This is a genomic window from Snodgrassella sp. W8132 (assembly GCF_016100865.1).
In the GTDB taxonomy this organism is placed as follows: domain Bacteria; phylum Pseudomonadota; class Gammaproteobacteria; order Burkholderiales; family Neisseriaceae; genus Snodgrassella; species Snodgrassella alvi.
In genome coordinates this window covers 658,072-773,414 of sequence record NZ_JACFRQ010000001.1, presented here as the reverse complement: position 1 = coordinate 773,414, position 115,343 = coordinate 658,072, and the positions used below count along the sequence as shown (strand labels likewise).

Annotated in this window: 106 protein-coding genes, 1 tRNA gene and 1 pseudogene (2 of these 108 only partly in view); 59 read left to right on the top strand and 49 right to left on the bottom strand. The window is 41.3% G+C overall.

All coding sequences use genetic code 11. The features are described 5' to 3' along the window. The 4 genes in view from H3U82_RS03430 to H3U82_RS03415 are tightly spaced (at most 31 nt apart) and all read right to left on the bottom strand, a layout consistent with a single transcriptional unit that may run on beyond the window. Window positions 1-1,051 carry the 5' portion of an efflux transporter outer membrane subunit gene (locus H3U82_RS03430; RefSeq protein ID WP_198209222.1) on the bottom strand. The gene continues 428 nt to the left of window position 1, outside the view, so only the first 1,051 of its 1,479 coding nucleotides appear in the window; it begins with the start codon at window positions 1,049-1,051; its stop codon lies beyond the left edge, outside the window. 31 nt (window positions 1,052-1,082) lie between these two features. Then, window positions 1,083-2,210: an ABC transporter permease gene (locus tag H3U82_RS03425; protein ID WP_232336098.1), complete on the bottom strand. Its 1,128-nt coding sequence runs from the start codon at window positions 2,208-2,210 to the stop codon at window positions 1,083-1,085. Beyond that, window positions 2,211-5,015 carry a ribosome-associated ATPase/putative transporter RbbA gene (rbbA, locus tag H3U82_RS03420; protein ID WP_198209220.1) on the bottom strand — a complete coding sequence of 935 codons (2,805 nt, stop codon included), beginning with the start codon at window positions 5,013-5,015 and terminating at the stop codon, window positions 2,211-2,213. It lies immediately after the preceding gene. Window position 5,016: 1 nt separating this feature from the next. Beyond that, window positions 5,017-6,015: an HlyD family secretion protein gene (locus H3U82_RS03415; protein WP_198209218.1), complete on the bottom strand. Its 999-nt coding sequence runs from the start codon at window positions 6,013-6,015 to the stop codon at window positions 5,017-5,019. A 240-nt stretch (window positions 6,016-6,255) separates the two neighbouring features. Between H3U82_RS03415 and H3U82_RS03410 the strand changes: the two genes are divergently transcribed. From H3U82_RS03410 to H3U82_RS03355, 12 genes and pseudogenes are all read left to right on the top strand, one after another. Next, complete coding sequence (locus tag H3U82_RS03410; RefSeq protein WP_198209216.1) at window positions 6,256-7,113, top strand: chorismate mutase; 858 nt, start codon at window positions 6,256-6,258, stop codon at window positions 7,111-7,113. 389 nt (window positions 7,114-7,502) lie between these two features. After that, window positions 7,503-9,227, top strand: a complete 1,725-nt coding sequence (gene ilvB, locus H3U82_RS03405) for a biosynthetic-type acetolactate synthase large subunit (protein ID WP_198209214.1) — start codon at window positions 7,503-7,505, stop codon at window positions 9,225-9,227. A 12-nt stretch (window positions 9,228-9,239) separates the two neighbouring features. Further along, window positions 9,240-9,731, top strand: coding sequence for an acetolactate synthase small subunit (gene ilvN / locus H3U82_RS03400; protein WP_025331818.1), 492 nt, complete (start codon window positions 9,240-9,242; stop codon window positions 9,729-9,731). Window positions 9,732-9,817: 86 nt separating this feature from the next. Beyond that, the gene (gene ilvC / locus H3U82_RS03395; protein WP_025330776.1) at window positions 9,818-10,834 is read left to right on the top strand and encodes a ketol-acid reductoisomerase; all 1,017 of its coding nucleotides are present in this window, start codon (window positions 9,818-9,820) and stop codon (window positions 10,832-10,834) included. Between the two features lie 94 nt (window positions 10,835-10,928). Next, window positions 10,929-12,269, top strand: a complete 1,341-nt coding sequence (locus tag H3U82_RS03390) for an MFS transporter (protein WP_198209212.1) — start codon at window positions 10,929-10,931, stop codon at window positions 12,267-12,269. Between the two features lie 136 nt (window positions 12,270-12,405). Continuing rightward, complete coding sequence (gene smpB / locus H3U82_RS03385; RefSeq protein ID WP_025330778.1) at window positions 12,406-12,852, top strand: SsrA-binding protein SmpB; 447 nt, start codon at window positions 12,406-12,408, stop codon at window positions 12,850-12,852. Between the two features lie 320 nt (window positions 12,853-13,172). Further along, window positions 13,173-13,430, top strand: a complete 258-nt coding sequence (locus H3U82_RS03380; RefSeq protein ID WP_198209210.1) for a hypothetical protein — start codon at window positions 13,173-13,175, stop codon at window positions 13,428-13,430. A gap of 107 nt (window positions 13,431-13,537) precedes the next feature. Then, window positions 13,538-14,053: a hypothetical protein gene (locus H3U82_RS03375; RefSeq protein WP_198209208.1), complete on the top strand. Its 516-nt coding sequence runs from the start codon at window positions 13,538-13,540 to the stop codon at window positions 14,051-14,053. Window positions 14,054-14,349: 296 nt separating this feature from the next. Then, window positions 14,350-14,883, top strand: a complete 534-nt coding sequence (locus tag H3U82_RS03370; RefSeq protein WP_198209206.1) for a hypothetical protein — start codon at window positions 14,350-14,352, stop codon at window positions 14,881-14,883. Between the two features lie 165 nt (window positions 14,884-15,048). Beyond that, complete coding sequence (locus H3U82_RS03365) at window positions 15,049-15,615, top strand: hypothetical protein (protein WP_198209204.1); 567 nt, start codon at window positions 15,049-15,051, stop codon at window positions 15,613-15,615. 183 nt (window positions 15,616-15,798) lie between these two features. Beyond that, window positions 15,799-17,364, top strand: coding sequence for a glutamine-hydrolyzing GMP synthase (gene guaA, locus H3U82_RS03360; RefSeq protein WP_100126325.1), 1,566 nt, complete (start codon window positions 15,799-15,801; stop codon window positions 17,362-17,364). A 111-nt stretch (window positions 17,365-17,475) separates the two neighbouring features. Beyond that, window positions 17,476-17,880: pseudogene (locus tag H3U82_RS03355) on the top strand (IS91 family transposase); the annotation flags it as partial. A gap of 106 nt (window positions 17,881-17,986) precedes the next feature. On the opposite strand, the gene H3U82_RS03350 reads toward H3U82_RS03355, so the two are convergent. From H3U82_RS03350 to sul2, 3 genes are read right to left on the bottom strand one after another with little or no spacing between them, the layout of a single operon-like run. After that, window positions 17,987-18,823 (bottom strand): aminoglycoside O-phosphotransferase APH(6)-Id, encoded by an 837-nt coding sequence (locus tag H3U82_RS03350; protein WP_000480968.1) that lies wholly within the window; start codon window positions 18,821-18,823, stop codon window positions 17,987-17,989. Next, entirely contained in the window at window positions 18,823-19,626 is an 804-nt protein-coding gene (aph(3'')-Ib, locus tag H3U82_RS03345; protein WP_001082319.1) for an aminoglycoside O-phosphotransferase APH(3'')-Ib, read from the bottom strand. The genes H3U82_RS03350 and aph(3'')-Ib overlap by 1 nt, the downstream gene beginning before the upstream one ends. 60 nt (window positions 19,627-19,686) lie before the next feature. Next, the gene (gene sul2 / locus H3U82_RS03340) at window positions 19,687-20,502 is read right to left on the bottom strand and encodes a sulfonamide-resistant dihydropteroate synthase Sul2 (RefSeq protein ID WP_001043260.1); all 816 of its coding nucleotides are present in this window, start codon (window positions 20,500-20,502) and stop codon (window positions 19,687-19,689) included. A 535-nt stretch (window positions 20,503-21,037) separates the two neighbouring features. Here sul2 and H3U82_RS10955 point away from each other — a divergent pair. The 6 genes from H3U82_RS10955 to H3U82_RS03310 all read left to right on the top strand — a co-directional run bounded on the left by H3U82_RS10955 (window position 21,038) and on the right by H3U82_RS03310 (window position 28,748). Continuing rightward, the gene (locus H3U82_RS10955) at window positions 21,038-21,154 is read left to right on the top strand and encodes an AlpA family transcriptional regulator (protein ID WP_078474905.1); all 117 of its coding nucleotides are present in this window, start codon (window positions 21,038-21,040) and stop codon (window positions 21,152-21,154) included. Window positions 21,155-21,389: 235 nt separating this feature from the next. Next, on the top strand, window positions 21,390-21,527 hold the full coding sequence (locus tag H3U82_RS10950; RefSeq protein ID WP_198190336.1) for a helix-turn-helix transcriptional regulator: 138 nt from the start codon (window positions 21,390-21,392) through the stop codon (window positions 21,525-21,527). Further along, complete coding sequence (locus H3U82_RS03325; RefSeq protein WP_084551168.1) at window positions 21,527-23,026, top strand: class I SAM-dependent DNA methyltransferase; 1,500 nt, start codon at window positions 21,527-21,529, stop codon at window positions 23,024-23,026. Before H3U82_RS10950 ends, H3U82_RS03325 begins: the two co-directional genes overlap by 1 nt. 5 nt (window positions 23,027-23,031) lie before the next feature. Continuing rightward, a complete protein-coding gene (locus H3U82_RS03320) occupies window positions 23,032-24,522 on the top strand; it encodes a class I SAM-dependent DNA methyltransferase (RefSeq protein ID WP_198209202.1) in 1,491 nt (496 codons plus the stop codon). Continuing rightward, window positions 24,523-25,671 (top strand): restriction endonuclease subunit S, encoded by a 1,149-nt coding sequence (locus H3U82_RS03315; RefSeq protein WP_198209200.1) that lies wholly within the window; start codon window positions 24,523-24,525, stop codon window positions 25,669-25,671. A 14-nt stretch (window positions 25,672-25,685) separates the two neighbouring features. Further along, the gene (locus H3U82_RS03310; protein WP_198209198.1) at window positions 25,686-28,748 is read left to right on the top strand and encodes a type I restriction endonuclease subunit R; all 3,063 of its coding nucleotides are present in this window, start codon (window positions 25,686-25,688) and stop codon (window positions 28,746-28,748) included. A gap of 181 nt (window positions 28,749-28,929) precedes the next feature. On the opposite strand, the gene H3U82_RS03305 is transcribed toward H3U82_RS03310, so the two are convergent. Both H3U82_RS03305 and H3U82_RS03300 read right to left on the bottom strand, forming a co-directional pair. Then, complete coding sequence (locus tag H3U82_RS03305; RefSeq protein ID WP_198209196.1) at window positions 28,930-29,634, bottom strand: JAB domain-containing protein; 705 nt, start codon at window positions 29,632-29,634, stop codon at window positions 28,930-28,932. Between the two features lie 166 nt (window positions 29,635-29,800). Next, window positions 29,801-30,691, bottom strand: a complete 891-nt coding sequence (locus H3U82_RS03300; RefSeq protein WP_198209195.1) for a LysR family transcriptional regulator — start codon at window positions 30,689-30,691, stop codon at window positions 29,801-29,803. A 242-nt stretch (window positions 30,692-30,933) separates the two neighbouring features. On the opposite strand from H3U82_RS03300, the gene H3U82_RS03295 reads away from it, so the two are divergent. Continuing rightward, window positions 30,934-32,118 (top strand): MFS transporter, encoded by a 1,185-nt coding sequence (locus H3U82_RS03295; protein WP_198209194.1) that lies wholly within the window; start codon window positions 30,934-30,936, stop codon window positions 32,116-32,118. Window positions 32,119-32,408: 290 nt separating this feature from the next. Beyond that, entirely contained in the window at window positions 32,409-33,056 is a 648-nt protein-coding gene (locus tag H3U82_RS03290; RefSeq protein WP_198209193.1) for a hypothetical protein, read from the top strand. A gap of 40 nt (window positions 33,057-33,096) precedes the next feature. Here the strand turns inward: H3U82_RS03290 and H3U82_RS03285 are convergent, their stop codons facing one another. Beyond that, a complete protein-coding gene (locus H3U82_RS03285; protein ID WP_025330793.1) occupies window positions 33,097-33,291 on the bottom strand; it encodes a CsbD family protein in 195 nt (64 codons plus the stop codon). 426 nt (window positions 33,292-33,717) lie between these two features. Here H3U82_RS03285 and H3U82_RS03280 point away from each other — a divergent pair, with 426 nt between their 5' ends. The 7 genes from H3U82_RS03280 (at window position 33,718) to H3U82_RS03250 (ending at window position 40,651) form a co-directional block, all read left to right on the top strand. Next, complete coding sequence (locus H3U82_RS03280; RefSeq protein WP_198209192.1) at window positions 33,718-35,874, top strand: lipopolysaccharide assembly protein LapB; 2,157 nt, start codon at window positions 33,718-33,720, stop codon at window positions 35,872-35,874. Between the two features lie 171 nt (window positions 35,875-36,045). Then, on the top strand, window positions 36,046-37,119 hold the full coding sequence (gene dusA / locus H3U82_RS03275; protein WP_198209191.1) for a tRNA dihydrouridine(20/20a) synthase DusA: 1,074 nt from the start codon (window positions 36,046-36,048) through the stop codon (window positions 37,117-37,119). Between the two features lie 36 nt (window positions 37,120-37,155). After that, window positions 37,156-37,950 carry a thymidylate synthase gene (locus tag H3U82_RS03270; protein ID WP_198209189.1) on the top strand — a complete coding sequence of 265 codons (795 nt, stop codon included), beginning with the start codon at window positions 37,156-37,158 and terminating at the stop codon, window positions 37,948-37,950. Continuing rightward, the gene (locus H3U82_RS03265; RefSeq protein ID WP_370524412.1) at window positions 37,947-38,456 is read left to right on the top strand and encodes a dihydrofolate reductase; all 510 of its coding nucleotides are present in this window, start codon (window positions 37,947-37,949) and stop codon (window positions 38,454-38,456) included. Before H3U82_RS03270 ends, H3U82_RS03265 begins: the two co-directional genes overlap by 4 nt. Before the next feature lie 289 nt (window positions 38,457-38,745). After that, a complete protein-coding gene (gene tpx / locus H3U82_RS03260; protein ID WP_198209187.1) occupies window positions 38,746-39,243 on the top strand; it encodes a thiol peroxidase in 498 nt (165 codons plus the stop codon). Between the two features lie 129 nt (window positions 39,244-39,372). Next, window positions 39,373-40,050, top strand: a complete 678-nt coding sequence (locus tag H3U82_RS03255; protein ID WP_198209185.1) for an epoxyqueuosine reductase QueH — start codon at window positions 39,373-39,375, stop codon at window positions 40,048-40,050. Between the two features lie 268 nt (window positions 40,051-40,318). Then, a complete protein-coding gene (locus H3U82_RS03250; protein ID WP_198209183.1) occupies window positions 40,319-40,651 on the top strand; it encodes an SMR family transporter in 333 nt (110 codons plus the stop codon). Window positions 40,652-40,700: 49 nt separating this feature from the next. Here the strand turns inward: H3U82_RS03250 and hfq are convergent, their stop codons facing one another. The 15 genes from hfq to H3U82_RS03175 form a co-directional block, all read right to left on the bottom strand. Continuing rightward, window positions 40,701-40,949 (bottom strand): RNA chaperone Hfq, encoded by a 249-nt coding sequence (gene hfq, locus H3U82_RS03245; protein WP_025330801.1) that lies wholly within the window; start codon window positions 40,947-40,949, stop codon window positions 40,701-40,703. An 85-nt stretch (window positions 40,950-41,034) separates the two neighbouring features. Continuing rightward, complete coding sequence (gene der, locus H3U82_RS03240) at window positions 41,035-42,486, bottom strand: ribosome biogenesis GTPase Der (protein ID WP_198209181.1); 1,452 nt, start codon at window positions 42,484-42,486, stop codon at window positions 41,035-41,037. 135 nt (window positions 42,487-42,621) lie between these two features. Beyond that, window positions 42,622-43,248 (bottom strand): tetratricopeptide repeat protein, encoded by a 627-nt coding sequence (locus H3U82_RS03235; RefSeq protein ID WP_041879496.1) that lies wholly within the window; start codon window positions 43,246-43,248, stop codon window positions 42,622-42,624. Continuing rightward, the gene (hisS, locus tag H3U82_RS03230; protein WP_078474894.1) at window positions 43,248-44,540 is read right to left on the bottom strand and encodes a histidine--tRNA ligase; all 1,293 of its coding nucleotides are present in this window, start codon (window positions 44,538-44,540) and stop codon (window positions 43,248-43,250) included. The genes H3U82_RS03235 and hisS overlap by 1 nt, the downstream gene beginning before the upstream one ends. 66 nt (window positions 44,541-44,606) lie before the next feature. Beyond that, on the bottom strand, window positions 44,607-45,875 hold the full coding sequence (ispG, locus tag H3U82_RS03225) for a flavodoxin-dependent (E)-4-hydroxy-3-methylbut-2-enyl-diphosphate synthase (RefSeq protein ID WP_084565188.1): 1,269 nt from the start codon (window positions 45,873-45,875) through the stop codon (window positions 44,607-44,609). A gap of 1 nt (window position 45,876) precedes the next feature. Then, the gene (locus H3U82_RS03220; RefSeq protein WP_198209179.1) at window positions 45,877-46,767 is read right to left on the bottom strand and encodes a RodZ domain-containing protein; all 891 of its coding nucleotides are present in this window, start codon (window positions 46,765-46,767) and stop codon (window positions 45,877-45,879) included. Continuing rightward, the gene (gene pilW / locus H3U82_RS03215; protein ID WP_041879487.1) at window positions 46,767-47,531 is read right to left on the bottom strand and encodes a type IV pilus biogenesis/stability protein PilW; all 765 of its coding nucleotides are present in this window, start codon (window positions 47,529-47,531) and stop codon (window positions 46,767-46,769) included. Before pilW ends, H3U82_RS03220 begins: the two co-directional genes overlap by 1 nt. Before the next feature lie 4 nt (window positions 47,532-47,535). Then, window positions 47,536-48,618 (bottom strand): 23S rRNA (adenine(2503)-C(2))-methyltransferase RlmN, encoded by a 1,083-nt coding sequence (gene rlmN / locus H3U82_RS03210; protein ID WP_041879482.1) that lies wholly within the window; start codon window positions 48,616-48,618, stop codon window positions 47,536-47,538. Window positions 48,619-48,717: 99 nt separating this feature from the next. Then, on the bottom strand, window positions 48,718-49,479 hold the full coding sequence (locus H3U82_RS03205; protein WP_198209177.1) for a hypothetical protein: 762 nt from the start codon (window positions 49,477-49,479) through the stop codon (window positions 48,718-48,720). Window positions 49,480-49,557: 78 nt separating this feature from the next. Next, complete coding sequence (ndk, locus tag H3U82_RS03200; RefSeq protein WP_037395070.1) at window positions 49,558-49,983, bottom strand: nucleoside-diphosphate kinase; 426 nt, start codon at window positions 49,981-49,983, stop codon at window positions 49,558-49,560. Window positions 49,984-50,071: 88 nt separating this feature from the next. Further along, complete coding sequence (zapE, locus tag H3U82_RS03195) at window positions 50,072-51,232, bottom strand: cell division protein ZapE (RefSeq protein WP_110414262.1); 1,161 nt, start codon at window positions 51,230-51,232, stop codon at window positions 50,072-50,074. A 147-nt stretch (window positions 51,233-51,379) separates the two neighbouring features. Next, on the bottom strand, window positions 51,380-51,697 hold the full coding sequence (locus tag H3U82_RS03190) for an integration host factor subunit beta (RefSeq protein WP_037395076.1): 318 nt from the start codon (window positions 51,695-51,697) through the stop codon (window positions 51,380-51,382). A gap of 6 nt (window positions 51,698-51,703) precedes the next feature. After that, on the bottom strand, window positions 51,704-53,389 hold the full coding sequence (gene rpsA, locus H3U82_RS03185; protein ID WP_025330813.1) for a 30S ribosomal protein S1: 1,686 nt from the start codon (window positions 53,387-53,389) through the stop codon (window positions 51,704-51,706). Window positions 53,390-53,613: 224 nt separating this feature from the next. After that, the gene (gene cmk, locus H3U82_RS03180; RefSeq protein ID WP_198209174.1) at window positions 53,614-54,288 is read right to left on the bottom strand and encodes a (d)CMP kinase; all 675 of its coding nucleotides are present in this window, start codon (window positions 54,286-54,288) and stop codon (window positions 53,614-53,616) included. A 172-nt stretch (window positions 54,289-54,460) separates the two neighbouring features. Continuing rightward, entirely contained in the window at window positions 54,461-55,078 is a 618-nt protein-coding gene (locus tag H3U82_RS03175; RefSeq protein WP_084551121.1) for a hypothetical protein, read from the bottom strand. Window positions 55,079-55,271: 193 nt separating this feature from the next. Between H3U82_RS03175 and aroA the strand changes: the two genes are divergently transcribed. The 3 genes from aroA to H3U82_RS03160 all read left to right on the top strand — a co-directional run bounded on the left by aroA (window position 55,272) and on the right by H3U82_RS03160 (window position 59,186). Then, on the top strand, window positions 55,272-56,585 hold the full coding sequence (gene aroA / locus H3U82_RS03170) for a 3-phosphoshikimate 1-carboxyvinyltransferase (RefSeq protein WP_198209172.1): 1,314 nt from the start codon (window positions 55,272-55,274) through the stop codon (window positions 56,583-56,585). Between the two features lie 80 nt (window positions 56,586-56,665). Further along, window positions 56,666-57,706: a Holliday junction branch migration DNA helicase RuvB gene (gene ruvB / locus H3U82_RS03165; RefSeq protein ID WP_198209170.1), complete on the top strand. Its 1,041-nt coding sequence runs from the start codon at window positions 56,666-56,668 to the stop codon at window positions 57,704-57,706. A 91-nt stretch (window positions 57,707-57,797) separates the two neighbouring features. Next, window positions 57,798-59,186: a phosphomannomutase/phosphoglucomutase gene (locus tag H3U82_RS03160; protein WP_198209168.1), complete on the top strand. Its 1,389-nt coding sequence runs from the start codon at window positions 57,798-57,800 to the stop codon at window positions 59,184-59,186. A gap of 105 nt (window positions 59,187-59,291) precedes the next feature. On the opposite strand, the gene H3U82_RS03155 is transcribed toward H3U82_RS03160, so the two are convergent. The 3 genes from H3U82_RS03155 to H3U82_RS03145 all read right to left on the bottom strand — a co-directional run bounded on the left by H3U82_RS03155 (window position 59,292) and on the right by H3U82_RS03145 (window position 62,951). Beyond that, window positions 59,292-60,536, bottom strand: coding sequence for an MFS transporter (locus tag H3U82_RS03155; protein WP_198209166.1), 1,245 nt, complete (start codon window positions 60,534-60,536; stop codon window positions 59,292-59,294). 742 nt (window positions 60,537-61,278) lie between these two features. Beyond that, a complete protein-coding gene (gene trxA / locus H3U82_RS03150; protein WP_037395093.1) occupies window positions 61,279-61,608 on the bottom strand; it encodes a thioredoxin TrxA in 330 nt (109 codons plus the stop codon). A 158-nt stretch (window positions 61,609-61,766) separates the two neighbouring features. Beyond that, window positions 61,767-62,951 carry an O-succinylhomoserine sulfhydrylase gene (locus tag H3U82_RS03145; protein ID WP_198209164.1) on the bottom strand — a complete coding sequence of 395 codons (1,185 nt, stop codon included), beginning with the start codon at window positions 62,949-62,951 and terminating at the stop codon, window positions 61,767-61,769. 212 nt (window positions 62,952-63,163) lie between these two features. On the opposite strand from H3U82_RS03145, the gene yaaA reads away from it, so the two are divergent. The 3 genes from yaaA to H3U82_RS03130 all read left to right on the top strand — a co-directional run bounded on the left by yaaA (window position 63,164) and on the right by H3U82_RS03130 (window position 64,721). Further along, complete coding sequence (gene yaaA / locus H3U82_RS03140; RefSeq protein WP_198209162.1) at window positions 63,164-63,946, top strand: peroxide stress protein YaaA; 783 nt, start codon at window positions 63,164-63,166, stop codon at window positions 63,944-63,946. Between the two features lie 107 nt (window positions 63,947-64,053). Beyond that, window positions 64,054-64,144, top strand: a tRNA-Ser gene (locus tag H3U82_RS03135). Window positions 64,145-64,238: 94 nt separating this feature from the next. After that, on the top strand, window positions 64,239-64,721 hold the full coding sequence (locus H3U82_RS03130) for a DUF2321 domain-containing protein (RefSeq protein ID WP_198209160.1): 483 nt from the start codon (window positions 64,239-64,241) through the stop codon (window positions 64,719-64,721). A 103-nt stretch (window positions 64,722-64,824) separates the two neighbouring features. Here H3U82_RS03130 and H3U82_RS03125 read toward each other — a convergent pair whose 3' ends face one another. Then, window positions 64,825-65,040, bottom strand: coding sequence for a hypothetical protein (locus tag H3U82_RS03125; protein WP_198209158.1), 216 nt, complete (start codon window positions 65,038-65,040; stop codon window positions 64,825-64,827). 1,361 nt (window positions 65,041-66,401) lie between these two features. Beyond that, window positions 66,402-66,704: a hypothetical protein gene (locus H3U82_RS03120; protein WP_100125493.1), complete on the bottom strand. Its 303-nt coding sequence runs from the start codon at window positions 66,702-66,704 to the stop codon at window positions 66,402-66,404. Window positions 66,705-67,501: 797 nt separating this feature from the next. Between H3U82_RS03120 and clpB the strand changes: the two genes are divergently transcribed. The 3 genes from clpB (at window position 67,502) to H3U82_RS03105 (ending at window position 72,144) form a co-directional block, all read left to right on the top strand. Continuing rightward, window positions 67,502-70,075, top strand: a complete 2,574-nt coding sequence (clpB, locus tag H3U82_RS03115; RefSeq protein WP_198209156.1) for an ATP-dependent chaperone ClpB — start codon at window positions 67,502-67,504, stop codon at window positions 70,073-70,075. A 177-nt stretch (window positions 70,076-70,252) separates the two neighbouring features. Then, entirely contained in the window at window positions 70,253-71,572 is a 1,320-nt protein-coding gene (locus H3U82_RS03110; RefSeq protein WP_198209154.1) for a serine hydrolase, read from the top strand. A gap of 98 nt (window positions 71,573-71,670) precedes the next feature. Then, entirely contained in the window at window positions 71,671-72,144 is a 474-nt protein-coding gene (locus H3U82_RS03105) for a CYTH domain-containing protein (protein ID WP_198209152.1), read from the top strand. 44 nt (window positions 72,145-72,188) lie between these two features. Here the strand turns inward: H3U82_RS03105 and prmB are convergent, their stop codons facing one another. The 4 genes from prmB to H3U82_RS03085 form a co-directional block, all read right to left on the bottom strand. Next, window positions 72,189-73,094 (bottom strand): 50S ribosomal protein L3 N(5)-glutamine methyltransferase, encoded by a 906-nt coding sequence (prmB, locus tag H3U82_RS03100; RefSeq protein WP_198190040.1) that lies wholly within the window; start codon window positions 73,092-73,094, stop codon window positions 72,189-72,191. Between the two features lie 76 nt (window positions 73,095-73,170). Then, a complete protein-coding gene (locus H3U82_RS03095; RefSeq protein WP_144235722.1) occupies window positions 73,171-73,677 on the bottom strand; it encodes a type IV secretion protein Rhs in 507 nt (168 codons plus the stop codon). A gap of 4 nt (window positions 73,678-73,681) precedes the next feature. After that, a complete protein-coding gene (locus H3U82_RS03090) occupies window positions 73,682-74,194 on the bottom strand; it encodes a DUF2062 domain-containing protein (protein ID WP_198209150.1) in 513 nt (170 codons plus the stop codon). Window positions 74,195-74,432: 238 nt separating this feature from the next. After that, the gene (locus H3U82_RS03085; RefSeq protein ID WP_084547799.1) at window positions 74,433-75,056 is read right to left on the bottom strand and encodes a Smr/MutS family protein; all 624 of its coding nucleotides are present in this window, start codon (window positions 75,054-75,056) and stop codon (window positions 74,433-74,435) included. A gap of 167 nt (window positions 75,057-75,223) precedes the next feature. Here H3U82_RS03085 and ubiM point away from each other — a divergent pair, with 167 nt between their 5' ends. Further along, window positions 75,224-76,438, top strand: coding sequence for a 5-demethoxyubiquinol-8 5-hydroxylase UbiM (gene ubiM / locus H3U82_RS03080; RefSeq protein WP_198209148.1), 1,215 nt, complete (start codon window positions 75,224-75,226; stop codon window positions 76,436-76,438). Between the two features lie 76 nt (window positions 76,439-76,514). Here the strand turns inward: ubiM and pyrF are convergent, their stop codons facing one another. The 3 genes from pyrF to H3U82_RS03065 form a co-directional block, all read right to left on the bottom strand. After that, the gene (gene pyrF, locus H3U82_RS03075; protein ID WP_198209146.1) at window positions 76,515-77,243 is read right to left on the bottom strand and encodes an orotidine-5'-phosphate decarboxylase; all 729 of its coding nucleotides are present in this window, start codon (window positions 77,241-77,243) and stop codon (window positions 76,515-76,517) included. 227 nt (window positions 77,244-77,470) lie between these two features. After that, window positions 77,471-78,655, bottom strand: coding sequence for a lipopolysaccharide assembly protein LapB (gene lapB, locus H3U82_RS03070; RefSeq protein WP_084551214.1), 1,185 nt, complete (start codon window positions 78,653-78,655; stop codon window positions 77,471-77,473). 1 nt (window position 78,656) lies between these two features. Continuing rightward, on the bottom strand, window positions 78,657-78,998 hold the full coding sequence (locus tag H3U82_RS03065) for a lipopolysaccharide assembly LapA domain-containing protein (protein ID WP_084586363.1): 342 nt from the start codon (window positions 78,996-78,998) through the stop codon (window positions 78,657-78,659). A gap of 329 nt (window positions 78,999-79,327) precedes the next feature. Between H3U82_RS03065 and H3U82_RS03060 the strand changes: the two genes are divergently transcribed. The 7 genes from H3U82_RS03060 (at window position 79,328) to H3U82_RS03030 (ending at window position 85,193) form a co-directional block, all read left to right on the top strand. Beyond that, the gene (locus H3U82_RS03060; protein WP_041879414.1) at window positions 79,328-80,251 is read left to right on the top strand and encodes a branched-chain amino acid transaminase; all 924 of its coding nucleotides are present in this window, start codon (window positions 79,328-79,330) and stop codon (window positions 80,249-80,251) included. Window positions 80,252-80,343: 92 nt separating this feature from the next. Beyond that, window positions 80,344-80,535 carry a zinc-finger domain-containing protein gene (locus H3U82_RS03055; RefSeq protein ID WP_174830200.1) on the top strand — a complete coding sequence of 64 codons (192 nt, stop codon included), beginning with the start codon at window positions 80,344-80,346 and terminating at the stop codon, window positions 80,533-80,535. Between the two features lie 134 nt (window positions 80,536-80,669). Continuing rightward, window positions 80,670-81,626, top strand: coding sequence for a thioredoxin-disulfide reductase (gene trxB, locus H3U82_RS03050; RefSeq protein WP_198209143.1), 957 nt, complete (start codon window positions 80,670-80,672; stop codon window positions 81,624-81,626). A 149-nt stretch (window positions 81,627-81,775) separates the two neighbouring features. Further along, window positions 81,776-82,585 carry an enoyl-ACP reductase FabI gene (gene fabI / locus H3U82_RS03045; RefSeq protein ID WP_078475778.1) on the top strand — a complete coding sequence of 270 codons (810 nt, stop codon included), beginning with the start codon at window positions 81,776-81,778 and terminating at the stop codon, window positions 82,583-82,585. A 267-nt stretch (window positions 82,586-82,852) separates the two neighbouring features. After that, window positions 82,853-83,197: a hypothetical protein gene (locus H3U82_RS03040; protein ID WP_198209140.1), complete on the top strand. Its 345-nt coding sequence runs from the start codon at window positions 82,853-82,855 to the stop codon at window positions 83,195-83,197. Between the two features lie 270 nt (window positions 83,198-83,467). Then, the gene (gene mscL, locus H3U82_RS03035) at window positions 83,468-83,917 is read left to right on the top strand and encodes a large conductance mechanosensitive channel protein MscL (protein ID WP_025330856.1); all 450 of its coding nucleotides are present in this window, start codon (window positions 83,468-83,470) and stop codon (window positions 83,915-83,917) included. 214 nt (window positions 83,918-84,131) lie between these two features. Further along, window positions 84,132-85,193 carry a hypothetical protein gene (locus H3U82_RS03030; RefSeq protein WP_198209138.1) on the top strand — a complete coding sequence of 354 codons (1,062 nt, stop codon included), beginning with the start codon at window positions 84,132-84,134 and terminating at the stop codon, window positions 85,191-85,193. A gap of 59 nt (window positions 85,194-85,252) precedes the next feature. On the opposite strand, the gene H3U82_RS03025 is transcribed toward H3U82_RS03030, so the two are convergent. Continuing rightward, window positions 85,253-85,939, bottom strand: coding sequence for a glutathione S-transferase family protein (locus H3U82_RS03025; protein WP_198209136.1), 687 nt, complete (start codon window positions 85,937-85,939; stop codon window positions 85,253-85,255). Between the two features lie 185 nt (window positions 85,940-86,124). Here H3U82_RS03025 and H3U82_RS03020 point away from each other — a divergent pair, with 185 nt between their 5' ends. The 5 genes from H3U82_RS03020 to H3U82_RS03000 all read left to right on the top strand — a co-directional run bounded on the left by H3U82_RS03020 (window position 86,125) and on the right by H3U82_RS03000 (window position 90,136). Beyond that, window positions 86,125-86,973, top strand: a complete 849-nt coding sequence (locus H3U82_RS03020; protein ID WP_198209134.1) for a 23S rRNA (adenine(2030)-N(6))-methyltransferase RlmJ — start codon at window positions 86,125-86,127, stop codon at window positions 86,971-86,973. 277 nt (window positions 86,974-87,250) lie between these two features. Then, entirely contained in the window at window positions 87,251-88,231 is a 981-nt protein-coding gene (locus H3U82_RS03015; RefSeq protein ID WP_198209132.1) for a class 1 fructose-bisphosphatase, read from the top strand. A gap of 53 nt (window positions 88,232-88,284) precedes the next feature. Continuing rightward, window positions 88,285-88,776: a peptidylprolyl isomerase gene (locus H3U82_RS03010; RefSeq protein WP_198209131.1), complete on the top strand. Its 492-nt coding sequence runs from the start codon at window positions 88,285-88,287 to the stop codon at window positions 88,774-88,776. Window positions 88,777-89,193: 417 nt separating this feature from the next. After that, complete coding sequence (locus H3U82_RS03005; protein ID WP_198209130.1) at window positions 89,194-89,625, top strand: carboxymuconolactone decarboxylase family protein; 432 nt, start codon at window positions 89,194-89,196, stop codon at window positions 89,623-89,625. Between the two features lie 229 nt (window positions 89,626-89,854). Next, on the top strand, window positions 89,855-90,136 hold the full coding sequence (locus H3U82_RS03000) for a YciI family protein (RefSeq protein ID WP_037395153.1): 282 nt from the start codon (window positions 89,855-89,857) through the stop codon (window positions 90,134-90,136). A gap of 129 nt (window positions 90,137-90,265) precedes the next feature. Here H3U82_RS03000 and H3U82_RS02995 read toward each other — a convergent pair whose 3' ends face one another. The 4 genes from H3U82_RS02995 to H3U82_RS02980 all read right to left on the bottom strand — a co-directional run bounded on the left by H3U82_RS02995 (window position 90,266) and on the right by H3U82_RS02980 (window position 95,908). Further along, window positions 90,266-90,757: a prokaryotic membrane lipolipid attachment site family protein gene (locus H3U82_RS02995; RefSeq protein WP_084564387.1), complete on the bottom strand. Its 492-nt coding sequence runs from the start codon at window positions 90,755-90,757 to the stop codon at window positions 90,266-90,268. A gap of 173 nt (window positions 90,758-90,930) precedes the next feature. Then, window positions 90,931-91,863, bottom strand: a complete 933-nt coding sequence (cysK, locus tag H3U82_RS02990; RefSeq protein ID WP_037395155.1) for a cysteine synthase A — start codon at window positions 91,861-91,863, stop codon at window positions 90,931-90,933. 326 nt (window positions 91,864-92,189) lie between these two features. Continuing rightward, window positions 92,190-94,775, bottom strand: coding sequence for a bifunctional aconitate hydratase 2/2-methylisocitrate dehydratase (gene acnB, locus H3U82_RS02985; protein ID WP_198209129.1), 2,586 nt, complete (start codon window positions 94,773-94,775; stop codon window positions 92,190-92,192). Between the two features lie 233 nt (window positions 94,776-95,008). Further along, complete coding sequence (locus H3U82_RS02980) at window positions 95,009-95,908, bottom strand: M48 family metallopeptidase (protein ID WP_084551247.1); 900 nt, start codon at window positions 95,906-95,908, stop codon at window positions 95,009-95,011. Between the two features lie 364 nt (window positions 95,909-96,272). Here H3U82_RS02980 and trkA point away from each other — a divergent pair, with 364 nt between their 5' ends. The 4 genes from trkA (at window position 96,273) to H3U82_RS02960 (ending at window position 101,757) form a co-directional block, all read left to right on the top strand. Beyond that, the gene (trkA, locus tag H3U82_RS02975; RefSeq protein ID WP_198209128.1) at window positions 96,273-97,670 is read left to right on the top strand and encodes a Trk system potassium transporter TrkA; all 1,398 of its coding nucleotides are present in this window, start codon (window positions 96,273-96,275) and stop codon (window positions 97,668-97,670) included. Between the two features lie 12 nt (window positions 97,671-97,682). Next, window positions 97,683-99,188 (top strand): TrkH family potassium uptake protein, encoded by a 1,506-nt coding sequence (locus tag H3U82_RS02970; RefSeq protein ID WP_025330868.1) that lies wholly within the window; start codon window positions 97,683-97,685, stop codon window positions 99,186-99,188. Window positions 99,189-99,238: 50 nt separating this feature from the next. Next, complete coding sequence (locus H3U82_RS02965; protein ID WP_198209966.1) at window positions 99,239-101,107, top strand: lytic transglycosylase domain-containing protein; 1,869 nt, start codon at window positions 99,239-99,241, stop codon at window positions 101,105-101,107. Between the two features lie 107 nt (window positions 101,108-101,214). After that, entirely contained in the window at window positions 101,215-101,757 is a 543-nt protein-coding gene (locus H3U82_RS02960) for an isochorismatase family protein (protein ID WP_198209123.1), read from the top strand. A 136-nt stretch (window positions 101,758-101,893) separates the two neighbouring features. Here H3U82_RS02960 and H3U82_RS02955 read toward each other — a convergent pair whose 3' ends face one another. Further along, window positions 101,894-102,364 carry a universal stress protein gene (locus tag H3U82_RS02955; RefSeq protein WP_084551253.1) on the bottom strand — a complete coding sequence of 157 codons (471 nt, stop codon included), beginning with the start codon at window positions 102,362-102,364 and terminating at the stop codon, window positions 101,894-101,896. 102 nt (window positions 102,365-102,466) lie between these two features. On the opposite strand from H3U82_RS02955, the gene H3U82_RS02950 reads away from it, so the two are divergent. The 6 genes from H3U82_RS02950 (at window position 102,467) to H3U82_RS02925 (ending at window position 107,200) form a co-directional block, all read left to right on the top strand. Continuing rightward, window positions 102,467-103,240: a ThiF family adenylyltransferase gene (locus H3U82_RS02950; RefSeq protein WP_198209964.1), complete on the top strand. Its 774-nt coding sequence runs from the start codon at window positions 102,467-102,469 to the stop codon at window positions 103,238-103,240. An 8-nt stretch (window positions 103,241-103,248) separates the two neighbouring features. Next, complete coding sequence (locus tag H3U82_RS02945) at window positions 103,249-104,082, top strand: ScpA family protein (protein ID WP_198209122.1); 834 nt, start codon at window positions 103,249-103,251, stop codon at window positions 104,080-104,082. Window positions 104,083-104,140: 58 nt separating this feature from the next. Beyond that, a complete protein-coding gene (locus tag H3U82_RS02940; RefSeq protein ID WP_084551259.1) occupies window positions 104,141-104,620 on the top strand; it encodes a PaaI family thioesterase in 480 nt (159 codons plus the stop codon). Then, complete coding sequence (locus H3U82_RS02935; RefSeq protein ID WP_025330875.1) at window positions 104,617-105,054, top strand: PaaI family thioesterase; 438 nt, start codon at window positions 104,617-104,619, stop codon at window positions 105,052-105,054. Before H3U82_RS02940 ends, H3U82_RS02935 begins: the two co-directional genes overlap by 4 nt. 388 nt (window positions 105,055-105,442) lie before the next feature. After that, entirely contained in the window at window positions 105,443-106,681 is a 1,239-nt protein-coding gene (pncB, locus tag H3U82_RS02930) for a nicotinate phosphoribosyltransferase (protein WP_198209121.1), read from the top strand. Between the two features lie 108 nt (window positions 106,682-106,789). Continuing rightward, window positions 106,790-107,200: an RNA-binding S4 domain-containing protein gene (locus H3U82_RS02925; protein ID WP_198209120.1), complete on the top strand. Its 411-nt coding sequence runs from the start codon at window positions 106,790-106,792 to the stop codon at window positions 107,198-107,200. Between the two features lie 77 nt (window positions 107,201-107,277). Here the strand turns inward: H3U82_RS02925 and H3U82_RS02920 are convergent, their stop codons facing one another. The 6 genes from H3U82_RS02920 to H3U82_RS02895 all read right to left on the bottom strand — a co-directional run. Next, window positions 107,278-107,838, bottom strand: coding sequence for a toll/interleukin-1 receptor domain-containing protein (locus H3U82_RS02920; protein WP_037395175.1), 561 nt, complete (start codon window positions 107,836-107,838; stop codon window positions 107,278-107,280). Window positions 107,839-108,038: 200 nt separating this feature from the next. Beyond that, window positions 108,039-109,451: a dihydrolipoyl dehydrogenase gene (gene lpdA / locus H3U82_RS02915; RefSeq protein WP_198209119.1), complete on the bottom strand. Its 1,413-nt coding sequence runs from the start codon at window positions 109,449-109,451 to the stop codon at window positions 108,039-108,041. Between the two features lie 151 nt (window positions 109,452-109,602). Continuing rightward, window positions 109,603-110,820, bottom strand: a complete 1,218-nt coding sequence (gene odhB, locus H3U82_RS02910) for a 2-oxoglutarate dehydrogenase complex dihydrolipoyllysine-residue succinyltransferase (RefSeq protein ID WP_084551266.1) — start codon at window positions 110,818-110,820, stop codon at window positions 109,603-109,605. Between the two features lie 66 nt (window positions 110,821-110,886). Continuing rightward, window positions 110,887-113,709, bottom strand: coding sequence for a 2-oxoglutarate dehydrogenase E1 component (locus H3U82_RS02905; protein ID WP_025330880.1), 2,823 nt, complete (start codon window positions 113,707-113,709; stop codon window positions 110,887-110,889). 187 nt (window positions 113,710-113,896) lie between these two features. After that, window positions 113,897-115,180, bottom strand: coding sequence for a citrate synthase (gene gltA, locus H3U82_RS02900; RefSeq protein ID WP_037476469.1), 1,284 nt, complete (start codon window positions 115,178-115,180; stop codon window positions 113,897-113,899). 78 nt (window positions 115,181-115,258) lie between these two features. Then, a protein-coding gene (locus H3U82_RS02895; protein ID WP_025330882.1) for a succinate dehydrogenase assembly factor 2 crosses the window boundary here: on the bottom strand, window positions 115,259-115,343 show its 3' end. The gene runs 167 nt beyond the window's last position; the window shows 85 of its 252 coding nt (coding positions 168-252); the start codon falls outside the window, past its right edge — the gene reads right to left on this strand; the stop codon is at window positions 115,259-115,261.

The window sequence follows — 115,343 nt, the reverse complement described above, 5'->3', positions numbered from 1 at the left end:
TGCTGTCTAAATGTATTTGTCCAGTCTGCCATAAAAAATTAAGCGAAAATCGTGGCAGACGGTCAGCTTTAGCACTGGCTAAACCGGCACTCATTGCTTTCACCAGATTTTCCTGAGTGCGGATATCCGGTCTCCGGGTAATGAGATCCAGTGGAACCTGTCCCGCCGGAGCAGAAGGTAAATGCTGAAAAATATCCAAAGACGCAGGCGCAACCACAAACCCTTGCGAAGACTGACCGGTCAATACTGCTATATTGCGCTGATAAACATCAGCCTGTGCCTGATAAGTAGCAATTTTTGCCTGCATACCTGAAAGTTTTGCCGCAACTTCTCTGACATCATAAGCTGATGCCTGACCTGCACGAAAACGCCCTTCCGTATATCGCTGCAATTGCTTAAGAGTAGCAACACTGTGCTCTCCTACTTTTACCCGTTGCTGCATCGCACGCATTTTCAGATAATTATCGGCAATTTCACTGCCAAGCATCATCTGCGCACCATGCCAGCGTTCTGTTTCGCTCAGGCTTAGATAATGCATTTCATCAGCATCACTGCGTTTTTGTCCGAATACATCCGGCTCCCAGCTGGCTGTAAAACCTGCCTGAACCGTATTACCATGAACATGCCGGCGATTATTACCCAGCGGCGAACCAGTTGCCTGCAAGTAATCCTTTGCATTACCAATTGCCGGTAAGTTTAAATCTTTAAGTGCATTATCACCATTGTAACGATGTAATCCTCCGCTGCTTTCCACACCTGCATTCGGTCCTAAATCAGACTCAGCCATAGCGGCACTGGCTCGTGCTGCGAGCATATTTGCTTTCATTTTGGCCAGATTCCGGTTATTTTTTAATCCGGTTTCGATTAACTCATTCAATACCGGATCCGGCCAGCTTTGCCACCAGCGGCTGATATCAGCTGAGCCGCGTGCTGCCGCATTCTGATCAAACTGCTGTGGCATTCCGACAGTAGATTTCACCTGAATATCAGTTCTGCTGCAACCTGCCACCAATCCTAAAGCCAATAATACAGACAACCATATTTTATTCATCACCATACTTCCCTAAAATCCGGTGTAAGCATCAGGAATGCTGTGCCAGCATGCCACGAAATCGCGATAGCGCCAGAGCCAGAAACAACACACCCATTATGCTCATCATCAAAATTTTCGGCCAGACAATATCCAGACCGGCATTGCGAAAGAGCACATCCTGACTAAACTGAGTAAATTGAGTTTCCGGTGAAAACCAAGTTATATACTGAAAAACTGCCGGCATACTTTCCAATGGCGATTCAGAGCCCGAAAGTAAACGCATTACCACATAAATCGGCAAACATAACAAACCAAACTGGGGCATGGTAGGAGCCAGTGTTGCAAACCAGATACCCAGAGACGCCACAGAAAACAAATAAATAAACATACCCATACTAAATAAAAATATTGAGCCGTTTATCGGAATATGCAGCCAGCCCTGAATAACCAGCCATAAAGATAGCAGAGAAGCTACTGAGATAACCGCACCATTAGCAAAAATCTTGGCCATCACAATTTCACTGGGTCGTACCGGCATAACCAGCAACTGTTCTATCGTACCGTGCTCTTTCTCACGGATTACCGCAGCACCGACCAGAATAATCGCCAATAAAGTCAGATTGGATACCACATTCATCGTAGCGATAAACCATGAGGATTCACCATTGGGATTAAACTGAATATTCAACACCGGCGTAACCGGAGATAACTTCACTGCAGACTGCTGATGTAAAAAAGAACGTGTCTGTGCATCAATTATCTGGCTTAAATAATTAAAACCTATACCAGCCTGAGTTACTGACGTTGCATCAGCCAGCACCTGAATAGTAGGAGACCGTCCTGCGACCACATCGCGTTCAAAATTGGCCGGAATATCCAGTACAAAGACATAATCGCCTTTATCCATGGCCGCATCAATTTCTTCACGCTTTACTTCTACCGGCGTTTTAAAATAGGGTTCCAGCAAAGAATCACGAATTTGGTAAGACAAGACACTGTGATCAGCATCCATAATGGCAACTGAAGCATGGCGCACCTCGGTAGTAATACTGGTTGCAACTGAGTAAATGGCTAAAGACAGCACGACTATCATTAATGCAATTAAAACCACATCACTCAGCAGGCTTTTCAGCTCCTTTACACTCAGCACCCATACATTTTTAAACCATTGCAGCATCTATACCTCCTGCTTCTTCAGCAAGCAGCCGGCCAGAAAAACGTATACCAGACAAAATACCATTAATATCAAGTAATAATTAATAAAGTCCAGAAAGCCTAAGCCTTTAGTAAAACCGCCTAAACTGATTAACTGATACCATGCAGTCGGGAAGCTCCAGCCAAACCAATAATTAACCCCGCTGAGTGTAGACAGCGGATACAGCAGACCGGAAAAATTCAGCGCCGGAATTAATGATAAGATTGCCGAACCGAAAATGGCAGCCACCTGCGACTTTACAAAGCTGGAAATCAATAAACCGAAAGCTGTCGCTGCAAATATCAATGCCAGCGCACCCAGACTCATCGCCAGAAAGCTGCCACGCACCGGCACACCCAATGCCACTATGGCCAGCCATACGAGAATCAGATAGCTGAGAAAAGAAACAAAAACATAAGGAAGCTGTTTACCAATCAGAAACTGTCTGACCGATGCGGGGGAAGTATACAAATTAGTAATTGAACCGATTTCCCGTTCTCTAACTACCCCGAGAGCCGTCATCATTACCGGTATCAGCATCATTGCCATCATAATCATACCGGGGGTGATTGCAAAAATACTTTTAAAATCCTGATTATAAACATAGCGTGGCGCAATCTGCGCAGCCGGCTTAAGAGAGATTGGCAAACCTGTTTCAGTCCATTTCATCGCAGTATAGTTATTTAGTGTCGATAAAATAAAACTTTTAATATTTTCTGCCATAAACGGCATCGTACCATCAACATAAAAGCCCACTTCCGGCTTATTACCACGCAACAGATCACGACCAAAATGCGGCGGGATATCAATCACCATTCTGGCATTGGAAAGCTTAAGCGTATTATCAATTTCAGCAGCACTATGAAGATTGCCGGTGAAAGTAAAATAACGCGAACCTTGAAATTGCTCAATCAAAGCGCGGCTTTCTACCGTCTGATCCCTATCTATTACCGCAAATTTAACATGCTCAACATCAAACGATACTGACCATGCAGCCATCATCATTAACACCACCGGTCCGAACAGAGCAAAGAATAAACGAATTTTATCCCGCAGTAATTCCTTGCCTTCGCGTACAGCAAATGTCCATATAGTCTGTAGCCAGTAAGCCAGGCTATCAACATCCGTTGTTTTACCCGATGATTGACCAAATCCGCTTTCATGCGCGGTGTTTGCGGTTTCTTTTGTATCAGAAGCAGATACCTGAGATTTAGGCTGATTTTTATCTACAGCCTCCTGCAAATAATCAATAAATGCGGTTTCAAGATCATCTGTATCCTTACTTTCACACAGTTCTTCTGGTGTCCCGATAGCCAGAACCCGCCCCTGATGCATGAATGATATCCGGTCACAGCGCTCCGCTTCATTCATGAAATGCGTAGAGACAAAAATAGTAGTGCGATGATTTCTCGACAAATTTAGCAGATGATGCCAGAACATATCTCTGGCTACCGGATCAACCCCGGATGTCGGCTCATCCAGAATTAATACCTGAGGATGATGCAGACAGGCTGCTGCCAGCTGCAAACGCTGTCTGATACCGAGCGGCATTTCACTAGGCTGAATGTCTGCAAATTCAAGCAGATCAAATTCCTGTAAAGACTGCTCAACAGAAGAATCAATCTGGGCAGCATCCATACGGTATAATCGGGCTGAAAGTACCAGATTCTGTCGTACCGTTAACTCTTCATATAAAGAAAACGACTGCGACATATAACCGATTTTCATCCGAGTCGTCATATCATTGGCATTAACCGTATGACCTAACAGCTCAGCAGAACCGGAGCTGGCATCCAGCAGCCCCGTCAGCATTTTCATGGTTGTTGATTTACCACAGCCATTCGAACCAAGAAAACCAAAAATTTCGCCCCGCTCAATCCTGAAACTAACATTATTAACGGCAATAAAATCACCAAACCGTTTGGTTAAATCTTTTGCCTCAATCGCCGGTGGAGAGTCTTTATCCGGAACAAACGGCGTTAGTTGCAGACTGCCCGATTTATTCTGCTTATTTTCAGGCAAAAGTTTGACATAAGCCTGTTCCAGCGTATCCGTATGGGTATCATCCAAAACCTGCTGAGTGGGCGCATTGACAATCAGACGACCATTATCCATTGCCAGCAGATATTCAAAGCGTTTCGCTTCATCAAAATACGCCGTGGCCACAATCACCGTCATATCTGGATTTTCTGCCCGCAATTCATCAATCAACTGCCAGAACTGCCGACGGGATAGCGGATCCACCCCAGTAGTTGGTTCATCAAGAATCAGTAATTCCGGATTGTGCACCAGCGCACAGCATAAACTTAATTTCTGTTTCATGCCTCCGGAAAGCTTACCTGCCGGTCGGTCAGCAAAAGGTGATAATCCTGTCGCCCGCAACAAACGCGCAATACGTTCGTGACGCATACGTCCGCGCAAACCGAATAAACGAGCATGAAAATCTACGTTTTCATTAACCGACAATGTTGGATAAAGATTCTGACCAAGCCCTTGCGGCATAAACGCAATCCGGTGGCTTAGCGACTGCCGGCTATGCTTGTCCGCCATACTGGCGCCAAATACCAGTACCTCGCCCTGCTGAATAATTTTTACACCGGCTATCAAAGACAGCAAAGTAGACTTACCCACCCCGTCCGGACCAATCAGACCCACCGTTGCACAACGCCGGATTTGCAATGATACATCCTGCAATGCCTTCGTCTGACGGTACTGATGAAAAACATGACGTAAATCTACAGCCCATTCTTCTCCTGTTACAGCCTGCGCTTTGGCCGTACTATCCATATCAGGCACCTTTGGCAGATTGTTTTATACTGGGTAAATTTACCTGCCATTGCTGCGGCCATGCTTTATTGTTATCAAAACGGATATATCCATTACCTGTCAGCCCGCCCTTAAGCAGTCCACTGTATTTCAATGCAATCTCAGGCGGAATTTTCAGCTTAACCTTATACATCAGCTTTTGCCGTTCATTCTGAGTTTCTACAAACTTAGGCGTAAACTGAGCATTGGAATCAATAAAATCCACCTTAGCCGGCCAGACTGCATTCATTCCGTCCAGAATAATCCTTGCTTCATCCCCAAGCTTTAATTTACCGATAGTATCTGTGGGTAAATACACCGACAGTGTTACATCAGACGGATCAAGTAATGACACAACTTTATTACCTTCACCCAATACATTACCGGCCTCGGCAATACGATACTCTACACGCCCTGCTTTAGGCGCACGTATCAGCATGTCGTTATTAGCAGAAGAAGTAGCATTAATCTGAGCCTGCGCCTGTTGTACTGCCGCCAGAGCCTCTGCGCGGGCTGCCTGAGCAGATTTAACTCTGGCTATTGCAGCATCACGTTCAGCCAGTCTCCGGCGTAATTCAGGTGAAGAAACCAGCTCATCTGATTTAAGCTGACGCGCATTATCCAGATCCATCTGAGCAACCTTATGTATCTGCTGCTGAGCGGCAATTTCTGCCTCTGCTTTAGAGACATTTTCCTGTGCACGCTTTTTATCAGCACGGGCAGCATCCAGCCTGCTACTGGTCTGATCAGATGAAAGCTCAGCCAGAACCTGATCTTTAGCTACTACATCACCTTCATCCACTTTCATTTCAATGACACGACCAGCATATAAAGTAGCCACATCCAGCCGCTTGAGTTCCATACGGCCATTACCGCCGGCAAAACCATCAGGTAAATCAGTATGGCTGCGCATATTAATCCACACTGCCAGTCCGGCTAATACCAGTACCACCAACACAAACAACAGTTTTTTTGTTTTCATTTATTTTTCCCTGAACAAACTGTTTTATTGGTTCCGCATCACGAAACTCGCCATATCCTGCTCACACAATTTAACACATAAAATATCCATTCATTTCATCAATAACAATAGTTTACTATTACTGTTACATATTTGCGAAAATTACGCCAAGCAAATTCTGAGTGCTAAACAACTAATTGCCACTTGTCAGCATTCTGTTTTTTTCTGACAATCAGAATACTGTTTTCAAGGAATTCGGATATGATTATCGTAATGCAGCGTCAGGCAACCGAAACACAGATCAGCAATGTCATCAGTTTTATCCGTGGACGCGGATTGCACGAACATTTATCCCGTGGCGCAGAACGCACCATCATCGGAGCTGTTGGTGATGAAAGAGTCTTCGAACCACGCGAACTGGAAGCACTTGCCGGCGTTGAAAAAGCCATGCGCATACTACAGGACTGGCGCATCATCAGCCGTGAAAGTCAGCCCGAGGATACAGTTATCACCGTACGAGGACAGAACTTTGGCGGCAACCATTTTCATATAGTCGACAGCATGAGCGGCACACGGCTTCCGAAAAGAGCTAATGTCTTTATCGATCCTTTTTATCAGGCATTTTCACCCTATTCGACAGTGCCGCAAACCAATATCAGCATGCAACAGCAAATTAAGCAGGCACATGCAGCCAATAAACCCGTCTGGCTGCGTATCAGGGATGTGCGCCAGTTAGAACCGGCTTTACAGGCAGAAGCAGATATTATCTATCTGGGCGGAGAGTTAATGTCTAATCGCACCCTCCTTAACGAAGTAGGCTGTCTGAATATTCCGGTTGTACTCTGCAAAGACAAACATCATCAGGTAGATGAATGGTTGATTGCAGCTGAGCATATTGCCTTAAAGGGCAATCATCATCTGATGCTGGGTGAAGCAGGTACATTAAGTCTGGAGCGAAACGCTCCTTACCGGCTTGATGTAGAAGCCATTGTTAAAGCCAGACAGATTACTCATTTGCCTATTGTGGCCAATATTTCCCGCCTCGCTCATGCCTATATGGACAGTGCAACACTTATGCAACTGGCACAAGCTGCAGGTGCTCATATTGTCATACATTAACTGGACAATAAGTCCAAAACCAATAATTTTATAAAAACATATATTATTTATAAATTTAGACAAATTTAATCATTTTCAACGTTAAATTTGTCTAAAACAAGTATAATATTGCGCAAGATATAAAATCTTTAGCATAAAATAAATTAATATAATCATATAACTAGCATTCTTTTCAAAATTAGCGCTTGCTTAACATCTATACCTGTTTTATCGTAAACACTCATTTAGCTAACCCAAACCTGCTATTCCGACTACCGGATGCAGAGCCAACAGATCATCACAATAAGTATATTCGCGTACCCTAAACCGCCGTTTACACTTATTAATCTTACCGGATGAAGATGCATTGGCAATGTATCAGTCGGACTACTAGAACATAAGAGGTTGATATGCAACTTTCAGGTGCACAAATACTCGTGCAGAGTCTTAAAGCCGAGAATGTAGAATATGTTTTCGGATATCCCGGCGGAGCAGTTCTCGAAATCTACGACGCCATCTTTCAATTAAAAAAATTCCGCCATATACTTGTCCGTCATGAGCAGGCTGCAGTTCATGCTGCTGATGCATACTCACGCGCCAGCAACGGAGAAAAAATCGGAGTCGCTCTGGTAACATCAGGTCCGGGTGCTACCAATGCCATAACCGGCATAGCCACCGCCAATTCCGATTCTGTCCCGCTCGTGGTCATATCCGGTCAGGTTGGCTCACCTGCTATCGGTACTGATGCCTTCCAGGAAGTCGATACCGTCGGCATTAGCCGCCCGTGTGTAAAACATAATTTTCTGGTTACCCACGTAAGCGAGCTGGCAGAAACAGTTAAAAAAGCCTTTCAGATTGCGCGCACCGGCCGACCCGGTGTGGTAGTGATTGATGTGCCTAAAGATGTGACTCAGGCAATGGCAAAATTCAGCTATCCGCAGGAAGACATCAATATCCGCTCCTACCAGCCCGTTACTCAGGGACATACAGGTCAGATAAAAAAAGCAGCACAAGTGATGGCTGCAGCTAAACGACCAATTGTACTGTACGGCGGAGGCGTAATCCTGGGCAATGCCAGCAACATCCTTACCGATTTTATTCAGTCTACCGGTACACCCTGCGTCTCTACCCTGATGGGATTAGGCGCATTTCCTGCCACTAACCGTCAATTTCTTGGCATGGTAGGTATGCATGGCAGCTACGAAGCTAATATTGCTTTACAAAATGCTGACGTGGTACTTACTGTCGGTGCACGTTTTGATGATCGTGTTATTTCTGTACCCAATAAATTCACTGACGATGGCAAAAAAATTATCCATATTGATATCGACCCGTCCAGCATTGCCAAACGTGTAAAAGTAGATGTACCTATTGTTGGTGATGTTAAAAACGTTCTGGCTGATTTACTAGCCCTGTGGCAGAAACAGAATCTGAACTTTAACAGTAATGCACTGGACAGATGGTGGAAAAACATCGAAAACTGGCGCAGCCGTAACAGCCTCTGGTTTGAAAGTTCAGATGAAATTATCAAACCTCAGCAAGTAATCCAGACACTGGCAAAACTGACCGACAACAATGCCCTCATCACATCGGATGTTGGTCAGCACCAGATGTTTACAGCACAATACTATCCATTCGTACGCCCGCGCCAGTGGCTCAACTCCGGCGGGCTGGGCACAATGGGCGTCGGATTACCTTATGCTATGGGTGCTAAACTGGCTAAACCGGAAGAAGACGTATTCTGTATTACCGGTGAAGGTTCTATACAAATGAATATCCAGGAACTTTCCACCTGTTATCAGTATCGTCTGCCGATTAAAGTGATCAATCTTAATAACGGCTTCCTTGGCATGGTTCGTCAGTGGCAGGAACTCTATTATGACAACCGCTATTCTGAAACCTATATGGAATCATTGCCTGACTTTGTCAAACTGGCTGAAGCCTACGGGCATGTTGGCATCAGAGTAGAAAAAGCAGCCGACATCGAAGGTGCACTGAAAGAAGCCATTGCACTCAAAGACAGACTGGTATTCATGGATTTCATTACCGACCGTACTCAAAATGTCTATCCCATGGTAGGCAATGGTAAAGGTTTGGATGAAATGGTATTACCGCCACATATGAGAGAAGAATAGCCGGAGCACATCATGAGACACATTTTATCTATTCTGATGGAAAATCAGGCCGGAGCCATGAGCCGTATTGTCGGTCTGTTTTCAGCCCGTGCTTACAATATCGATTCCCTGTCCGTATCTCCAACAGAAGACAAAACCCTGTCACGAATGACAATTGTCACCAGCGGCGATAACAAAGTAATGGAACAGATAACCAAGCAGCTTAATAAACTGATAGAAGTTATCAAAGTTATCGATCTGAACGATAGCAACTACGTTGAACGTGAATTAATGCTGGTTAAGCTGCGTGCTACCGGCAAGGATCGCGATGAAATACTGCGTCTAACCGATATCTTTCGCGGACACATCATTGATGTAACCGACAAAACCTATACAGTGGAAATCACCGGCACCAGCAGCAAACTAGATGCCTTTCTGGATACCGTGGGCAAAACACTTATTCTGGAAACCGTACGTACCGGTGCAGCAGGCATAGGTCGCGGCGAACGCATGTTACGTATTTAAGCCGGACATTTTTAAAGCATTATCCGACCTAAAAACATATTAAAACCCTGATTTTAAAATCAACACATTAAATTGAAGGAATAGCAATGCAAGTTTATTACGATAAAGACGCAGATCTCTCATTAATCAAAGGCAAAACCGTAGCCATCATCGGTTATGGCTCACAAGGTCATGCTCACGCTGCCAACCTGAAAGATTCAGGTGTAAACGTAATCGTCGGGCTGCGCAAAAGCGGTAATTCCTGGCATAAAGCAGTAAATGCCGGTCATGACGTACGGGAAGTTGCAGAAGCCACAAAAGCAGCCGACGTAGTGATGATTCTGACACCTGACGAATTTCAGCCGGCAGTTTATCAGAATGAAATCGCGCCTAATCTGAAAGACAATGCCACAGTAGCTTTTGCTCATGGTTTTAATATTCATTACAACCAGATTATTCCGGCCAAAAATCTTGACGTAGTGATGATTGCACCCAAAGGCCCTGGTCACACAGTACGCAGTGAATTCCTGAAAGGCGGTGGTGTGCCCAGCCTGATTGCAGTACATCAGGATGCAACCGGTCGTGCCCGCGACATCGCTTTATCCTATGCTGCCGCCAATGGCGGTACCAAAGGCGGCGTGATTCAGACAACCTTCAAAGAAGAAACTGAAACCGACCTCTTCGGCGAACAGGCCGTATTGTGCGGCGGGCTGGTTGAATTAATCAAAACCGGTTTTGAAACACTGGTAGAAGCAGGCTATGCTCCGGAAATGGCTTATTTTGAATGTTTGCATGAAATGAAACTGATCGTAGATTTAATCTACGAAGGCGGTATTGCAAATATGAACTACTCTATTTCTAATAATGCCGAATACGGCGAATATTTCACCGGCCCCCAAGTCGTAAATGAACATTCACGTCAGGCTATGCGTGAGGCATTAAAACGCATTCAGAATGGTGACTATGCCAAATCATTTATCGTAGAAGGTGCAACCAACTATCCGTCTATGACTGCCCGCCGCCGCCAGAATGCTGATCATCCGATCGAAATCATTGGTAACCAATTACGCAGCATGATGCCATGGATTGCCAAAAACAAACTGGTTGATCAGGATAAAAACTAATATAGCTGCTTAAGTCTGTTTGTAACAAAGCAAAAAGCTTGTGTATGCATTTTCATATACAAGCTTTTTTTAAACCCCGAATTCAAGAAAGAATATGACTACTCCACCCGCTCAGCAGTCTGAATCTGCAAACAAAATTACTCAGAACTCCCCTACCAAAGTAGCGATTGCCAGCCTCGTAGGTACAGCCGTAGAGTTTTACGATTTCTACATATACGGGCTTGCTGCTGCACTCGTATTAAGCGACCTGTTTTTTCCAACCGAAGATCGGGCAATTGCTATCATGTCCTCATTTCTTACTTTTGGAATAGCCTTTGTTGCCCGCCCTATTGGTGCCGGATTATTCGGACATTTTGGCGATAAAGTTGGCCGTAAAACCACCCTGATAGCATCATTACTGATAATGGGTATCAGTACAACCCTGATCGGTGTTCTGCCGACATATCAGCAGGCAGGTATTATTGCACCGGTTTGTTTATGCGTCCTGCGCTTTTGTCAGGGTCTTGGCTTAGGTGGTGAATGGGGCGGAGCCGCTTTACTGGCTACCGAAAATGCGCCCAGAGGTAAACGTGCTCTTTTTGCTATGTTTCCGCAAATTGGGCCTCCTATCGGATTCATTACTGCCAGCCTGATTTTCATTGTTTTATCCAAAAATCTTGATAATGCACAAATGATGTCGTGGGGCTGGCGTATCCCATTTTTACTGAGCATTGTTCTGGTTGGTCTGGGTATGTATGTTCGCATGTCCATTATTGAAAGTAATGCTTTTCGTACCATGGTTGCCAGACAGAGTGCTGTAAAAATCCCTCTGACTGACACTGTACGCAAACATTACAATCAGCTTTTTTTAGGCTCTTTGGCCGCCACGTCGTGCTTTACCCTGTTTTTTTTAACAACCGTATTTTCTTTACAATATGCTACTACAAAGCATGAGTGGCAAAGTACAGCATTATTTAATAAAATTGAGTATTTATCCATTCTCATGGGTGCCATTGTATTTATGGCAGTCGGTTCCCCGATATCTGCATGGCTTTCAGACAGAATCGGCCGTCGCCCGGTATTTCTTATAGGTGGTATAGCCACAATCATAATCGGTTTCTTTTTTGGTGACTTAATCAATTCTTCCAGTGCCATTACAGCTGCCATTTTCTTATCCTCTGCTCTGTTTATAATGGGTATCTTGTGGACACCTTTAGCAGCATTCTTACCAGAAATATTCCCTACCAACGTAAGATATACCGGTGCAGCTATCTCCTTCAGCTTTGGCGGTATTCTGGGCGGATCACTTACCCCGTTTGCTGCAGCATGGATAGTTAAAACATATGGCTTACAGGGTACAGTATATATAGGCTGGTTTCTGATTGCCGCCTGTTTACTCAGCATGATTGCAGTACTATTGCTACCAGAAACACATAAACAGGAAATTGAAAATTAAAACAGATAAAAAACCGATTTAACCAATCGGTTTTTTATCTTAGCGATTAATTCACATTAGTGTTAGCTTAATCTGTTTCCATAATAAATCTTTCTGCTAAAATACACATAAAAATACTATGTAGCAGATATCTAAAATGAGCATTATCAACAATAAAAAAGCATTTCACGATTACTTTATCGAAGAACAGATAGAAGCCGGAATTGTTCTTGAAGGCTGGGAAGTAAAGGCTATTCGTGCCGGACGAGTACAAATCAAAGAAAGCTATATCCAATGGAAAAAAGGTGCTTTTTATCTGGTTGGCAGTCACATTACTGCTTTACCCACCGCATCCAATCATGTAAAACCCGATCCCGTACGGCAGCGAAAACTATTACTGAAACAATCAGAAATCAACAAACTGATAGGCAAAGTAGAACGCAGTGGTTATACCCTTGTGCCTGTTAACATGCATTACAGCCATGGTTATGTAAAAATCGATATGGGATTGGCCAAAGGTAAAAAGCAGCATGACAAGCGCCAAAGCAGCAAAGAAAAAGACTGGAATCGTGAGAAACAACGCCTGCTTAAACAGACACGCTAAATCCTGGCAAATATTAATAATAAAACGGGAAATTAAATTCATTAATTTCCCGTATAAATAAAAAATTAAACTAATTAAAGCATTTCTTTTTATCTGGTAAAATAATACAGCTAATAAACTCCAGAAAATCATATTTCATATAAACCAAATTAAATTAATCATAATCTATTATTAAATCAGTATTTTATATATCATCCTTTAATATCCATTCTCAATATAATAAATAGTTAAATTTAACTAGACATAAAAAAGTTAAATTATGTTAAACTTGTATTACTGTATCAATACAGGCAAGCATTATTAACAATACAGGGTGTGTAATGATGGAGAAAATCGGTCTGCTATCAATAATTTTATTGCTAAACGGCTGTATGACATTAAACGGAGATTACCGTCTCGTTGCATTGGATGAAAATGGTAACGACCTGGCGCCTAAAGTACAAATGCTGGCTCACGGAACAGGAATTTATCGCTCAAAAATTGTACTATGTAAGGCATTTCCTAAAGCCACAGTCCGGATTTACGACACCAGGACAAATCAAGAACTAAAAGGAAAAAGTCCGCGAAAATGCCGGTAAACATAAATTATTAAATAAATATTTTATTTACCATCAGACTCCATACTTAATTTAAGAAAACTGTTTATTCAAATTTTATGAATGGCCGACCACAAGATTTTAAAATCATGCATGAATGGTATTGTTGTTCAAGAGCCTATGCATTTATTTATTTATATTTTGGATCTGTAGGTGCTTATATTTGTTTTTTGTACCTAATGAATATATTATTTAAATATCCGAACTTTAGCATAATAACAGTTTTACTTGCAGCAATTAGTACACTTTTTTTATGGAAACTCTTTAAAACTAAAAGAAATAATATTAAACAGGTTTACTTCACATCAAAAGACATTTATATAGAAGATAAAAAAATTGATATATCTTATCTTGAATCTGTTACATTGATTGAACAACCATACCCTAGTTTAAATAAAGCTCTATTTACGTTCTGCATAAAATTTACCAAAAACCCAGTAATTAAAGATGATGTATATTTTTACATGGCATTTGGTAATAGGCTATTTGAATGGAATGAAGATTATGACTATCAAAACCGCTTTATTACTATTCTGGAAACTATAGCAAAAGAACGAAGAGAGCTACTAAAAAATTCTGGTAAAGCATCTTATATATCTGAATGACAAGTTATTCATGCTGGTAGAATCTGAATAAGGAAAATAATATCTACCAGCATATTTTTATTTAAAAATCAAATCACATAATCACTTTACTCATTGCATCTAATCACATAAAAACCGCTCCTGTGCACTTTAAATCACGTTGAATTTTATAATTTCACCAGACAAAAAAGTTAAATTACGTTAAAATAGTATTGCTACATCAATATAAGCAAACACCCTTACTGACATTCCATACCTGATTTAAGAAAACTGTATATTCAAATTTTATGAATGACCGATCCCAATATTTAAAAATCATGAAAGAATGGCATTGTTGTTCAAGATATCATGCATTTATTCATTTGTATTTTGGAGCTACGGGTGCTTATATTTGCCTTATGTACCTGTTAAATATAATATTAAAAGATCAACAGTTAAATATATTATTTGAAGATCAGATTTTAAACACATTAGTAGCTTTACTTGCAGCAATAAGTATTTTTTTTTTCTGGAAACTTTTTAAAGCTAAAAGAAAAAAAATTAAACAGGTTTATTTCACACCAAAAGCAATTTATATAGAAAACAAAAAAATAGATATATCTTATCTTAAATCAATTACATTTATTAAACTTAAATACCCTACTTATAATAGAGGGTCTACATTTAAGTTCTGCATAAGATTTACTGAAAACCGGGTAATTAAAGAAGATATATATTTTTACATGGAATTCGGTAAGCCATTTCGATGGAAGTATCAGGATTATAATTTTGAAGACTGTTTCATCACTATTCTGGAAGATTTAGCAAAAGAAAGAAGAGAGCTACTAAAAGATTCCGGTAAAGCAATCTAATATTTCTGAATAATAAATTATTCATGCTGGTAGAATCTGAATAAGAAAAATAATATCCACCAACATATTTTACTTAAAAATCAAACCACTTTATCTATTGCATCAAACTTTATAAAAATCTATCCTGTAAATTTTAAATCATGCAGAATCCAAGAAAGAGATTTTATGAATGACCAAGCACAAAATTTAAAAGTCATGCAAGAATGGAGAAGTGAATCTAAAAAATTTACCTCTAATAAACTTTTTGCACATATTAATTATTTCGTTTACTTTATTTATTTTTGTGCTTATTTGATTCCTTTCGTCTTTGGGCAATACTTTTGGTTTTGGTCAACAATTCTTCTATTTATAGTAATCCCTGCAGTTATTAAATTCAAAAATACTAATGAATTAATTAAAAAGGTTCTTTTCACACCAGATGCAATCTATGTAGAAAATGAAAAAATAGATATATCTTATCTGGAATCTATTGTATTTGTTCAGCATATAATCAAACCTAATGCATTAATCTCCAGCGAGAATTATCCTGACAATATAAAAGCCTTTGAATTTGTTATGACATTTAATAAAAACTCAAACATAAAAGAAGATATACACTTTTATATACAATTTAGTGACGGAATTGTAGAAAATATTGCTAATTACGATTATCAAAACAACTTTATCAATATTCTGAAATCTTTTGCAAAAGAAAAAAGAGACTCATTAAAATGTGTGAGTACAGCAATATAACCACTAATATTCTGAGCAGATAACCTAAAATACAATCATATATCAATTTATCAAATATCTTTATCCAAACCTGATGTCTGGTTTTCAAAAACTATTTTTTCCAGAACAAAGCACTTGCAGAAATAAAACCGGAAAAGTGTTAAAATAACTGGCTTCATACATAAAACCTGTCAAGAGCCTAGCATGAATCAGGATAAAATATTAATTCTCGATTTTGGTTCACAAGTAACCCAGCTTATCGCCCGGCGCGTACGTGAAGCTCATGTTTATTGTGAATTACATTCATTTGACATGCCTATTGAAGATATTAAGGCATTCGCCCCTAAAGGCATTATCCTGTCCGGTGGTCCCAATTCAGTTTATGAATCAGACTATCAGGCTAACCCGGAAATACTCAACCTCGGTATACCCATTCTTGGCATCTGTTATGGCATGCAATGGCTGGCACATACCATGGGCGGCGAAGTGAGCGGTGGCGATCAGCGCGAATTCGGTTATGCTCAGGTACATACAGAAGACAGCCAGTTTACCAATGGCATTTTTGATAACCAGCCTAACACACTGGATGTGTGGATGAGCCATGGCGATAAAGTAAGCAAACTGCCAGAAGGATTTAAAAGTATCGGACATACACCAAGCTGTCCGTATGCCATCATTGAAAACTCGCACAAGCACTTTTACGGAGTTCAGTTTCATCCTGAAGTTACCCATACCAAACAGGGACGTGAACTAATCAACCGCTTTGTACTTGATATCTGTCAGGCCAAACCCAGCTGGACTATGCCTAACTATATCGAAGAAGCCATTATCAAAATTCGCGAACAGGTTGGTTCCGATGAAGTTATTCTTGGCCTTTCCGGTGGAGTAGACTCATCAGTAGCTGCAGCACTGATTCATCGCGCCATTGGCGACCAGCTCACCTGCGTATTTGTAGATCATGGGCTGTTACGCTATCAGGAAGCGCAAATGGTTATGGATATGTTCGGCAAAAACCTTGGTGTCAATGTGATTCACGTTGATGCCTCTGCCGATTTTCTCGCCAAACTTGCCGGTGAAACCGATCCTGAACGTAAACGTAAAATCATCGGAGCCGAATTTGTCGAAGTCTTTCAGCAAGAAGCCGGCAAACGTCAAAATGCAAAATGGCTGGCACAAGGCACCATCTACCCTGATGTAATCGAAAGCGCCGGTGCTAAAACCAAAAAAGCACATGCCATTAAAAGCCACCATAATGTAGGCGGCCTGCCTGAAACCCTTAATCTGCAATTGCTGGAACCACTGCGCGATTTGTTCAAAGATGAAGTACGCGAACTGGGCGTTGCACTGGGATTACCGCGTGATATGGTTTACCGTCACCCCTTCCCCGGTCCGGGTCTGGGCGTGCGAATACTGGGTGAAGTAAAACGCGAATACGCCGATTTACTGCGCCGTGCTGACCATATATTCATTGAAGAGTTGCGTAACACCTGCGACGAAGACGGTGTATCCTGGTATGATAAAACCAGCCAGGCTTTTGCTGTATTCCTGCCAGTAAAATCCGTAGGTGTAATGGGAGACGGTCGCACCTATGAATACGTAGTAGCCCTGCGAGCAGTAATTACCAGCGATTTCATGACAGCACACTGGGCCCACCTCCCTTACGACCTGCTCGGCCGTGTTTCCAATCGCATCATCAACGAAGTACGCGGCATTAACCGTGTCGTTTACGATGTCAGCGGTAAACCGCCAGCAACTATTGAGTGGGAGTGACGGGCACTGGCTGGCAATGTCTAGCAACGGCAGGCATTTCGGCTGAGGGTAAAAGAACTTTCCGCTAAGCGATAGACTGTATGTAAACACAGTATTGCAAGGACGCGGAACATGCCTCATGTGGCGGCCAGGACGGCCAGCCGGGATCGGGATACTGGTCGTTACCAGAGCCACCGACCCGAGCAAACCCTTCTCTATCAGATCGTTGACGAGTATTACCCGGCATTCGCTGCGCTTATGGCAGAGCAGGGAAAGGAATTGCCGGGCTATGTGCAACGGGAATTTGAAGAATTTCTCCAATGCGGGCGGCTGGAGCATGGCTTTCTACGGGTTCGCTGCGAGTCTTGCCACGCCGAGCACCTGGTCGCTTTCAGCTGTAAGCGTCGCGGTTTCTGCCCGAGCTGTGGGGCGCGGCGGATGGCCGAAAGTGCCGCCTTGCTGGTTGATGAAGTACTGCCTGAACAACCCATGCGTCAGTGGGTGTTGAGCTTCCCGTTTCAGCTGCGTTTCCTGTTTGGGGTCGTTTGCGGGAAGGGGCGGAATCCTACGCTAAGGCTTTGGCCAGCGATATTCTCCGGTGAGATTGATGTGTTCCCAGGGGATAGGAGAAGTCGCTTGATATCTAGTATGACGTCTGTCGCACCTGCTTGATCGCGGCCGCGATAGCTAGATCGCGTTGCTCCTCTTCTCCATCCGCGTTCCAAGCTGCGGAAAGGCACCCATAAGCGTACGCCTGGTCGAGCAGGCGACGCGGATCGACGTCCAGCGCACGAGAGAATGCGTCCGCCATCTGTGCAATGCGTCTAGGATCGAGACAAAGGTCGTCTCTGTCAGCCGGATCGTAGAACATATTGGCGGCGCCAAAGCCCACTTCACCGACCAGACCGACGGGATCTATCACCAGCCAGCCGCGACTGGAGAACATGATGTTTTCATGATGCAGATCGCCATGTAGCCCACGCAGTTCCGAGGCATTGCTCATCATTTGATCGGCTATAATCGCCGCGTGGACGTAGTCAGTTTGACAACCTGCGTTTTGATCATCGCGCGCCCGCTGAAACAAAGCTGCAAAGCGATCCCGGATCGGGAGAAGGGCAGAAGGCAGGGGTTCCTCAGATGCGGCATACAGCTTCGCCATTAGTTCCGCTGCAATTTCGGTCGCCTGGTAGTCGCCGTGCTCGGCAACGATGTGAGAGAGCATTCGCTCCCCGGCATATTCGAGCAACATCAGATTGTTCTCACGACCGAGCAACCGGACTGCTCCCCTCCCATTGCGCCATACCAGATAGTCGGCCCCGCGCAGTTCATCAGCAATGTCTTCTATAGGTTTCAATCCCTTGACGATTGCAGGAGTCCCGTCTGGCAATGAAACTTTCCAAACGAGGCTGGAAAAGGTGTCCGCAATGAGAACAGGTTGCGAAACGTGCCAATGAGCAGGAAAAACAGGCGGCATGAACATCAACCCCAAGTCAGAGGGTCCAATCGCAGATAGAAGGCAAGGCGTTCGCGGTCGGGGGCTTCGATCCCCAATACATTGAATAGGACAGCGAAGGCGCGCTCTGCTTCATCTGGCGCTGCCCAGTTCTCTTCGGCGTTAGCAATCATGAGTGCCAAATCGGCATAGCGATCTGCTGTTCCGAGCCGCCCAAGGTCGATCAGACCCGTGCATTGAAGAGTTTTAGGGTCCACCATGAAGTTCGGCATGCAGGGATCACCATGGCAAACAACCATATCGGTGCGCTCTTGGTCGAGCCGCACCGGTAGCTCTCGTTCGACACGAGCCAAAAGATCGAGCTGCGGCGTACTCTTGTCCTCGTCCGGTAAGAAGTCGGGATTGACGGCATTGCGGGACACCACATCAACGGCGCGTCCGAACATTCGCGACAGCCTGCGCTCAAACGGACATTGATCAACCGATAGGCTGTGAACAGCGCCAAGTTGCTGCCCCATTGACGGCCACGCTTTGAGCAAATCCGCTCCAGACAGATCAGCCGCCGGTACTCCCGGAATTGCCGTTATCACCAAGCATGCACCCTCCTGTTCCTCCTGCCAGTTGATGACCTCGGGGCAAGCCACACCTCGACCTTTGAGCCAAATGAGGCGGTCACGCTCTCCAGCGAGCTCACCGCGGCGGGAAGCAGGTGCGATTTTCGCGAAGGCATGCCCGTCACCACGTCGAAAAACAAAATCACCAGATTCTCCGCCTCTGACAGGCAACCAGTCAGAATGCGATTCACCAAAAAAAATATTAGTTCGATTCAATGGAGGTTCCTTCAGTTTTCTGATGAAGCGCGAATATAGAGAAATATCCCGAATGTGCAGTTAACGAATTCTTGCGGTTTCTTTCAGCGCCGCCAATACCGCCAGCCCGTCGCGCAAGGGGCGCGGCTCGTGTGTGCGGATGAAGTCAGCTCCACCTGCGGCGGCGGCAAGCTCTGCAGCGAGTGTCGCGGCCCCGACATCCCCCGGACCACGGCCTGTGAGCGCGCGCAGAAAGGATTTGCGCGAAACAGACAGAAGCACCGGCAAATCGAAGCGCAGCCGCAATTCATCGAACCGCGCCAGCACCGAGAGCGAGGTTTCGGGAGCAGCCCCCAGAAAAAACCCCATGCCGGGATCAAGGACAAGGCGGTTGCGTTTGATACCGGCACCCGTCAGCGCCGCGATGCGCGCGTCAAAGAACGCCGCAATGTGATCCATGATGTCGCCAGCGGGTGCCTCGCGCCGATCTGCCTGCCCGTCTTGCACCGAATGCATAACGACGAGTTTGGCAGATGATTTCGCCAATTGCGGATAGAACGCAGCGTCTGGAAAACCGCGAATATCATTGAGATAGGCCACACCACGCGACAAGGCATAGGCTTGCGTCGCGGGTTGATAACTGTCGAGCGAGACGGGAATGCCATCTGCCTTGAGCGCGTCCAGCACCGGCGCGATACGCGCGATTTCTGTGTCGGACGAAACAGGCGCGGCGTCGGGATTGCTGGATGCCGGACCGAGGTCGATCACATCTGCCCCCTCGGCCATCAGCTTACGCGCCTGCGCAATGGCTGCGTCTGGCGCCAGATACCGGCCTCCATCGGAGAAACTGTCCGAGGTTATGTTGACGATGCCGAAAATGATGAGCGATTTATTCATGGGGGCTTCTATAATAATAATAATCGAGCATGAGTCTCATACGGATGCTCGGGTCGAAAGGGAATCCCCAGGCGAGTAACCTGTTTGCGGTGATCCATTAGCTGCAGGAGCAGAATAGCATACATCTGGAAGCAAAGCCAGGAAAGCGGCCTATGGAGCTGTGCGGCAGCGCTCAGTAGGCAATTTTTCAAAATATTGTTAAGCCTTTTCTGAGCATGGTATTTTTCATGGTATTACCAATTAGCAGGAAAATAAGCCATTGAATATAAAAGATAAAAATGTCTTGTTTACAATAGAGTGGGAATAGAAATTTAATTTTTATTAACTCCTAATATTCTTTCTTAAAACCAGTTATATCGATTAGATTAGCTGGTTTTTCTATTTATTAAAGCTTGGTAATATCCACTACTATTTTTTATCGTAAATTAAACGGTAAAAAACTTAATATGTTCAGAAAATGCCAATATTGTTATTTCTGTGCCTTTGTTGAAGTGAAAAATTTGGATAATACCTTCTTCTTACCGATTCTTCTTTTATCAGTAGTTATATCTATAAGCAGTTCAAGATAGGTCAACGAGCTGTTGCATGGTTAGAGAGTGATATTGATGCTTGGATTGATAGGCATTTGGCTAAGAAGGAGAAAAATAAATAGCGATCTATCAGATATAACTTAAAAATAGCGCTGCAGGTTGTAGCACTATTTTATACGTATAAATAATCTTTCAATTTAAAAATGTTCGTTTGATACAAAGTTCTAATGTAAAATTCGCATCATTAGATACAACGATAAGGACTGTTATGATCCGTTGCCATCTTGCTCGACTCATGGGCGAACACAAAATGTGGATAGCCGATGCGGTTAGGGAAACGGCTTTAGTTGCAACACCATAACTTTACTTTACAGGGAGATTGTCCAGAAGGTTGACCTGAATACATTGGACAGGCTTTGCTTGTTTTTTGACTGTGGCATAAACGATTTGCTACAAAAGGTTCCAACATCGCAGAATCGTACAGAGAAAAATTAATGACACTGATTAACCTAAAAGATCTCGAGGCCCATCTCTGGCATGCAGCCCACATCATCACTGGGCCTATCGATGCATCAGATTATAAAACTTATATTTTCCCAATTTTGTTTTTCAAACGTATTTGCGACGTGTATGACGAAGAGTTTGTCGATGCGATGGAGAGCGTTGGGGATGAAGAACTTGCCAAAGGCAAGATGTTCCACCGTATTCAAATACCTGAAAACTGTCATTGGCGTGACGTTTTTGCCAAGCCTAAAGATGTAGGCCAAGCCTTAAAAGACTCATTTCGCGGCATAGAACTAGCAAATCCCAAATTGCATGGCATTTTTGGCGATGCCAGTTGGACCAATAAAGAACGTCTTTCTGATGAGTTGCTGGCTACGTTACTTAATCACTTCAATAAGGTGAACCTTGGCGTTTTTAGTGTCCGTGACGATGATATGGGACGCGCATACGAGTATCTGATCAAACGCTTTGCTGATAAAGCTAACAAGAAAGCCGGTGAGTTCTATACTCCACGTACTATTGTTCGCTTGATGGTTAACATTCTCGATCCTAAAGCTGGTGAGAGCGTTTACGATCCTGCTTGCGGTACCGGCGGTATGCTGCTCGAAACCATTCACCATGTAAAAGAAAACGGTGGCGACCCACGCCTGCTAAAAATCAAAGGTCAGGAAAAAAACCTAACCACCGAGGCTATTGCGCGTATGAACCTTTTTCTACACGGGCAGGAAGATTTCGATATTGTGCGTGGAGACACTCTGCGTGAGCCTAAGTTTTTGCAAAATGATCGTTTAGAAACTTTTGATTGTGTTATCGCCAATCCACCCTTTAGTTTAAAAGAATGGGGTTATGACCTGTGGTCAAATGACCCCTATGGGCGTAAGCAGTATGGTCTGGTACCTAAAACTAATGGTGACTTTGCTTGGGTGCAGCATATGTTTGCCTCACTCAACGATACAGGCCGTATGGCAGTTGTCTTACCTCATGGCGTACTGTTTCGTGGAGGTGCTGAGGGCGCAATTCGTACCAAATTATTGCAAGAAAACCGCATTGAAGCCATTATTGGCGTTGCTCCAAACCTTTTCTATGGCACGGGGATTCCTGCGTGTATTCTGGTGTTACGTAAATCACGGCCGGCGTCACACAAAAATCATGTACTCATCATTAATGCTGAAGAAATCTATACCAAAGGCCGGGCTCAGAATACCTTGTCCAACGCTCAGGCCGATGAGATCTACCACATCTACCAGAGCCAGAAACAACAAGGGCCGGCAGCACAAGAAATCGAAGGCGTTGCACGTTGGGTACCCTTAAACGAGATTGAAGAAAATAACTTCAATCTTAATATCGCTCGTTATGTGCAAAAGCCACTCGAAGAAGAAACCATTACAGTAGAAGAGGCACTCAAAGATTTCCAACAAAAACTGGCTGCCCTGGAAAAAGCAGAAGAGGAGCTAGAAGCCCTGTTAATCAAAGAAGGGTTTGAGATATGAGTATAATGAATAAGAAAAAACTGGAAGATTTGCTTTGGGGAGCGGCTGAGTTCTTGCGGGGCCAAATCGATGCCTCAGACTATAAGCAATATGTCTTCCCGCTAATGTTTTATAAACGTCTATCGGACGTATATTTGGAAGAATATAACGAAGCGATGGAGGTTCATGAGGGAGACGTTGAATACGCTGCCATGCCCATGTTTCACCGCTTTGATATTCCTGTAGAAGCGAGCTGGGAGAAGATACGCAACACCAGCAAAAACATTGGTGAAGCTATTCAGAACGCGCTTCGCTTAATCGAAGCCAATAATCCGCGCTTGCATGGCGTGTTCGGTGATGCCCAGTGGACCAACAAAGAACGCCTGCCCGATCATCTGCTGGGCGATCTGATTGAGCATTTTAGTAAAATTCCATTAGGTATTAAATCTGTCGCTCAGGATGACCTTGGTGAAGCTTACGAATACCTGATTAAGAAATTTGCTGACGATTCCGGCCATACCGCAGCAGAATTCTATACCAACCGTACTGTAGTCCATTTGATGACACGCATCATGGGCTTAAAGCCCGGAGAAACAGCTTACGATCCTACCTGTGGTACCGGTGGTATGCTTCTTAACGCGGTGATGGATTTACGTTCTCAGGGCAAAGAGTGGCGTTCGGTACATCTTTACGGGCAGGAAGTCAATCTGCTCACCTCGGCCATCGCTCGTATGAATATGTTTCTGCACGATATTGAAGAGTTTGATGTGCTGCGCGGCGATACTTTAGCCGATCCCAAGTTTATTGAAAACGATCGGCTCAAACAGTTTGATGTGATTTTTGCCAATCCTCCATATTCCATTAAAAAATGGAACCGTGACAAGTTTGCTGACGATCCCTATGGCCGTAATCTCTATGGCTTGCCACCACAAGGCTGTGCCGATTATGCGTTTTACACCCATATCATCAAAAGCATGAAGCCTAATATAGGTCGTGCCGCTATGCTATGGCCGCACGGTGTTTTGTTTCGCGATTCTGAGCAAGCCATTCGTAAACAGATAATTGAATCAGATATCATTGAAGCAGTGATTGGTTTGGGGCCAAACCTGTTTTATAACTCGCCGATGGAATCTTGTGTCGTTGTACTTAACTGTAATAAGTCTGTCGATCGCAAAAACAAGATATTGTTTATCAACGGTGTTAAGCATGTCACCCGTGAACGCGCCCATAGCCGCTTATCCGATGATGATTTAATGGCGTTGTGTGAGGCTTATTTTACGCCTGACAAGCAGAGTGATATCACTGCCTTGGTGGATATCGAAGTAATCAAGGAGAATCTTTATAACCTGTCGATTCCGCTATATGTGCAAGCACAGGGTAACGGCGAAACACATGATATTGAACATGCCATTGAGGCGTGGAAAGTTAGTCGCATGCAATTAAAGAAGCAGACCCAAAAATTATTCAAGAGCCTTGCGGAACTTGGTTATAGCGTTGAAGACAAGGTGGAACAGTAAATGACGAAACAACAATTACCAGAAGGTTGGCAGATGGTGAAGTTTGGCGATATTGCTAAACATATCTCTAAACGAGTCGAGCCAAGCGAAACCGATCTTGAAATCTATGTTGGGTTGGAACACTTAGATCCCGACAGCTTGAAGATTAAACGTCATGGTGTACCAAGCGATGTCGAAGGACAAAAGCTATTGGTTAAAAAAGGTCAGATCATTTTTTGTAAGAGGCGTGCCTACCAACGTAAAGTGGCCGTGGCTGATTGGGATTGTATTTGTTCTACAGATGCCATGGTTTTGGAAGCTAATCCTGATAGCGTTATTCCTGAGTTTTTGCCGTTTTTTATGCAGTCTGATGAATTTGTAAATCGTGTAATTTCACATTCAGAAGGGTCATTATCTCCAAGAATAAAATGGAAAACGTTGGCAGAACAAAGCTTTATATTTCCTAGCCGGGATTTACAGGAAGAGTTAACTAAAAATTTAACTATATTAGAAGATTCGATTTCAAAAGTTGAAGATTTACTGACCACATCTGAAATACTTAAGTCCTCACTAGCATATGAAGCATTCTCATTAGATAAATATAAAATGAGTGATATGAATGAAAATTTTGTCACTATTGGCGAGACTTGCACATCCTATTCAGGTGGAACACCATCTACAAAGGTAAAAGATTATTATGGTGGTGATATTCCTTGGATTACGTCAACTCTTATAAACAATAGAGTAATTAAATCAACAGATGAATTTATCTCAAAGCTAGGTTTAAGCAAGTCATCTGCGAAGTTAATAAAAAAAGACATGATTTTGGTTGCTATGTATGGTGCTACTGCTGGCAAAGTGGCAATAAATAAAATTGATGGCGCTGCTATAAATCAGGCGATTTTAGCGATGGAACCAAATATAGGTATTTCTCCCTCTTATTTCTTTCACTTGGTAGAGTATGTAATGAAAGAAGCAATGAACTTAGTTCAAGGAGGTCAACCAAATTTTAGTGCAAAGATAATAAAATCAATAAAGTTTAGAGTTCATGATGTTACTAAACAAGAAGATATTATTAGTCAGTTAGATGCATGTGATGATTTTATTAACTTATTAAAACAAAAGAAATTAAGTCTACTTAATATAAAGAATAGTTATTTATATCGTTAGTTTTAGGAGTGGATATGTTTAACGAACAAACCGTCACAGAAAATGGAATTATCGACCGCTTAAAAGGGCTAAGCGGAACCAAGTGGAGTTACTGCCACGGCGAGAACCTGCCTAAGCAAGCGCGAGATATCTTTGTCGATGAGTGGCTAAAAGACGCGTTGTGTTCGTTAAATCCCGATATCGCCAAGCAGCCGGATTATGCTGATGAAGTAATTTATAAATTGCGCGGTGTGGTGTTAGAAGCCCGCCATACTGGTTTAGTAAAGGCCAACGAAAACTTCCATGAATGGCTATTGGCTGAGAAAACTTTGCCTTTTGGCGAGAACGGCGACCATATCACCATTAATCTGATTGATTTTGATAACATAGAGAACAATCACTTTGTATTGTCGCAACAGGTGCATTATATCGCGGCCACCGAAGTGTTTTTTGATATTGTCCTTTATGTGAACGGCATACCGCTAGTAGTGGGCGAAGTTAAAACTGCGACGCGGCCAAGTGTGACCTGGCAAGATGGTGCCGCCGATTTTATGGGCGGCAAAAAGCATTACTGGAAAAATGTAGAATCATTTTTTGTTCCTAATTTGCTGTGTTTTGCCAGTGAAGGAAAAACCTTTGCCTATGGTGCCATTAATGCTCGAGTAAAAGACTGGGGTCCCTGGCACAATACAGAACTTCGAGATGAGATTCTGCCGGGATTGGCATCGGTACTTAACAGCTGCGAGGGTCTGTTAAATCCGCAGACTTTATTACAATTACTGGAATCCTTCGCGCTATTTTCAACTGTCAAAACCGGTAAAGATACCCCACCTAAATGTATTAAGCTTCTGCCACGTTATCCGCAATTTGAAGCAGCGAAACAGATTGTTGAGCGAGTTCGCAAAGGCTACCCGAAAAAAGGCCTAATTTGGCATTTTCAGGGATCCGGTAAGTCATTGCTGATGCTCTATGCAGCTAAAATGTTGCGTGCTGACAATGCGTTAAAAAACCCAACCGTATTGGTCGTGGTGGACCGGCGAGACTTGGATAGCCAAATCAACGAAACCTTTGGCGGTGCCGACGTTAAAAACCTAATCAAAGTACAAAGTTGCAAAAAGCTGGGCGAATATATTGAACAAGACAGTCGTGGCATTTTAATCACTACTATCTTTAAGTTTAAAGATGTCGAGATTGATGATAGCAACCCGAATGGCTTGAACAGCCGAGATAACATCATTGTACTTGTAGACGAAGCACACCGTACCCAGGAAGGCGGTTTAGGTGAGAAAATGCGTTGGGCATTACCTAACGCCCACTTCTATGGTTTAACCGGCACACCCATATCAGGCATCGATCGCAATACTTTCAAATTGTTCGGCGCTGACGAAGATCCCGGTCGCTATATGAACCGTTACAGTTATAAGCAATCGATTCGTGATGGCTCCACCAATCCGGTTAAGTTTGAACCGCGCCTTGCTGAACTGCGGGTGGATCGTGATGCTATCAATGACGAGTTCGAGCAACTGGTTAAAGAAAACGACTTAGACGATGAAGAAAAAGCGGCATTATCTAAACGTGCTGGTAAGTTGGCTTTAATGTTGAAAGCCCCCAAGCGCATGGCGGCCATTAGCAGCGATATTGTCAAACACTTTACCAGCCACGTAAAGCCAAAAAAAATGAAAGGTATGGTAGTGGTATATGATCGCGAAGCTTGTGTGCAAATGTACTACTTGCTCGGTGAAAAGCTTGGCTTTAATGCAGTTGAAGTGGTTATGAACGTTGATCAATCCCCTATAAAAGCCAAAGAGGGCGATAAAAAAGACAAGGTCAACAACGATTGGCGTAAGTGGCACGATGAGTTAAAGCTACCCATCAAACAAGAGGATTTCGAGCGCTGGCAGAATATTGATGCGGAAAGCCAAGTACAAAAAGAACTGATCGAATGCTACAAAGATCCAAAACATCCTTTACAGCTCATCATCGTTACTGCCAAATTGTTAACTGGTTTCGATGCCCCTATCTGTTATTGCATGTATTTGGATAAACCTTTACGCGATCACACTCTTTTACAGGCCATGTGTCGGACTAACCGATTGTACGAAACCGATGATACTCGCAAAGATATGGGGTTAATTATCGACTACCTCGGCGTATTTGAAAATCTACGTACCGCATTGGCTTATAAGCCGGAAGAAATTGATGGTGTCGTAGAGGGTATCGAGGCCTTTAAAAAATTATTACCGGCACAACTGGATAAATGTTTGTCCTTCTTCCCCAATGTGGACCGCACCTTAGAGGGTTTCGATGGCATTATGGCCGCGCAAGAGTGCTTACCGACTAACAAAAAACGCGATGAATTCGCCGCTTGTTTTGGGGTGTTATCTAAGTTATGGTCGGCTATTAGCCCCGATCCTTTTTTAAGCCCGTATCGTCAAAACTATAAGTGGTTAGTGCAAATTTACGAGTCAGTGCGTCCAGTAGGCCAGACGGGGGCGCTTGTTTGGGCTGCTTTAGGCCCCGAAACTATCAAGATGATCCATGAGCATACTGATATTAATCGAATTCGCGATGATATCGACGAGTTAATCATGGATGAACACGCCATTTTTACCCTGACAGAAAAAGAGCAAGAGCAACGTGCTAAAAGATTGGAAATTGATCTTATGGGCCGCTTGCGGGGCAGTCATGAGCCTAAATTTGTGGAGTTAGGCGAGCGACTGGAAAAACTTCGCCAGGACTATGAGGCCGGTGTTATTAAAGCCATTGAGTGGTTAAAGGGCTTGTTGGATGCTGCGAAGGACACAGTGCAAGCAGAGCGCGAAACTGGTGAACACCCAGTGACAGAAGCAGATAACAAGCAAGCTCTAACCAAGCTTTTTCTGGAAACCCGTCCAGAGTCTACGCCTAAGTTAATCGGCGATGTGGTTGAACAAATTGACAAAATCGTCAAAGCCACCCGCTTTGATGGCTGGCAGAACTCCAATAGCGGCCCGCGTGAAATCCAAAAGGCGTTATTGCTGACTCTGGCCCAATTTGGATTGGGTAAAGATAAGGAACTATTCCAAAAGGCTTACGGGTATATAGAGGAGCATTATTGAGTTTTACTTAATTGACTGGCCGCGTTGTATCGATACTTGGGCAGGTCAAGAGTGACTACTACCATGGATAATTATACCTATAGCGTTAGCAATGCCCATTTATGGCGTAGAGCCGACTTTCTGATCTGATTACATCTTGAATAACAAAGATGTTAGATCAAGTATGAGACAATACACATAGTTATTGTGTATTGTTAATCATTTTTTCAACTGCTTTAGGTGTAATTTCCATAATCTTAGCAATTGTTTTTAAATCGACACCCTTATCAAGCAGTGCATTGGCAAGGGCCTTTGCTTGTATTTGAGCCAGTTTCTCAGCTTCCTTAGCTAATTTAGCTTTTTCTTGGGCAGATTTTGTTTTATCTCTCTCCAAAGCTAGTTTTTCTCTAGCAATCTTCTTCTCTTCTTTCCTAATCTGCTCAACCACCTGATAAGTCGGGATATAGGTAAGACTTTTCTCTAAATCATCCATAATGCCCATGCTTCTGAAACTTTCATAGGCTTCTGTGCTGATTATAAGATGATCAACGAGTGCAATATTAAGTATACGGCCTACCTGGATAAGACGATCAGTGATATCTAAATCTGCATTGGAAGGAGCTAAGCGTCCAGTCGGATGATTGTGAATAGCAATAACACGTGTCGCATTTTTCATAACCGCAACACGATATACATTCATAGGCTCTATATTCACAGCCTTTACTGAACCTAAAGCAATTAATTCGATATAGAGGATATATCCTGCTTCGTTCATGCCGATAATCCAGAAATGCTCTTTTTCTTTGTCTATCTTATTTTCACGAAGAAGTACGCGTTGCATGATGCTGAATACATCATCTGAACCTTCTATATAACGCTTATCGTTTTTGCCAAGTTTAATATCCATACATCGTTTATAGTTAAGAGCATTAACCTAAAATATAACATAGTTTACTCATTATTATAAGTAAACAGCATTTGCTAAACCAATGATATATTGTTTGTATTTTTGCATATTAATTGATTAATTTAATGAGTTGTGAAGAAATAAATCTGTTGTCTGGATAGGCTGCTCAAGCAAGCCGAGTTTTATTTTCTTGCACCAAATTACTCAGAAAATCAGCTACCACTCTTATTCTTCGGGAGTTAGTAAGGTCGGAGTGAATGACTAGCCAAATGGGTTGATTGCAGTCAATATTGTGGCGAACACAAATCAGATTTTTGGTTAAAGCAATAAAATTCGGTAAGACACCCATTCCGATACCTGCTTCAACTGCACTGATATGTGCAGACATGCTGCCGGTTGTCAGGCAACAGGTTTTGCCACGGCTGTTTTTTTCTATCCACTTTGCAGCTGGCAAGTTCTGGTGTGTTTCCGGCCAGCCGATAAAATCAGCGTTTTTTAATATTGTTTCTTCTTTGTTTAGCGGTTTGCGCTGCAAATAGCTTTCAGAGGCATACAAACCAAAACCAAGCTCGCCTAAACGGCGGATGGTTACTTTACCCTGCTCCGGGCGAACCAGACGCAAGGCCATATCAGCGTCTCTTCTTTGAAGATTAATAGTTGATACTCCGGTAACCAGTTCCAGGGTTAAATCAGGATGTGCTGAATACAGCTTGGGTAAAGCCGGAATAATAAGATGATCAGCCAGCCCCTGAGCCGTAGCCAAACGCACGTGCCCGCTGACACTGGCATTGACTCCGGTAGCCATGGCATCAAACGCGTGTCCGGCCTGTTCCAGTATTTCTGCCTGCGAAACGAGTATTCTGCCTTCATCTGTTAGCTTATAACCTTGCTGATCGCGGATAAATAACCTATATCCCAGCACTTCTTCCATACGTTCCAGACGGCGGTAAGTTGTAGCAATGCCAAGTTTTAATGTCTTCGCAGCACCACTCAATGTGCCTTCACGTACGATTGCCAGAAATACTTTAGTATCATCCCAGCATAGTTTTTTGTTCATATTTGATTTCCGATTCTGGAAAACCAGTTACCAGATTTAGCTATATATCTGTCTATTTTCGCAAAGTATACTGAATTAACGCTGCTTTCACCAAGCTGATAACTATGTTTAAAAGCAGATTTATAACAACTCAATACAATTTGTTTTCAGCCGGATGTGAACAACTGCCGAATTTTTAGGTTTGTATATCAGGCCGAACTCTATCTGTTTGAAAAATTGATTGCAAAAGAGGAAATGATTTAGTGAATAATTCAGAAAATAAGACACAATGGCGTAACTGGATGGCTGTTTGCATGCTTGCAATAGCGTCATTTATTGTGGTGAGTACCGAGCTGGCACCGATTGGTATGTTATCCGCTATAGCCTCATCTATGGGACAAAACAGCGGTACTACCGGTTTGGTTGTTACTCTGTATGCATGGCTGGGGGCTGTTTCTGCTCTTGTTTCAGTTACCACATTCAGCCATCTGCCTCGTAAACCAGTAGTAATTGTATTAATGTTGCTGATGGCTGCATCGAATGGTATTGCAGCTATTAGTGAGCATTTTTCTGTACTTTTAATCGCTCGTCTGGCCGGTGCAGCTGCTCATGGCGCATTCTGGGCGATGGCGGGCACTATAGGGGCGCAACTGGTATCAGACAAATATACCGGCAGAGCCACAGCAATTATATTCAGCGGTGTTTCGATAGCCAGTATACTCGGTGTTCCCCTTATTAACTGGATTAGCAGCACCATTGGCTGGCGTTTATCATTTTTATTACTGGGCGCATTAGCCATAATTACGGCAATTATTCTGGCTTTTACCCTGCCGGCTGTATCCGGTACTTCCCGAATGGGGCGAAAACAATTTTCAGCAGTTCTTCAGATTAAGCAGTTACGCCAAGTTTATCTGATTGCTACTGCTGCCATCATCGCCCATTTTGCTGCTTTTACCTATATTGAAGTATTTATGGCCGAAGAAATGGCTATTTCTGCCAACTGGATTGCGGTTTGTCTGTTTGTATTCGGTATAGCCGGTGTAGCTGGTAATCTGTTATGTGGTCTGTTTATAGACAGATATCTGAAAAGTATACTTGGTGCAGGCATAATGCTGATTTGTAGCAGTCTGATTCTGCTGAGCGCAGTATTAACACATAATCCAATCATGCTGATGGTATTGGTGTTTGCGTGGGGTTTAGGTGTAGCCATATTATTTGTTGGTATTCAGGCGTGGGTAATCCGGCTGGCAGGATACGATAACGCTTTACCCGCCTCTGCTATTTATGCAGCTATTTTTAATGGAGCCGTAGGCATTGGGGCGATTATCGGAGCGGGAATTATTGATTTCGGCAATATGAAAATGCTCTATTTAATTGCCTCTTTGATCACCTTATTCAGTTTGTTGCAGTTACTAATCAGTAAAACGATGCATAAGCCGGCGCAGTGAAACCAATATATTTTACTTATACATTTCTATATCTAATACCGCCAATTCAGAAAAATTTAAGCTGTAACTAATTTGTCTGATTTAAAAGAAATATAAACTCAAATCAAAGGCCGCTGAAATAAGCGGCCCTGTGCACATTTTTCAGAATTAATCCTGAAATTTTTTCTTGATTGCTGATATTTAAGATTCTTATAATAACTCATTATATAAATTTAAATATCCACTAATAAAAATAGTTTATCTTTTTTACGGATAAATAAATACTAACTAATAGAAAAGAAATTTATAATATGAATATATTATCAGTACTCAAATCAGTACTCAAAATTATCCCTAAGAGCTTTATTCAAAATATTTTCAATGTTCAATTCAAACCTTCAAAAGATGATGTGAAAAAAATTTTAAAGTATTTAAAAAAAACAAGAAAAAAGTTAAAAAATAAAAAAGCTAGTATTATGGAACAAAAACTTACACTATATACAATACCTTATTTAAAATACCTTGAGTTAAGCCAAATAGACAATTGGCAACAAAAGTATAGTCATGATATTGATTTATTATTTGATCTATATATTGCGCAAGGTATCTGGCATAAGGGAATAAGAAGAATTATATGGAATGAAAACGAATTAACTTATTATTATGTTAATACACTTTCGTTGAATGACAAAACAAATACAAGAAAGAAAATGCTATCAGAAAATAAATGGCCTTTTTACCTTTTTTGGGTTTCATTCTTAATATTAATAGGGTTAATTCTTTTTATATTTAATAATTTTTTTGGAAAATTTGTAAATTATTTTTTTATACTACCTATTATATTAACAACACTTTTTGGCGCATTGATAATGTATTGTGATAAAAATGCAGTATCTGCTATAAATCGAATCATGAATAAACATCCTGATTTAATTCAAAAAACTAAGGATAATTCCTAAACAAAACCGCTCATAAGAGCGGTTTTGTTTAGTTTACAAATTAATCCTGAAATTTTTTCTTGATTGAATCTACTGCACCATCTATAGCATTAGCCACATCATGCACAGCTTCTTTCACGCCGCCAACGGCCTTATCTACCATTCCTTCAGACTGGGTTTTAGTATCACCCACTACTTTACCCACATTCTGTTTTACTTCGCCTTTGGCTTTATCTACAAATCCGTTATCGCTCATAACCATCTCCATTCTGTATGTCTACTGTATGCAACAGTATTCAATTAAACACAAGTAAATTCTTATCCTTCAAGAATTTATCTTAGAGAGACAATTAGCGGTAAGCAATGGAAAACGCCAATATTTGCAGCTAATTACATATAAAAATAATTAATTGGTAAATCATGCAGTTAATTAACTCAATATCAATTTATTAACAATTTTCTTTAACTATCAATAAAAATCCATCTGACTAAATACAGCTGTAGATAGTTATGAATTTTATGATATTAAGTTTAATTTTTGTTATTATTAGTTAAATTGTAAATTAATAAATTTGTTCCTTTTTCGACAAGGTTAAGAATTTTAATATATTTGATTACTACCAGACTATGTTACGAACAGCATACAGATTAATTGCTTAGCCATAAATAAACAGGAATAGTAATGGAAGAAAAAGATATTGATCAGCAAATTGAAGAATTAAGTAAAATTACCCGTGAAGATGGTAAGGAAACTTATGCTCAAGCTCAATTTGAGTTAGGAGATATATATCGTAATATAAAACACGATTATAGTCACGCTGAAGCTTTTTATTTAAATATCAACAAAGAAGATAATCCAGAAGTTTATGCTAAAGCTCAGTTTCTTTTAGGATATATATATCAAGAAATAAAACACGATTATGATCAAGCTGAAGCTTTTTATTTAAATATCAACAAAAAAGATAATCCTGATGTTTATGCTAAAACTCAGTTTAGTCTAGGATATATATATCAAGAAATAAAACACAATTATGATCAGGCTGAAACTTTTTATTTAAATATCAACAAAAAAGATACTCCTGATGTTTATGCTCTAGCTCTGTTTGGTTTAGGATATATATATTATAATATAAAACACGATTATGATCAGGCTGAAGTTTTTTTATTAAATATCAACAAAGAAGATAATCCTGAAATCTATGCTCAAGCTCAGTTTTTTTTAGGATATATATATCAAGAAATAAAACACGATTATGATCAAGCTGAAGTTTTTTATTTAAATATCAACAAAGAAGATAATCCTGAAATCTATGTTCTAGCTCAGGGTAATTTAGGATATATATATCATGATATAAAACACGATTATGATCAGGCTGAAGTTTTTTTATTAAATATCAACAAAGAAGATAATCCTGAAGTTTATGCTAAAGCTCAATTTTTTTTAGGATATATATATCAAGAAATAAAACACGATTATGATCAGGCTAAAGCTTTTTATTTTAAAATTACTAAAGAGAACAATCCTGAAATCTATGCTCAAGCTCAAGATATCTTAGGCAAAATCTATACAGAAAAAATTAAAAAAGAAACTCAAGCTACAGACTGCTTTCTCCTTGCCTCTAAAATTGAGAGTTACTCAAATCGTTATCCATATCAATATATTTGCGCTCAATTAATTTTGGGGTTGAAACAAAATAACTTTAATCATGATTTTAATGAAAAAGAATTTAACGAACTTAAAGATTTCATCTATAATAAAATTGAAAATTTATGTAACTTAACTAATAATATTAAAAATATTTTATTTATTTCTAAAATATTAGATAATAAATATAGCAAAAAACAGCCGGAACGACGTGTCGCTCATTATACCAAGCCAGCTGTATTATTTAATCTGCTTAAAGGAGAAAATCCCAGTAAATTCCGGCTTAATATCGTAGATTTCATGAATGACCCCAGTGAAAATCAGGTATTAACCAGCTGGCTGAATATTAGCAATCATCCTGATAATGAAATTAAAAGCTTTTTAGCCAGTTTCTCCTTTAATCATAATTGTCTGAATCAGTTTCGTTTATACGGTAATGATGATAACATTATTGGTTCCGGTATCAGTATTGCTTTTAATAAAAATTTTTTTGGTCTGGATACAGAACGCAGTATCAATAACGAAATAATCTCATTACACAGTATTAAATCTATCAAATCGTTTGAAAATAAACAAGTAAAACTTGAAACTGAGCAAATCGAAATTATAAGTGCCAATACTCTTTATCCTTTGCCTTTATACCGTTGCCTGTATTTTGATCCAGAAACAGGATATATGGCGTTAGCAAAACGCAATAAACAATCCTTTTATCTGGAAAACAAAAATGAAAAAACACCAAAAGCCATTGATAGCGAGTGGAATGAATATATTAAATCATTAGATGAACCTAAAAAAATCAGTTGTATTCGTGACAATTTAGAAAAAATAAAAGAGTTGATTAAAGAACTTTTGGATAATTCCAAGTTACAAAAAATCTCTAATCTAGACGAACTACTCAGTCTGGCGGTTTTACCCATTTCCTGCCTGATAAAACATGCTGCTTTTGAAGATGAAGATGAGTGCCGGATGATTTATATTACTCATATTGCCGATGATAATATTGTTGAACCGCAGGATTACCAATCTGCTAACAGTTTGTATGTCGAATATACGCATGTAGAAGAATATATTGATAATATTTATCTGGGTCCGCAATGCAAGATACAGCATAAAATATGGCTGCAAAATCATTTTAAAAAGAAACGGCGTGAAAGAGAAATTAAGCTGATTAAATCTGAAATGCCGTTGCGCTGATTCAGGCTAAAACAACAGGATTAATTAAAATATCAGCTTTACTGCTATTGCTAAACTGGCAGTTCGGTTATCCCATGTATAATCTGCCTGTATCAGAAATTTAACCGACTAAATACCGGCCGGAAATATCCGTTCGGTATTTCTTTGGCGGTGTTATATGAGTGCCGGATTATGCAGGAACATAAACAATTAATTGCCGCAGAATATTCAGCCGGAAGTGATGCACACCAGCTCCGGCAAAATGCCAAACCAAAAAGAACTTTATCCGTAGCGCCGATGCTGGACTGGACAGACAGGCATTACCGCTATATGGCCAGACTGATTAGCAGAAATGCGTGGCTGTATACAGAGATGATTAATGCTAATGCAATCATCCATGGCAACAGTGACAGATTACTGGCCTATCATCCGCAGGAGCAACCTGTTGCTTTGCAGCTGGGCGGCAGTGAGCCGGCAGTTCTGGCACAGGCTGCTAAAATTGCTGCCGGTTATGACTATGATGAAATTAATCTTAACTGCGGCTGCCCTAGCCCGCGGGTACAGCAAGGTGCTTTTGGTGCCTGCCTGATGCGTGAAGTTGAACTGGTAGCACAATGCTTAAATGCTATGCAGGAAGCGGTTAATATTCCGGTTACGATTAAGCATCGCATCGGTCTGGATAAGGAAACAGCCTATCAGCCTCTGGCTGATTTTGTCGGTACGCTACGTGAAAAAACGGCCTGCCGTATTTTTGTTGTTCATGCACGCAATGCATGGCTGGAAGGGTTATCGCCGAAAGATAACCGTGATATCCCGCCTTTACGTTATGATTATGTTTATCGTCTGAAACAGGAATTTCCTGATCTGGAAATTATTCTTAATGGCGGGGTTACTGATAATGCACAAATTCACCGGCATTTGCAGTATGTTGACGGGGTAATGGTCGGACGTGAGGCTTATCATAATCCGATGCTGATGCGCAGCTGGGATGCTGAATTTTACGCCAGTCACCAGCCGGCTGTTGAATATGAAGACCTGGTTAATCAGTTAATTGACTATGCTCAACGGCAGCTGGCTAATCCGGATATTTCATTGCGCCATATGGCTCGGCACTATCTGGGTCTGATGCATGGTTTACCCGGTGCGCGCCAGTGGCGGAGGATGCTGTCTGATGCTTCGTTATTAAAAAATAACGATGCCAGCCTGATTGCAGAAGCATGGCAGGCGGTAAAAGAAGGTGCCGCAAACCAGTCTGAGTTGATTTAAGTTACAATTAGGCCGTTTTTATTTGGATAAATCCGCATGCAACAGTATCTTGACTTAATGCAACATGTTTTAGACCGTGGCACAGATAAAGCAGACCGTACCGGCACGGGTACGCGCTCGGTTTTTGGCTATCAGATGCGTTTTAATCTGGCTGATGGCTTTCCTGTGCTGACTACTAAAAAGCTGCATTTACGTTCAATTATTTATGAGTTACTCTGGTTTCTGCGCGGCGATACTAATATCGGCTATTTGCATGAACATAATGTTTCTATCTGGGATGAATGGGCAGATGCTGATGGTAATCTGGGGCCGGTATACGGTTATCAGTGGCGCAGCTGGCCGGCACCGGATGGCAGCCATATTGACCAGATCAGTAATCTGCTGCAACAGATTAAACACAATCCCGACAGCCGCCGCCTGATTGTTTCTGCATGGAATCCGGCACTGATAGATGAGATGGCTTTACCGCCCTGCCATGCTCTGTTTCAGTTTTATGTGGTTGAAGGCAAGCTTTCCTGTCAGCTTTATCAGCGCAGTGCTGATATTTTTCTGGGTGTGCCTTTTAATATTGCCAGCTATGCTCTGCTTACGATGATGATTGCTCAGGTATGTGATTTAGAGCCGGGGGAATTTATTCATACGCTGGGTGATGCTCATTTATATAGTAATCATTTTGAACAGGCCAAACTGCAGTTAAGCCGCACACCGAAAAAACTGCCGCAAATGCATCTGAATCCTGATGTAAAAGATCTGTTTTCTTTTCAGTTTGAAGATTTTACGCTTACTGATTATTATCCGGATGCCCACATTAAAGCACCTGTAGCTGTATGAATACTCTGAATAAAATTACGCTGATTGCCGCTCTTTCGGATAATAACTGTATTGGCGAAAATAATCGTATTCCCTGGCATGTGCCCGAAGATTTTGAATTTTTTAAAAGTTACACTATGGGCAAGCCGGTTGTTATGGGACGTAAAACGTGGGAGTCGCTGCCCAGAAAACCGCTTCCAGGCCGCGCCAATTATGTTATCAGCCGGCAGGATGCACAGACATTCAGCGGAGCAATTTTGTGTCACAGTGTTGAAGATGCGCTCAGACAATTAGCCGGTTGCTCTGAAATTATTATTATGGGCGGGGCACAAATTTATATTCAGGCGATGCCTCTGGCTACCGATTTGCGGTTAACCAGAATTCATGTTGATGTTGCCGGAGATACTTTTTTTCCGGCAATTGATACGGATATCTGGCAGCAAACTGAAAGCAGTAGTCATGTAAGCAGTAAAAATAATATTGCTTATGATTTACAGCATTATGTACGCCGGTCTGGTGTTGAGTAAATTTTATTGCGCAAGTCAGTTTGTATTCAGTCCGATTGCTCTGAAATCAGAGACTGCAATGCAAACTGGCAGATTGATGATGCTGTAAATTTTCTCAGTCGTATTTTCTAAGATTTACGTTTTCGCTGAATTGTCTGGAAAATGCTGGTTTTCTGCGTTTATGCAGATGCTATATTTGCTGCTATTTACTGCATATAATCAGCATAGATAATCTTTGACAGTTCCCTGCCAATCCTCCACAATAAGCCTGCACATTGTTAATCAAATTAAACATCATAAGGATGCAGTCATGAGTACAGTAACTCTGCAAGGTACCACTGTTGAAGTCAGTGGTCAGTTTCCAAAAGCAGGCAGTACAGCACCAGCTTTTACGCTGACTGATGCCGGTTTAAATGAATTATCGCTTACCGATTTTGCCGGTAAACGTAAAGTACTGAATATTTTCCCTAGTGTAGATACGGGTGTTTGTGCTGCATCTGTACGCCATTTTAATGCAGCTGCGGCCAATCTTTCTAATACTGTTGTGTTGTGTATTTCTGCCGATTTGCCATTTGCGCAGGCTCGCTTTTGTGGTGCAGAAGGACTGGATCAGGTAAAAACTCTGTCAACATTCCGTCATCCTGAATTTAAGGAAAACTACGGGGTTAAACTGAGCAGCGGTGCTTTAGCCGGCTTATGTGCCCGTGCGGTTATTGTACTGGATGAAAATAATCAGGTTTTATACAGTCAGTTAGTGGCTGAAATTACGACAGAACCGGATTATGAGCAGGCATTAGCCGCTCTTTAAAATGGCTTTTTCATACAAGCGTTCAGATTTCTGAACGCTTTTTTTCTTTCGGGCTATGTCGTTGCGCTGATAGCTTTGTTAAAATCTACTGATAAAGATATTTAACTAGAATAACAGGAAATCACATCAATGAACCCACAAAAACTGACTACCGATATACAACGCCCGAAATTAACTCTTCCCAACGGAGAAAATAAAGTATTACTTCATTCTTGCTGTGCGCCCTGCTCAGGTGAGGTTATGGAAGCAATGCTGGCCTCTGGTATTGATTATACGATTTACTTCTATAATCCTAATATTCACCCAAAAAAGGAATATGAAATCCGCAAGGATGAAAATAAGGCATTTGCGGAAAAATTCAATATTCCTTTTATTGATGCTGATTATGATATGGACAACTGGTTTGAACGCGCTAAAGGAATGGAGTTTGAACCGGAACGCGGCATTCGCTGCACTATGTGTTTTGATATGCGCTTTGAACGCACAGCATTGTACGCATATGAAAACGGTTTTTCGGTTATTACCAGCTCATTAGGGATTTCCCGCTGGAAAAATATGCAGCAAATAAACGATTGCGGCAAACGTGCGGCAGAAAAATATCCTAATCTTGTTTACTGGGATTATAACTGGCGTAAAGGCGGCGGTAGTCAGCGTATGATTGAGATTAGTAAGCGTGAGCAGTTTTATCAGCAGGAATACTGTGGCTGTGCTTATTCTTTACGTGACAGCAATGCCTGGCGGCGGGAGCATGGCAGAGAAAGCATTAAAATTGGTTCGAAATTTTATGGTACTGAAGAAAAGGCTTAAGTATTTTTGCTAATCATTGGTTGTATTTTGAGTCACTTCATCAGTATTACTCTCTAAAAGCGGATTCAGACTTGAATCCGTTTTTATATGGGAAAGTGGAAAGTGTTCAGGTTAAATTTTTCAGGAATGGCTTTATTTTCATTCAAGCTGATATTAAAAATTTTTGGTTGAACATTATGTAAAACTCGATAAATTTGTACTCAGTTTATACCAACCATACGTAATATAGCTGCACAAGGAAACTAATGCAGTAACGAGAAGGATAAACATGAATCAATGGATTTTTCTTTCCATCGCTATACTAGCTGAAATATTTGCAACCAGTATGCTTAAGCTGAGTAATGGTTTTACCCGGCTGATGCCCAGTATTTGCTCTATTCTGGGCTATATTATTTCGTTTTATTCGCTTGCACAAACTCTGAAAACTATGCCTGTAGGCATTGCTTATGCAGTGTGGTCCGGTGTGGGCATTGTTTGTGTGTCAATCATAGCCTGGATCAAATTCGGACAAAAGCTGGATATGCCGGCAATTATTGGCATCGGTCTGATACTGGTGGGTGTTATTGTGATTAATCTGTTTTCCAAATCGATGACTCATTAGCAAAAAACCGTGGAAATCCACGGTTTTTTGCTAATGCAGTATGACTGTATTATTCTGCTGATGCAGGTTTCGGTTCATGCTGCAAGCTTACTGCACGAGCAGGCACAATTGTGGAAATCGCATGTTTGTATACCATTTGTGTTACTGAAGTATTACGTAAAAGTACAACATACTGGTCAAATGATTCCACCTGACCCTGTAGTTTAATACCGTTTACCAGATAAATTGAAACTGGCACATACTCTTTTCGCAGTGCATTCAAGAAAGGATCTTGTAACATTTGTCCTTTGGCGCTCATTTGGCTACTCCTGTTTTTTTGATTATGTTATCGCTTAGCTGCACCTGCGTACAGCGATTTAGAAAGCAGTGTCAATGCTATCACATTAATGGGCATTTGTTTTCTTTGAACTGACTTTATTTTTACGCTTTACCTGCTTTTTCGATTGTTTTATCTGTTCTCGCTTGGCAATTCGGTTACTTAATTTGACACGACGCAATGGCTGCGCCGGTTTGCTGTCATTTTCCTGATATGGATTTTCGTTTACATTATATTGAATACGTAAAGGTGTCCCCTGTAAATGAAATGCTTTGCGAAATGTTTGTGTCAGATATCGGGTATAAGCATCACTGATATGCTGTAAGGCATTACCATGTATGACTATAACTGGCGGATTCATACCGCCCTGATGAGCATAACGCATTTTGGGGCGAATTAAGCCGGCGCGCGGAGGCTGCTGTCGTTCCAGCGCACTTTGTAATACGCGGGTAATTTTCGGAGTAGGCAGTTTAATCATTGCAGCATCATAGGCTGCCTGAATTGAGCTGAAGAGCCCGTCAATTCCTTTTTCTTTCAATGCCGAAATATAATGAAATTTAGCAAAATCAAGAAAAAACAGTTTACGTGCTATATCACGTTTAACCTGTTGCTTGCGCTCTTCGGTTATTCCGTCCCATTTATTTACTGCAACAACTAAAGCACGCCCAGCTTCCAATGCAAAGCCGGCAATAGTTGCATCCTGATCGGCTATATCCTGTTGTGCATCAAGTACCAGTACAGCTACGTTAGCTGCTTCGATAGCCTGCATTGCTTTAATAACGGAAAACTTCTCGATGGCGTCATCTACTTTGCCACGACGACGTACTCCGGCAGTATCGATAATGGTAAAAGGTTTGTCGTTGCGCTCGAAATCTATGTGAATTGAGTCACGTGTGGTACCGGCCATGTCAAAAGCAATAACCCGCTCCTCACCCAAGATTGCGTTGACCAAAGTTGATTTGCCGACATTCGGCCGACCAATAACTGCAAAAACCGGATGATGACTGTTTACCGGTTCCTCTTCTTCGGGAAAGTCTTCCAGTACAGTTTCTATCAGTCCATACACGCCGTCACCATGCGCCCCGGATATAACGATAGGCTCTCCCAAACTTAATTCATAAAACTCTGCTGCCAGAATTGGTCGGTTAGCGCCCTCACCTTTATTCACTGCCAGATATACAGGCCGGGAGCTTTGGCGCAAATGGTTAGCAATAATCTGATCCTGTGGTGTCAGACCGGTACGTCCATCTACCAGAAAGATAACTGCATCCGCCTCATCTACGGCTTGTAGAGTATGGCGTGCCATTTCATATAAGATACCGCTATCTACTACCGGCTCAAAACCACCGGTATCAACAACCAGATAAGGTTTACTTCCCACTCTGCCGTGCCCGTAATGCCGGTCGCGGGTTAGACCGGGTAAATCGGCAACCAGTGCATCACGTGTACGGGTCAGGCGGTTAAATAATGTTGATTTGCCTACATTCGGGCGACCAACCAGAACAATCGTTGGTTTCATATTCATTCTTTCAGATAATTTCTATTGCTTTAAAACAGCAATAGCCTGCCAGCGGCAAGCTTTTCAGTACAACTGATAAACCTGAAATTCCTACCGGTTTTTCCGGCCGGAATTTCAGGTTTTATTAAGCATTGATTAACTCAAACTGCTTATTTTCATTTGGATGACTTCGCGTTGTACTGAATCTTTTGATAATAAATTCAAAGCTTGCTGGTAAGCAGCAACGGCTTCGGTATTTTTTTTCTGTGCCTGTAAAACATCACCTTTGGTTTCAAGCAGAACCGGCTTTAATTCATTGGTTACTTTTACATCCAGCGCCTGTAAGGCTTCATTGTATTTACCTTGCTGCAAATATACGGTAGCCAGCCGCTGCGCAACGATTGTTTGCAATAAATCATCATGCTGTCTGGCTTTAACCCATTGCAAATGGCGGATGGCTTCGTCATATTTACCATCGTCAAATGCTGAACCGGCCATCATCAGTGTAGCCTGAGTTGCATTCATGGTATCAGGATATTTTTCCTGTAGTTGTACAAGTGCTTTTTTACTCTCAGTCAAATTATTGGCACTAGCCTGTGAAATAAATGTATCAAATACTTCTGCTGCTTTTTCATTATTACTGCGTAAATGACTTTGATACAGCACATAACCCAGATATGCCAATGACAATATAACCAGTATAGCAAAAATCCAGCGTCCCCAGCGTTGCCAGAAATATTTGAAATTTGCAACTTCCTGTTCATCCTGAATATGTACAACCATTATGCATTCTTCCATTGTTGGATTAACTGTAAAGCTGCTTCGGCAGCAACAGTCTGTTGTTCATGAGTACTCAAATTCTTAAGCGTTAGTGTATTGTTTAATTGCTCTTCCTGAGCAACGATTACTGCTATTGCCGCACCACTGGCATCAGCTTTTTTCAACTGGGCTTTCAGACTCTGATCACCACAGTGTAAATAAACATTCAAACCTGCTGCCCGTAATAATGCGGCATGCTGCATGGCAATCAAACTGCTTCCTTCTCCCTGATGCATGATATATACGTCAGGCGCATTGTTAATATGCAGTTTGCCAAATTCCTGTACAAGCAGTAATAGACGTTCAATACCCAATGCAAAGCCAATAGCCGGCGCTGGTTTACCGCCAAGCTCTTCAATCAGCCCGTTGTAACGACCACCACCGCATACAGTTGCCTGTGCGCCAAGTTTAGTTGTCGTCCATTCAAATACGGTCAGATTATAGTAGTCCAGACCACGAACCAGACGCGGATTTTCTACATATGTGATACCCAGCCCGTCCAGCATATTTTTTAAAGTATTATAGTGTGCAAGTGATTCTGCGCCCAGATAATCTATAAGACGTGGCGCAGCATTCGCCATTGCCTGTAAATCGGGATTTTTGGTATCCAGCACACGTAACGGATTAGTATGCATACGACGCCGGCTATCCTCATCCAGAATGGCTTCATGCTGTTGTAAATAAGCAATTAGTGCAGTACGGTGAGCAGTACGTTCCTGCTGATTACCCAGAGTATTTAATTCAAGTGTAAGGTATTCCCGAATACCCAGCCGTTCCCAGAGATTAGCAGTCATGGCAATCAGCTCGGCATCTGCATCAGGGCCGTTAAATCCTAATGCCTCAACTCCAACCTGATGGAACTGACGATACCGCCCTTTTTGTGGGCGCTCCCGTCGGAACATCGGTCCCATATACCATAATTTTTGCGGACTATTATAAAGTAAGTTGTGCTCAACAACTGCACGCAGACAAGAGGCTGTACCTTCCGGCCGCAGGCTCAGGCTCAGCTTGTCGTTGGAATCGGCAAATGTATACATTTCTTTGCCCACAACATCGGTTTCTTCTCCGATTGAACGTACAAACAAACCAGTTTGCTCAACAACCGGTGTACGAATCTGGTTGTAACCAAAACTGCGTGTCCATGCGACCACTACGTCTTCAAACGCCTGCCAGAGTGCAGATGTCAGTTTAAAATCTTTCTGCTCTACTGGCAGTAAATCATTCATGCCCTTAACGGCCTGGATTTTCTGACCCATATTAATTAATTTGTATATCCCTATTAAACTATATTAGCTGCTGACAGCTATAACAGTATATTTATCTTATAAAGCCGTAATCGGAATCACTTTCGCTGTTTCCCGCTTTTTACCCTGCTCACCATAATTGGTCTGAATATATTCTTCTACTAAGGCCAGAAACTCTTCAGCCATATGTTCGCCTTTTAAGGTAGTTTTGCGCTCGCCATCCACATATACAGGAGCAACAGGTGTTTCACCCGTACCGGGCAAAGATATGCCAATGTCGGCGAGTTTACTTTCACCAGGCCCGTTAACAACACAACCCATAACCGCTACATTGAGATTTTCAACGCCCGGATATTGCAGCCGCCATACTGGCATTTTTTCACGCAAATACTGCTGAATATCCCGCGCCAGTTCCTGAAACACGGTACTGGTTGTACGTCCGCATCCGGGACATGCTGTTACCAGCGGCGTAAAAGAACGCAATCCCATGGTTTGCAGGATTTCCTGAGCAACTACTACTTCCTGAGTCCGCGCACTTCCCGGCTCAGGTGTAAGCGATACTCTAATGGTATCACCTATACCCTGTTGCAATAAAATAGCCAAAGCCGCAGTAGACGCTACGATACCTTTACTCCCCATTCCAGCTTCGGTTAAACCAAGATGCAGCGGATACATACAACGGGAAGCAAGGTTATGATATACCTCTATTAAATCCTGTACATTAGATACTTTACAAGACAATATAATCCGGTCAGCCGGTAAACCAAGACTTTCTGCCTTTTGCGCAGATTCCAGTGCAGAAACAATCAATGCTTCTTTCATAACTGATTCTGCAGGCTGGGGAGTTGCTAAAGCCAGATTATTGTCCATCATGCGCTTTGCAAGAGCCTGATCCAGCGAGCCCCAGTTTACTCCGATGCGAACAGCTTTATTGTGCTCTGCTGCTGTATGAATCATGAAAGCAAATTTTTCATCGCCCTTAACACCTTTACCCACATTACCCGGGTTAATCCGGTATTTTGAAAGTGCTGTCGCACAATCCGGATAATCTTTAAGCAGGCGATCGCCATTAAAATGAAAATCGCCAACTAAGGGGACATTACAGCCCATGTCATTCAGACGCTGGCGAATTTCAGATACTCTGGCCGCCGCCTGAGGTGAGTTAACTGTAATTCGAACCAGTTCAGAACCGGCATCTGCCAGTGCTTTTACCTGAATGGCTGTTTGTTCAGCATCAGCAGTATCAGTGTTAGTCATAGACTGTACTCTGACGGGTGCTTCAGATCCGATAACTACATGATCAATTTTTACTTGATAGGTTTTCCTTCGTACTCCAGCCAAGGTCATTTCAATTTCCACCTACCGTCATTGCTGCGGTTCTTTTCTTGTTTTGTTCAATAGCGATATCTTTGCCGGCAAACCGGATACTGGCACCAGGGGTATAACCAAGTATTACTTTATATGGAGCAGCTCCGCTAAACTGATGTGTACTACCGGGATCTACTACCTGACTAATAAGCAGCTTGCCATTTTTATCACTTACCTGTAACCAGCCTCTGTTTTCAAGTTTTATTACCAATTTATCTGAAGTTGATACAGCAGGCTGAGAAACTTGTGTATCTGTAGTATTGCTTGTACTAGCAGACTGACTGGCGGCAGTAACTTCGGTAACAGTCTGGGAACCGGTGTGTTCATTGTCCGTCATTGGTACAACACGAATATTACTGGCAGCGATATCACTAATAGAAGCTGTTTGCACAGATACTTCCTGACCCGCCGTAGCAGTTTGTCTGGCATTTTCAGATGTAGATTTAGTCTGCCATGCATATACCACTGCACTGATTAAAATTACTACCAATACAACAATCAGCCAGCGTGGAAAATGACGACGCTGCGGCTTACCTTTAAAATCAAGATCCGCAGAAACGACTTTATTATTGTCTGAAGTTGACAAATGACTGGCAGCAGGAAAAATCTGCTGAAAATATTGCTTCAGTTCTTTTTCATCTACTTCGAGCAAACGGGCATATGAGCTTAAAAAGCCTTTGATGAATACAGCTTCTGGCAAACCTTTATAGCTACCGCTTTCCATTGCCTCAATTTGCCGCGCCGGCAGTTTTAAACGTTCGGCAACTTCTCCTACAGACAGTCCTTTCTGTTTTCGTGCCTGTGAGAGTAATGTTCCCAGAGTAACTGCTGCATTTGGGCTGGACTCGGGGTTTTTGGTTTGCTCATTCATCAGAATTTTCCTGTAGAAACCTGCTCTAACTCAGCAGAATAAGGGAAATTATTACGCAGTTGTGCTTCATATTCGTAAGCGGCCTGCATATTACCCAAAGATCTTGCAATTCTCCACCCCAATAATAAATCATCAGCAGATAAGTTATTTATCTGACTCTGATACTGCTTAAACAGATAATTGGCATCCGAAGCATTACCTGCCAACAAATTATTACGAGCCATTTCTTTCTTTGCAGCAATAAAATTCGGATTAGCTGCCAAAGATCGTTCAAAATAGCTGTTAGCCAGCTGATACTGCCCCATTCGGCTACTGCAAATACCTTTATTGAACTGGGCAATTTCCGGTGTAGGATAAGTCGGATCAGCCAAAGCTTTATCAAAATAAGCTAATGATGCATTCGGCTTTTTCAAAACATCACACACAAACCAGCCATAGTTATTATTTACTTCTGCACTATCTGATGCTAATGACAAAGCACGCTGAAAACTCTCTTCTGCTTTTGCCGGTTCTTTTAAATACTGCCATATCTGAGCGCGTATCAACCATGCATCAAGTGAACTACTATTATTTTTTATCGCTTCATCAATTGCTTCAACAGCCTGACGGTAATTTTGATTTTTCAAATACTCTACCGCCAGCTGAGTTTTAATCTGTGCTACCTCTCTGGCTCGCTGTGCCGCTGTCGGTTTTTTGTTCATAGTCTGAGTAGCACAGGCTGATAATACCAGTGCACATAATAGAGTTAACCCCAATTTTTTCATCGAATCATCCCTGTACAAGTTGCCACTTTTGTTGTCGCTGCGTTTTATCTTTTACTTTTCCCGCAAGCTGACCACATGCTGCATCAATATCATCACCACGGGTTTTTCTGACTGTTACTACAAAACCTGCTTCCTGCAAAATTTCACGAAATACACGGATCCGTTCATTTGTTGAACGTTCAAACCCCGAATTTGCAAACGGATTAAACGGTATCAGATTAAATTTACACGGCACATCTTTAACCAGAGCGATTAATTCACGCGCATGTTCGGGAGCATCATTAATGCCTTTCAGCATAATATACTCAAAGGTAATAAAATCACGCGGTGCTTTTACCAAGTAACGCTGACATGCAGCCATTAACTGGTTAAGCGGATATTTCTTATTCAATGGAATGAGTTTATCACGCACCTGATCGTTAGAAGCATGCAGTGAAATAGCTAATGCTACAGGCATAACTTCTTTCAGGCGATCCATCTGGGGTACCATACCCGAAGTAGATACAGTTACACGACGACGTGATAAACCATAGCCATGGTCATCCAGCATGATACTTAATGCTGTCACCACATTATCAAAATTGGCTAATGGCTCGCCCATTCCCATCATAACCACATTGGAAATTACTCTTTCATCCTTAGGCGTAACACCAAGGGCTTTGTTAGCCCACCATAACTGCCCGATAATCTCTGCTGTGGTCAGATTGCGGTTAAAACCCTGTCTGCCGGTAGAGCAAAACATGCATTCCAATGCACAGCCTATTTGCGAAGAAATACATAACGTACCTCTGGTATCTTCCGGTATAAAAACCGTTTCCACACCATTACCAGTACCAACATCAAGCAACCATTTGCATGTACCATCAGCTGACTTTTGCTCAATCAGTAAATCCGGTACTTTCACTTCAGCATTATCCAGTAATTTATGACGCAAAGATTTAGCCAGATCAGTCATATCTGTAAAATCGGCTATCCCGCCTAAGTGCATCCAGCGCATCACTTGTCTGGCACGAAAAGGCTTCTCTCCCATCTGAGCAAAATGGGCAGTTAAACCGGGTAAGTCAAAATTTAGCAAATTGGTTTTCATCAGGGTAATACATTAAGTAAGCAATAAATAGTAATAACTGGTTTTCAGTCATTCTATTATGCTGATAATACAAATTTATTCAACAATCTATACAATTCTTTAATTTTTACCAGACAGATAATGCCATATTTTTTTCAGTGGTGTTTCCGTTTTCTTTTTCTGAACAATGACATTAAATAAACGACGATAGTGGTTTGGAGGACAAGTCAAAACTTCAGTAGCATGCCATCCGTCGGAAGTATTTTTAAATAAAAAACTGCTGTTATCGCGGATATCAAAACCTTCCACCGTTTCAAAATCACTGATATCAGGATTCGTTTTATCTGTTTTTTTACCGCCAAGAGCTAAAATAGAACCGCCCCACTCAATTTCCCAGTCGGCTGAAGTATTGAAATAAAAAATGTGTGTACCGATTTTATCAAGACTATCACAGTGAGGTGAAACTTCAGAACCAGTTTCACCTACATGCCATGCGTAACGAATAGTATATTCATTAAGATTCAAATAACGATTTAAAAATTCTAGATAAGGCTCCGATGTTTGTACCTCACGTACAAATTCCTGCCATACATTCGGCAACTGCTCAATTTTGGTTACACCAAGTCCGGCCCGATCATTTTTATGATAGATAGATTTTTCAAATGCCAGATAGTATCGATTATGAGGCCGCTGCCCGCTTTTTCCGCGCGGTCTGTTCACATGCTTTTCAAATAGATCCAGACTGGGAAAATTGTTATACAATTCATTAAATGCTTCGGGTAATAATATTTCTTTAAACAAATGATTTGGAAATGGTTTGGTTTCATTAAATTTCTGAACCGGAAGCGATTTCAAAACAGATAAATTAAAAAAATCAGACATTTTATTTCTCCTACTTGTATTTATACAAATTAGTCCACCTGTACAGGTGGACTAAGTTCAGTAAATTTATTTACAGTATTAACGAGCGCATAGCTCATCGGCTGCAAAAAAATATGCAATTTCAATAGCTGCATTTTCAAGGCTATCTGAGCCATGAACAGCATTGGCATCAATTGAATCAGCGAAATCAGCACGAATTGTACCTGCAGCGGCTTCTTTAGGGTTAGTTGCACCCATTAATTCTCGATTCTTGGCGACTGCATTTTCACCTTCCAGCACCTGAATCATCACTGGTCCGCTAATCATAAAACTTACCAGATCTGCAAAAAACGGACGTTCCTTATGAACAGCATAAAAACCTTCAGCCTCAGCTTGAGACAAATGTTTCATTTTAGCAGCAATAATTTTCAGCCCGTTATTTTCAAAACGGCTGTAAATCTGTCCGATAACGTTTTTAGCAACTGCATCAGGTTTAACAATAGATAATGTGCGCTCGATAGTCATATTTGTTTCCATAAATATTGAATATACTAATTTTTTGCCGCAAAATTGCTTCAAAAAACATATCTTGTCATTTTAACAAAATTCAGTCTTATTTAATATCTTTTCCTATACTTGCATTTTCACCATCAAGTGTTAAATGAGGTAAAGTTAAATATTCTTCTGAACGCATTTCTGTAAGACGGCTGGCTGTACGAGTAAACTCGTTGGCGAAATCGCCGTCTGTATAGATATCGTCTATAGCGACCTCGCAACTGGCACATAGCTTAATACGATAATCATATAAAACATCAATTAACCAGGTAAGCCGCCGTGCTTCAGCCATCTGACCAGATCCCATTTTGGGTATGTCTGACAAAATTAATACGCGAAATTTTTTTGCCAGTTCCAGATAATCATTTTGTGAGCGCGGACCACAGCATAATGTATTGAAGTCGAACCAGATTGTTGTATCAGAAATTGCTTTGTACGGTAATTTACGCCCAAGTATTTCAATTTCTCCGCCAGTAATTTCCTGTTCACCATTAATTTTGTGAAATAACTCTGTTAATTTTTGTTCACTACTTGCATCTGCTGGTATATAGAATATATCTGCGGGCTTTAATGTTCGCATTCGATAATCTTCACCACCATCTACATTTAAAATAGTCAGCTCTTTTTCAATTAGTGCAATAGTAGGCAAAAAGCTGGAACGATTCTGACCTTGCGGATAGAGCTCAGACGGAGCATAATTGGACGTAGCCACCATAACCACACCCTGCTCAAATAAGCCCTCAAGTAATCTTCCCAGAATCATGGCATCAGCAATATCACTGACATGAAATTCATCAAAACACAACACTCTTACTTCACGAGCAATATCCTGTGCGACTGCACTTAATGGATTAGTCTGACTATGATGATCTTTTAATCGTCCCTGTACTTCTGCCATAAAAGCATGGAAATGTACCCTGCGTTTGCGCCGATATGGTAAACATCCAAAAAAAACATCCATTAAAAAACTTTTGCCACGCCCGACTCCGCCATACATATACAAACCTTTCGGTGCACGCGGCGAACGCAGACTGCGCCCGAGAAAGCGGTTTCGTTTACGTTTGAACATCATCAACTCTGTCCAGAGTCTGTCCAGTTGTTTAATTGCACGTAACTGAGCTGCATCATGTATAAATCCGGGTTGCTGTTCTGCAGCCTGATACCAAGTAAGAGGACTTTGATTATTAAATTCGGGAGCAACAAAGACTGATGTGGTCATATAATTGATTTCTTCTGGATGTCAGAATTGTATTTAGCAAAAGTTAAAAGACGTAACCTTAGCACACCTACTTAACATCCGACCACCATAAAATAAAAATACGCCGCAGAAACTGCGGCGTTAACGTCTATCTAAAATAAAACAGAATTATTTATCTTTAGATACGAGAGCTTTGTCAACACGTTCACGTAATTCCTTACCAGGTTTGAAGTGCGGTACATATTTTTCCGGTACTGACACCTTTTCACCTGTTTTAGGATTACGTCCAACACGAGCTGGACGGTGATTTAAATCAAAGCTACCAAATCCACGAATTTCAATTCGCTGACCTTTAGCTAAAGCTCGAGTCATCGTATCAACAAGAATCTTAATACTTTGCTCAACGTCCTTAGCATTTAATACAGTACTATCATTATTAGCAGTATATAATTCCGCCAGGCGAATCATTAATTCCGACTTCGTCATAACCGCTTATTCGCTTTCACCAGATAATTTAGCTTTTAACAAATCACCCAGGCTGGTAGTACCGGCTGAAGCATTGTTGTTAGTAGACAACGAACGCATAGCAGCACTGCTTTCCTGAGCATCCTTAGCTTTAATAGACAGATTGATATTGCGATTTTTACGATCTACCGTAGTAATCACAGCTTCAACATCATCGCCTTCTTTCAGGACATTGCGAATATCCTCAACACGATCATTTGAAACTTCTGATGCGCGCAGATAGCCTTCAACATCATCAGCCAATGCAATAACAGCACCTTTAGCATCCAGTGATTTCACTTTACCGGTTACGATGCTGCCTTTGTCATTTACGCTGACATAATTACTGAACGGATCGCCAGCCAGCTGTTTTACACCCAAAGAAATACGTTCTTTGTCAACATCAATGGCCAGAACTACAGCTTCAACTTCTTCACCCTTCTTGAACTGACGTACAGCTTCTTCGCCACCGTCTGTCCATGACAGATCAGAAAGATGAACCAGACCATCGATACCGCCAGGCAAGCCGACAAATACACCAAAGTCAGTAATGGATTTCACAACGCCTTTGATTTTATCGCCTTTTTCATGGTTGGATTCGAATTCCTGCCATGGGTTAGCCTGACATTGTTTCATACCCAGAGAGATGCGGCGACGATCTTCATCAATTTCAAGAATCATCACTTCTACTTCATCACCCATCTGAACTACTTTGCTTGGATGAACATTCTTATTAGTCCAATCCATTTCAGAAACGTGTACCAGACCTTCGATGCCCTGCTCGATTTCCACAAATGCACCATAATCAGTCAGATTGGTAACTTTACCAAACAGACGGGTACCCTGCGGATAACGACGGGCCAGACCATTCCACGGATCTTCACCCAGCTGTTTCAAGCCCAGAGAAACGCGGCTGCGTTCCTGATCAAATTTCAATACTTTAGCTTCAACTTCCTGACCAACTTCCAGCACTTCGCTTGGATGTTTAACACGGCGCCATGCCAGATCAGTAATATGCAGCAGACCGTCGATACCACCCAGATCAACGAAAGCACCGTAATCGGTAATGTTTTTCACAATACCTTTTACTACTGAACCTTCTTTCAGGTTTTCCAGCAAGGCTTTGCGTTCTTCACCAAGAGTTTCTTCCAGAACAGCACGGCGTGAAACCACAACATTGTTACGGCGTTTATCCAGTTTAATTACCTTGAATTCAATTTCCTTGCCTTCAAAGTGAGAAGTATCTTTAACCGGACGTACATCAACCAGTGAACCAGGCAGGAATGCGCGGATACTGTTAATCATCACAGTCAGTCCGCCTTTAACCTTACCATTAATCACGCCAGACAGAATTTCACCATTTTCCATAGCTTCTTCCAGCTTGATCCAGTCAGCAGCACGTTTGGCTTTTTCACGTGACAGCTTGGTTTCACCAAAACCGTTTTCCACAGATTCAATAGTTACGGTGACAAAATCGCCAACCTTAACTTCAATCTCGCCCGCTGCATTTTTGAACTCGCTCACATCAATCAGAGATTCTGACTTCAGACCGGCATTCACAGTGACGAAATTATTGTCTATGGCAACAACTTCTGCGGTGATGACTTCGCCGGGATTCATCTCTTGCAAGGTGAAACTTTCTTCCAGCAACTGGGCAAAATTTTCCATAGTCATATATTTATGTTCTCAAACAGGTATCGTCAGGGGATACAAAAGTTAGTTAATCAAAACCGGCACACCCTGACTGTGCCAGTCAAACCATATAATTACTGCTGACATCCATTACAAGCCTGTCAGCATAAAAACATGTAAAACAATTATTTAGTACAAAATCCAAACATTTTCAAATATTAAAATGCTAAGAATGCTAGTACAAAAAGCTTAATTATAACCTAATTTTAGATTTTTCGATACCAATCAAGTACTTTTTTCACACTTTCTTCAATATTAAGAGAAGAAGTGTCTAAAATTTTTGCATCACTGACTGGCTTAAGCGGTGCCACAGTACGCTGACGATCCGCCTGATCACGTGTTTCAATATCAGTAAGAATTTGCATAAAGTCCGGACCATCAACAGCTAGCCCTAACTGCAAAGCCCGCCGCTGCGCCCGTACTTGTGCACTGGCTGTAAGAAATATTTTGAGTTCAGCTTGCGGAAATACAACAGAAGCCATATCCCTTCCGTCAGCAACCAGTCCTCTTGGAGTTAAAAAATCTCGCTGACGCTGCAACAATGCAGTCCGCACTTCAGGCAATGCCGCAATAGCTGATGCACCCATGCCAATACTTTCTGTCCGTATAGCTGAAGTTACATCCTCATCATTCAGAATAATTGAATCATTCTTGAAAACTACCGGAAGCTCTTGTGCAAGAGCAGCCACTTCATGTTCGTTATGCCAGCTTATATCCTGTTGCTGGGCATATAGTGCAGTTAACCGATAAAGCGCCCCTGAATCCAGATAATCTCTGGACAAAATAGCCGCCACCCGTGCTGCTACCGTTCCTTTTCCAGATGCACTGGGACCATCAATTGCAATTACCTTTAATCGCGGTTCTGATTGTATTGCAACCATATTAGTACCTTTTAACAAGCTCTTTTCAGCCTTATAGATTGCCTGAATTATATTTATATATCATAAAATTCGTTTTAAACACAAACTGATATCATTTATATCAAAAACTAATGAGCCATCAGACTGGTTAGCAAACTCTGATGGCTCAATTTTTATCTGAATCAATAAAATATTACACCTTAACCTGCTTTAAAGATTTTTTCATCTGCATAATTGTTCGCCATTGCAATACTGCAGAGACAGTAAATAATGCAAGCATAAACGGACATTCATACAATTCTTCAAGCATATCATCATAAACCGGATTTAACAAAATAAACTGTGCAATCCATCGGCCACGCTCAATTGCATCAGCCAGCAGAAAGCCGGCTGCAGCCAAAAGGAAATTCCATACAGGAAATGGTTGATGGTAATAATACTGGATTCCTGCACGCAGCCGCGGCCACAGCAACATTAAAATCAAACCTAAAATCAGTACAGCAGCAATTCCATGATACACAGCATGAGAATATCCGGAAAAAGTTTGCCTGCCCCAATTCTGATCACGACCCAGCAATACCAACCACCATAATGATGCCCAGAGCCAGAATGCTTTCTCTTTTCCTTTTAAACCACTGCATAAAGTTGAAAGTAAAGTAAATAAAAAACAAAATAGCAGAAAAATGGTTTGTGTATTTTCTACATAGGATACCCAGTCAGGATTGATATGTAATTGCTGAACAAAAGGAACAGCCAGTATCATTAATAACCAAACTGTACTGGGTTTAGACCAGCGCCAATCAAAATTCATATTTATACTTACTAAATTAATATATTAATATATTTGCTATTATAACCAATATTACTGCTGCTCAGCTAAATTATACTCCTTCATGGTTCCAGATTTTATGTATATTTATCCTGTTTGCGATTGATATGCATATCCCACAGTACAATTAACTGATAAACTTTCAATCAAATACTTCAAATTTACCAATTTATACATGAAGACCTTGCATTTAAAAGCCTGTACCTGTCATCCTGCCAGTATTAATCTGCCCGGCTCCAAAAGTATCAGCAACCGCACCTTACTCCTTGCTGCATTGGCGGATAATGTCAGTGAAATTTATGATTTACTTGATTCAGATGACACCCGCTATATGCTGGAAGCACTGAAAACACTTGGCGTTAGAGTTGAACATCTTCCCGTAAACAGTACTAACTCTGGTTTAAATATCAGAATATATGGTTGTCAGGGTAAATTCCCTAAACAGAAAGCTGATTTATTTCTTGGTAATGCAGGTACTGCATTCAGACCATTAACAGCAGTACTGGCGATAACAGGCGGTGAATATTATTTACATGGTGTAAATCGTATGCATGAACGTCCTATCGGCGATTTGGTTAATGCATTGCGAATGACAGGTGCCGAGATTGAGTATAAAGGACAAAACGGCTTTCCGCCATTACAAATTCATGAAATCCGGCAACAGAATACTGATCATATTAGTGTTAAAGGTAATGTTTCCAGCCAGTTTTTAACTGCATTACTCATTGCCCTACCATTAATAGGTAAAAAGTATACTATCGAAGTTACAGGTGAATTAATTTCTAAACCTTATATCGCAATTACTCTGAATCTGCTCAAACAGTTTGGAGTAGACGTTGAACATGATCATTATCAGACATTCAGACTGAATGCAGGACAACATTACCATGCTCCGGCTCAAATTTATGTGGAAGGAGATGCCTCCAGTGCTTCCTACTTTCTTGCTGCCGGTCTGATTTCAGGAAAACCTATTCGTGTCAATGGTATAGACAATCAAAGTATTCAAGGTGATGTAGCATTTGTGCAAGAGCTTGAAAAAATCGGAGCAACTGTACACTGGGGTAAACAATTTATTGAAATATCCCGTGCCCCACATCAGAACATTCTGCCTTTTGATATTGATGCTAATAATATCCCTGACGCAGCTATGACACTGGCTATCGTCGCTCTTGCCAGCAAAAGTACCTGTCATATTCGCAATATTGCCAGCTGGCGTGTTAAAGAAACTGATCGAATCAATGCCATGGCTTGCGAATTACGTAAACTAGGTGCCACAGTATTAGAGACTGAAGACAGCATCAGTATTACACCACCGGCAAAATTACATTCAGATATTCATATTAGCACTTATGATGACCACAGAATGGCCATGTGTTTTTCACTTATCAGTTTACTGGGAACACCTGTTTATATTGATGATCCGCAGTGTGTCAATAAGACCTTCCCAGAATATTTTCAGGTTTTTGCCAGCATGTGTACACCTGTTTAAAATCATAACTTTACTTAGTCTGTTTTCTATTTACTCAGGTTTCAGTTCAATATTGATATAATTTATTTTTTTATTTACTCATGTTACAAACAGACCAACTATCAGGCGCACAGCCACAACGCGTCATCAGCCCGCAGACAGCTTCAGCACAGGAAGAGCTACTCGAACGAGCTCTGCGTCCGCGTGCGTTATCAGATTATATAGGTCAGCACAAATCCAAAGAGCAGCTTTCAATATTCATTCAGGCAGCAAAAATACGGCACGAAGCTCTGGATCATACTTTATTGTTTGGTCCTCCGGGACTTGGTAAAACCACTCTGGCACATATTATTGCTCATGAACTTGGCGTCAATTTACGTCAGACATCGGGACCTGTACTCGAACGCGCAGGCGATCTGGCCGCACTGCTTACCAATCTGGAACCGCATGATGTACTTTTCATTGATGAAATTCACCGGCTGAATCCTGTAGTAGAAGAGATATTGTATCCGGCACTTGAAGATTATCAGCTGGATATCATGATTGGTGAAGGACCCGCTGCGCGTTCAGTTAAAATCGATCTTCCGCCATTTACTCTGGTCGGAGCAACTACACGCGCCGGCATGTTAACAAACCCATTGCGAGATCGTTTCGGTATAGTTTCACGTCTGGAATTTTATAATAATGCAGATTTAACTACGATTGTGAGCCGATCGGCTCAGCTGCTGCAACTCAAAATTGATAATACCGGAGCGGCAGAAATAGCCAGACGCAGTCGCGGCACACCGCGTATCGCTAATCGTCTGCTCAGACGCGTACGAGATTATGCAGAAGTAAAACATCAGGGTGAAATAAATGCTGTTACAGCAGATGCGGCTTTAAAAATGCTGGATATTGACCAGTCCGGACTGGATGTTATGGACTGTAAATATCTGGAAGCAATTTTATACAAATTTTCAGGCGGACCTGTCGGCTTGGATAATATTGCCGCAGCAATTGGTGAATCAACTGATACCATCGAAGATGTTATCGAGCCTTATTTAATTCAGCAAGGATTCTTACAGCGCACGCCGCGAGGACGCATGGCCACTGAATTAAGTTATAGTCATTTTGGTTTACCTACATCCGGCAATAAAGCTTAATTGTTGCACCAATATTCCGGTTTTATCTTCAAATACCAATAAAATATAAACATACCTCGATCCAAATACAGGAACAAACAAGGAAAAACACATGAATACCAAACAGATAGATGCCGGCATATTCAAAGCATATGATATCCGCGGCATCGTAGATGTTTCACTGAATAAAGATACTGCCGAACTGATTGGCCGTGCTATTGCCACAATAGCCCTCAGCAAAGGAGTTGATCAGATTGCAATAGGACGTGACGGCCGTTTGTCCGGTCCGATTCTGGCAACAAGTCTGATTCAGGGCATTACTGCCTGTGGTATCAATGTAATCGATATAGGTATGGTTGCCACACCAATGCTGTATTTTGCAGCTGTTGAACATTGCCAAGGCAGCGGCATCATGATTACAGGCAGTCACAATCCGCCCGACTATAATGGCTTTAAAATGATGCTGGTTGGAACTACTCTAGCTGGAGATGATATTCAGGCTTTACGTAAAATTATCGAATCCGACGAGCTTGCCGCTCAATCTGAACATACCGGTAATGTTGTTCCCTTACCTATTGCATCAAAATATATTAATTATATAACTAATCATGTTCAGCTCCAGCGACCAATGAAAATTGTTATTGATGCCGGAAACGGTGTAGCTGGAGCCTATGCCGGCGATTTATATCGCGCTCTGGGCTGTGAAGTACAGGAATTATTTTGCGAAGTAGATGGCAATTTTCCCAATCATCACCCTGACCCGGCTAAACCTGCTAACTTACAGGATTTAATTCAGGTACTGCAAAAAAGCGATGCCGAAATCGGACTAGCCTTTGATGGAGATGGTGACCGTCTTGGTGTTGTAACAAAAGATGGACGGATTATCTATCCTGACCGTCAGCTAATGCTTTTTGCTGCTGATGTTCTCGCACGCAATCCGCAAGCAAAAATTATCTATGATGTAAAATCCACCAGATTATTAAAACCCTGGATTGAACAGCATGGTGGCGAAGCTATCATGAGCAAAACTGGTCACAGTTTTATCAAAGCAGCAATCAAGGAACACAATGCATTATTAGCCGGTGAAATGAGTGGTCACGTATTCTTTAAAGAACGCTGGCTAGGCTTTGACGATGGATTATATGCCGGCGCACGTATGCTGGAAATTTTATCCAGACATGAAAATCCTTCTGCTGTTTTGAATGATTTACCTGAAGGAGTTTCTACACCAGAACTGAATATTGCTGTTCCGGCCGGACAAACCGGACATGAAATTATTTCCAGTCTGGCACAAAATGCACGATTTGAAAATGAGATTGAGCGCATCACTATAGACGGACTGCGTGTGGAATTTAAAGATGGATTCGGCCTGATGAGAGCTTCCAATACCACTCCTGTACTAGTATTACGCTTTGAAGCTGATAATCAGCAGGCTTTAGCCAATATTATCGCTCAGTTCAAAGCAGTTATTGCTCAAAATCCGGACTTAAACTGGGACTGAATTTTCTTTAGTCCAATAATTTTCTGACTTAGAATATATAAAAGTAAACGGCTACATAAAGTAGCCGTTTTAAATTTAAAGCCGATTATTATATCCGCTCAAACATTATTTTTTAGCCTGACTGCCGGTTTCACGAACAAACATTGTCATGATAAATGCAAGAATCAAACCACCTACAAAAACATAGTCAGCAGTCTGGAAAACTTTCAAATTCAGCTGACCTTCTGCTTTTGTCAGATGGTCAATCAGAATATTAAACATATTGGTCATAATTGCACTAATCACAAATACGAAAAAGTTAATCACACCAGTAGCTGTACCTTTAACTTCATCAGGATTCACTTCTTTAATCATCGTATAAGGGATCATTGCCGCGCCGGAAGCAATACCGAATAATAAACCCATCACAAAAGGCGGCATAACATCAGGCAAGTAAACAATAAAACCACCAGTAATGCCCATAGCAATAAGGCTACCCATCACAACTGGCTTACGGCGACCAATTACATCAGATAAATAACCTAAAATCGGACAACCAATTACCCAGCCTAGCGGAACCATTGCCAAACGTAAGGCTATATCATCTTTAGCAATCAGTCCGTCCTGTAAAAACTGATTTCCCCATGCAATATTACCAACATTGGTAGGCAGGAACATCATGGCACCGATGAAAGCACAAATGTAAGACTGTGGATTTTTCAATACCACAATATAAGGATGGCTTAAACCACTCCAGTCAATTTTACCTTCACGAGTACGTGGTGTAGATAACACTGAACCAAAGAAAACCACAACCAGTATACCAGCAGCCACTATCCAGAACATCTGCCATGTCAGCACCTGATTTTTAATAATCGGCGATACAACAGCTTGTCCCATAAATCCGCCAAGCATACCGAAACACTGAGTCATACCGACAGCAGTTGCCAGCCATTTTTTCGGAAAACCGCGTGTGGCCAGAAATACCGCGCTGGTAAAAGCAAGCCCGGAGCCTGCACCTTGCAGGAATCGACCGAATTGAGCAGTAATAACTGTTCCGGAACAGAATAGTACGCAACCAATAGCAACTAAAATAATACCCAACGAGGCAGTAAAACGCGGCCCGATACGATCCAGCATCACACCTGAAACCAGCGCAAAGAAAGCATATGAATAAAAATACAGACCGATAATGCCAGCCATTTCAACTTTAGAAATATGCAAAGTGTCTATAATTTCAGCCTGCATAATACTTGGGGCCGAGCGCAATGCATATTGTACAAAATAAAAAATGGCACAAATAAACCAGGCAATTATAAACGTTTTATTTAATGCACTGGATTGATCAGCATTTGGTGGAGAAACTGACATATTGGATTTATGATTCATAGCGTACTCGCTTTCGTTTAATTCCGAATGAAATATCACAAAATCATTCTAACAAAACCCGTGTTACGTACACAATAAAGTTCCCAAATACTTAAAATAAGAAAAAATATAATTAAATTACATTAATTTAAACAAAAAAATAAAACATTAATCAAACTTAAGCATTATTAGAACAATATTATGCTTTCAAAATGTCAAATTAATAAAATATTCTGTTCAATTTTACAAATATAACTATATTTCACTAATTATCGGATTTTTGATTTACACCATATTTACACAGGACACAAAAAACATCATAGCATGAACAAAAGTATTAAATGAAGTTTTATAAACACAATTTTAATTAAGCTCAAGATTAATACATAAACAAATATTTTATGAATTATAAATATTGATAGCGATAGTATTATATGTTTTGGTGATGGATTAATTATTATTTAAATTCAATAAATAATAAAATTATAAGACATTAAATATATTTTTATATTAATCTAGTAAAAAACTTTATTATAAGAATATTTATTCAGTTTATACAAATAAACTTGCAGTTAATGGATTTGAGAAAATTTTGAAAAACCTGCCAGCTACAAAATAATAGATAAATACAAATAATAAAAAATTATGCTTTTGAAAGACTGAATCATATTAAGCTATTTATCTGGCTTATATATGATTTAGTCTTTCAAAAGCACGAAATAATTCTTAATTTAGTTAGAAATTATTAAATAGATGCATTGATAAATGCTTCCAGTTGTCCTTTATTCAAAGCTCCAACTTTTGTAGCAACACTGGCGCCATCTTTAAATATCATCAATGTGGGTATACCACGAACATTAAATTTAGCAGGAGTATCCTGATTCTCATCTACATTAAGTTTCACAATTTTCAGCTTACCTTGATAAGCCGAAGCCAATTCGTCCAGAATTGGCGCAATCATTTTGCACGGCCCACACCATGGAGCCCAGAAATCCAGTAGTACCGGCACATTCGCCTGCAAAACTTCTTTATCGAAATTGCCATCACCTACATGAACAATTAAATCGCTACTCATTATGGTTTCCTTTTATTATCGGATTTCTATATAAAATATAGCTAATCAGCTATCAATGCAATAGTAAAATAAAACTAACTGATTACATGATAATCAGATACCATGTACACAAAACACTAATAGCTGTTTAAACTAATCTGAATATTATTTTAAATATATCAAATATTTATCTTACTTAATGCATTAGCTAAATCAGCTTTCAAATCAGAGGCATATTCCAAACCGACAGATAAGCGAATCAGTCCGTGCTGAATTCCGGCTTCCAGCTTGGCTTCCGGAGGCATACGGCCATGTGTAGTCGTCCATGGATGAGTGACAGTTGATTTAACATCGCCCAGATTTCCGGTTTTACTAAACAGAGTTAACATATCAATTACCTGCCAGGCAGCTTTTTCACCACCTTTAACCTCAAAAGCTACAACAATTCCGCCACCTTGCTGTTGCTTTTGCACCAGTGATTTCTGCGGGTGATTAGACAGACCAGTATAATGTACTGTTATTACCTGTGGTTGAGTTGAAAGAAACTGAGCTACTTCCAGCGCATTAGCACACTGCTTTTCCATGCGGATATACAAAGTCTCCAAACCACTTAGGAGTATCCATGCATTAAAAGGTGACAACACTTCGCCGGTAGTACGGACATGTAAAAAAATTTCGTTTACCAATGCAGCACTGCCGCAGATAACTCCTCCCATTACACGCCCATGACCATCAATCGCTTTGGTAGCAGACTCTACTGATAAATCTGCCCCCAGTCGCAGCGGCTGTTGCAAAGCCGGCGATAAAAAACTGTTATCAACAACCAGTATAGCCTGATTATCATGTGCAATTTCTGCAAGTTTAGTGATATCAGCCAGTTCATTCAGCGGATTAGACGGCGTTTCAACAAAAAGCATTCTGGTATTAGGGCGGATAGCGGCCTTCCATTCAGTAATATCAGTCTGACTCACCAGTGACACTTCAATCCCAAAACGTGGCAAAATATTATTCAGTAATCCAATCGTAGTTCCAAACAAACTTTTACTGGCTACCAAATGATCGCCAGCTTTTAATAGAGCAAGAAAAGTAGCATTGATTGCAGCCATTCCTGTAGACGTTGCCAGACCAGCCTCTCCCTGTTCGAGCTGAGCCACCCTTGCCTGAAAAGCCGCAACAGTTGGATTATTAGTACGTGTATAAGTATAACCTTGTGTAGAACCGGCAAATAAAGATGCACCAGTTTCTGCATTTTCAAACATAAAACTACTGGTCAGAAACAGTGCAGAATTGTGTTCATTGAAAGGAGTTTGTTCCTTAGCACCCCGGATGGCGATAGTTTCAGGATGCAATTGTAAAGTAGACATGATTGTTTAATTTATCTATAAATATTGAGTAAAGAATTGTGCCGCTTTTTTTATAATTGTGCAAATAACCGGCTTTTATAAATTAAGAATATAGTATTCTTTATTTCAAGCCCCATACATCAAGCAAGTAGCAGTGCCTCAGTATATGTTTATCATGCATTTTGATAATTTATATATATATTGGAAAAAATAATTGAAAATAAGGATAAAAAATGTATTTTGTCATTTCACCAGCAAAAAAATTAAATGAATCAGTAGAGATTCCTACCAAAAAATATACGCAACCTAAACTTTTGGATCAGGCACAACAACTAATGCCATTACTACAACAACTGGCTCCCCACGAAATTGCTACTCTTATGAGTATCTCCGATAAACTCGCTTTACAAAATGCCGAACGTTATCATAACTGGCAACCCCCTTTTACACCTGAAAACGCCAAACAGGCTGTATATCTTTTTAATGGTGACGTTTATGAAGGCTTGGATGCGCTGCATTTAACTGAATCTGCGTTAGATTATTTGCAACAACATATGTCTATTCTGTCAGGTTTATATGGTGTTCTTAAACCTTTAGATTTAATTCAGCCCTACCGTTTAGAAATGAGTATTAAACTTAAAAATGCTCGCGGCAAAGATTTATATACTTTCTGGGGAGACATCATTACCAACACCATTGAACAGAATATACAGTTAGAAGAATATAAAGTACTTATTAATCTCACATCACAAGAATATTTCAAAGCAATAAATACTAAAAAAATATCTGTACCTGTTATTGCACCTGTTTTTAAAGATCAAAAAAATGGTAAATATAAAATTATCAGCTTTTATGCCAAGCGTGCGCGAGGTTTGTTTATGCGCTTTGCAGCAGAAAATCAGCTAACAGATCCGGAACAGTTAAAAGAATTCGATTATGATGGCTATTATTATGATAAAGCTTCATCCAGTGAATCAGAGTGGGTATTCCTGCGTGACGAAAACAGCCATCACTAAATTTAATCAAAAATAAAATGAACGATTTAATCAGAAATTCGCTGTTTGCTTATACAAAACACTTGGCAAATCTGTATTAATCGTCTATTATGCGCATCTTCAAAGACGGAAGCGTGGCAGAGCGGTTTAATGCAACGGTCTTGAAAACCGTCGAGGGTTGATAGCCCTCCGTGAGTTCGAATCTCACCGCTTCCGCCAAATAATAAATAAAATAAACAATTAACTAATTAATGTTAGTTTATCTCCCACATAAAAACCTACAACGAAGCGGACATTGCCGAAAAGGGAAGATATGGATACATATCTAATCGCTCAAGTCTGTTTGAATGGGCATGTTGCAACAAGCGCCGCAGATCGATACCCCGAACAACGAGAAGCATTCTGTTCGAAGTGTGGCGAAGCGACCATCATGAATTGTCCTAACTGCAACGCATTTATTCGGGGCACCTATCACATCGAAGGTGTAGTCAGGTTCAGCGACGACTACACCCCCTCTGCGTTCTGCCACAACTGTGGTAAAGCGTTTCCTTGGACTGAACGAAAGATCGCAAGTGCCATTGAGTTGGTCGAAGTTGGGGCGGATCTATCCCACGAAGAAATGCAACAATTCCGTTCCGACTTGACAGAGCTAACGAAAGATAGCCCGAAGACGCAAGTTGCATCGATTCGCTTCAAGAAGGTAATGGGCAAGGTCGGAAAGTCTATCGCATCAGGTGTTCGGGATATTGTTGTAGACGTTCTGAGCGAATCAGCCAAGAAAGCGATTTGGGGCTAAACAGCCGCAGCTAGACGAAAAAAGCCCGGTATGAAGGTCGGGCATTCCTTCTGGTACTGTGAATTCACATGCGAACGCGCTTTAAAGCTTTCGAAACAAACGCCTATTTTATAAACTGCTGTAAATGCTGCCGGATAGCCTTGTTGACTTTCGGTATAAATTCCCCAAGCGCGATGCTGTCTGTCATGCGCTTGTGGACGTCTGAAACCCAACGTTCCATCGTATCGTAACAAAGCTTCGAACGGGTTTCGGCATTGAAGCCCACAATGAAGCTGGGCGGATGGAAGATGACGGCGGCAACATCCTTGCTTTCGAGCATCGCCCGCCGTACACACCTTCGTCGAACCGTCTGCTTGCATCGCCCGTTCGCGGCTATACTCCGAATTTCGCTTTCATGGCTGGCGCGCGGTGACACGTTTTCGTGCTTACGCAGTCGACAATGAACGTGCTGATTTCGCGGTAAAATAAAGATGGTTGCGCCTTCACTTCTCAACCTACCTTGCCAAGTATTGTTTCTAGCGCTCTCTTCCATGCGGCGAGGTTGTCATCTTCGCAGTATTCCATCGCTTTTGCATAATCCAAGATGGTTTCGATGCACCCGTGAAGGTAGTTCTCTCTTTAATCTTCGTCTGCCATATAGATTTAAGCACGGTGATAACATCGGACTTCATAATATTTTTACGATAGGTTCGACAGTAATCGGTTAAGCGTAGGTTTGAAGCTTCGATTTCCATTGCATGCGTACTTGGGTTCGCGCGAATCGTTCACAATCACGACTAGGGCGCATTCGCGGAACGTCTTTACCTTCGATTAATGAATGCGCAAGGCTTCGCAGTCTTGTTTCTCTGTTCGATGGGTCGATATACCGCTTCAAACTTATTTACAAAGTTAGCAGGTCTTGTCGCGAGCTTCGATCAACGAAACTTCAGGTTAACTGCCTAGTCGTTCTCCCTACCGATGCACTATAGACTTGCCATTGTCTTTCTATCATGTCCGTCAGCTACGCGCACCACTTATACCCAGAATCTCCCAACGATGCGCAGAGGCAGTCTTTCTGCACCGTTTACGGCATGCCGTCCTATGCTAATCAACTTTAACAGACTAAATAATTATAAAACGGATATATTACTACGATAATTTTATTCAAATTTCATTTATCTAGCTTAAAGTCGAAGATAAAAAATAAAATACTGCATTGAATTACACATTAAAAAGGAAAGTAGATTGTAAAAAAGCTAAGATAAAGACTGATAAGCCTTAAGCAAAACCTTTAACCTGCTGATCACAGTTATTTCCAAAATATTAGAATATTTTATAAGAATAAGTCTAAGTAAATTGCATAATGAAATAAATAATTTTTACCACTCATTTCACTATTCTTGGTTGGCAATATTTCTGCCAATTATCAAAAAAATTTTTGATATTAATGCTTTAATGGGATAAATAGCAGAAAACTGCATAGACTGTCTTAGCTAGAAAATATTAGTAGAAATGACTACTCTATACGAAAGATTATCTACTTATAAAAAAACTAAATTCTTACTATAGTTTTTAAAAGATACAGCAAATAATTGTGATATGTAAAATAAAAGTTTTGCGTCGATATCATGAAACTTTTATTTTACAATTTTAACATACATATCATAGACATATTTTTTATACTCTACCATGTGAAACTAATTAACTATTCCCGAAATCATGATGCTTGATTCGCTGATAGTTATACCAGTTTGTTTGATTTGACATCGAATTAGGTTGATTTTGTTGTAGTTCAGTATATTTGGAATTACCATCTTTCAGCTCGGGATTATCTTCAGTACTACTGGATCCTGAAGATAAACTTGTCTGAACATGTTGCTGAAACTCCATTTTCCGGGCTTTTTTATCCAGCATTGATATATGAATTTCTGTATCATAAATGCTTTTCAGTTCGAGCAATTTTTGATAAGTAGCAATCAACTCTTTATTATCAGGAGTTCGCATGATTTGCCCTTCAAGAAATTCACGGCATTTATTAAACTCTTCAGTTCTCATGGCTCATATATTAAAAAAATCTCAATATCTAAATTTTACACCATTTACAGAAATTAGCATTGAGAAATTGAATTAATATTTAAGTTATTCAGATATTATTAATCTAAATATCTGATATTACATTCGTTAAAGAATTTATCTTTATTCTCACAAATACGGGAATAGAGAAATTTAAAATTCTGAATCAAAATTTCAAGTACTTTTTTCTCAAAATATTAGAGATATAAGCAAAGCAATTGCACAAAAATTAATCACGCTTAAATTGGATTGATTCACCTTGTTTTTTTATAGTTATCCACAGATATACTCACAAAAATTGTGAAATTCTGAAGGAATTTAAAATGATAGTAAAGACTAAATAATCAAAATAACCAATAATATATATATGTTTTTAAAGAGTTTTTAATTTATTAAGTAAATTGAAAAAGTAAAACAACATAATTGAAATTCAAGTTCAGTAGCTTTAGATGTTTTGAATTAAAAATATCCTGACAAACGCTCACAATTTCTATTCGTATAGATTTTGTTTCAATAACATTAATGATGCACTATAAATTCTACCAAAAAGGAAATTTAGACTTAAATTCCTCAATAAACATTAATAAAAAAATATAAGTATATACAGATTGATTTTATATAAATCAATAATTTAAATCCAATCAAAATATTTATTCATACTGGTACTTGACATTAATTTTCTGATACCAATATATCTATTAATGAAAATATAACTAAAGGAAATTTTGATGAGATTCGATAAGCTTACCGCAAAGTTTCAGCAAGCTTTACAAGATGCACAAAGTCTTGCTTTAGGACAGGATGCCGGTTATCTGGAAGCCGTATTTATATTGAAGGCTTTACTGAATGATAATGATAGTGGCTGTGCTGCTTTACTTACTCAGGCTGGTGCAAATGTTGCACAGGTTAAACAGCAGGTTGACTCTACTATTAATGGTTTACCCAGAGTGTCCGGTCAGGGTGGTGAAATCTTACCCAGTACTGAATTACAGCATATTCTCAATCTGATGGATAAAGCTGCTATTAAACGTAATGATGCTTATATAGCCAGCGAGTTGTTTTTGCTTGGTGCTGTTCAGGAAAACGGACAATGCGGACGCATTCTAAAACAGGCTGGTGTTACAGAAGATAAATTGAATTCGGCGATAGATGCCGTTCGCGGAGGCGCAAGTGTGGATAATCCTAACGCAGAAGATCAACGAGAAGCATTGAAAAAATATACAACCGACCTGACTGAAAAAGCACGTTCGGGTAAGCTGGATCCCGTGATCGGGCGAGATGATGAAATCCGGCGCACTATTCTGGTGCTTGAACGGCGTACCAAAAACAATCCTGTACTCATCGGTGAACCGGGTGTAGGTAAAACTGCTATTGTTGAAGGTCTGGCTCAACGAATTGTGAATAATGAAGTTCCGGATTCTTTGCGAAATAAGCGTTTGCTTTTGCTGGATCTGGCTAGTTTGATTGCTGGTGCAAAATTCCGGGGTGAGTTTGAAGAACGTCTCAAAGCAGTACTTAATGATCTGGCTAAAGACGAAGGCAATACCATTATTTTTATTGATGAAATACATACACTGGTAGGGGCCGGTAAAGCCGATGGTGCTATGGATGCAGGTAATATGCTCAAGCCGGCTCTTGCGCGGGGTGAATTGCATTGCATCGGCGCGACAACATTGGATGAGTATCGTCAATATATTGAAAAAGACCCTGCTCTGGAACGCCGTTTCCAGAAAGTACTGGTAAAAGAACCAACAGTTGAAGATACCATTGCCATTTTACGTGGCTTACAGGAACGCTATGAAATCTATCATGGTGTAGAAATCACTGATCCGGCAATAGTAGCTGCTGCTGAATTATCTAATCGTTATATTACCGACCGTTTCTTACCAGATAAAGCCATTGACCTGATTGATGAGGCTGCATCATTAATTAAAGTTGAAAGCCAGTCTATGCCTGAAAGTATGGACAAGCTTAAACGCCGTGAAATACAGCTGGAAATTGAACGCGCATCTCTGGTGAAAGAAGATGATGAAGCCAGCAAAAAGCGTCTGGCACTGCTGGATGAAGAGCTGGATAATGTTAAGCGTGAGTTTGCTGATCTGGATGAAATCTGGAAAGCAGAACGAGCCAAAGCTCAAGGCAGCGTTACAATTAAAGAGCAGATTGATCAGCTAAAAGTTAAGATGGATGCGCTTAAGCGTAATGGTAAATGGGAAGAAGTGGCTAAGCTGCAGTATGAAGAATTACCCCGGCTTGAATCCCAGTTACAGGCTGCTGACAACGGGCAACAGAATAATCAGCCTAACAAGCTGTTACGCACTAAAGTAGGTTCAGAAGAAATTGCCGAAATTGTTTCGCGCATGACCGGTATTCCGGTATCCAAAATGATGGCTGGTGAACGGGAAAAATTATTGAGAATTGAAGAGGTATTGCATGAACGTGTAGTGGGACAGGATGAGGCTGTACGCGCTGTAGCAGATGCAATCCGCCGCTCACGCTCCGGTTTATCAGACCCGAATAAACCCTATGGCAGCTTTTTGTTCCTCGGCCCCACCGGTGTAGGTAAAACAGAGTTGTGTAAAACTCTGGCAAGCTTTTTGTTTGATAGCGAAACCCATCTGATTCGGGTAGATATGTCGGAATATATGGAAAAACATTCCGTTGCGCGTTTAATTGGTGCGCCTCCCGGCTATGTTGGTTATGAAGAAGGCGGTTTTTTAACTGAGCAGGTACGCCGCAATCCTTATAGTGTGGTTTTGCTGGACGAAGTCGAAAAAGCTCATCCGGATGTATTCAATATTTTGCTACAAGTTTTGGATGATGGTCGTTTAACTGATGGTCAGGGACGTACAGTTGATTTCAAAAATACGGTTATCGTTATGACTTCCAATATTGGCAGTCAGGAAATCCAGAAAATGGAAAGCGATAATTATGCTGCGATTAAGGCAGTAGTAATGGATGAAGTTAAACAATACTTCCGCCCTGAACTGATTAACCGTATTGATGAAGTTGTTGTATTCCATAGTCTTAACCAGTCTAATATTCGTGCTATCGCTAATATCCAGCTTGCTGGTCTGCGTCAGCGTCTGGAAAAAATGGATTTACATTTACAGGTTGATGATGCCGCTTTGGATGTACTGGCTAAGGTGGGATTTGATCCGGTCTATGGCGCACGTCCTCTGAAACGGGCCATTCAGACTGAAATCGAAAATCCACTGGCTAAAGAATTACTGGCTGGAGACTATGCTCCTAACAGTACAATTATGTTAACGGCTCAGGATGGTATTTTGACTTTTGCCTGATTATCAATTGAGAAACCTGCTGTAAAGCAGGTTTCTTTTTAATTTCAAATCAGCTTTATATATTTATTTTATATAATTAATAAACCAAAATCATTGAAATTATCACTTTAAATATTGGTGGCATTTATAAGCTTTTAAGATACCTGATAATAATTTAGATGATATACAGAATATTTTATGAAAATGATAAATAAAACTTTTAAAACTGCTTTATTAACTCTGTGTTTAACTATCAGTTTTAATATTCATGCAGCAACTACGCCAAATAGCTGTAAATCATTAGGTCTCAACAATTGCCCTGCCCCATTGGACAAAAAATTACCGGATGTCAAAAACATGTTAAGCTGGAATCAGCAACAACGGGCAATTGGCTTTCGTAATGACTATCGCTCTTATCCCGGTGATGTTTTTCACGCTGCTCATGGCCTGCCACTGCCCAGAGCGCCTCAAAATCTGTCTAATGTAAATTATCAGATTCATGGTCAGTCATATCTGCTAAAAGATTATTTAAAGCGTAATAATGTAACTGGAATGATGGTAATTAAAGATGGCAAAGTAGTATGGGATTATTACGCTAATGGTAATAATCCTACTACACTCTGGACATCACGCTCAGTGGGTAAATCGGTGGTTTCTACACTTGTAGGTATTGCTCTTAAAGAAGGTAAAATCAAATCGCTGAATGATGAGATAGTGAAATATAATCCTGATGTGCGGGGAACAGCATGGGAGCACGTGACAATTCGTCAACTGCTTCAACATACTTCTGGTGTGAACTGGAACGAAGATTACACTGATCCGAAATCTGATTTTTCACAACTTACTCAATGTGAGGCCAATCCTGAAACTTATACCTGCGTTAACAGTCTGGTAAAAGCACCCGGCCGCAAATCATATGCTAAGCCCGGTAAAGCATGGTCTTATTCATCCGGTGGTGCATGGCTGCTAGGAGACACACTGGAAAAAGCAACAGGTGAAAGTATTGCCCGATATCTACAGAATAAAATCTGGCAACCATTCGGTATGAACAGAGATGGTGTGTGGCACAGTTATACCGTGGGACAACATGATGTGGGTGCACACGGATTTAATGCCACGCTTGAAGACTGGGGTAAATTTGGCCTTTTCGTAATGAATAATGGTACGCTGCCAGATGGCAGGCAGATTTTACCTAAAAACTGGGTTAAAGATTCCCGTAACTGGAATCAGGCGAAAAATTCAGTCAGCAAACTGCATCCGGAAGGAAGTTATGGCTATGAATGGTGGAATAATAGTGTACCAGCTACTGTAAATGATGTTTCTCCAAAAACAGGGCTGAACAGTCAGGACAGCATGTGGGCTTTAGGAATTTACGGACAGATTATTATGGTTAATCAGAAACAGAAGCTGGTTATTGTACAATGGTCTACCTGGCCTAAAGCTGAGCCCTCTTTTCTGGAGCAGCCACTGGAAGCATCTTTAATGTTTAATGCAATTGCTAATAAACTTGCATCATAACTGTTATTATTCAGCCTGACACAAATCTGTGCACCAGTTGACTGCCAAACAGTTTCTGGTGCTTTTTTAGCATATAGGTTGATTCATAAAATTTTATTATGGCACAGGAAATTGAACGTAAATTTCTAGTAGTAGGCAATGCGTGGCGGAATCTGGCATCAGCTAAGCATCTTTGTCAGGGCTATTTATCGACGGTTAAAGAACGAACCGTACGTATCCGTATTTGTGATGATAAAGCATGGATAACGATTAAAAGCACAAATTGTGGCATTACTCGTACTGAATTTGAATACTCAATTCCGGTTGCAGATGCCAGACATATGCTCACTCATATGGCAGAGCAGCCAATAATTGAAAAATATCGTTACCGCATACCTTTAAATGGACTTATCTGGGAAATTGATGAATTTTTAGGTGTGAATCAAGGCCTGATTGTGGCTGAAGTTGAATTAAACCACACTGATGAGCATATTATTTTTCCTGACTGGATAGGACAGGAAGTATCGGATGATCCCAGATATTACAATAATAATCTGGTCAGAAAGCCTTTTACATCGTGGCATAATTCTTAATTTGCAGACTTCTGAACAATCTAACCAGATATATCACAGTTAATCTACGCTTCACCTAATAATTGTTCGCGTGTCAGCAAAAAGACAAACCCATCTCCGCCACTAGTAGGCATCCAGGTAAATGGTAATTCCGGAAATGCCTGCTCCAGTACTTCGCGATTATGCCCGATTTCAACCAGCAATACCCCTTTGGGGTTAAGATATCTGGCAGCCTGCTGAATAATCTGCCGAGTAGCATCCAGACCATCAATCCCACTGCCTAATGCCAGCTCTGGCTCATGCAGATATTCTTCTGGCAATTGTGCGACTGATTCGGCATCTACATAGGGCGGATTTGACACGATTAAATCATAAGTTGTATCAATACCGGTAAACAGGTCGGTATGAATCAGATTGATTCGATCTTCTAATCCATAGTCTTCAATATTCATACCTGCTACTTCAAGCGCATCAAGACTGATATCTACAGCATCAATCATCGCATCCGGATAAATGTGTGCCATCTGAATAGCCAGTGCACCGCTGCCCGTGCATAAGTCCAGTGCTCTGTGTACCAGCTCATCATATTCAATCCATGGATGAAGCGGTGCACCTAAAAGCTCATAAATAAATGAACGCGGCACAATTACTCTTTCATCAACATAAAATTCATACGCTCCCTGCCATGCCTGATGGGTAAGATAAGCCACTGGTATGCGTTCACTGGTACGGCGTTGAACAAGCTGTAACAGCAGTGACTTTTCTGTGTCGAGCAAACGGGCATCAAGAAACGGCTCTAATGTGTCCAGTGGCAAATGTAAGGTATGTAAAATCAGGTAGGCAGCTTCATCATAGGCATTATCATTTCCATGACCAAAAAATAATTCTGCCTCTTGAAACTGACTCACAGTAAAGCGTAAAAAATCACGTACAGTTTGCAGTTGCTGCGCTGCTGCTTCAAATACAGACATGTATCACTCCGGCAATAAAACAAGTGTGGATTATAACAGTTAAGAGTTATCTAAAATAACCGGCCAAAGCCGGCTGTTAATAATGCGGTAACAGACTACGATTATCCGGATGTCTGATAAGCGGTTTAAGCAAGCGACGAAAATCTACCAGAGAGTGCTGATACCGTTTATCACCGCTCAATGCCAGAAAATAATGCTGTACTATATTCGCCTGTTGCTCCATATTCAGCTGATTAAGGCTGATAATTGTTTCTGGCGGTGGATACCGGTAGGCACGAGCCTGATAGTAGCCTGCTTTAAGTGCAAGACAAACTCCGGCAAATAAAATTGGAAAACCATGCTGGCTTTGCCAGACATGCATAAGCTCATGCATCAGCCAGCCTTGCATACTCAAATCTAACTGAGTAAAATCATCAACATAATATGCCGCCGGAAAAATAATATGATTTCCGCACGTTATGGCAGCATGCGGATGTACTAGCCACCATGCATCACATACTATCTGCACTTTTGTCCAGTCTGCTGCATTACCCAGAAACTTTCTGACCAACCTCAACTCGTTATCCGTTAATGATCTTTGCATGTCTTTATTTCTGAATGGTGGTCACCTGTCTGCGGGCAAACCACTGCCAGCCATTCCAGACCACAATATATCCGAGGGTTGCGAGTATCATGCCCAATACTGGCACACCCAAAAGTAAAGGCTTACCAAACTGAATCAACCATTGCCATAATTCAGTCCCGAGATGACCTAATTTAAACTCTGGCAGTTCAGGCATGGCTTTGCCCCACTGACCATATAATAAGCCCTCACCAATCTGATAAGCACAGTAATATAAGGGTATATAAGTTAGCGGATTCGTATACAGTGTAGTTAAAAGTGCCACGGGTAAATGTGTGCGTACCACATAAGCCACTATCAGAGCGGTAAGCATTTGGGTAGGTCCGGGCATGAGACCACAAAACATGCCAACAGCTACAGCAGAGGCAGCACGTTCTCGATTGAGCTGCCAGTAGTATGGCCTGTCAAACCAGCGTGCAAATGGTTTAAACCATGGAGACGAAAATAATGATGCCTGTGTTGGCATTTTTTGCCGCATATACTGAATCCATTTGGTCAGGCTACTATTTATCATCTTGCCGAGACCAAATTTGAAAATTACCAATACAGATTTTCATACTAAAAAACATAACCTAATTTTTTAATTACAAATCAAACAAAAAAATCAGATACTTGCGATGATAATAATTCAATACTAATATCCGGTTTAACCTGATTCTGTTGATTTTCACTTTTACTTTATGCTGATTGGTTAAAACAGGTAATTAAACACAAATTTATTCCCGTTCAAACGCACGATGCTTCTTTTTAACCAGCACATATACTGCACCATCATTACGCTCATTTGGCTGGGCATAAGCCAGCACTTCGGGGTGTGCCATTAACCAGCGGCGTACAAGTGTTTTCAATACAGGCTGATAATCCTTTGATCCCAGTCCGCTGCCATGGACTATTTCACCTACTACTCCATATTGCTGAATATAATCTATAAATTCATTCAGTACTTCCTGGGCTTCATCCTGACGATAGCCATGTAAATCTACATAAGCTACGATAGGCCATTGCTTCGCCTGCAAGCGCTTAATATCAGCCGTACCGCGACCATTTTTACTGAACACTGGCGGTGCAGTATCATTCTGATTTTCACCAACATAAAAATAGCTGCTTTCGTCTGTTGATTCTTCCTGACGGGTTCGCAATTTAATCGGGCTGGTATCACGCGGATGCTGAAACTGATTTCTTGCCTTTAATGGCGTAATATCTTTTCCGATCGCTTCAGCAAAATTGACATCTGTCTGGCGCTTTTGTACTTCTTTTGCCTGCTGCTCTTCTGCCAGACGTTTCGCTTTAGCCTGTTTACCCAGTTGCTGCAATTGATCCTGAAATGAGTTTTTAACCATTTGTATAATCATTCATATATAAATCCTATTACCATGATTTTAACAGAGCAATAATTTAAGGGTTAAGCTTGACGTTTATTAACTTTCTTTCAAACGGATATAGGATTCAAGCTCATTTTCAGTTATTCTAACGCTGTATTGAATATATTCATTCAGGAATGGATTTTATGGCAGCAAATAATGTGTCTTCACACTCAGATAAAGAAACTGATGTCATTATCGTCGGAGCCGGACCTGCTGGTTTAAGTCTGGCACGCGCTTTAGCTCCATCAGGACTTTCAATTACTGTAGTTGAAAAACAAGAAATGGCTGTACTGGCGCACCCGCCTTTTGATGGCAGGGAAATTGCTCTGACACATTATTCAAAAGAATTAATGCAGCAGTTGGATATGTGGGACAAAATTGCACCAGATGAGATTTATCCTTTGCGCGATGCTAAAGTAATTAACGGCTATTCTAACTATCAGCTCCATTTTGAACAGCCAACAATGGCTCGCGGCAAACCGGCCAATACACTGGGTTTTTTAATCAGTAATCATAATATCCGGCGTGCTGCATACGAAGCAGTCAAGGCCTTTAATAATGTAAATATAATTACTGGCCATAGTATTATTGATGTAAAAAATGATCATGCAAATCAAATTGAAGCCAAGCTGGATGATGGCCGGCTAATCAAAGGGAAACTACTTGTTGCTGCCGATAGCCGTTTTTCCAATACACGCCGCCAGTTGGGTGTTTCGGCTCAGATTCACGATTTCGGGCGTACAGTAATTGTTTTCCGAATGAAGCATACATTGAGTAATCAGCATACTGCACTGGAGTGTTTCCATTACGGGCGTACTCTTGCGCTACTGCCACTTGAAGAAAATCTCACTAATTGTGTTGTTACTATTAATAATGAACATGCAGGTGACATTCTGGCCATGTCTCCCGCTGAATTGGCGGCTGATATTACCCAACAGCTCAAAGGTAAACTAGGTGAGATGCATTTGGTTAGCACTGTTCATCATTACCCGCTTGTCGGCGTTCATGCCAATGCATTTTATGCTCAGCGCAGTGCGCTTATTGGAGATGTGGCAGTTGGTATGCACCCAGTAACAGCTCATGGTTTTAATCTTGGACTAAGCGGAGTAGGCATATTGTCCAAACTGATTAACGAAGCCGTATCTAAAGGAAAAGATATTGGTAGCCAGACATTACTGGCTCAATACCAGAGACAGCATATGCCTCATACCCGGATTCTGTATCACGGAACTAACGCTATGGTGTCTTTATTTACTAACGACAGCCACCCTGCCCGACTGATGCGCTCACTGGTTTTGCGTATCAGCAATAATCTGCCTCCGGTGAAAAAACTGATTAGCAAACAGCTAACCGGATAATCCAATTTATACAACCAATAAAATAGCTGCTAACTGTATATGTGTTAGCAGCTATTTTTTATCAAAATTTTTTTACTTAAATCAGACCGTTATTAATTTGTTGTAATAGCTCAATCGGGTTCTGGCTTTGCGTTACCGGTCTGCCCATTACCAGATAGCTGCTGCCTGCTGCTAAAGCTGCTTTTGGAGTCATAATGCGCCGCTGATCATCCGTAATTGAATTTTGTAATCTGATACCGGGCGTAACCAGTAAAAAATCCTGCCCGAGCTGTCCGCGTAATAAAGATGCTTCCTGAGCAGAACAAACCACGCCATCAAGACCGGATTGCCGGGTTAATTCAGCCAGACGAATAACTGTTTCATCTATAGATGAGTTTATACCGGTTTCTGCCAGTTCATTCTGAGTCATACTGGTTAATACCGTTACTGCAATTAATAATGGCGGCTGGCTGCAATTACTAACAGCTTCAGCAGCAGCTTCCATCATTCTTCGGCCGCCAGATGCATGCATATCTACCATCCACACTCCCATATCAGCAGCCACTTTACAGGCAGACGCTACAGTATTGGGAATATCATGGTATTTTAAATCAAGAAAAATCCGATAGCCTTGTAATACAAGCTGCTCAACCAGATAACGGCCAGTAGCAGTAAATAGTTCTTTACCTATTTTAAGCTGGCACAAATCCGGGTCCAACTGACGAACAAAATCCAGCGTTGTTTCAGCATTGGCAAAATCCAGTGCCACAATAACAGGTTTAGCTTTCTGATTCATTAAAGTAGTATCAAGCATCAATGGATTCATATTCCGAAAGTCATCATTCAATATTGTCTTTAACAATATACATATATGTATATTGTTAAAGACTTATTCATAGAAATAATTTAATTATGATATCAATCTCTAATTTAATATCATATTATTTTTAAAAGTCATTTATGATTATAAAAAATCATCTGTAACTGATTGTGCGCAGAATTTCTGTATATCAGACCAAATATTCAGCAACTGATAAGACTTATCAGCCAACTCTACACATCAATACGATTTGGCGTAAATGTTTCCCATTTATTACAAGCCGGACAATGCCAGAAGAATACCTGAGATTTAAAATGACAATGGCGGCAACGGTACATCACAGATTTTTGCATCTGCATGCCCACTACTGAACGCATCATATCAACTTCGGCTTTCCACTTCGAACTGATAGTATTTTGTAAAACGCCAAGTAAACGGTAAGTTCCGGTCAGAGTAGGCTTACGCCGCACAAGATCAATAACAATTTCGGTAGCTCGGTCTTCACCATATACAGGTAAGGACTTTTCATATATCACACCAGATAAATCCAGCTGCGGAAACGTTTGGGCAAAACCAATTAAAACTTCCAGACCGTCTGCGGCTTTATTCATTCCATCATAGGCATCATATAAACGCTCACCTACCAGACTGAGATATTCATAATTCTGTTTTTCAATAGCGCTATAAGCATCTACAGCAGCCTGAAAATTTTGTTGTTTCAGTTCAACATCACCCAGAATCATATTAGCCCGGCTGCATTTGCGATTGACTGCCAGAGCCTGAAAAATATACTCACGTGCTTTATTGTACTCAGACTGATACAAAGCCAGCTGAGCTAGCTCACAATAAAACTGAGCAATTTCAAATTGATAAGTCTGGTCTCCGGTACTGAGTTCTTCTGCCAGCTTAATGGCTTTTTCCCAGTCCCGATCCTGCTGATAAATATTCAGCAATATCTGCCGTGCCTGTCTGGCTTTACTGCCATCAAGCAAACCAACCAGAATCTGCTCGGCACGGTCTACCAGACCGGCGGCCTGATAATCCTGTCCAAGCTCGAAAGCGACAATATCACGACGTTCTGCGATAGTTTCCGGCAGCTCCAGTAACTTCTGATGTAAAGCGATGGCCTTATCATTTTCACCACGCTGACGGTACAACTTCCCTAATGTCAGATGCAGCTCATACGTGCTTTGACGGGCATCATTTTGCTGATCGACAACCTCAGCCAGTTCACGTACTGCAACCGCACTTTTATTCTCAGCCAGAGCATCCAGACTTTTATAAAATCCTTCCGGAATGGCTTTCGCCTGTTTCAGCACAGCCCGCATATCTACCCGGGCAGCAAACCAGCCCATAGCAAAAAATACAGGTAACAAAATAACCGGTGCCAACCACATCCAGAAATCATTACTATCCATATTAATTATTTACTTTCTTCTGATCAGAATTACCGGATTGTGACTGAGTAGCAGTAGTGGCAAGATTTTCAGTATGTACTGTCTGAGCGGCTGCCTTAATTTGTTTATCGAGCTTAGCCTGTAACTGATTGACCTGACTGCGCAGACGTAATAACCGCCCAAACATGGCAAACACACCAAAAACAGCACCAATAATAAAAAATATCAGTAACAGGACAATTAATGGCAAATTGACAGTTTGTCCGGGTAAATAATTGAATGCAGTCATTTGTGTATTGCTTACAGCAAGCAGCAACAATATCAGCAACACCACTATTTTTATTAATGCATAAATAATTTTCATACTTATTCACCTTACACTGTACTGTTTTCTGAAGATTTAATCAGACGTCAGATACAAGCCGGATTATTGAGGAAGCAACACAGTTTAAACGATTTCACGCCTTTTTAGCAAAAACTGCCCCCTGCTTTCAGCATTGGCAAGCAAAACAGGCAGTGATAATATTTACTTTTATATAAAGTAACAGCGGCTATCGGCTAAAGATAAGTCCAACAGCTGTTGTTACCATTATTTTTTGTACTGCCTAGTCATCAATCCTGCATTGCCCTATCCATTGCAACACAGGGTTCCGGCCACCGCAGCTTAATGTCTTATTTTGGAGAAGTTTTATTATGTCTATGGCCGACCAAGACGGTTTTATCTGGTTTAATGGTAATCTTGTTGAGTGGAGAAATGCTCAAACTCATGTTTTAACTCATACATTGCATTATGGTATGGGGGTTTTCGAAGGCGTACGTGCTTATGAAACGCAAAACGGAACAGCCATTTTCCGTTTACAGGATCATACTAAACGTCTGTTTAACTCCGCCAAAATTACTGGCATGCATCTGCCATTCACAATGGAAGAAATCAATCAGGCTCACATTGAAGTAGTTAAAGCCAACAAACTGGCTTCCTGCTATTTTCGACCTATGGCTTTTTATGGTTCAAACAAACTGGGCGTAGCTCCAGATCAAAATGATGTACAGGTAATTGTAGCTGCCTGGCCATGGGGAGCCTATCTTGGCGAAGAAGGTATGCAAAAGGGTATTCGCGTGCAAATCAGCTCGTTCACCCGTCATCACCCCAATATCACCATGATTAAAGCCAAAGCCAATGGCAACTACATGAATTCTATTATGGCTAATACCGAAGCTACCCGTAATGGCTATGATGAAGCCATTATGCTGGATTCAAACGGTTTTGTTGCTGAAGGATCCGGGGAAAACATATTTATTGTCAATGATGGCAAACTTTACACACCGGCTCTGGATGCAGCTTTAGATGGGATTACTCGGCGTACAGTAATGGCTATCGCAGCTGATATGAATTTAACCGTTACTGAAAAGCATATTACCCGTGATGAAGTTTATTGCGCAGACGAAGTATTCTTTACAGGCACGGCAGCTGAAGTCACACCTATCCGTGAAGTTGACGGTCGCGTAATTGGTTGTGGCTCCCGCGGTACGTTGACTACAGAGATTCAGCAGCGATATTTTGACATTGTTCATGGCAAAAATACCAAATATGAATCCTGGCTGACTTATATCATTTAATTATCTGAATAAAAGGCCTGATTACAACATTATTTGCTGTAATCAGGCCTGTTTTGTATGATTAGCTCTCAGCTCAACCAAGGGAAATAATTATGAGTAATACTGCCCAATCAGTTACAACCATTACAACACATGATTTACCATTGATATGTACCGGCCCGGAACATGAAACATGGAATGGCCATCCCCGGGTATTTTTACCCATTCAATCTAACAGTAGTATTGAATGCCCCTATTGTGGCAAACAATATCATCTGGATGGTATTGCTGACAATCATCACTAACTTTGTTCAGGCGTGCAGATAACCAATAACTACTCTATTAAATCGAAATTGGAGAATTTAATTCTTTTTTGATATTGTGGTACAGTTACCTCCATTTATCCTACTTAGGATTGCCCACATAATAAGGAAATGTCATGAGCGAACTCACACACAGCCGATTAATTATCCTTGGTTCCGGACCAGCCGGTTATACAGCTGCAGTTTATGCAGCCCGTGCAGGTTTGAAACCTACACTGATTACCGGTATGGCACAGGGTGGTCAGTTGATGACAACAACCGAAGTGGATAACTGGCCGGCTGATGTCAATGGTGTGCAAGGTCCTGAATTGATGCAGCGTTTTTTGGAACATGCCGAACGCTTTGGTACCAATATGATTTTTGACCATATCAATCAGGTGAATTTACAGCAGCGCCCGTTTACTCTTATTGGTGATATAGGAAGTTATAGCTGTGATGCATTAATCATTGCAACAGGTGCTTCTGCCAAGTACCTGGGATTACCCAGTGAAGAAACTTTTGCTGGCAGAGGCGTTTCCGCGTGTGCCACCTGTGACGGCTTTTTCTACAAAGATCAGGATATAGCTGTTGTCGGCGGAGGTAATACTGCGATTGAAGAAGCTTTGTATCTGGCAAATATCGCACGTACCGTTACCCTGATACATCGTCGTGACAACTTTCGTGCTGAAAAAATCATGATTGACAGATTACTGGAGCGGGTAAAAGAAGGCAAAATCATTCTTAAACTTAATGCTACCGTTGATGAAATTCTTGGTGATAACAAAGGAGTAAACTCAGTACGCATCAATTATGCCGATAATGAAAGTGAAATTCTGGCAGTAACCGGCATATTCATTGCTATTGGCCATCAGCCCAACACCGAAATTTTCAAAGGCCAGCTGGATATGGATGCAACAGGTTATCTCATTACCAAAGGTGGTAATGATGGCAACGTCGGCGCAACAAACATTCCCGGCGTATTTGCCGCAGGAGATGTGAAAGACCACATATACCGTCAGGCCATTACCAGCGCAGCATCAGGCTGTCAGGCTGCACTGGATGCAGACCATTATTTATCCGGATTAACTGAATAATTTTTTATTGTTATAAACTGACCGGCTGAATGTCATCACATCAGCCGGTTTTAAAGTTTCTACTCTAGCGCTATATTTCGCGTAAAAGTAAATATTAGTTATAATGCGACCTTTAAGCTAAACACAAATCACGTTCAAGGATAATAATTATGGGCTTTTTGCAAGGCAAAAAAATCCTCATCACCGGTATGATTTCTGAACGCTCTATTGCCTATGGCATTGCCAAAGCCTGTCGTGAACAGGGAGCAGAACTGGCTTTCACCTATGTTGTAGACAAACTAGAAGACCGGGTACGCAAAATGGCTGCCGAACTGGGTTCAGAACTGGTATATCGCTGTGATGTACAAAGTGATGATGAAATCAGCCAGTTGTTTTCTGATTTAGGGAAAAGCTGGTCACAGCTTGACGGTCTGGTACATGCTATTGCTTTTGCACCAAAAGAAGCCTTAAACGGGGATTTTCTGGATAGTATTACACGCGAAGCATTTATGACGGCTCATGAAGTGTCTGCTTATAGCTTGCCTGCACTGGCTAAAGCTGCCCGTCCGTTAATGAGTGGCCATAACAGCTCTATTCTTGCCCTGACCTATCTTGGTGCAGTACGTGCCATACCTAACTATAATGTAATGGGTATGGCTAAAGCATCATTGGAAGCAGGTATCCGCTTCACAGCAGCCTGCCTCGGAGAGGAAGGAATTCGATGCAATGGTATTTCAGCAGGCCCGATTAAAACTCTTGCTGCTTCAGGCATTGCCAATTTCGGCCGTTTGCTGGCACATGTATCTGCACAAAATCCTATTCGTCGTAATATCACTATTGATGAAGTTGGAAATACTGCTGCTTTCCTGTTATCAGATCTGGCTTCAGGTATCACAGGCGAAATCACATATGTTGATGGCGGTTACAGTATCAATGCTCTGGGAGTACCGGAAGATCTGGTAAGTACTCATCACAGCTAAATTGTAAATAGTTTTATTAATACAAACTTAATTTAGAGTATATAAAATATTATGTATCAGCCGTTTTGATATAAAACTCAGTATATGCAAAGCCAAACTTTTTTCGGGTTTGGCTTTTGTAATGTAAGCTTTGAATCACTAAAGTCTATTTATTAATAATAATTTCGAATAATTCTATTATTTCTATTTATAATGGCAACAGAGCTGATGCCAGATGTAACTCCTCTCATCCCGACAATTCATTCGTGTATAAAATTCAAAAATATAATGAAGAAAACCATACTTTTTTTAATTTTATTATATTCAGCACTGGTACAGGCTGAATTTATTCATCCGATGGATTACGATGGTTCTCAGAAACAGAAAAAAGCAGTAAAACAATTTATTAAACAGCAGGTACAGCATGATTATTGTCAGGAATTAAATATCTGTAATGCATCTGCTCTGCATAAAATGGAAAAGAAAAATTTCCGGGCATTTATGAAGGCAACGCATGCAACTGACAGAAAAGTCATGGATGAAGCGATAGACCATTGTATGCATTATATGGATATGTGCGAATATTCTATTATTGAACTTAAATATTCAGATATTAAGAAATCTGACAATTAAGCCAAGCTAATAAACAAAATCTGACTTACTTTATTATGCTACTAATCTGGTTAGCAAACTGTATATAAAGTAACCAGATTGACAAATTTAAGTTGAAGCCATCTGTTTTAATTATTCTATTCTCTTTAGCCAACTTAATTTATTCTTAATTAAGTTATTTCTTTTATTATTTTTACATTGAATAACTTAGCTCTGGTATGACTGCCTGCTTTATCGCGCTACTATGAAAAAGCCAAATACTTGATTTTCAGGCCAACTATGGAGGCAAACATGAAATTTATTGAACAGTTTAAAGCTTTTTTATTACGAGGCAATGTCATTGATCTGGCTGTCGGTATGGTAGTGGGTACTGCTTTTACTAATATGGTGAAATCACTGGTAGATAATGTCATTATGCCACCAATTGGTCTGCTGATTGGCGGGGTAGATTTTTCCAATTTATTTATTACTTTACGCAGTGGCTCTAAATATCCGGGCCCGTATGAAACATTGGGGGCGGCACAGGCTGCTGGTGCGGTAACACTCAATATTGGTTTATTCATCAATACTGTTATTAGTTTAGTAATCATTGGATTTGCGATTTTTTTGGTTGTCAAAGGAATCGATAAACTGCATAAAAGTCCTGCCCCGAAAGCTACTACAAAACAGTGCCCGCAATGCTGTACTGATATTCCGATTCAGGCAAAACGCTGCCCGAACTGCACATCCGAGTTAAATTAATTTAAAACAATATTTTGTTTTAAAACGCGGTGTACACTACAAGTTATCAAACAAAATCTGAGTTTTTGAGACAATTGAAAAAAGCTACAAATTACCTGTAGCTTTTTTTGCGCCAGCGAATTATATATATTTTCAGGCAGGCAATGGATAAGTGTGCGTATTAAATATTTACTCAATATGCCACAGAAAATAATTTAAACTAACAGGAATAACAATGCAAAATAGCCCGACTCCGTTTTATAACCCTTTATTAAGCTATGAAGATAATTATCATCAAGGGCCTTTCGGTGATTTCAGAAATTTAAATGTATCTGCTGATATTCAAAGCCAGCCTGAGCGTTTTCTGAATATGGAGGTTAATTTACCTTTTGGTATTCCTGCCGGTCCTTTGTTAAATGCAAATTTTATTCGGGCTGCATTTAAGCATGGTTTTGATTTATGTGTTTATAAAACTGTCCGAAGCCGAGCTCAGGCCAGTCACCCGTTGCCTAATGTACTATCTATTCATCCTGCCGGTAAGCTTTCTGCTAATGTGGATACTGTTCTTGCTGATAATCAGTACACTCAGCCTTTATCTATAACAAATTCTTTTGGCGTACCTTCTTATAATCCCGATATCTGGCAGGCTGATATGGCAGAAGCAATTCAGGCTGCGCAGAAAGGTCAATATGTTATCGGCAGCTTTCAGGGAACACCAGGTAATGAATCCAGTATAGAAAAAGATTATGCCCGAACGGCCGTTCTGGTAAATGAAACAAAGGCACCGATACTGGAAGCCAATTTAAGCTGTCCGAATGAAGGGGTAAATAAATTATTGTGCTTTGATTTTGAGAAAGTGGAGCGGATAGCTAAAGAAATTAAAAATGCTGTGCCGGATAAACCTTTGTTTCTGAAACTGGCGTATTTTGCAGATGATAATGCTATCTTCCCCTTATTAAGTAAGCTGGACGGAGTAATTGACGGCTACAGTACTATAAATACGTTATCAGCCAGACCGGTTGATGCAGATGGTAAACCTGCTTTAGGCACAGACCGGCCTACCGGTGGTGTTTGTGGTGATGCCATCCGCTGGGCTGGATTAGAAATGGTAGAACGTCTGGCCAGATTAAGAGCCCGTCTGCAAAACCATTTTGCGATTATTGGTGTTGGCGGTGTAAGCTGTACTGAACATTATCAGGCTTACCGTGCCGCCGGAGCTGATGCTGTGATGAGTGCTACTGGTGCTATGTGGAATTCGCAGCTGGCTATAGAAATTAAGAAAAGTCTGAATAAATAATATAAAAGCGGACAGCCGGAAGTTGATCAGGCTGTCTGCTTTATATGTTCAGAATTTTTTCATCGCTTTATGCGATAAGGTTCATCCATAGCAATAAAATCTTTTTCTTCAAGCGCCTGGGCAATCCATGCTGCTACTGCTTCATTGGCACATAATGCATTTATATAATCAGTCAGGATTGCTGAAGTATGAATTTGGAAACCTTTTAATCTTAAACACATGGGTGCATAAAAAGCATCGGCAATACTGAATTTACCAAACAGAAACGGCCCTTCAGATACAGCCAGAAATGATGACAAATGCTGATCAAGGAAATCAATTTCTTGTTTTACATTGGGAAAATCCCGCAGGATAATCTGGCCGGTTTCAGGCAGCACTGCCTCAATATTCATGGGTAAATGCCGGCGTATATGATTGTAACCATTATGCATTTTAGCCACTATACTTCTGGCTCTGGCACGGGCTTTATAGTCTTGCGGCCATAATGCCAGTTCCGGATGTTGTTCTGCAAGATATTCACAAATTGCCAGAGAATCACTAACAATCAGATCATCATCTATTAATACAGGCACAGTACCATAAGGATTGAGCGGCAGTATGGTTTGTTTAAAAACCGAATCGGGTTCAAAACTGTCAAAGCGTACCAGATGCTCAGTAAAATCTATCTGAAAATGCTTCATGACTACCCATGGCCGCATTGACCAGGTAGAATAATTTTTATTGCCGATATAAAGTGTGTAATTCATTCGCTTTTCTCTTTTAGTAGTCATATTTTATAATTGATTAAGCATAGTATCAGCTTAATCTTGTGTAATCTAGCGCACGGAAAAGATAAATCAGAAAAGTGCTTTAATACAGTTTTTTTTGCCCGTGCCGGTAAATTCGGTACAATAACAGGCTAAATTAATCAGCCCTACAGCAGTTATTACACATGCTCAGCTATCGCCATGCTTTTCACTCCGGTAATCATGCCGACATTCTTAAACATTATTGTCTGATGACAGTACTGGAATATTTCAAACTGAAAGACAAACCTTTTTGCTATGTTGATACTCATGCAGGTGCAGGGTTATATAGTCTGATCAGTAAAGAAGCTCAGAAGGTTGGTGAATACAGGGAGGGAATCGGGCGACTTCTGGCTGCAACTAATCTGGATAATAGTTTAGAACAATTCCGTAATGCTGTTGTCTCCTGCCTGCCGGATGATACAAATCTTTATTGCGGCTCCCCATGGCTGGCTCAGGCTCTGGCCCGCGAACAAGATCGTCTGCGCTTGTTTGAATTACATCCAGCGGATGCAGAACTATTGCGTAATAATATGCGTAATATTAAACAGCCAAACCGTGCTCAAGTTTTTTGCGATGATGGCTTTAAAGGTCTGCTATCTATGCTTTCCCCACCAAGCCGGCGTGCAGTCGTGTTAATTGATCCGCCATATGAATTAAAGCAAGATTACCAACAGGTAACAGACACGCTTAAGACCGCCCTAAAAAAATTTGCTAGTGGCTGTTATTTAATATGGTATCCATGTCTGAGCCGTGGTGAAAGTCTGAAATTACCCCAAAATCTGCAAAAACTGGCTCCTGATAATTTTGTTCAGGCAGAATTGTATGTACATGCACCACGCCCGGATGGTTTTGGTATGCACGGCAGTGGTATGTTTATTATCAATCCGCCGTACACATTGCCCGGGATACTGGAAAAGGTATTACCGGCAATGACTCGGTTACTGGCTCAGGATGACAGCGCACATTTCGTTCTTAACTCTGTGATTGCCTGAATATAAATCAATTATGGTTAGCAGAGTCTGTTATTTAGTTGGGAAAAGTTAAAGCTATTCTGTAAGCTTTCATGCGGAGTGTATCCGGCCTGTAATAAAGAAATTAGAAGGTCGGATTAAAGTTGAAATCCTCAATCATTATCGCTGAATAATTTCATTGATTTTCTGAAAAAAATCATTCAAAGATAAATACAATCTAATGTATATAGTGATTAAACGAGCTGAATAATACTTAAGAAATGTATAATAATAGTGAGTTTTAAAAGGGAGTATTCGCATGTCTGTTTTACTGTCTGATTATCTGCAACAGCAGCAGCAAAAATATGCTGTTACACCGCATTTGCCTGATGTGATTACTAGCATTAGTCAGGCCTGTCTGCACATTAATCGTGAAATACGTCTGGGCGCTCTGGATAATATTCTGGGCAGTGCTCATACAGGTAATATACAAGGTGAAGAGCAGAAAAAACTGGATGTTTTATCCAATCAGATTATGATTGATACCCTCTCTGCTAATCCGGCTATTGCCGGACTGGCCAGCGAGGAAGAGGATTCATTTGTTACAGCTAGTCAGAATGGACAGTTTCTGGTGTTATTCGACCCACTGGATGGAAGTTCCAATATTGATGTGAACATATCCATCGGGACTATTTTTTCGGTATTGGCTAAACCGGATGGTGCGCTTACTATAGAAAGCTTTTTACAATCCGGCCGGCAACAGCTTGCCAGTGGTTATGTGCTGTACGGACCGCAAACCATTTTGGTACTGACATTGAAACATGGTATTGCCATGTTTACTTTAAATGAACATAACCAGTTTCAACTGACTCAGGAAAATCCGCAGATACCAGTATCTACAGCTGAATTTGCTATTAATATGTCTAATCAGCGCCACTGGCAGCCAGCTATGCAAAATTATATTGCTCAGTTGCTGGCAGGTAAAAGTGGCTGTCGCGGAAAAAACTATAATATGCGCTGGGTGGCATCGATGGTAGCCGAGGTGCACCGGATTCTTATTCGCGGCGGTATCTTTACTTATCCGCAGGATAATCGCAATCCTGATAAACCTGGTAAGCTACGCTTAATGTATGAAGCAAATCCAATGAGTTTGCTGGTTGAGCAAGCTCAAGGAGCTGCCACAAACACTTGTCAGAACATTCTTGATATTCAGCCAGAAGGTCTGCATCAGCGTGTAGCCGTTGTACTTGGCAGCAAGGAAGAAGTAGACTACGTTACTGCTATGCATAATGCAGACTAACCATTGCAGATCCTTCTGCAAATTTTTTATTTCACTCCCCTCAGGAGATTTTAATGATTAAATTAACTACAAATTTTGGTGTTATCGGTATTGAGCTTAACCATGAGAAAGCACCCAAAACCGCTGAAAATTTCAAACGCTATGTTCGTGAAGGCTTTTATGATGGTACCATTTTTCATCGGGTTATCGACGGTTTTATGATTCAGGGTGGCGGCTTTGATAAAGATATGCAACAAAAACCCACTCATGAACCGATTGAAAATGAAGCCAATAATGGTTTGAAAAACGATCGCTATACTATTGCAATGGCTCGTACCATGCAGCCTCATTCAGCCAGCGCACAATTTTTCATCAATGTAAAAGATAATGATTTTCTGAACCATACTAAACCGGATTTACACGGTTGGGGATACGCTGTATTTGGTAAGGTAGTTGAAGGACAGGATGTGGTTGATAAAATTAAAGGCGTTAAAACCGGTAATCATGGCCCGCATCAGGATGTACCAGTTGAAAATGTGATCATTGAAAAAGCTGAAATTGTTTAAAAAACATTAAAAATAAATGCATTAGATAATCCTAATGCATTTTTAAAAGAGCAATTAACTGCTTTTTTAACCCTTTTTTATATAATTAATGATGTCTTCATAAGCCAAATTTTTTGGTATTGAAAAATTTTGCTAAAGATTTACTTCAATAAAAAACGTTGAAAAAATTAGTAGCTAAATTTGAAGAACATAATAAATTTTAGATTAATATTTTGCTAAAAATGAGTTTATAGCATCAGGTCCTTTAGACAATAAAACTGGTGATATTATTAACGTAAAGAACAAAATCATTATTATTGCAAATATGTTAATATTATTTGTGGTAAAAATGATGAGTAATTTTAATGTTATAGTTTGTTGTGCCGCTGCGTTATTAATATATTTAGCAAACAATAATGATAATAAGGAGATGAGAACATGAAAAATCTTAGAATGAAATATTTTGACTTATCACCAGAACTCATGAGTGGTTTTAGAGCCGTGAAAGTCGCCCTTGAGAAAAGCGTTGTAGATCAGAATCTTATTGAGTTAGTCTATCTCAGAGTTTCTCAAATTAATGGATGCGCATATTGCCTGAATCTACATACAAATTCCCTGCTAAAAACTGGTGAAACGCAACGCCGCATATCTGAAGTGGCAGGATGGCGTGTTAGTGATCAATTTTCAAAAAAAGAACAAGCGGCACTTAACTGGGCAGAGCAGTTAACACTAATATCGACAAGCCACGCCGATGATGAGTCGTTTGAGTTATTAAAAAATTACTTCAATGATACAGAGATATCTGACCTTACATTTGCAATATCGCTGATGAATGGAATGAACAGACTTGCCATTTCTATGCGGCAATGAGGTACATTAGCTTATCCGAATAGGAATATAGACTATTTCTATATTGAAAAAGAATTTATTGCACCTGATAGGAATGTCCACAAAAGCTTTTGATTAAATTCTTTATATGAAGTCATTAAAAGCGTCGCGGCATAGTAATGAGTGATTCACTTGAATAAGCAAAATTTTCTGGCATTGAAAAATTCTGCTAAAGATTTACTTCAATAATTTAAAATACGAGGAGTACTTAATGATTATAGTAACTTTCAAATTCAAAAAACCGCTGGAAGAACTACTAGCTAAATTTGAAGAACATAATAAATTTTTAGATGAGTATTTTGCTAAAAATAAGTTTATAGCATCAGGTCCTTTAGACAATAAAACTGGTGCTATTATTATAGTAATGAGTGACTCAATTGAAGAAGTCAAAAACATTATGAAGTCAGATCCATTTTGTGTTTATGATCTTGTTGATTTAGAATTTACTTTATTTCAGGCTGCTAAAATCTCGCCTAACTTATTAAGTAATTAAGTTCATTTTTTCACAGCAGGCAGTCTTTTAAAGGCTGCTTTTTTTATGCTATCAAATAAAACTGTATCTATGAATAAAACAATACCCTGCTAAACTATTTTGGCAGGGTATTTAGCTATATAAAATGATTTATTGAAGTGGCTTCATATTCATTACTTCCATCAGGAAGTTGGTAAATGCCGGATTAGCCGGTTTGGAGCGCATTACCGGCCAGCGCTGCTGCCAGCCTGATAAAGCATTCTGAATATAAGCTTTTGATTGTGCTGTATCGATTGAACCTTGCTGACTTTCAACCACACTGCGTAAATAAATGGCATACATGTCATCATCTACCATGTTATGCCCTACCTGAGCAATGCGAAACTGATCCAGTAATTGTGCAGCCTGAACTTTGGTCATGCTTCCCTGTGAAACCTGAAAGCTCAGGCGGGTAGCTTCATCACGGATTCGTGCCACATCAGACCAATGACTGCTGGCTAAATGAAATTCGTTACTTCCAGTACCATCTACCACCTGTACTGGTTTAACTTCTTTATTATTCTTAGCCGTTAAAGGGTTTTTAACAGATGAACAACCACCCAAAAAGGCTGCAACGACACATAATGCTAATGTTTTTTTCATCATTTGTTTACTCAGTATATTGCTTGAAAATATTGCTTAAAACAAAATTAAAAGCCAGCTAGCTTAAGCGTGTGGCTGTACATATATCGTTTACAATTGTAACACAGCCATGACTGTAATAAAAAACCGAACCAGTTGTTTTCTGGTTCGGCATTATTCAGACAAATAAATTATCAGGCAAGATCTGCAAATAGTGGTGTAGAGAGATAACGCTCACCATAAGAAGGAATTAAAACTACAATCAGTTTATTTTTGTTTTCCGGTTTAGCTGCAAGCTGCAGGCCTGCCCATACAGCAGCACCGGAAGATATACCGACCAGAATACCTTCTTTAGATGCCATGGCACGTGCAGTATCAAAACAAACATCGTTCGGCACTTCAATAATACCATCATATATTTTGGTATTCAGAGTTTTGGGAATGAAACCTGCGCCAATACCCTGAATCGGGTGCGGCCCCTTGCAACCACCGGACAATACCGGAGAAGCTTCAGGTTCAACTGCATAAATTTCTACTTCAGGTTTCTTCTCTTTCAATACTTCCCCTACCCCGGTTATAGTACCTCCTGTACCGACACCGGCTACGAAAATATCGATTTTGCCATCGGTATCATGCCATATTTCCTGTGCAGTAGTTTCACGGTGAATCTCCGGATTAGCCGGATTTTCAAACTGTTGCGGCATAAAATATTTTTTCGGGTCTGAATCAACGAAAGCCTGTGCACGGGCAATGGCACCAGACATGCCTTCTGCTCCGGGCGTTAATACCAGCTCAGCGCCAAAAGCACGCAATAACATGCGCCGTTCTTTACTCATTGTTTCCGGCATGGTAATAATCAGTTTATATCCGCGTGCAGCGCAAACCATGGCCAGCCCAATACCGGTATTACCACTTGTCGGCTCTACAATTACTGTATCAGAATGAATTTTACCGGCCTTTTCTGCAGCATCAATCATACTGGCTGCTATTCTATCCTTAACACTATTGCCCGGATTAAAAAATTCCAGTTTGACTACAACTTTACCCGGTAAACCCGCACTTAGACGATTCAACTGTACTAGTGGTGTATTACCAATTAAATCGGTGATGCTAGAGGCGATATTCATTTATTATCCTTCGTCATGAGAAACTATCTTTGTTATCTTAGATGAAAATTGTGACCAGCCTAAATAATTTATATGCGGATAGATACAATTAATATTTATATAGGCGTACTAAATATATATGATGTAGGCTTAAAATATTAATATTATTGCTAAAATGCCATCAATTATTATAACAGTAATCTGAAAAATTATTTAATCTTAACATTTTGAAAACTACTCAAACAGAAAGTTTATTCAGGTTTGATATTGCCATAAAAAATTTAAGCCAATAAAAAGCTGCCGTTTCCGGCAGCCTTTTATAAAGCAATCAGTATATATGTTACATCTTAGGCATCTACTTTAGCCGCTACATCTACATATTCCTGAATTTCATTGAAGTTCATATAACGATAAATTTCAATACCTTTATCATTGATAATGGCGATATTTTCGCGATATTCATCAATATTCGGAATATGTCCCAGTTTTGAACAGATGGCTGCCAGTTCGGCTGAGCTTAGATATACCTTGGTATTTTTACCCAGTCGGTTCGGAAAATTACGGGTAGAGGTTGAAACGACAGTTGATCCCTCTCTTGCCTGTGCCTGATTACCCATACATAAAGAACAGCCCGGCATTTCCATACGCGCACCTACCCTACCCAGAATACCGTAATACCCTTCATCAGACAGTTCTTTGGCATCCATCTTGGTAGGAGGAGCTACCCACAGCCGGACTGGCAGATCAGATTTACCATCCAGTAATGCTGAGGCAGCACGATAATGACCAATATTTGTCATGCATGAACCGATAAATACTTCATCGATATGGGTACCGGCCACGTCAGACAAGGTTTTTACATCATCCGGATCATTCGGACAAGCCAGAATAGGCTCTTTAATCTCATCCATATTGATATCAATAATGGCAGCATATTCTGCATCAGCATCAGCTTCAAGTAATTTCGGTTCTGCCAGCCACTGCTCCATTTTTTCAATACGGCGTTTCAGTGTGCGTGCATCCTGATAACCATTGGCAATCATGTTTTTCAGCAATACGATATTGGATTTGAGATACTCCTCAATAGGTTCTTTGTGCAGTTTTACCGTACAGCCGGCAGCTGAACGCTCAGCAGAAGCATCTGTGAGCTCAAAGGCCTGCTCAACTTTTAAATCCGGTAAACCTTCGATTTCCAGAATTCGGCCAGAGAAAATATTCTTTTTACCTGCCTTGGCAACGGTAAGTAAACCCTCTTTGATAGCCTGTAAGGGAATGGCATTAACCAAATCACGCAAAGTAATACCTGGCTGCATTTTACCGGAGAAGCGTACCAGTACTGACTCCGGCATATCCAGCGGCATAACACCGGTTGCAGCAGCAAAAGCTACCAGACCGGAACCAGCGGGGAATGAAATACCCAACGGAAAGCGTGTATGTGAATCACCACCAGTACCTACCATATCGGGTAGCAGCATGCGGTTTAGCCAAGAATGAATAATGCCGTCGCCCGGACGTAGTGCCACACCACCGCGTGAAGACATGAATACCGGCAATTCTTTATGGGTTTTAACATCAACCGGTTTCGGATAAGCGGCGGTATGGCAGAAAGATTGCATCACCAAATCCGCACTAAATCCCAGACAGGCCAGATCTTTCAGCTCATCACGGGTCATAGGACCTGTAGTATCCTGTGAACCGACTGTGGTCATACGTGGTTCACAATAAGTACCCGGGCGAATACCCTGACCTTCCGGCAAACCACAAGCGCGGCCAACCATTTTTTGTGCCAGAGTAAAGCCGGCAGTGCTTGGCGCCGGAGACTGTGGCAAGCGGAAAACTTCTGAATGCCCCAGATTTAATGCATCTCTGGCTTTAGCAGTCAGACTACGGCCAATAATCAGATTAATACGGCCACCCGCCTGAACTTCATCCAGAATTACCTGTGATTTCAATTCAAATTCAGCAACTGTTTCGCCGTTTTTAATAATTTTGCCTTCATAAGGCAAAATATCAACTACATCGCCCATTTCCAATTCGGATACATCAACTTCTATAGGCAATGCACCTGAGTCTTCCTGTGTGTTGAAGAAAATCGGAGCAATTTTGCCACCAAGACATACGCCGCCGAAGCGTTTATTCGGTACATAAGGGATATTTTTACCGGTATGCCAGATTACGGAATTTGTTGCTGATTTACGTGACGAACCTGTACCAACTACATCACCTACATAGGCAACCAGATTACCTTTGGCTTTCAGCTCAGCCAGTTGTCTGATTGGTCCCACCTCACCCGGTTTATCGGGTTGAATACCTTCACGCGGATTTTTAAGCATAGCCAGTGCATGCAAAGGAATATCCGGACGGCTCCACGCATCAGGTGCAGGTGATAAATCATCGGTATTGGTTTCACCTACTACTTTAAATACTGTGACCGTGATTTTTTCCGGAACTTTTTCACGCGCAGTAAACCATTCTGCATTAGCCCATGATTCAATGACTTCCTTTGCATACTGATTACCAGCACGCATTTTTTCTTCTACATCGTGGAATGCATCAAACATCAGTAAGGTATGTTTTAAGGCATTTGCTGCAGTAGAAGCCAATTCTTCATTATCCAAAAACTCTATTAAAGGCTGGACGTTATATCCACCCAGCATGGTACCCAGCAATTCAACAGCGAAAGTCGGTGTAATTAACGGACTGGTAACAGTTTTCTCTGCAACTGCGCCCAGAAAGGATGCTTTTACTTTAGATGCATCATCTACACCCGGCGGTACACGATGCGACAGCAGCTCAACCAGAAATTTTTCTTCTCCTTTGGGAGGATTTTTCAGCAATTCAACCAACTCTTCTGTTTGCTTAGCTGTAAGCGGCAATGGCGGAATACCCAGTGCTTCGCGTTCAGCAGCGGCTGCGCGGTAGGCTTCTAACATCTTGAATGTCCTTAATGTAATGGTTTTTTAAATTTTTCTTGTAAATTTATTATGCATTCCCAATGCAATAATATGAATGATAACCGAAAACAGGGACGATTGAAACAATTTGTAGTCGAATGTAGTCAGGATAAGAAAATGTAAAGATTAAAATAAAAGCAGCCTCAGACAGGCTGCTGAAAATAATATAGGACAGAATTTAATCTGAAGAAATCAATCTTATTTATTTAAATTCAGGAACGACTTTTCTTTTTAGTGGTTCCTTTTCGCGCACCACTTCCCTGTGTGTTTTTACTTTGACTAATCCCGGTTTTTTGCATTGTCAGATTATTTTGTTTTGCCTGCTCATAAACAGGTAATACCTCTGGCAGCATTTTCTTTAGTGCATTAATACGGGCATCATTGCTCGGGTGAGTAGAAAGTAAGCTTGTACCACGGTTGTTACCCATAACTTTATTCATTTTTTCCCATACCGTAATGGCTGCATGCGGATCATATCCAGCCTGTGCCATTAGTTTCAGCCCGCCGGCATCTGCCAGACTTTCCTGATGACGTGAGAAAGGCAGGGTCAGCCCAAACTGATTTAAAACATCTTTATAAATGCCTACATTGTTGGCACTGGCACCTGTTTTTGACTGTAAGGCAGAACTACCTATTTCAAGAGCAACACTAGTCAGAATTTGCTGACCGGCAGCTTTTTTGCTGTGCTCCTGAAGAGCATGCGTCATTTCGTGACCAATAATTGCCGCAATTTCATCATCACTCAGATTCAGACGATTAACAATACCGGTATAAACCACCATTTTTCCACCCGGCATTGCAAAGGCATTTGGTATTTCACTATTAATTACATTAAGCTGCCAGTCAAATGGAACTCCTGTCTGATTAGCTTCATTAGCATAAGGTACTAATCGCTGAAATATTGTATGTACACGCTTCGCAACAGGAGTATTGGTTTCAATTTCACCTTTGGCTTTAGCCTCCCCCATCATCTGAGTATAACTTTTGGCAGCAGCGGCATTTAATGTCTGAGTATCATAACCCATTACTTCTGCAACCTGAGCGCAACCACTCAAAGCCATTAAAACAGATGCCAGAGTAATTAATTTCGGTTTAAGCCTGATTAAATTCATAATTTATCCAAGTATAAAAGTAAATTGAAAATTAACACTTTTAAATGTCTTACATTTAGCCAAAAATGTAATAATGGGTTTTATTGTATTGTATTACATTAATTTACATATAATTAATTTAGCTTAATAATACATTTAAGAATTCCATACTGCAATTTTCAACCGTCATCCGTGTTCGTCTAAATTATTATTAATACATAGATTCAATTATTTAAATATTATTCTTATCAGTTTTAAATCTATTTGGATTTTCTGCTATCTTTAATATTTAATTAACATAAGTGTCGTAGTTTTACACCAATATTTCCACCATTCAGCACAAAGGCTACAATAAAGAAGGTACCACTGAAGTGATGTAAATAACGTGAAAATCCTGATACTCGGTTGCGGGCAGGTTGGTTCAACTATTGCCAGTAATCTGGCCAGAATGACCAATAATGATGTCACTATTATTGATATCAATGAGAGTGCCTTGCAGCAAATTAACCAGCGCCTTGATGTACAAACTATTGTAGGCAATGGTGCCTGGCCTTCTGTATTGTCAGCAGCCGGTGCACAGGATGCAGACATGATATTAGCATTAACTCAAAACGATGAAACCAATATGGCAGCCTGCCGGATTGCCTATGCTCTATTCAATACACCTAACCGTATAGCCCGGGTTCGCTACAGCGATTTTGTTGAATTCGAAACCGGTAATAATAATTATAAAACCAGTCTGGACTTATTCAACATCACTGAAGCCATTAGTCCAGAGCAACTGGTAACAGAGCAGATTGTCAATTTATTACTACATTCCAGTGCGCTGCAAATTCTGCGATTTGCACACGATAAAATTCGTTTACTGGTAATTCGTGCTCAGAATGGCGGTATATTGGTCAATCAGCCCATCAGTAACCTGAAACAGCATCTGGAAGAAGGTGTAGATTGTCAGATTTGTGCTATCTACCGCAATAATCATCTGCTCGTTCCCACCGGAAGTACAGTCATACAGGAAGATGATGAGGTTTTTGTTCTTACACCCACAGCCTATCTAGAAAACATCATGCGTGAGCTGCGCCCGATTAACAAACGCACACGCAGGATAATGATTGCCGGTGGCGGAAATATTGGCTATCGCGTTGCCAAACAACTGGAAACTCAGCTGGATATCAAGATTATTGAACGGAAACAAAACCGTGCCGAATGGCTGGCGGAAAACCTGAACAATACTCTTGTGCTGGTAGGTAATGCATCTGACGAAAGTCTGCTGGAAAACGAATATATCGATGAAATAGATGTGTTCTGTGCGCTTACTAATGATGATGAAAATAATATCATGTCGGCAATGCTGGCTAAAAATCTCGGGGCAAAAAGAGTAATGGCGATTATTAATCGCTCCAGCTACGTTGATTTATTGCAGGGAAGTGCCATTGATATTGTGATATCTCCGCATTTAATTACGATTGGTTCTATTCTGACTCATGTACATCTGGGCGATATTATGGCAGTTTATCCGTTACGCCGCGGTTCTGCAGAAGCGATTGAAGTAGTGCTGCACGGTGATCGCCATACATCCAAGTTAATCGGTCGTACCATGACTCAACTGCGCTTGCCAGCCGGCTGTTATTTTGGCGCAGTCATTCGCAATGAAAAAATAATTATGTATCATCAAGATACAGTTCTTGCAGATGGAGACCATGTTATATTTTTTATCGCTCGGCGTAAGGCTGTTCAGGATCTGGAAAAAATGATTCAGGTCAAACTGGGCTTTTTTGCTTAAGGCTGCCAGACTATGAGCCATTTTACCAATCGCTTTGTTTTGCATCACAAGGAATCAGGTTTTCTAAATAAAATTGCGCCTACGGCACATATTGTGGCTAAAACCGGTTTTCTGTTTTCCTTGTTACTGCTTGCTCCGACGATTGTTTCTTTAATCTATATGGATCATGTGTTTCCAGCCTTTGCTTTTACTGCCGGCATTTGCATGAGTGTATGTGTAGTAGCATGGTTATTAACCATGCGCTATAACCGTGAATTGCGACCGCGTGATGGTTATACACTTGTATTTATGCTGTGGATTGGCTTTGCGCTGATCGCCTGTCTGCCCTTTTATATTTATTTACCCGGACTAGGCTTTACCAACGCCTATTTTGAAGCTATTTCAGGGCTGACTACTACCGGTGCTACCATTATTACCAGTCTGGATTCACTTGCGCCATCATTGAATTTCTGGCGACACATGCTTAACTGGCTGGGTGGCATGGGTATTATTGTACTGGCTGTTGCGGTGATGCCAATGCTAGGAGTAGGAGGTACACAGCTATTTAAAGCAGAAATACCCGGTGTAAATAAAGACAGTAAGATGGCACCGCGTATTTCTGAAACGGCTAAACGTTTATGGGGTGTCTATGTTTTATTTACTATAGTCGCTTTACTGGCGTTGCGTCTGGCCGGAATGAGTTGGTTTGATGCTGTCTGTCATGCCATGTCCGCTTTTTCACTGGGCGGATTTTCTACCCACGACAACAGTATTTCCTATTTTCATTCCGTTCCGATTGAAATAATTCTTAGTATTGCTACCTTATTAGGCGCAATCAATTTCAGTAATCATTTTAATGCATTACAGAAAGGCTCATTACGTTATTACTGGCGTGATGAAGAGGTAAGAGTTTTATTATGTGTACTCTTATTCAGCATTGTCGGTATCAGCCTGTATCTGTGGTGGCATAGCTTTTATTCTTTTTCAGAAGCATTTCGCTACACCAGTTTCAATCTGATTTCAATCGGGCTGGCAAACGGTTACTCAAATACCGATTTTGCTAAATGGCCTTTAATTGCTTCATTATGGATGTTTTTTCTGTCCAATATACTGTCTAATGGCGGTTCAGCCGGTGGTGGTATTAAAACGGTACGAGCTATTGTATTATTTAAATTCAGTCTGAGAGAAATGCTGCTGATGCTGCATCCAAATGCTGTCAGTATGGTTAAAATAAACGGCAGCAACATTCCTGACCGGCGTGCACTGACAGTAATGGCATTTGTATTTGTATATGTGCTGACTATTATTTTATTCAGCTTTGCACTGATGATCAGCGGACTGGATTTTCTGTCTGCACTTACCGCTGCCATAAGTTGTATTACTAATGCCGGCCCCGGACTGGGTGCTGTAGGACCGGCCAATAATTTTGCTTTTCTTTCAGACATTCAAAAGTGGTTATGTATTATGATTATGCTACTTGGCCGTCTGGAAATTTTTACTGTTTTTATACTCTTTACGCCAGCTTACTGGAAAAAATAAATTACATTATGAGAAAAAGTGAAGGAAAAAAATTGATAAAACATTTAATGATGCTGAAATCAAAATTATTAGTTCAACGGCATCGTCTGATTTCTGGTACTGTGCTTTTAATAACAGCATGCAGCAACCAGCATGAAGTAGCTGTCCAGCCAATCAATACTAATACAGGTAATGCGGTTCTGCCAGGGACTCAGGCCAGCGAAACACCGGATAGAATTATTAGCAGCTACCAGCAATATCAGAATGCCCTTAAGGCAGTTAAAGACGGAGATGATGTTTTACCAGCTCAATTCCTGGCCCGTCAGCCGGACAGTGCAATGAGTAACAGTATTCGTAATAACTGGTTACAGCAATTGGGGAAACGGGGGAACTGGGCTGTTTTTCGTCAACAATATGCTTTACTGGATAAAAATGCGCGAGATATGGAAACCCGTTGCTATGCGGTACAAAGTGGTATAGAAAGTGATTCCAGCCTGATCGCCAGTCTGAGCCAGGAAACGGGTAATCTGCCGACAGGATGTAATCGCCTGCTTGTACAAGCTGCTGCCAGCCAGCAAATTAATGCACAAAATGGCTGGCGGCGCGTACGTTATCTGCTTGCACTAAATCAAATTACTAATGCACGTAATCTGGCTCAGGCTTTGGGCAGTCCTTTACCTGATCCGTTGAATGCCAGCGCTGGAAACAGTCAGGGCGCACAGGAAGCTTTGTTATATCAGGTAACCAGCAAAGAAAACCGCAGTAAAGACAGTGCTGCAAACACATTAATGCAAATATCAGCCAGTCTGACTAAAGAACAAATCGGTTTTGGCTGGGGGCAATTGGGATTGGCGCAGGCTTATAGTTTGAATTCTATAAATGCACTGACATATTTCGACCGTGCCGATCCGGCACAGATGAATAATGAAATGTGGGAATGGTATGCCCGTTCTGCGCTGCGGTTACAACGCTGGCAGAAACTGAATAATATTATCCGCAGCATGCCGGAAGCTTTGCAGCAACAGGTTACATGGCAGTACTGGCTGGCACGCAGCTACCGTGCATTAGGGCAAAATAATCAGGCACGGGAAATATTCGAACAAACTGCCAAACGCGGACACAACTTTTATTCTCTGCTTGCAAAAGAAGCACTCGGGGGCAAAGCAAGTGTTCAAAACACTGTTGCTAAAAGTAGCCAGCAAATTCAAGGCAAAATAGCAACTGATGGCAATATTGACCGCTCCCTGACTTTATTTAAAACTGCACAGGCTGAAAACAACTGGACAATGCGACGTCAGGCTCAGCAGGAATGGCGCTATGCGACACGTAACTTCAATGATGACACCTTAATTGCTGCCGCAACATTAGCCGAAAACAATGGTTTTTATGAAATGAGTATCTATAGTGCAGACCGGGCTGATAACCAGCTTAATTATGAATTGCGCTATCCGGCACCATTTAAAGAACTGACTGTTCCGTTTGCTCAGCAAGTCGGCATAGATCCTGCCTGGGTGTATGGCTTAATCCGGCAGGAAAGCCGTTTTATGATAGGTGCACGATCCAGTGTTGGCGCGACCGGACTGATGCAGGTCATGCCAGCTACAGCCCGTGATATAGCCAAACGTCTGGGCATGGACAGCAGTGAGCTGTATACCATGAGCGGAAACATTCGCATGGGTACATGGTATATGAGTAGCGTACGTAAACAATTTGCCGATGAAGTACTGGCTACAGCCGGCTACAATGCCGGCCCCGGACGTGCTCGTCGCTGGCAGGCCAATACGCCTCTTGAAGGAGCAATTTATGCGGAAACGATACCTTTCGATGAAACGCGAACTTATGTTAAAAATGTAATGGCCAATACAACTTATTACGCCAATCTGTTTGGTGAACCCAGAACCACCCTTACAGAACGCATGGGTACCGTCCCCGCCCGCTAGTACAGCCAGTGAGCATCATTGCTCTGATTAACCTGTGTTTACCTTAAGCTACATATAAATACTGCATAATTTACATGCAGATTATTTAACCTTTCTGAAAGCACATTATGTTGTTAGACAGTAAACGTTCCGCAGTATTAATGATTGATTTACAAACACGCCTGTTGCCTGCTTTAAACAACACTGAAGAATTGCTGGCCAATAATATCTGGCTGGCCGGTCTGGCGCATGATATGGCGATTCCTACCCTAATCAGTGAGCATTGTGTTGATAAAATCGGTGCAACTCGTGAAGAAATCATCACTGCTGCACCACAAGCAAGAATCGTTCAGAAACAAAGTTTTTCTGTATATGCTGCCGGTGTGCTGAATGAAGACAGCCTGCAACAGGCTAACCAAATCATCATATCCGGCATTGAAGCTCATATCTGTGTGCTGCAAACAGCCTTGGATCTGCGCGCACATGGCTATGAGGTTTTTGTGGTTGCTGATGCTGTCAGCTCTCGCAAACCGGAAGACGTTAAATTAGGTCTGGCACGAATGCAGGCGGCTGGTTGTGAAATTGTCAGCCGTGAGATGATTGCATTTGAATGGCTGGATAGTGCCAACAACCCGCTATTCAGAGACATTCATAAAAAATATATTCGCTAAATTGCCAGAATACTTTTAAGTTATTGTGCGGTTAATGCAATTCAGATAAATAGCTAAAAAGCTGAACCCGATTTGATACGGATTCAGCTTTATTTTTCATCTGTGACTTTATACTTAATTCATAAAATCAAACTATTTAACTTTCACTTTTGGATTCACTGCGAATAATCAGTAACGGCAGATTAGTTTCACGCATGACAGTTTCGGCAAAACTACCCATTAATAAATGCATCAGGCCACTGCGTCCGTGAGTACCGAGAATAATCAGATCACTGCCATGTCCGTCAGCGTAATCAACCAGCATCTGAGCCATTTCTCTTGCCCCTTTATTGGCAATCAGCAAATGCCGGTGAACTTTATTTTCCGGTAAAGCTGCTTTTGCTTTTTCGATTGCTGCATCCAGTACAGTATTGCCTTCTGACAACGCAGCAGCTTCATAACTTTCATGTTGCAGAAATTCAGGAGCCAAAGCCATATATTCAGTCGGATTGGCAACATTCACGACAGTTAATTCTGCATCCTCCCCCTTAGCCAGACCAATAGCATGATCTAAAGCATTTTCTGAAGTATGGCTGCCATCTACCGCTACCAGTAAATGTCTATACATGAAACCCTCCTATCTTTTTAGCAATTCGAATCACTTGGCAGATACAGTATAATACCACTACCTGCCTAAAACAGCTTTACGGATTTAATTCACGTGTCGCAAATACTCACTTTTTCTGCAAATTATCAACGTCGCTTCGGCGGCATTGCCAGATTGTACGGTGAAGATTGTCTTCAGCGTTTTGCCTCGGCTCATGTGTGTATAGTCGGAGTGGGCGGCGTCGGCTCATGGGCAGTAGAAGCTCTGGCACGAAGTGGTGTTGGTTATCTAACCCTGATTGATCTGGATAATGTAGCCGAATCAAATATCAATCGCCAGCTTCCGGCCTTAATCAGCCTGATTGGCAAGCCCAAAGTCGAAGCTCTGGCCGAACGTATTGCTGATATTAATCCAGATTGTCAGGTTAACTGCATTGAAGATTTTGTGGAAGCAGATAATATCGAACATATATTCAGCCAGCCGTTCGATTTCGTAATAGATGCTATTGATCAGGTACGCGTAAAAGCGGCCATGGCTGCATTTTTTACTTCCCGAAACCAGCCTTTTATTGTTTCCGGTGGAGCAGGCGGACAAAAAAATGCCGGTTTGATTCAATGCGCTGATTTAAGCAGAGTAACCCATGACCGCATGCTGGCAAATATGCGTTATACATTGCGTAAATACTATGGTTTTAGCCGTCAGCCGGCAGATAAAATGCACATCCCCTGTATTTATTCCAGCGAAACTATAACTCCGCCTCAGTCCGGTATCTGCCTAACAGAACAAACTACTCCGCAAGGTCTTTCCTGCGCCGGTTATGGTGCCTCTATGGTAGTAACAGCCAGCTTCGGTTTGCGCTGTGCTCAGGCTTGTCTGGAATATCTGTGCAAACACTGAACCATAACATGAGTAAAGAAAGTATAGCGGATAAAACTGTTGCTATGCTTTTCGGGCAGCCTGTTACTGAAATTCCACAGGATCTGTTTATTCCCCCGGATGCACTTCAAGTGGTATTACAAAGCTTTGAAGGTCCGCTGGATTTATTACTGTATCTGATTCGTAAGCAAAATATTGATGTACTGGATATTCCTATGCTTACTGTTACTGAGCAGTATCTATCCTATATTCATCAGATGCAACAGCATGAGCTGGATTTAACCGCTGAATATTTGCTAATGGCTGCGGTGCTGATTGAAATTAAAACCCGTTTACTCCTCCCTGCTCCGCCCGCCAGTGAAGAAGAAGTAGCCGATCCGCGTGCTGAATTGGTTCGCCGTCTGCTTGCCTATGAGCAAATGAAGCTGGCTGCAGCCGGTCTGGATGCTTTACCCCGTGCCGGACGTGATTTCGGCTGGGCATGGTTACCAGTTGAACTGGTAGCCGTAACGCAACCACCGCATGTACAAGTAGCTGATTTATCCCGGGCATGGCTGGCGATACTTGCCCGCTCTCAGCACAATCGGAGCCATAATGTGGTCAAAGAAACATTATCAGTACGGGCTCAGATGACCGTTGTCCTGCGCTTCCTGCAAACCCGGCAGCACTGTTATTTCACAGAACTCTTTAAGCATAACGACAGTATGGCATTGGTTGTCACCACCTTCATAGCATTACTGGAACTGGCCAAAGAAGGGCTTGTATTTATTACCCAGCATAGTACCGGAGATCCGATCTCTATCCAGACTGCCGGTATCGAATCCGGCAACAATCAAGAATTGATTAATAAACCAGCATTCTAGTGACAATAACTGTAAAAAACCCTAATATAACAGTTAATATTCCAATCAGGATAATCTTATGCCTGCTAACCCTGTATTATTTCAAACTCTGTTTAATCATTACTTAAATATTCCGCATTGCCGCTGGTTAAAAATCTACGGTGACAGTAGTTCTGATGAACCTGTTATTTCGGTAGACTGGCGCGACGAATTGCTGGAAAGTCCGAAAACCGGCAATATTCATGGCGGCATTATTACTACTCTGGTAGATATGGCTTCCGCCTGTACATTAGCAGCATTGTTTCAACAGTTTGAAACGACTGCTACACTGGATATGCGCATAGATTATCTGATGCAGCCAGTGCCTGATCAGCCTATACATGTACGTGCACACTGTTACCGGCAGGAAGGTTCAATTGCCTTTATCCGCAGCCACTGCTTTCAAAATGATGAAACCCGGCCATTTGCACTGGGAATGTCTACTTTTATTCATAACCCGTTAACCCAAGCAGAACAGCAAGCATTACAGGCGTATCTGCAACAGGAGCAGGCAAAATGAACCCAACAATTTTTCAACTGGATGAACAGCTGACTATTCAAGCTCATCAGTGCATACCGTACTGTGCAGCAATCAATCTGCAAATTGGTACGGATAGCCTTAATAAACGTCTGTACAGCTTGCCTTTTGCCAGACAAAATATTGGTAACATTTTCCTGCCTGCACTGCATGGGGGGCTGATTGGCGGCTTTTTACAGAGTTGTATCAGCTTATATCTGATGGAGCAGCAAAACCTGCAAGAATCTGCCCAGATTATTGACTACTCAACGGATTATTTATTAAGCGGTAAACCTGTAGACAGTTATGCACAATGTGAAATTATGCATGCCGGAAAGCGCATTTCACATGTTACTGCAACTATGTGGCAGGCTCAGTCAGATAAACCCATTGCTTTTGCACGGGCACATCTGCAAATGCCGGCAATTGCTAACTGATAAAAAGCTTTTCAAAAGTAAACAGTATTAAATCTCGGCTGAACATGAAATTAAGCTCAATCCCAGTTTAAGTAAATCCAAAGCAGATCAGAAACAATACTGATAGTAAATTATATTCAAGCAACGCAACTGTAATAATAAATCATGTTACAGTTATTCAGATGAACTGCTCAGCAACCGAGTAACGATTACAGCTATACAGATAAAATCCTTTTCTTAAATGAAAACAGGAGCTGAAAGGTTTGATTTGAACAGATGAAGGGTTGTTAATGAACGAGCTCAAATTTTGAAATGCAGATAAAAATTCTGTAACAATTCTGAAACAGAATTCAGTACATATATTTCCGCATAGTACATATTAATTACTTTTATGAATTGCTCCAGCAATATGACCATAGATACCAACCGTCCGCCCATTATTCAGTCTTTACTGGATACAGATTTATATAAATTCACTATGCTTCAGGTAGTATTGCATCAATTCCCTCAGGCAACCGGTGTCTATGAGTTTCGTTGTCGTAACAATCATGAAACAGCCTACCCGCTTGGTGAAATTTTAGAAGAACTTGACTGGGAGCTTGACCGTCTGTGCCAGATGAAATTTACTGAAGATGAATTGCAATATTTGCGCAGCCTGCGCTTTATTAAAAGTGATTTCGTCGACTATATGGAGCTCTTTCAACTAAAAAGGCGTTTTATCAAAACTTCTGTAGATGATAATCAATACCTGAATATCCGCATTGAAGGACCGATTATTCAGGCGATGTTTTTCGAAATATTTGTGCTGTCTATTGTTAACGAATTGTACTTTCATCGGCTGGAATCTCCGGAAATACTGGCAGAGGGAGAGCGTCGTCTGCAAGCAAAGGCCGAACTGATTCATCACTATGCTAATGAACAGCATCATTACAACTCTCCTTTTGTTGTTTCCGATTTTGGCACCCGGAGGCGTTATCGTTATTCATGGCAAAAACATGTGATTAAAACCCTTCATGAGGCGGCTCCTGGCGTTTTCAGAGGAACCAGCAACGTACATATCGCCAAACAACTCAATCTGATTCCGATTGGCACTATGGCTCATGAATTTTTGCAGGCTTTTCAGGCTTTAGATGTCCGGTTACGTGATTTTCAGAAAGCGGCACTGGAGGCCTGGGTACATGAGTATCGTGGTGATTTGGGTATTGCCTTAACAGATGTAGTCGGCATGGATGCATTTTTGTGTGATTTTGATCTGTATTTTGCCAAATTATTTGACGGACTGCGCCATGATAGCGGTGATCCGTATATCTGGGGTGAAAAAGCTTATGCCCATTATCAGAAACTCAAAATAGATACCCGTACCAAAATGCTAACTTTCAGCGACAGTCTGGATTTACAACGCGCATGGGACTTATATATTCATTTTAACAGCCGTTTTAAAACCAGCTTTGGTATCGGCACTAATTTTACCAATGATATGGGTTTAACCCCGTTGAATATCGTATTAAAACTTGTTGAATGTAATGGCCAGTCTGTGGCCAAAATATCGGATTCGCCAGGTAAAACCATGACAGACAACAGCACTTTTCTGGCTTATTTACGTCAGGTTTTCAATATAACCGACAAAATTTCTGTTAAACCGGATTAAACTGATACATTTTGCGCAAAATCTGCTTTAAATAAGCTAAATTATTTAATTCAACAATTATCAGCAACTAAAATAAATAAAGATTACAAGCAGGAATATATAAATTATATGAATAAAAGCAACAATATCAGCACAGTAGTAATGCGTCTGGATAAATGGCTCTGGGCTGCAAGATTCTTTAAAACCCGCGCACTGGCACAAAAGCATATTGAACTGGGACGGGTACAGGTCAACGGCGCCAAAGTCAAAAACAGTAAGAATATTCAGATTGGCGATACCATTGATTTAACTCTCAATTCTCTTCCTTACAAAATTCAGGTAAAACGATTAAATCATATGCGCCGCCCGGCTCCTGAAGCCCGTTTACTTTATAGCGAAGACAACAACAGCATCGCTAAGCGTGAAGAGATTAAGGCTTTAAATCAGGCAAGTCAGATAACTGCTGCATATCCGGACGGCAGACCCACCAAACGTGATCGCAGAGCACTTGATAAAATAAAAAAACACTGGCAGGAATAAATCCTTAACCTTAATAGGTAATAATATTCAGATTCTAAAATACATTAAAATTTATAACGATTAAATATAATTATATTTTAATCATTTAGCATATAATTATTCGGACTGAGATGACTATTTTTAACAAAATTATTTTTCTTTAAGGCTTTAGATACCATTTCTTTATTTAGCGGTACATGCAACACAGGAACTTGCGATTTCAATTGTTTGAATAAGGGTAATTTATTTATAAAATAATGTACCTTAAAACTCATGTCTTTTTTCCCCTCTACCATCATAAGTTTTTTATCCTGTATGTCTGCATACAGCACAATAACCGGTAATTTCAGATATCCTATACCATACTCCAATTCTTCTTTTACCCCTCTGGACTGAAAAGTATTTTCACTCAAAAACAAAATTATATTATCAGCTTTGTCCAGACGCTCTTTAATACGTGGTTTTAACACACTGTCCCAGTCGCTACCGTCACGGACATCATATTTTTTATGATGAATATCATTAAAAGGAAAAAGTTCATCCTTAAATTTCCATGTTCTTAACTGATTATAATAATAATAGTCCTTCTGAGCTAAAGCACCCGCAGATAGCTCATTGAACGGTTCTTCAACATGAAAAATACTGTAATTATGCGCCATATTTCTTCCCTGATTTAGTTTTTTCTAATGAATAAAATAGCAATATTACAGATATTACAATAAAACAAAACAAAAACCCACAAAAATAATTATATAATACAAATAGATAGTACAAATAGATAAATCAAGCAATGCAAAATAATCCACTAAAAAACCCGTATCCTCATGGATACGGGCTGTTTTTGAATATTATTTAAAACTTATTTAACTGAAGATGCTGCTTCATGGGTCACTTCAGATAAAGTAGGATGAGCGTGAACAATTCGGGTAATATCTTCGCTGGAAGCTTTGAAATCCATTGCCATAACGGCTTCGGCAATCAGTTCTGATGCAACAGGTCCAATAATATGCACACCCAGTACACGATCAGTATCTGCATCAGCCAGAATTTTCACAAACCCCTTAGCCTGACCCATACCCAGGGCGCGGCCGTTGGCAGCAAAGCTGGACTGACCCTTTTTGTATTTTACACCGGCAGCTTTTAGCTGTTCTTCGGTCTGACCAACCCATGCAATTTCCGGATGAGTATACATGGCTGCAGGAATAGTGTTCATATCTACAAAAGGTTTCTGACCGGCAATTCGTTCAGCCACAGCAACGCCTTCAGCGGAAGCTTTATGCGCCAGCATCGGACCACGAACCACGTCACCAATTGCCCAGATATTTGGCAAACTGGTGCGGCATTCATCATCAACGATAATAAAGCCACGTTCATCTTTTTGCAGACCAACAGCTTCAGCATTCAGACCGTTAGTATTGGGAACACGGCCGATAGCAATAACCAGTTTATCAAAAGTTTCAGTTTTTTCTTCGCCAGCAATTGTATATTTAACAGTGACATTGTTTTCACCTTTAACAATTTCATTAACTGTTACACCAAGGTGAATATTAAGACCTTGTTCTTTAGTGAAGATTTTGAAGGCTTCCTTCGCTACCTGCTGATCTGCTGCAGCAAGGAATGTCGGCATTGCTTCCAGAATAGTCACCTCTGAACCGAGACGATTCCAAACAGAACCCATTTCAAGCCCGATGACACCGGAACCAATCATGCCCAGTTTAGCCGGCACCGCTTCCAGATTCAGCGCACCTTCATTATCCAGTACATTAACATTGTCAATTTCAGTTAAAGGCAGCGGACGAGGTAAAGATCCTGTCGCCACAATTACATGTTTGGCAGTTATCTGTTGCTTGTTACCATTGGTGTCAACTTCAATCTGCCATAAACCATCAGCCTGCCCTTGCAGAGAACCCCGGCCAAAAATACTTTCTACTTTATCTTTTTTAAACAGAAAACCGATACCATTAGTCAGTTTACTTACAATGGCATCTTTACGTTCAATCATTTTTTTGGCATCAAAGCCTTTAACCTGAACATCAATACCATGTTCGGCAAATTCAGTTTGCGCTGCATGGTAATTTTCGCTGGTTTGTAATAAAGCTTTAGAAGGGATACAGCCAACATTCAGACAGGTACCGCCCAATGCCGGTGCATCACCCTTTTTATTCAATCCGGCATCAATACAAGCAGTTTTAAAACCCAGCTCAGCTGCACGAATAGCAGCAACATAGCCGCCAGGACCTGCACCAATTACCACAACGTCAAATTGAGACATTAAAATTCCTTTCAATCATGAATATTTCTGACTGATAAAATAAACCGTAATGCGGCACAAACGCCATTTGATAATGTGTGGCGGCCATCATTACGGTTGTTATTATTGCCTGCCAGATAAAAATACTAACTATAGCAGCCAGTTTATTTGCTTACAGTTCAAGCAACAGACGAGCAGGATCTTCCAGAGCATCCTTAATCGCTACCAGAGTCAGTACGGCTTCACGTCCATCAATCAAACGGTGGTCGTAAGAAAGAGCCAGATACATCATCGGACGTACAACAACCTGACCATTTTCTACTACAGCACGTTCTTTAGTCGCATGCATGCCTAAAATAGCAGACTGAGGAGGATTAATAATCGGTGTAGACATCATAGAGCCGAAAGTCCCGCCATTGGTAATACTGAAGGTACCACCAGTCAGGTCTTCCAGTGCCAGCTTGCCGTCTTTCGCTTTAACTGCATAATCATGAATAGCCTGTTCGATATCGGCAATGCTCATCTGATCTGCATCACGCAAAATCGGTACTACCAGACCGCGCGGGCTGCCAATCGCGATACCAATATCAAAATAACCATGATATACAACATCAGTACCATCAATAGAAGCATTGACAACCGGATATTTTTTCAATGCGGCAACAGCTGCTTTAACAAAGAAAGACATAAAGCCCAGTTTAACGCCATACTCTTTCTGGAACTGTTCTTTATAACGGTTACGTAAATCCATAACCGGCTTCATGTTCACTTCATTAAATGTTGTCAGAATAGCATTTTCGTGCTGTGACTGTAATAAACGCTCAGCAACACGAGAACGCAGACGTGACATAGGTACACGCTGTTCCACCCGTTCACCGGCTGTAGAAGGTGCAGAGGCTTTACCGGTTGCCATAACCGGAGCAGTAGCCAGAGCTGAAGCAGCAGCGGCAACATCCTCTTTAAGTACACGTCCGTCACGGCCTGAACCCTGAATATTAGCAGTATTCACACCTTTTTCTGCAGCCAGTTTGGCAGCAGCAGGCATTGCAACACCAGCCTGAGACTGATTAGCCGGAGCGGCAGTCTGAGTTGCAGCAGCTGCCGGAGCAGTTTCAGCAGCGGCTGCTTCTGGAGCAGCGGCTTCAGCAGTAGCTGAAGTATCGATTTTTGCCAGTAACTGACCGGCAGTTACGGTAGCACCATCTGCTTCAATGATTTCAACCAGTTTACCTGCCTGCTGAGCCGGTAATTCCAGTACAACTTTATCTGTTTCCAGATCAATCAGGTTTTCGTCACGCTGTACGAAATCACCCACTTTTTTATTCCAGGTCATCAGGGTAGCTTCGGTCACACTTTCCGGAAGCATAGGAACGGTTACATCAATAATCATGGATTACTCCTAAAAAAAGGGTATCGGCCACCACTACAGTGGCCAGTTATTCATAACAGATTCGGATTACTTCAAGTCCAACGCATCATCAACCAGCTGTTTAAGCTGGGCAACGTGTTTACTCATGTAACCCACTGCTGGTGAGGCACTAGCCGGACGGCCTGCAAAAATAACCTTTTGCTTGCTACCAGCAATCTTTTCAATGCGATGGCGAATCTGGAACCAGGCACCCTGATTTCTCGGTTCTTCCTGAGCCCAAAGAATTTCAGTTGCATTAGGATAACGGCTCAGTTCAGCAGCCAGCTGTTCGTACGGGAACGGATATAACTGTTCTACGCGGATAATCGCAATGTCTTTACCCAGATCACGTTCAAGACGTGCTTTATTGATATCGTAGTAAACCTGTCCGGCACACAAAATCACACGCTTAACACTATTTTCATTACCTTCAACCTGATCGCCGATAACCGGGCGGAAAGTGTGGCCTTCAGTAAAGTCACTGAGCTGGCTCATGGATTCATTAAAGCGCAGCAGACGTTTAGACATGAAAATAACCAGTGGTTTACGGTATGGACGTAATACCTGACGGCGCAGCAGGTGGAACATCTGAGAAGCCTCAGACGGCATGACAACCTGAATATTCTCTTCAGAGCATAATTGCAACCAGCGTTCCAGACGACCAGAAGAGTGTTCCGGACCCTGACCATCGTAACCATGCGGCAGAATGACCGTCAGACCGCATAAACGTCCCCATTTGGTTTCACCGGAAGTGACAAACTGGTCAATGGCAACCTGAGCACCATTAGCAAAGTCGCCAAACTGCCCTTCCCAGATAACCAGCTGGTCAGGCGCACTGCAGGCAAATCCGTATTCATAAGCCAATACAGCTTCTTCATTCAGAATAGAATCAATGACTAAGAAAGAAGCCTGATTTTCGCTCAGATTACGCAATGGTACATAAGCACCGGCATCACTTTTTTCACGTTTCTGATCGTGCAGTACTGCATGACGGTGTGAGAAAGTACCACGACCGGAGTCCTCGCCGGAAATGCGTACACCATTACCATTAGTTACCAGACTGGCATAAGCCAGAGTTTCTGCCATACCCCAGTCTACCGGCTGCGTACCTTCTGCCATCGCCATACGACCGGCCAGCATTTTTTTCACCGTATTATGCGGAGTAAACCCTTCCGGCAATGCAGTAAATTTTTCAGCAAGACGTTTAATATCAGCAGCAGGAATACCGGTTTCAACCGGATGATTCCAGTGGGTACCCATATAAGGTGTCCAGTCTACTGCATACTTATGGTTATAATCAGTCAGAGTAGTCTGCTCAACATGCTCACCTTTATCCAGTGCATCACGGTAAGCCTGAATCAGTCCCTCAGCCTGTTCTTTGGTAATGACATTTTCACTTACCAGACGATCAGAATACAGAGAACGAGTGCCCGGATGCTGATGAATTTTGTTATACATCATTGGCTGAGTCAGCATCGGATCATCACCCTCGTTGTGACCCAGTTTACGGAAGCAGACAATATCCACCACCACGTCTTTACCGAAAGACTTACGGTAATCCATTGCCAGACCCATTACATAGCTAACAGCTTCAGGATCATCACCGTTCACATGGAAAATCGGCGCATCAACCATTTTAGCCAGATCTGTGCAGTAAACTGTAGAACGAGTGTCACGTAAATCAGAAGTCGTAAAACCAATCTGATTATTGATAACAATATGGATAGTACCGCCAGTAGTATAGCCGCGGGTTTGTGACAGATTGAAATTAGCCTGATTGACACCCAGACCAATAAATGCAGAATCACCATGAATCAATACCGGCAATACCGCATTACGACCGGATTCACCACGGCGTTTCTGCCGCGCACGTACTGCCCCTTCAACAACAGGGTTAACAATTTCCAGATGAGAAGGATTGAAAGCCAGTGAAACGTGTAAAGGGCCGTTACCGGTAGCCAGATCAGAAGTGAAACCCATATGGTATTTCACATCACCACTTGGCAGAGTAGTTGTATATTTACCCTCAAATTCGCTGAATAAATCACGGGGTTCTTTACCCAGAATATTTACCAGCACATTCAGGCGGCCGCGATGGGCCATGCCAATCATAACTTCTTCAACACCCTGACTACCACAGTGCTGAATCAGATAATCAAGGGCGACAATTGTACTTTCACCACCTTCAAGTGAAAAGCGTTTCTGACCGACATAACGGGTGTGCAAATAGCGTTCAAGCGTTTCAGCCGCAGTCAGCTGCTTCAGAATGCGACGTTTGTGTTCAGGCGTATAACTGGAAACTGATAAATCTTTTTCCACCCGCTCTTGTACCCAGTTGCGTTCATCCGGCCGGGTAATATGCATATACTCAACACCCACGGTGCTGCAATAAGTCTGATCCAGGCGGTTAATAATTTCAGATAAAGGCAGTTTAGGACTGCTTCCAAAATCGCTGCCGGTATAAAATTTAGTAGACATATCTGCCGCAGTCAGCCCGTATTGTGCCGGGTCAAGTTCAGCCAGATATTCTTTAGGACGGCGTTTTAACGGATCCAGATTTGCATTACGCGCGCCGAGGATACGATAAGCGTTCATCAGATTTAATACTGATACCTGCTTTTGCAATACATTTAAATCAACACTACCTTGAGTAGCAGCATGCTGTCTGGACAGATTAACAAAAGATTCCTGAATCGGTAATTGCGGTATATCCTTGGCAACATAGCCCGGTAATGCAGCTACTTTGTCAAAATAATCTTTCCAGTATTCGTCAACTGAATCACGATCCTTTAGGTAGCTCTCGTAAAGCTCCTCAATATAAGGAGCATTGGCACCATATAAATAAGAAAGATTGGTTTGTTCTTCCATCATGGTAAAAATCCTTTTTACCTCAAACTAATAAAACAGGAATATCACTATCCCCTACCAATAAAGAATCGATTGCCGATTCCAGATTACCGCATATCAACATACCGATTCCAGATCACCACGCATAAGCATGGTGATGAAGCATCAGTATGCTTCAGGCAGCAATAAAGCTGCCTGAATACATAAATCACTAGCGTTTATCCACCGGGAGATAATCGCGCCGACCGGACCCTGTATACAGCTGACGCGGACGACCGATTTTCTGATTCGGATCAGCTATCATTTCGTGCCAGTGTGATACCCAGCCTACTGTGCGTGCCAGTGCAAACAGCACGGTAAACATAGTTACCGGAATACCCAGAGCACTCAGCACAATACCGGAGTAGAAATCCACGTTCGGATAAAGTTTGCGTTCAACAAAATAAGGATCTTCAAGCGCAATTTTTTCCAGAGCCATTGCCAGCTTGAATTTAGGGCTATCATGCAATCCCAGTTCTTTTAACACTTCATCACATGTCTGCTTCATGATTTTGGCACGCGGATCCATATTTTTGTACACGCGATGTCCAAAACCCATCAGACGATAACGCTTTTCTTTAACTCCCTGCATAAATTCTTCAACGCGGGACACATCACCAATTTCATCCAGCATTTTTAATACTGCTTCATTGGCACCACCATGAGCAGGTCCCCACAGGCAGGCAATCCCGGCAGCAATACATGCAAACGGATTTGCCCCAGAAGAACCGGCAATGCGTACTGTAGAAGTAGATGCATTCTGCTCATGATCCGCATGCAAAATGAAAATCCGGTCTAAAGCACGTTCCAGCACAGGATTAACAACATAATCCTCAGTTGGTTTAGCAAACATCATATGCAGGAAATTACCGGTATAAGTCAGATTGTTCCGCGGATAATTAAATGGCAATCCTTTTGAGTAGCGGTAACACATAGCTGCGAGAGTCGGAATCTTGGCAATCATGCGGTATTCCGCAATTCGGCGGTGTTCAGGATTATTGATATCCAAACTGTCCTGATAGAATGCAGCCAGTGCACCTACTACCCCGACCATCATTGACATCGGATGAGCATCACGACGAAAACCCCTGAAAAACCAGGTTAATTGTTCATGCACCATATTATGGCGCAAAACACCCAGTTCAAATTTCTGCTTTTCGACTGCATCAGGTAATTCACCATATACGAGCAGATAGCATGTTTCCAGATAATCACTGTGTTCAGCCAGCTGCTCAATAGGGTATCCCCGATAATATAACTGCCCCTTTTCACCATCAATGAAAGTGATTTTCGATTCGCAGGATGCGGTTGAAGTAAACCCGGGATCAAACATAAATGTCCCGGTCTCACCATACAGTTTACGAATGTCCACTACATCCGGACCCAAACTGCCAGACAAAACCGGCATCTCAAAAGGCTCTTGCCCCTCAATGCTCAGTATAGCTTTCTTAGTCATCCATAACTCCTTAATTTTCAATTTTTCTATTTAAATAAACTAAACTTAAATACGTTAACAAAAGCAATGTGTTTACAGCTATTGAGCCTGCCTGATTTTAGCCAGAACAGACTCAAATTCAGAGTCAGTACAACCCTCAGACTGATTGATTAACGCCAGAATT

What these genes read in the sequence shown, in the direction of transcription:
- H3U82_RS03425 (WP_232336098.1), bottom strand. Translation starts at nt 2,210, where the DNA reads ATGCTGCAATGGTTTAAAAATGTATGGGTGCTGAGTGTAAAGGAGCTG.
- rbbA (WP_198209220.1), bottom strand. Translation starts at nt 5,015, where the DNA reads ATGGATAGTACGGCCAAAGCGCAGGCTGTAACAGGAGAAGAATGGGCT.
- H3U82_RS03415 (WP_198209218.1), bottom strand. Translation starts at nt 6,015, where the DNA reads ATGAAAACAAAAAAACTGTTGTTTGTGTTGGTGGTACTGGTATTAGCC.
- H3U82_RS03410 (WP_198209216.1), top strand. Translation starts at nt 6,256, where the DNA reads ATGATTATCGTAATGCAGCGTCAGGCAACCGAAACACAGATCAGCAAT.
- ilvB (WP_198209214.1), top strand. Translation starts at nt 7,503, where the DNA reads ATGCAACTTTCAGGTGCACAAATACTCGTGCAGAGTCTTAAAGCCGAG.
- ilvN (WP_025331818.1), top strand. Translation starts at nt 9,240, where the DNA reads ATGAGACACATTTTATCTATTCTGATGGAAAATCAGGCCGGAGCCATG.
- ilvC (WP_025330776.1), top strand. Translation starts at nt 9,818, where the DNA reads ATGCAAGTTTATTACGATAAAGACGCAGATCTCTCATTAATCAAAGGC.
- H3U82_RS03390 (WP_198209212.1), top strand. Translation starts at nt 10,929, where the DNA reads ATGACTACTCCACCCGCTCAGCAGTCTGAATCTGCAAACAAAATTACT.
- smpB (WP_025330778.1), top strand. Translation starts at nt 12,406, where the DNA reads ATGAGCATTATCAACAATAAAAAAGCATTTCACGATTACTTTATCGAA.
- H3U82_RS03380 (WP_198209210.1), top strand. Translation starts at nt 13,173, where the DNA reads ATGATGGAGAAAATCGGTCTGCTATCAATAATTTTATTGCTAAACGGC.
- H3U82_RS03375 (WP_198209208.1), top strand. Translation starts at nt 13,538, where the DNA reads ATGCATGAATGGTATTGTTGTTCAAGAGCCTATGCATTTATTTATTTA.
- H3U82_RS03370 (WP_198209206.1), top strand. Translation starts at nt 14,350, where the DNA reads ATGAAAGAATGGCATTGTTGTTCAAGATATCATGCATTTATTCATTTG.
- H3U82_RS03365 (WP_198209204.1), top strand. Translation starts at nt 15,049, where the DNA reads ATGAATGACCAAGCACAAAATTTAAAAGTCATGCAAGAATGGAGAAGT.
- guaA (WP_100126325.1), top strand. Translation starts at nt 15,799, where the DNA reads ATGAATCAGGATAAAATATTAATTCTCGATTTTGGTTCACAAGTAACC.
- H3U82_RS03350 (WP_000480968.1), bottom strand. Translation starts at nt 18,823, where the DNA reads ATGTTCATGCCGCCTGTTTTTCCTGCTCATTGGCACGTTTCGCAACCT.
- sul2 (WP_001043260.1), bottom strand. Translation starts at nt 20,502, where the DNA reads ATGAATAAATCGCTCATCATTTTCGGCATCGTCAACATAACCTCGGAC.
- H3U82_RS03325 (WP_084551168.1), top strand. Translation starts at nt 21,527, where the DNA reads ATGACACTGATTAACCTAAAAGATCTCGAGGCCCATCTCTGGCATGCA.
- H3U82_RS03320 (WP_198209202.1), top strand. Translation starts at nt 23,032, where the DNA reads ATGAATAAGAAAAAACTGGAAGATTTGCTTTGGGGAGCGGCTGAGTTC.
- H3U82_RS03315 (WP_198209200.1), top strand. Translation starts at nt 24,523, where the DNA reads ATGACGAAACAACAATTACCAGAAGGTTGGCAGATGGTGAAGTTTGGC.
- H3U82_RS03310 (WP_198209198.1), top strand. Translation starts at nt 25,686, where the DNA reads ATGTTTAACGAACAAACCGTCACAGAAAATGGAATTATCGACCGCTTA.
- H3U82_RS03305 (WP_198209196.1), bottom strand. Translation starts at nt 29,634, where the DNA reads ATGGATATTAAACTTGGCAAAAACGATAAGCGTTATATAGAAGGTTCA.
- H3U82_RS03300 (WP_198209195.1), bottom strand. Translation starts at nt 30,691, where the DNA reads ATGAACAAAAAACTATGCTGGGATGATACTAAAGTATTTCTGGCAATC.
- H3U82_RS03290 (WP_198209193.1), top strand. Translation starts at nt 32,409, where the DNA reads ATGAATATATTATCAGTACTCAAATCAGTACTCAAAATTATCCCTAAG.
- H3U82_RS03285 (WP_025330793.1), bottom strand. Translation starts at nt 33,291, where the DNA reads ATGAGCGATAACGGATTTGTAGATAAAGCCAAAGGCGAAGTAAAACAG.
- H3U82_RS03280 (WP_198209192.1), top strand. Translation starts at nt 33,718, where the DNA reads ATGGAAGAAAAAGATATTGATCAGCAAATTGAAGAATTAAGTAAAATT.
- dusA (WP_198209191.1), top strand. Translation starts at nt 36,046, where the DNA reads ATGCAGGAACATAAACAATTAATTGCCGCAGAATATTCAGCCGGAAGT.
- H3U82_RS03270 (WP_198209189.1), top strand. Translation starts at nt 37,156, where the DNA reads ATGCAACAGTATCTTGACTTAATGCAACATGTTTTAGACCGTGGCACA.
- H3U82_RS03265 (WP_370524412.1), top strand. Translation starts at nt 37,947, where the DNA reads ATGAATACTCTGAATAAAATTACGCTGATTGCCGCTCTTTCGGATAAT.
- tpx (WP_198209187.1), top strand. Translation starts at nt 38,746, where the DNA reads ATGAGTACAGTAACTCTGCAAGGTACCACTGTTGAAGTCAGTGGTCAG.
- H3U82_RS03255 (WP_198209185.1), top strand. Translation starts at nt 39,373, where the DNA reads ATGAACCCACAAAAACTGACTACCGATATACAACGCCCGAAATTAACT.
- H3U82_RS03250 (WP_198209183.1), top strand. Translation starts at nt 40,319, where the DNA reads ATGAATCAATGGATTTTTCTTTCCATCGCTATACTAGCTGAAATATTT.
- hfq (WP_025330801.1), bottom strand. Translation starts at nt 40,949, where the DNA reads ATGAGCGCCAAAGGACAAATGTTACAAGATCCTTTCTTGAATGCACTG.
- der (WP_198209181.1), bottom strand. Translation starts at nt 42,486, where the DNA reads ATGAAACCAACGATTGTTCTGGTTGGTCGCCCGAATGTAGGCAAATCA.
- H3U82_RS03235 (WP_041879496.1), bottom strand. Translation starts at nt 43,248, where the DNA reads ATGGTTGTACATATTCAGGATGAACAGGAAGTTGCAAATTTCAAATAT.
- hisS (WP_078474894.1), bottom strand. Translation starts at nt 44,540, where the DNA reads ATGGGTCAGAAAATCCAGGCCGTTAAGGGCATGAATGATTTACTGCCA.
- ispG (WP_084565188.1), bottom strand. Translation starts at nt 45,875, where the DNA reads ATGACCTTGGCTGGAGTACGAAGGAAAACCTATCAAGTAAAAATTGAT.
- H3U82_RS03220 (WP_198209179.1), bottom strand. Translation starts at nt 46,767, where the DNA reads ATGAATGAGCAAACCAAAAACCCCGAGTCCAGCCCAAATGCAGCAGTT.
- pilW (WP_041879487.1), bottom strand. Translation starts at nt 47,531, where the DNA reads ATGAAAAAATTGGGGTTAACTCTATTATGTGCACTGGTATTATCAGCC.
- rlmN (WP_041879482.1), bottom strand. Translation starts at nt 48,618, where the DNA reads ATGAAAACCAATTTGCTAAATTTTGACTTACCCGGTTTAACTGCCCAT.
- H3U82_RS03205 (WP_198209177.1), bottom strand. Translation starts at nt 49,479, where the DNA reads ATGTCTGATTTTTTTAATTTATCTGTTTTGAAATCGCTTCCGGTTCAG.
- ndk (WP_037395070.1), bottom strand. Translation starts at nt 49,983, where the DNA reads ATGACTATCGAGCGCACATTATCTATTGTTAAACCTGATGCAGTTGCT.
- zapE (WP_110414262.1), bottom strand. Translation starts at nt 51,232, where the DNA reads ATGACCACATCAGTCTTTGTTGCTCCCGAATTTAATAATCAAAGTCCT.
- H3U82_RS03190 (WP_037395076.1), bottom strand. Translation starts at nt 51,697, where the DNA reads ATGACGAAGTCGGAATTAATGATTCGCCTGGCGGAATTATATACTGCT.
- rpsA (WP_025330813.1), bottom strand. Translation starts at nt 53,389, where the DNA reads ATGACTATGGAAAATTTTGCCCAGTTGCTGGAAGAAAGTTTCACCTTG.
- cmk (WP_198209174.1), bottom strand. Translation starts at nt 54,288, where the DNA reads ATGGTTGCAATACAATCAGAACCGCGATTAAAGGTAATTGCAATTGAT.
- H3U82_RS03175 (WP_084551121.1), bottom strand. Translation starts at nt 55,078, where the DNA reads ATGAATTTTGATTGGCGCTGGTCTAAACCCAGTACAGTTTGGTTATTA.
- aroA (WP_198209172.1), top strand. Translation starts at nt 55,272, where the DNA reads ATGAAGACCTTGCATTTAAAAGCCTGTACCTGTCATCCTGCCAGTATT.
- ruvB (WP_198209170.1), top strand. Translation starts at nt 56,666, where the DNA reads ATGTTACAAACAGACCAACTATCAGGCGCACAGCCACAACGCGTCATC.
- H3U82_RS03160 (WP_198209168.1), top strand. Translation starts at nt 57,798, where the DNA reads ATGAATACCAAACAGATAGATGCCGGCATATTCAAAGCATATGATATC.
- H3U82_RS03155 (WP_198209166.1), bottom strand. Translation starts at nt 60,536, where the DNA reads ATGTCAGTTTCTCCACCAAATGCTGATCAATCCAGTGCATTAAATAAA.
- trxA (WP_037395093.1), bottom strand. Translation starts at nt 61,608, where the DNA reads ATGAGTAGCGATTTAATTGTTCATGTAGGTGATGGCAATTTCGATAAA.
- H3U82_RS03145 (WP_198209164.1), bottom strand. Translation starts at nt 62,951, where the DNA reads ATGTCTACTTTACAATTGCATCCTGAAACTATCGCCATCCGGGGTGCT.
- yaaA (WP_198209162.1), top strand. Translation starts at nt 63,164, where the DNA reads ATGTATTTTGTCATTTCACCAGCAAAAAAATTAAATGAATCAGTAGAG.
- H3U82_RS03130 (WP_198209160.1), top strand. Translation starts at nt 64,239, where the DNA reads ATGGATACATATCTAATCGCTCAAGTCTGTTTGAATGGGCATGTTGCA.
- H3U82_RS03125 (WP_198209158.1), bottom strand. Translation starts at nt 65,040, where the DNA reads ATGCTCGAAAGCAAGGATGTTGCCGCCGTCATCTTCCATCCGCCCAGC.
- H3U82_RS03120 (WP_100125493.1), bottom strand. Translation starts at nt 66,704, where the DNA reads ATGCGAACTCCTGATAATAAAGAGTTGATTGCTACTTATCAAAAATTG.
- clpB (WP_198209156.1), top strand. Translation starts at nt 67,502, where the DNA reads ATGAGATTCGATAAGCTTACCGCAAAGTTTCAGCAAGCTTTACAAGAT.
- H3U82_RS03110 (WP_198209154.1), top strand. Translation starts at nt 70,253, where the DNA reads ATGAAAATGATAAATAAAACTTTTAAAACTGCTTTATTAACTCTGTGT.
- H3U82_RS03105 (WP_198209152.1), top strand. Translation starts at nt 71,671, where the DNA reads ATGGCACAGGAAATTGAACGTAAATTTCTAGTAGTAGGCAATGCGTGG.
- prmB (WP_198190040.1), bottom strand. Translation starts at nt 73,094, where the DNA reads ATGTCTGTATTTGAAGCAGCAGCGCAGCAACTGCAAACTGTACGTGAT.
- H3U82_RS03095 (WP_144235722.1), bottom strand. Translation starts at nt 73,677, where the DNA reads ATGCAAAGATCATTAACGGATAACGAGTTGAGGTTGGTCAGAAAGTTT.
- H3U82_RS03090 (WP_198209150.1), bottom strand. Translation starts at nt 74,194, where the DNA reads ATGCGGCAAAAAATGCCAACACAGGCATCATTATTTTCGTCTCCATGG.
- H3U82_RS03085 (WP_084547799.1), bottom strand. Translation starts at nt 75,056, where the DNA reads ATGGTTAAAAACTCATTTCAGGATCAATTGCAGCAACTGGGTAAACAG.
- ubiM (WP_198209148.1), top strand. Translation starts at nt 75,224, where the DNA reads ATGGCAGCAAATAATGTGTCTTCACACTCAGATAAAGAAACTGATGTC.
- pyrF (WP_198209146.1), bottom strand. Translation starts at nt 77,243, where the DNA reads ATGAATCCATTGATGCTTGATACTACTTTAATGAATCAGAAAGCTAAA.
- lapB (WP_084551214.1), bottom strand. Translation starts at nt 78,655, where the DNA reads ATGGATAGTAATGATTTCTGGATGTGGTTGGCACCGGTTATTTTGTTA.
- H3U82_RS03065 (WP_084586363.1), bottom strand. Translation starts at nt 78,998, where the DNA reads ATGAAAATTATTTATGCATTAATAAAAATAGTGGTGTTGCTGATATTG.
- H3U82_RS03060 (WP_041879414.1), top strand. Translation starts at nt 79,328, where the DNA reads ATGTCTATGGCCGACCAAGACGGTTTTATCTGGTTTAATGGTAATCTT.
- H3U82_RS03055 (WP_174830200.1), top strand. Translation starts at nt 80,344, where the DNA reads ATGAGTAATACTGCCCAATCAGTTACAACCATTACAACACATGATTTA.
- trxB (WP_198209143.1), top strand. Translation starts at nt 80,670, where the DNA reads ATGAGCGAACTCACACACAGCCGATTAATTATCCTTGGTTCCGGACCA.
- fabI (WP_078475778.1), top strand. Translation starts at nt 81,776, where the DNA reads ATGGGCTTTTTGCAAGGCAAAAAAATCCTCATCACCGGTATGATTTCT.
- H3U82_RS03040 (WP_198209140.1), top strand. Translation starts at nt 82,853, where the DNA reads ATGAAGAAAACCATACTTTTTTTAATTTTATTATATTCAGCACTGGTA.
- mscL (WP_025330856.1), top strand. Translation starts at nt 83,468, where the DNA reads ATGAAATTTATTGAACAGTTTAAAGCTTTTTTATTACGAGGCAATGTC.
- H3U82_RS03030 (WP_198209138.1), top strand. Translation starts at nt 84,132, where the DNA reads ATGCAAAATAGCCCGACTCCGTTTTATAACCCTTTATTAAGCTATGAA.
- H3U82_RS03025 (WP_198209136.1), bottom strand. Translation starts at nt 85,939, where the DNA reads ATGAATTACACACTTTATATCGGCAATAAAAATTATTCTACCTGGTCA.
- H3U82_RS03020 (WP_198209134.1), top strand. Translation starts at nt 86,125, where the DNA reads ATGCTCAGCTATCGCCATGCTTTTCACTCCGGTAATCATGCCGACATT.
- H3U82_RS03015 (WP_198209132.1), top strand. Translation starts at nt 87,251, where the DNA reads ATGTCTGTTTTACTGTCTGATTATCTGCAACAGCAGCAGCAAAAATAT.
- H3U82_RS03010 (WP_198209131.1), top strand. Translation starts at nt 88,285, where the DNA reads ATGATTAAATTAACTACAAATTTTGGTGTTATCGGTATTGAGCTTAAC.
- H3U82_RS03005 (WP_198209130.1), top strand. Translation starts at nt 89,194, where the DNA reads ATGAAAAATCTTAGAATGAAATATTTTGACTTATCACCAGAACTCATG.
- H3U82_RS03000 (WP_037395153.1), top strand. Translation starts at nt 89,855, where the DNA reads ATGATTATAGTAACTTTCAAATTCAAAAAACCGCTGGAAGAACTACTA.
- H3U82_RS02995 (WP_084564387.1), bottom strand. Translation starts at nt 90,757, where the DNA reads ATGAAAAAAACATTAGCATTATGTGTCGTTGCAGCCTTTTTGGGTGGT.
- cysK (WP_037395155.1), bottom strand. Translation starts at nt 91,863, where the DNA reads ATGAATATCGCCTCTAGCATCACCGATTTAATTGGTAATACACCACTA.
- acnB (WP_198209129.1), bottom strand. Translation starts at nt 94,775, where the DNA reads ATGTTAGAAGCCTACCGCGCAGCCGCTGCTGAACGCGAAGCACTGGGT.
- H3U82_RS02980 (WP_084551247.1), bottom strand. Translation starts at nt 95,908, where the DNA reads ATGAATTTAATCAGGCTTAAACCGAAATTAATTACTCTGGCATCTGTT.
- H3U82_RS02970 (WP_025330868.1), top strand. Translation starts at nt 97,683, where the DNA reads ATGAGCCATTTTACCAATCGCTTTGTTTTGCATCACAAGGAATCAGGT.
- H3U82_RS02965 (WP_198209966.1), top strand. Translation starts at nt 99,239, where the DNA reads ATGCTGAAATCAAAATTATTAGTTCAACGGCATCGTCTGATTTCTGGT.
- H3U82_RS02960 (WP_198209123.1), top strand. Translation starts at nt 101,215, where the DNA reads ATGTTGTTAGACAGTAAACGTTCCGCAGTATTAATGATTGATTTACAA.
- H3U82_RS02955 (WP_084551253.1), bottom strand. Translation starts at nt 102,364, where the DNA reads ATGTATAGACATTTACTGGTAGCGGTAGATGGCAGCCATACTTCAGAA.
- H3U82_RS02945 (WP_198209122.1), top strand. Translation starts at nt 103,249, where the DNA reads ATGAGTAAAGAAAGTATAGCGGATAAAACTGTTGCTATGCTTTTCGGG.
- H3U82_RS02940 (WP_084551259.1), top strand. Translation starts at nt 104,141, where the DNA reads ATGCCTGCTAACCCTGTATTATTTCAAACTCTGTTTAATCATTACTTA.
- H3U82_RS02935 (WP_025330875.1), top strand. Translation starts at nt 104,617, where the DNA reads ATGAACCCAACAATTTTTCAACTGGATGAACAGCTGACTATTCAAGCT.
- pncB (WP_198209121.1), top strand. Translation starts at nt 105,443, where the DNA reads ATGACCATAGATACCAACCGTCCGCCCATTATTCAGTCTTTACTGGAT.
- H3U82_RS02925 (WP_198209120.1), top strand. Translation starts at nt 106,790, where the DNA reads ATGAATAAAAGCAACAATATCAGCACAGTAGTAATGCGTCTGGATAAA.
- H3U82_RS02920 (WP_037395175.1), bottom strand. Translation starts at nt 107,838, where the DNA reads ATGGCGCATAATTACAGTATTTTTCATGTTGAAGAACCGTTCAATGAG.
- lpdA (WP_198209119.1), bottom strand. Translation starts at nt 109,451, where the DNA reads ATGTCTCAATTTGACGTTGTGGTAATTGGTGCAGGTCCTGGCGGCTAT.
- odhB (WP_084551266.1), bottom strand. Translation starts at nt 110,820, where the DNA reads ATGATTATTGATGTAACCGTTCCTATGCTTCCGGAAAGTGTGACCGAA.
- H3U82_RS02905 (WP_025330880.1), bottom strand. Translation starts at nt 113,709, where the DNA reads ATGATGGAAGAACAAACCAATCTTTCTTATTTATATGGTGCCAATGCT.
- gltA (WP_037476469.1), bottom strand. Translation starts at nt 115,180, where the DNA reads ATGACTAAGAAAGCTATACTGAGCATTGAGGGGCAAGAGCCTTTTGAG.